The organism is Iningainema tapete BLCC-T55 (assembly GCF_014698965.1).
In the GTDB taxonomy this organism is placed as follows: Bacteria; Cyanobacteriota; Cyanobacteriia; order Cyanobacteriales; family Nostocaceae; genus Iningainema; species Iningainema tapete.
This window is the reverse complement of the sequence record NZ_JACXAE010000039.1, coordinates 57,672-170,247: the sequence shown is the minus strand read 5'-3', so window position 1 is coordinate 170,247 and position 112,576 is coordinate 57,672. Positions and strand designations below refer to the sequence as shown.

Genomic DNA, 112,576 nt, shown 5'->3' with positions numbered 1-112,576 from the left:
GATGAAAGTCCATAAGACAACAAAAGTGAGTAAAAAGTATCTACATATACAGTTTACACCAAAAAGCCGGGAGAACCCAATTCTGAAGGATGTTTGCTTAATTTCTACTGAAGAGAATTTATAAGCATTTGCTGATTCAGGTTGTTCTCCGATTAGTTCAAAGAAGATACTAGGGAATTCTTGAAATAGGCGATAGAATATGTTGTCGGTTTTCACAAATTTTGTTCTTTTAATTTATGGTATGAGCAGGGTTATTGATTCTGACGCAATTTTTATCCTTGCACGCTTTGTGCAAGGCTGATAGCTCAAGTCCGTTAAAACGGACTAAAAATAATCAGCATCGGTTTTAACGGACGAGGGCTACTCTGCCATCTACTTGAGTACATGGAGAACGCGCATATTATGAAATAGCCGTGAAATTAGTAAATTGCAGGCGTGATGCGTTCTGAATAATTAAAAATTTTGCTATTTTATTTTTAATCTAAAATTCGTCTTAGTGTCTATAATTACCGCAATTTTCAATTGAATTCTTGAAAAAATCACGATTTTGTAAAGACGCCCCACCGGAGCGTCTCTCCAGAATTTGAACAAATTAAAAATCTGTGCAGAAACGTAATTCGTTCCCATCAGCAACACCTGAACAGTTACGATCGCATCTTCACCATTTGCGATCGCATCTGCACCATTTACGATCGCATCTGCACCATTTACGATCGCATCTTCTCCATTGGCGATCGCATCTTCACCATTTACGATCGCCTCCGCACTAGTAGACTGTCAACCAGAATTTGAGGGGGGGGTTGGTATAGTTTGTAATAAGCGCTTAAGCGCTTACTACGAACCTATTAAAGGAACATTGACAAAGTACTAGTTGCGATCGCATCTTCACTAGTTGCGATCGGATTCGCACTAGTTGTGATCGCATCCTTACTAGTTACGATCGCATCCACACCAGTTGCGATCGCAATTGAGAGGTGGTTATTTCAAAAGTTTATGTTAACATCAAAGTAGAAGGCAATTATGTAAGACTCCTTTTTAAGGTTTGGTGGTGAAAATTTTTCATCTAGGCTACATTGCTAGTGTGTGTATTGTTGAGGCAGCAGCCACGGCTATACATTTTTAGGCTGAGCCTAGTTAACAGAAGTAGAAAGCCGAAAATTTTCAATTGCCTCTTGACTAATTCGTGAGGTTCAAGGTATCCTAAAAAAGTGAATTTTTTTTTCGCGCAGAGCGCGAGACGGTAAAGAAAAAAAGAAAAAGGGTAAAGGGTTAAAGTGTAGAGGGTACTAAGACGACGCGGACAAGACAACCCGAAACCCGACATTGTCGTTCCGATGGTCGCGCACGCCCCAGCCGCGATACGCGGAGCGGCAGTTGATCGCATGGCTGACCCACGAGCCGCCACGCAGCATTTTTTGATTATTCTCACTCACCCAAGCACTGCCATCTGTAGGCGCTCCATTGTAGTTATCGTGCCAGGTATCTTCACACCACTCCCATACATTACCATGTATATCATATAAACCAAATGCATTGGGAGGAAAAATGCCTACATTTGTTGTTTGTTGACGGTACTCACCTTTTGGTGCAGAAACATAAGGATAGTTCCCATCATAGTTAACTATGGCAGTGGTGATAGTTGAACCAAAATGAAATGGGGTAGTTGTTCCTGCTCGACAAGCATATTCCCACTCAGCTTCACTTGGCAACCGATAGGTTTTTCCACTACTCTGAGATATTATAGCACAAAATTCCTTAGCTTGCTCCCAACTTACATTTTCAACTGGTTTTTTTGCTCCTTTGAAACGAGAGGGATTATTACCCATGACTGCCTGATACTGCTCCTGGGTTACAGTATATCTGCCCATGAAGAAAGGTTGAATCGTAACAGTGTGCTGTGGACCTTCATTTGAAAAAGCGACTTCTCGCCTTCGGGTGAACCCATGATAAACTTACCACCAGGAATTTCTACCATCTCCAAGGTGACGCCGTTACCCAAATCTTCTGTAAAGAATTTTGCTCGACTGGGGCGGCGGTTAGTAATGTTTCCTCGTTCATCTACTGTCACTACTTCAAATGAGAGAGTTTGTAGGGCTAATTTACCTGTGTTTGTCGTTTTTGAGGGAGATACTGGAGTTGAGCCTGAGGAAGTTGGTGAGGAGGTTGGCGAAACAGATTCTTCACCAGCTGAGGAAGTTGGTGAGGAGATTGGCGAAACAGGTTTTTTACCAGAATTAGGTTGAAAAAGTTGAAAAATTTTCGGACTCACAACTGCTGCTGCAATACCTGCCGCGAACAAACTAATAGTTTGAATCAAAGAGCGCCGCGAAAAATTAGTAGGTTGTGTTGGTGGCGGAACTTGTTGCGGTGGTGGCGGTGGTATGAGGGCTTCGAGTGCTTCTGCCGTTGAAAGGTAACGTAATGTGTGGTGGCGGCGTACCATTTTCGTTAACACATCAGCTAAATGATCGCTTACTTGTGCTTGGTTTCGCCAAATCAATTCTCCCGTTAGAGGATCTTCTTGTATATCAAAGGGTAAAATGCCAGTTAGGGCGCTAATAGCAGTCGTACCTAAGGCATACAAATCACTAACCAAACAAGGTTTGCCATTCTTTTGCTCATTAGGCATATAGCCAGGAGTGCCAATGACTATACTAGAAATTAGTTGACCTTGAGCATTTACCATTAAAGAAGCAAGTTCCTTTACCGCCCCAAAGTCTATCAAAAAAATCTTACCATCCTGACGTCGGCGCATGAGATTTTGGGGTTTTATGTCGCGATGAATTACCCCATGCTGATGTACAAAGCATAAGATTTCCAAAACTTCCTGCAAAAGCTTAGTAACATATCCTTCACTCAATTTTTTACCAGGCACAATTTCTTTACTCAAATCTTGTCCTTCGATAAACTCTTGAACAATGTAAAGATTCTGGTTCTCGTTAAAATGTGCCAATAACTGAGGAATCTGGGGATGCTTACCTAACCTTTCCAGAATAGCAGCTTCTTTTTCAAACAACTCAACAACGCGGGGATTAGTATGGTTGGGACGTAGTTGTTTAACTACACATGGTGGCTTGCTGGGCTGCAGGAGATCCCTTGCTAGAAAGGTAATCGCAAAACCGCCTCCACCCAATTGCTTTGTGATTTCGTAGCGTCCTGCCAGTATATCCACGTTGGCGTTTAACAAATTGCGACATCTAAAGTATAATTCCCCGCCGCCGACTTTAGCAAGATACGCACACAAACCCGGTTGAGCGGAAAAATACTGAGCTAGTGAGCATTGAGGTGGCAGAATGAAAGGGAAGACAGCCCTTACTACGAACTAATTAGCTGCTCACCAATTATAACAAAAAACAATCACAACCAAAGCACTATCTGGAGCGATCGCCCACTGTCCATCCAACTGCCCAACTACACTGCTCACGGTTCCCAAAGCTCCACACCAGTGTGGACTCTGCTCTGAGCAAGCTTTTCCTTGGTCACGAAATTTTTGCTACCATAAACCAAGTATATTGTCACACATATTTTGTCAGAAGTTTGAGTGCGATCAGCTCATCTTAACAATCATTGACAACAAGCCGAAAAAATACGTAGATAGAACTTAAGCATTGACAAGTTAGACAAGACGTGTATTAGCTCAAACAAGACAAGACGCGCTCGCCTCTCCTTCTTCCTCCTGTGCGCCCTCAGTGCCTCAGCGGTTCATTTCTTCCACAGCTGTCATGTTATTGCGATCGCCATCTTAACTTGCCTTTGCCTCATCCCCTAATAACTCAGCTGCCGCAGCCAATCTAGCTGCCCCTGCTTGAACTATCTGAGCCACTTGGCTTATCGGCAAATGATTGATTTGTCTGAGAATCAAACTTAGATCTGAAGTTTCTGGTACTGGCTTACCTTCCAAGCAGCAGAGTAACTCCTCAAGTGTATAGCCTGCTCGTGCTGCGATTTGAGCTAAATTTTCCGTATCTGGAACCTTCACGCCCTTTTCCCACATCTGAACAGCAGTAGCAGAAACGCCCAAAAGCACAGCCATTGGCTCGCTGACTCATCGAACCACGGGCTAGTTTGATAATTTCAATCAGTTTTTGTCTGCTTTCGATCTTCACTGCTTAGTAGCAAATTCACTTTACTTACAAGTTTACTTGTCATTATATAAGCAATCATTCAATTCCTAACAAATATTTAACTTGCTTTTGCTTCATCCCCAGACAGCTCAACAGCTGCCGCCAATCTATCCATAACAGCTCTACCAATTATTGCCACTTCATTAAGTGGCATAGACTTGATGTGCTTCACCATCTGGTTCACATCTGAGGATTCTGGCATTGGCTTAACACCGAGGTAGTTAAGCAGTTCCTCCATCGTATAGCCTGCTCTAGCTGCTATGTTAGCCAAATTTTGCGTATCTGGAATCGACTCTCCCTTCTCCCACAGCTGTACAGCAGTAGCTGATACGCCCAGAAGCTTGCCAAAACCTCGCTGACTCATAGAGCCACGAGCCATTTTTACGACTTCAATCAGTTTCTTTCTTGCCTCTAATTCCACTGCTTTCGTGTTGTTGCGATCGCTATCAAAAATTTTACTGTTAACTTGCCTTTGCCTCATCTCCTATAGAGTCAGCTACAGCAGCAAATCGCTCCGCCGCTGCTTGAGCAATCTGCGCCACTTGGTTGAGAGGCATATACTTGATTTGTCTGAGAATCAGGCTCAAGTCTGAAGTTTCTGGTAATGGTTTACCCTCCAAGCAGTGGAGCAACTCTTCTAGTCTGTAGCCTGCTCTTGATGCTATCTGCGCCAAATGTTCTGTGTCTGGCACATTCACACCCTTTTCCCATAACTGAACTGCAGTCGAAGAAACGCCCAAAAGCTTGCCAAATGCTCTCTGGCTCATTGAACCACGAGCCAGTTTAATAATTTCAACCAGTTTTTCTCTGCTTTCGATGTTCACTGCGCCTGTAGTTACTCAACTGCTGTTACAAGTTTATTGAGCTTTATCTAAAATTTTACTTTTCTATTGACAAGTTCTATTTTAACTGGTATTCTACAATTTACATTGCAATACTGCAATCAAGCTTTTAATCTTGAGGCAACGGCGCGACTAAGATTTTGAGCATTTCTGCTTGTAACACATAGACTTTCATTATGGTTCGTAAGACACGCAAAATCAATAAATATCGCCGCAAAGGTCAAAGCTTGATCTCCGCGAACAAAATTCAACCAGAATTGTGGCAGATTTCTAACGCCGAGGCGAAAGAAGCACTCTTAGCAATTGGTCTTAATGTTAAGGATATCAAGAAGATCCACAAATTGAAACATCAAATATGTATTTCGTTCTGGGATGAAAAAGGTGGTGTGTGTAGTGGTTTTTTCAGCTACCGAATTTTTGCTCGTTGGCAAAGGGAAGTTTATCGGTTAATTTATTGCTGTGTAACACTGAAGGATTGGCAGGAATTAAGTCACATCATGAAGTATGAGTTTGCGTATTATCCCTATTTCTGTGAGGTAGAAGATGCAATAAATGGGGAATTAGAATACCGCTTGTGTGTGTTAAATGTAACAGCGCGACAAGCGGTTTTGTTGGATGTATGAGAGCGCTTAATTGCTTGCACTAGCGGCGAGTTCGGCTAGGCGTTCTTGTTGATCTAGGGAGATGCAAGATTGAATGATTGACTCTAAGTCGCCTTCCAAAACTGGGTTGAGCGCGTAGTTTTCGTTGAGACGGTGGTCGGTAACGCGGTTATCTTTATAGTTATAAGTGCGGATTTTTTCCGAACGCGATCCGGTTCCGACTTGACTGCGCCGCATACTCGTTACAGCTTCTTGTTGTTCGCGTAACTTCATTTCATACAGCTTTGCCCGCAGGATTTGCATTGCCCGTTCTTTGTTTTGTAACTGGCTACGCTCTTCGGTACAGAAAATCCGAATTCCCGTAGGTTTGTGATACAAGTCAGCCGCTGTTTCCACCTTGTTGACGTTTTGTCCACCCGCACCGCCAGAACGAGCCGTACTCATTTCAATATCTTTAGGATCGATATGGATTTCCACCTCATCTACTTCTGGCATAATTGCCACAGTTGCTGTAGAGGTGTGAACCCGTCCGCCAGCTTCTGTTAATGGCACACGCTGTACACGATGCACTCCGGCTTCAAATTTCAGCTTACTATAAACGCTTTCACCCTGAATTTCTAGAACAGCTTCTTTAAAGCCACCCATTTCCGCTAGAGACTCACTCACTAGCTTGACTCGCCAATGCTGAGTTTCCGCATACCGTGAGTACATTCGTACTAAATCACCCGCCCAGATACTAGCCTCATCACCACCAGTACCTGCACGAATTTCCAACATGATGTTTTTATCATCGTTGGGATCGCGAGGTAGCAGTAATACCTTGAGGCGAATTTCTAATTGTTCTATTTCTTGATTTAGTTCGTCTACTTCCAGCGCTGCCATTTCTTGCAGTTCTGGATCACCTTGAGCTTCTTTGAGTACCTGACGCGCCCCTACCAATTCGGACTGAGCAGCTTTCCATCTGTCGTAGGCATTTACTACCTCTTCAAAGGAAGAACGACTCTTGGCAATTTGTTGATACTCAGTAGGGTTTTTTGCCGTATCAGGATCGGCAAGGCGACGAGTTAATTCATTAAAAGTTTGTTCAACGGATTTAAGTTTCTCCAACAGATATGTTTCAGCCATGACTGGTAAGTTCCTTAAAAAATAGCGAAGGCAAAGAGCATTAAATACAAAAATCGACCCAGTACGTACAGGGTCGTCTTAAAAGCTACTTTAAGCCCGCTACTTTTTCTTTCTTCCGCCAGTAGTTTGACCTTCAAACATACCGTACTTCCGCATGAAGCGTTCCACGCGACCTTCAGTATCAATAATTTTTTGCGTACCAGTGTAAAACGGGTGGTTTCCAGACCAAACATCTACGTGCAGTTCTGGCTTAGTAGAACCGACGGTCATGACAACTTGACCGTTGCAGTAAACCTTAGCTTCTGGATACCACTTGGGATGAATTTCAGATTTTGCCATTTTTCCTTCCGTGGTGAATCTATATATATTATAACTTGACAACAGGAGACAGGAGACAGACTCCTGCTCCTTCTATTACCGCTTGGAGTACTGAGGAGCTTTGCGAGCTTTGTGCAAACCGTATTTTTTGCGTTCTTTTGCCCGTGGATCGCGGGTGAGGTATCCTTCGCTTTTCAAAGGAGAGCGATTTTCTGGATCGAGTTGGCATAGAGCGCGAGCGACTCCCAAACGAATTGCATCTGATTGTCCGGTTAAGCCGCCGCCGATGGCTTTTACTAGAATGTCATATTCGCTTTCCAAACCCAAAGTTTCTAAAGGTGCTTTAGCAACTGAGAGGTAGTTGGCATTATAACCGAAGTAATTATCTCCTGGTCTACCATTGACAATTAACTGTCCACTACCTGGAACTAAGCGTACTCTGGCGATCGCTGCCTTACGACGACCTGTACCCCAGTACATGGCACGTCCGCCGGTGGTATCTACTGCTTGCATTACTCTTCTCCTGGAATTGTCTGGATTTTTAACTCTTTAGGCTGTTGTGCTGCATGGGGATGAGTTGGACCTGCGTATACTTTCAATTTTGTGAACAACTGTCGTCCCAAGCTATTTTTTGGTAGCATACCTTTGACAGCGTGTTCAATAATTCTTTCTGGTATACGATCTTGCAGTTTAGCAAAGGTTTCTGTTTTCATTCCACCGGGACGACCGGAGTGACGACGGTAAATTTTTTGCGTGCGCTTTTTCCCAGTAACTGCGACTTTTTCAGCGTTAACGACAATTACAAAGTCGCCTGTATCCATATGGGGGGTATACTGTGGCTTATTTTTACCGCGTAGAATCATGGCGATCGCACTTGCTAAGCGACCTAATCGTTGATCTGCTGCATCTACTACGTACCACTCATGCTCAAGTTGAGCTACTGGTGGGAGATATGTTTTGTTTGTGGTCATTTGTTTACAAAAAATTTGGGTTGGGTGTCATACCAAACTTCTTTTGGTATGGGAAAATCAGGATAGCCTACGCGCAACAAGCATAAGCCGTGGGCAGGGGCGGAATGTTTTACGAATTGGCGACGTTGACGAGTCCAAATGTCGGTGAAGTTGGAAACAGAAAGTTGTCCAGAACCTACTTGTACTAGCATCCCCACGATTAGCCGTACCATCCCGTATAAAAATCCATTTGCTTGAATTTCAATATGGATAAATGGTCCGGTGCGATCGCACTCTGCTGCTTGTACATCTACCCAAGAATGTTCCCGTCCTGAGTTGGAGCGGTGAAAAGCTGCTAAGTGATGTTGTCCAATCAGCGGTTTTAGAGCCGACTGAATTAGAGTTTCATCTAAGGGTGTATAGTAATAATGCCAACTGAAGGGTTTAACAAACAAATTTGGTTGTTCTTCAGTATAGAGCGTGTAGCGATATCGCCGATACACAGCGCTAAAACGTGCGTGCCAATTGTTACTTACCCTTGCCGAAGCTCGAATTAGTATATCTTTAGGTAGATATTTGTTAAGAATTGTTGCCCACTTATGTGCCGGAATCATGCTTGTGGCTTCAAAATGAGCCACTTGTGCGGCGGCATGAACACCGGAATCGGTTCTTCCTGCACCATGTAATGTTACATGATGACCGAGTACTTGTGAGAGAGCATTTTCAATCTCTTCTTGAACTGTGCGCTGTTGGGGTTGTCGTTGCCAGCCATGAAAATGAGTGCCCAGGTATTGAATTACTAGGGCGACTCTTACTGTCTGTGTAGGCTGGAGGTCTAACATTTAGACTAGTTCAATGATTGCCATAGAAGCGTTATCACCGCGTCGAGGCACTGTATGAATGATGCGGGTATAACCCCCGTTACGATTCCCATAGCGAGTGGGAACCTGTTCAAACAAAGCACGTACCAATTCTTTGTCGTAGATATAGCCCAAAGCTTGACGACGAGCTGCTAAGGAGCCGTCTTTGGCTAGGGTAATCATTTTGTCTACTTCTGATCTAACAACCTTAGCACGGACTAAAGTTGTGGTAATCCGACCATGACGAATTACTTCTGTAGTTAATGCTCTCAACAAAGCCCGCCTTTGGTCAGCTGGTTTGCTGAGTTTTTTAATTGCATTACGGTGACGCATAATAATCTACTATGATTGACAGTATTTATTTTTAGAAGTAAAAAGTTCAAAGTGCAAATAAATTTCTTTTTACTTTTTACTTTTTACTTTTTAGGTGTGTTTAGAAGATCTTTCCTGCGGCAAAGTAATACCCAATCGTCGCTGTAATGCTTCCACTACTTCTTCTGCTGACTTCTGACCAAAGTTTTTAATTTCCAACAGGTCTTCTTGGGTATAATCCAATAAGTCGGCAACCGAGTTCACTTGTGCGCGTTTGAGACAGTTATAAGCACGCACAGAAAGTTGTAACTCTTCGATGGGAATTTGCGCAGTAGGATCATCTGGGATATCAGAGTCTGTATCCTGTTGTTTGATATCAATATCTTTCAACGGGTTAAACAGATCCACCAAAATTCCCGCAGCAGAGGATAGTGCTTCTTGAGGGCTAAGACTACCATTTGTCCATACTTCTAACAGCAGTCTATCTCTTGGTATCCCGCCTTCTCCACGAGCTTCTTCAACACTGTAGTTGACTTTACGCACAGGCATAAAAACAGAGTCGATTTGGAGAAAATCTAGGGATGTAGCTTCCTCTCTACCTCGCTCTACAGTACGATACCCTTTACCTTTTTCGATCCGAAATTCCATTTCTAGCTTTCCACCTTCAGCGATGGTAGCTACATATTGGGTTTGGTCGATAACTTCTATTTCACTAGGCAAATCAAAGTTTGCTACAGTGACTACTGTGGGACCTGTCACCAGCAAACGACCAATCTGAGGTTGAGGCGAGTAACTTTTGAGAACGACTTCCTTCATTCGCATGAGAATTTCCAGTACGTCTTCTCGCACACCAGGAACTGTGGCAAATTCGTGTGTAACGCCTGCGATGCGCACTGCGGTAACCGCTGTTCCCTCTAGATTAGCCAGTAAAACCCGTCTCAGGGCGTTACCTACTGTTGTTCCTTGACCGCGCTCTAGCGGTTCTAAAACAAATTTACTATACTGTCCTCTATTTTCTTCAGTATTGGACTCTACACATTCAATCTGAAACTGCGCCACGGAGTAGCCTCCCTTGTTTTAAAGTCCTGCAAGAAGCAGGCAAATGAATTGCCTATACTTTTTTGTTGCTCACAAGAGTGACAAGGTCTATCAAACTAAACTATTTGGAATCGTAGTATTTAGACTTATGGCTCTGTGATTTAGCAACGGTATATTGTGTTGGGTTTTCCTCCTTTGATTAGTCCTCCCTAAGGGAGGTACTTTTTTGTTGGAGGATGGGGACACTATTCTCGTTCAAGGAGATTGGTTTATACTCGACGGCGTTTGGGCGGACGGCAACCATTGTGAGGAATGGGGGTAATGTCCCGAATTAGTGTAATTTCCAGTCCTGCCCCTTGTAATGCTCGAATTGCGGTTTCTCGTCCTGCACCAGGACCACTTACCATTACTTCAATTTGACGCATTCCGGAATCAATCGCCCGACGTGCTGCGCTTTCTGCTGCTGTTTGCGCTGCAAAGGGAGTTCCTTTCTTTGCTCCTTTAAAGCCACTTGAACCTGCACTTGCCCAAGAAATCACATCTCCATTTTGATCGGCGATTGTGACAATGCTATTGTTGAAAGTAGATTGGATGTAAGCAACTCCGTTTGGTACGTTCCGCTTTTGTTTTTTGCTGCCTGCTTTTTTAGTTGGTTGTCGCGCCATATTGATGTAGTTAATTTAAAGTTAAGCGTTGTCAGTTATTTACTTACCTGGTGCTTTCTTCTTACCTGCCACTGTCTGCCTTCTACCTCTTCGAGTTCTGGCGTTAGTGCGAGTTCTTTGTCCTCTTACTGGTAAGCCCATGCGATGACGCCGTCCTCGGTAAGTACCGATTTCGATTAAACGTTTGATGTTTAATCCTTCTAAACGTCTTAAGTCGCCTTCTACTTGGTAATTAGTTTCTATTTCGCCTCGCAATGCTGTGACTTCAGCATCACTGAGATCTTTTACTCTGGTATCGGCATTTACACCAGTAGCGGCGATAATTTCTTTTGAGCGTGATAAACCAATTCCGTAAATATAAGTTAGACCTATTTCTACCCTTTTATCGCGGGGAAGGTCCACACCGGCAATACGTGCCACAGTTGTCTCCTCAATTTCTAAGATTTAGTTATCAGTAGCGGCAATCAGTTATCTGTAAAACTGATTTCCCTTCTACCCTTGACGTTGCTTGTGTTTGGGGTTTACACAAATTACCATCACGCGACCCTTACGACGGATTACGTTACACTTTTCACAGATTTTCTTGACCGAAGCTCTGACTTTCATAATTTTTTTTGACTCCAAATATTAAATTATAACATTTTTGTGGAATTTGTTCAATTATTTTGGGAATTTGCAGTAGCCAAAAACCAAAATACCGGGAATATGGTATATTTTTTTACATTGGCTTATTTTTTCCGCAATCGATAGGTAATTCTACCTTTGGTCAGGTCATAGGGAGTTAACTCGACTTTGACGCGATCGCCGGGTAAAATCTTGATATAATTACGGCGAATCTTGCCAGAAATGTGTGCCAAAACATTAAAGCCATTATCTAGGTCAACGCGAAACATCGCATTGGGCAGGGATTCAGTCACCGTGCCTTCCATTTCAATTAAGTCTTGCTTAGACAATTTGTTTTTTCCTCAACTCAACAATCTCCAACTCAGTTATAATTAGCTATAAACTGCAAGAGAACACATTTTGCCGAATATATCAACAGATATTAATATATCTTAATTGAAACTTCATCTGCATCTGTTAAGGGAGTGGGAGGAGAAGACAAGTAAAAAGAACTAAGTAAAAAGAAGAAATGATCTTTATTTTGACGAGTGACTTTTGACTTGGACTGCTTCCCTACCCCCTAATTAAGAGATGATCTTTTTAAGTTCAGCAGTGACTTCTTCTGGGGACTGATTGCCATTAACTCTCACGAGTCGCTGACGAGCATGGTAATAATCAATCAAGGGTTCAGTTTCTGACCGATAAACTTCCAAGCGCCGACGAATTACCTCTTCAGTATCATCTTTTCGCCCTCTTTCCAGCAATCGCCCAACAACCACATCATCGGGTACTTCCAAGTTGACAGCCTTTTCGCCATGCTGACTGATAGTTGAGAGCAATTCCTCTAAAAAAAGTGCTTGATTAACAGTGCGGGGAAAGCCATCAAGAATCCAACCTGATCCGGTGTCACTGTCATGAAGACGTTCCTGCACCATTGCTTGCACAAGTTCGTCAGGAACTAACTCACCACTATCTACATAACCTTGAGCTTTGATCCCCAATAAGGTTTGCTCCTTCATGGCTTTGCGCAATATGTCACCTGTAGAAATATGAGGAATATTCCAGCTATCAGCTAAAGTTTTAGCTTGAGTTCCTTTACCAGCCCCTGGAGGTCCCAAGAAGATTAATCGCGTCACTATTGTTTCACCATCCCTTCATAACGCTGAGAAATAATGTACGTTTGAACTTGTCTAGCTGTATCAATTGCCACACCCACCAAGATCAGCAAAGAGGTAGCACCTAAACCCTTAAAGGTTGGTACATTCAAAGCACTTTCCACAGCGGTAGGGATAATAGCAATCAACCCCAAAAAGATCGCACCCAAAAAAGTTAACCGATTCGTCACGCGCTCAATATACTCACTAGTTGCCTTACCTGGACGAATACCAGGAATAGACGAACCCATTTTTTTCAAGTTTTGTGCCACATCTACCGGGTTAAGAATTAACGAAGAGTAGAAGTAGCTAAAGAAAACAATGGAGATGAGTTCAACCAGAGCATAAACCCAAGAGCCAGAGCGACCTGGAACGAGATAAGTGTTAACAATTTTTGAGTATTCTGGGTTCTTGACAAAGTTTTCCACCAACAGTGGTAGAGTCAAAACTGCCGTGGCGAAAATGATGGGCATTACACCACCTTGATTTAGCCGCAGGGGTAAATAGCTCCGTTGCTCTGCCAAAACTCGCCGACCAACTTGACGGCGGGCGGAAATAATTGGGATGCGGCGCATTCCTTCTTGCACAAACACAATACCAACGATTGTGGCGAGGAAAAGTAGCAGTAGCACAACCACGCGACCAACTGTTTCCCGACCCCCAGTTTGAGCAAAGTTAATGGTATCGCCCAGGGCTTTGGGTAGTGTCGCTACAATGTTGACAAAAATCAACAAAGATGCTCCATTACCAACACCTCGCTCTGTAATCACCTCAGAAGCCCACATGACAAACATTGAACCAGCCACAAGAGCGATCGCAGTTTGGGCGACGAAAAAAGGTCCATAATTGAGAGCAAAAGGTTTGAGCCAAAATGCGGCGAGAAAGGTACTCTGAACAACGCCCCAACCCAAAGCCACATAGCGGGTAATTTGAGAAATCCTTCTCCGTCCCGCTTCGCCTTCATTTTTCTGTAAATTTTCTAAAGCTGGGATAGCAGCAGTGAGCAATTGGATAATAATTGAGGCATTAATGTAAGGCAAAATGCCTAAAGCGAAAACGCCCAAAGCAGAAAGTCCGCCTCCGGAGAAGATATCCAAGAAGCTTAAAATCTGATTATTACCGCTAACTGCCTCTCTAAACTGATCCCGATTGATTCCTGGTATAGGTATATGTATACCCATACGTATCAAAAATAAGATACCGATGGTAACAAGCAGCCGACCTCTTAGCCCAGCTGCTTGAGCCATTTGCATAAAAGTTTCTTGAGCCGTTGGGGCTTGATCGCGATTGTTCATAGAGGGCTACCTTGATGTAGTCTAGGCTCGCTGGCGCAAAGGCTAACTTTTAGGTGTGCAAGATTGCTCACGCTAAAACTTCACAACTTCCACCAGCTGCTTCAATTTTGCTACGAGCTGTAACAGTAAAAGCTGCCGCTTGAACCTTGAGCGGAACATTTAATTCCCCATCCCCCAGAATTTTCAAAGGTCCTCGGTCAGCAGTGATGATACCTGCTTGTTTTAATGAGGTCAGTGTTACCTCTGTATCAGCGGGAAGGGAGGCTAGCTTTTCTACATTAATCGTAGTGTAATTTTTGCGATTAACTAGAGGAAAGCCCTTCAATTTTGGCACCCGGCGGTATAATGGCTGCTGACCTCCTTCAAAACCGGGTCTTGTGCTACTACCAGAGCGAGACTTTTGACCTCGCATACCTAAACCAGCACTAGCGCCTTGACCTGCGGAAATACCCCTACCTACACGGCGGCGGCGTTTCTTTGAGCCTTTTTGCGGACGAACATCATTTAGTCTCATAACTAAAACTTTGTAATTTTTATTATTTTTAAGTAAAAGGTTCACTGTTGACTGTTAACTGTTAACCATCAACGGTTAGCATTACTTAAATGTAGAGATTTTCCACAGGAATGCCTCTATCTTCAGCGACTTCCGCAAAAGTACGTAGAGTCGATAGAGCATTAACTGCGGCTCTGGCATTATTAAGAGGATTATTTGATCCTAACTGCTTAGCTAAGATATTACGCACTCCTGCCAATTCTAGAACTGTACGAACAGCACCACCGGCGATTACCCCAGTACCAGGAGCAGCAGGTCGCATGATTACCTTAGCACCTCCACCTGTACCATTAATGGGATGGGGAATTGAATTGGATTTAGTCATGGGAATTTCAATCAGATGTTTTTTGCCGTCAGCTACACCTTTTTTCACGGCACCAATTACATCTGAGGCTTTACCCACTCCCACACCAACTTGACCGCGTTCATTCCCAACAACGACAATGGCACGGAAGCTAAGTTTTTTACCTCCCTTAACTACCTTACTCACACGACGGATCTGAATCACACGTTCTTGCCAGTTAGTTTCTTCTTTTTTGGTGCGGTTAGCTTTACGACGCCCACCAGTTGCCATAATAATTACCTCAAAATTGTGAATTGTTAGAAATCTAAACCAGCCTCGCGTGCTGCTTCAGCTAGTGCTTTAACACGACCGTGATAAAGGTTGCCACCGCGATCAAAGACTACTTTTGAGATACCTTTTTCTTGCGCTCTTACCGCGATTAACTTGCCCACTTCTATGGAAGCTTGGCAATTTGAACCTGAAGCTAATTTAGATTTTAGGTCTGGTTCTAAACTAGAGGCAGCCACAATTGTATGATGCTGAGTATCATCAATTACTTGAGCATAAATATGCTCGTTTGAGCGAAATACAGCTAATCTGGGACGTTCATTTGATCCACTGACTTTGCTCCGAATGCGACGATGGCGACGTTCTCTTGATTCTGTACGTGTACGCTTCATTTTTACTTCTTACCACTCTTACCAGTCTTACCAGCTTTTCGTCTGACCACTTCACCAGCGTAACGAATACCTTTGCCTTTGTATGGTTCTGGTGGGCGAACAGCACGAATTTTAGCAGCTGTATTCCCTACCACTTCTTTGTCAAAACCACTGACAATCACGTTGGTGTTGTTCTCTACTGCAAACTGAACACCTTCTGGAGGGGCAATTTGCACTTGATGGCTGTAACCCATGTTCATAACTAGGTTACGACCTTGAACTTGTGCTCTGTAACCAACTCCTTGAATTTCCAAACGACGTTGAAACCCCGTGGAAACTCCTTCTACCATATTGGCAACCAAAGTGCGGCACAAACCGTGTAGTTGCCGAGAAGTACGTGATTCATCGCGTCGATCTACTTGTAGTGTTGTTCCTTCTTGAGAAACGCTTACATTACTGGGCAAATCGCGAGATAATTCTCCTTTTGGACCTTTGACAAAAACTTTAGTGCCATCAATGGTCACTTGTACTTTTGCCGGAATCGTAATTGGGCGTTTACCAATTCGAGACATAATTTTCCTTTTGTTAATTGTTAATTGTTAATTGCTAATTGTTAATTGTTAATTTTTCTATTAACTATTAACCATTAACTATTAACTACTACCAAACATAGCAAAGCACTTCACCACCCAAGTTTTGGCGTCTTGCTTCTCTATCGGTCATGATGCCACTAGATGTAGAAATAATGGCAATGCCGATTCCGCCTAGTACTCTGGGTAATTCTTTTTTGTTCGAGTAAACACGCAAACCTGGTTTGCTTACCCGCTTTAAGGCAGTAATGAGTGGCTGGCGATTTTTACCTTTGTATTTGAGGGCAATTACCAGGTTACAATTTACACCTTCACCTGCTTCTTCAAAATCGTTAATAAAGCCTTCTTCCCGTAGCACTCTAGCGATACTACGAGTCATTTTTGTTGCTGGCACTTGTGTAGTTTGATGCCGTGCCAGGGTGGCATTGCGGATGCGCGTTAGCATATCTGCAATTGTGTCGTTAGCCGCCATCGTTTCCTCTTTAAATAAATTTATTGTTCCCGAAAAGGCATTCCCATTTCTTTAAGTAAGGCGCGACCTTCTTCGTCGGTCTTCGCTGTGGTAATGATAGAAATATCCATCCCACGAATTTGATCGATAGTGTCATACTCGATTTCTGGAAAAATCAGTTGCTCTCTGACACCAATTGTATAGTTACCCCTGCCGTCAAAACTCTTGGGACTAATACCGCGAAAGTCGCGAATTCTTGGTAGCGCCAAATTGATAAAACGGTCGAGAAAGGAGTACATCCGTTCTCCTCTGAGAGTCACCATAATGCCCACGGGCATTCCTTGACGAATTTTGAAACCAGCGATCGCCTTTTTTGCCCTTGTTACTACTGGTTTTTGACCTGTAATTACAGCAATTTCGTTTAAAGACGCTTCTAAAGCTTTAGCATTAGACGCTGCTTCACCCAAACCCCGGTTAACAGTCACTTTCACCAATTTCGGTGCTTGATGAACATTGGTGTATTGAAACTGATTTATCAGTTTGGGGAGTATTGTTTCAGTGTATAGCGTTTTGAGTCTTGTAGTTGCCATAGTTTTGTCTTTGTACTCCCTGGGCTTGGTCAGGGAAAATAGAATTGTTAATTGTTAACTGATAGCTTGCTAATCGTTAATTGTTCTATTAACTATTAACCATTAACAACTAATTATTTGTCGATGATTTCGCCGGTTTTTTTCAGCATCCGCACTTTCTTTCCGGATTCAGTGAAAGTGTAACAGATCCGACTAGCGACGTTTTGCTTAGTGGAATAAAGCATCACATTAGAACTGTGAATGGGATATTCCTGTGTGACAATTTGTCCTGACTCCCCTTCTTGTTGGGGCTTAACGTGCTTAGTTTTGATGTTGACGCCTTTGATAACGACTTTACTTAGTTGAGGAAAAGCTTTCATCACTTCACCAACTTTGCCTTTATCTTTCCCAGAAATCACCTGTACGGTATCTCCGGTTTTAACGTGCATCTTCTGAAATCTTGGTTCATCTTTCTTTTTAGTTGCCATTACAGCACCTCCGGAGCAAGAGACACAATTTTAGTGTAGTTTTTGTCCCGTAGTTCCCGCGCAACTGGACCGAATACCCGTGTTCCTCTGGGATTTCCATCTTTATTAATGATAACTGCAGCGTTATCATCAAAGCGGATAGTCATACCACTATCTCGACGGATGTTATGTCTAGTACGGACAATTACTGCTTCCACAACATCAGACTTTTTTACAGCCATGTTGGGGATAGCATCTTTAACAACGGCGATAATTTTATCGCCGATAAAACCATAACGGCTGTTACCAGCACCTAGCACGCGGATACACATTAGTTTGCGTGCACCGCTATTATCTGCAACATTTAAGTAAGTTTGGGGCTGAATCACAATAAGCCTCCTTGAATGGGATTTTGGGATGAGTGGGGGAAATAGGGTTGGGGTTTGAGCACTAATTACGACCTATTTTCCGATGCGCTATTTTTGACTGTGAGAATTTCTGTAACTTGCCAACGCTTGGTTTTACTCAAGGGTCTAGTTTCTTGAATTCTGACGCGATCGCCCACTTTGCACTTACTGTCTTCATCGTGAGCTTTATATCGCCTGGTTTGGACGACAATTTTGCCATATTTGGGATGGGGAGCGCGGTTTTCTACGGCGACTACCACCGTTTTTTGCATTTTGTCGCTCACCACCAAACCAACTCTTTCTTTAACTGCCATAATTTTCTACTCTGATTCTGTCTGCGGTTGACTTGCTGCTTTTTTCCGCTCTGTTTCTACCGTTAACAGTTGAGCTAAACGGTGTCTTGCATGTTTAAACTGGTGGGGTTTTTCTAGCTGTCTAGTTGCTTTTTGTAAACGCAATTGAAACAGTTGTTTTTTCACCGCCAGAATTTCCAATACCAGTTCTTCGTCACTGAGTTCTCTTGCTTCTGAAATTTTAGGAAGAGGCATAATTACACTGAAGGCTCTTCTTGTGAGCGCATAATAAACTTCGTTTTTATTGGCAACTTATAAGCTGCCAAACGCATAGCTTCGCGAGCTGTTGCTTCTGGAACACCTGCGATTTCAAACAAAATCCGTCCTGGTTTAACCACAGCTACCCAAAACTCTGGTGAGCCTTTACCGGAACCCATCCGGGTTTCTGCTGGGCGCATGGTTACAGGTTTATCAGGGAATATACGTATCCAGATTTTGCCACCCCGACGGATATAACGAGTCATCGCTCGACGAGAAGCTTCAATTTGACGGGAGGTAATCCAAGCTGGTTCTAAAGCTTGGAGTGCAAAATCGCCAAAGTTCAGATTGCTACCACGGGTAGCCATCCCCTCCATCCGTCCGCGTTGTTGTTTGCGGAATTTAGTTCTTCTTGGACTTAGCATTCTTTATCCTTCATTAGAACGATCTTCAAAATTCTGGCGACGACGATTTTGATTTTTGCGTGCGGGAGTGCGATCGCGAGTTTGTTGTGGGGGTGGAGTTTCTTCTTGTCCGGGAATGATTTCTCCTTTAAATACCCATACTTTGATCCCAAGAATGCCATAGACAGTTTTGGCTGTGCAGTAAGAGTAGTCAATGTCAGCCCGTAAAGTATGTAGAGGTACTTTACCTTCACGAGACGACTCTGTACGGGCAATTTCTGCACCATTGAGACGACCGCTGACTTGAACTTTGATCCCTTGCACACCTGCCCGTTGCGCACGCTGAATAGCTTGACGTACCACTCGGCGGAAGGAAACCCGACGTTCCAACTGTTGAGCGATATATTCAGCAATCAAGTAGGCATCAGCATCAACTCGTTGTACTTCAACTACATTGATGCGAATTTGGCGGTTGCTTCCTAACAGTTGTTGGAGTCCAGTACGTAAGGCTTCGATACCTTGTCCACCTCTTCCAACCACCACACCAGGTCTAGCTGTGCGTACTTCTAAATCGATTTGGTCTGCTTTGCGCTCAATTCGGACTTCAGAAATACCCGCGTTATTTTGTGCGTATCTACCCAGTTTTTCTTGGATATAATTACGTAGTTTATGGTCTTCTTGTAAAAGTTCTGGATAGCGGTCAGGAACTGCAAACCAACGAGATTGATGTTCTTGGGTAATACCCAAGCGAAAACCTACTGGATGAATTTTTTGTCCCACAAAAGATCCCTCTTAATTTCCATCATGAACACAATTTGACTCGCCAATATTTATTGGTTATTACTCGACGCTACCAGCAGCCACAGCCACAGTAATATGGCATGTTGGTTTACGAATCTGATAAGCACGACCTTGCGCTCTGGGTTGGAACCGTTTGAGCACGGGACCTTGATCGGCATAAGCTTGAGTAATTACTAGCTCAGCCCTGTCTAGCCCAGCGTTATGTTCTGCATTAGCTGCAGCGCTTCTGAGCACTGTTAATACTGGTTCACAGGCTCGGTAGGGCATAAATTCTAGGATAATGAGCGCTTCTCTATAAGTTCGCCCCCGAATTTGGTCGAGTACACGACGCACCTTCAAGGGAGACATTCTTACAAAACGGGCGATCGCCTTTACTTCTTTAGTATCAGTTGTTGCCATAATTTTCTCCTTGAGCTAATAGCTATTAGTCATTAGCTATTAACTATCTCCCTGCTTTTTTGTCACTTTTTGAATGACCTCTGTAGGTGCGTGTCGGCGCAAATTCTCCCAATTTATGCCCTACCATTTGTTCATTTACAAATACCGGAACGTGTTGTCTTCCGTTATGAACAGCGATAGTATGACCTACCATCATCGGTAAAATTGTTGAAGCCCGCGACCAAGTTTTAATAACTTCCTTTCTGTTGTTTTCATTCAGCCTTTCAATTTTTGTAAGTAAATGATCGGCAACAAAAGGACCTTTTTTTAGAGAACGACCCATAGTTAGTGATTGGTTAATAGAAGAATGGTTAATAGAAGAATGGTTAATAGAAGAATGGTTTTTTACTATTAACCATTAGCTGTTAGCTTTTTAAGATTCACGTCCACCACGACCGCGTTTAGAAGATTTACGGCGACGGCGCACAATTAATTTGCTACTGGGTTTTTTCGGTTTGCGAGTCTTCTTACCCAAAGCAGGCTTACCCCAAGGTGTCACAGGTCCTGATCTACCGATCGGCGCTCTACCTTCACCACCACCATGTGGGTGGTCTACTGGGTTCATAACACTACCTCTAACAGAGGGACGGCGACCCTTCCAGCGATTGCGACCTGCCTTACCCATACTCAGGTTTCTCGCTTCAATGTTACCGACTTGTCCAATGGTAGCGTAGCACTCACGTCTGACCATGCGGACTTCTCCAGAGGGCAACTTTAAAGATACATAGTTACCTTCTTTGGCAACAACTTGAGCGGTAGCACCAGCGGCGCGAACAATTTGACCACCTTTACCAGGCTTCAATTCTACGTTATGAACGCTTGTTCCTAACGGAATGTTAGCCAGAGGTAAAGAGTTACCATCTTCAATGGGTGACTCTGGACCGGCAATTATTGTTCTGCCCACTTTCACACCGTTGGGCTGGAGAATGTAACGCTTCTCGCCATCTTCGTATTGCACTAAGGCGATGCGTGCATTACGGTTGGGGTCGTATTCAATCGCGATCACTTGAGCGGGAATGTTACGCTTATCTCGTTTAAAGTCGATGATCCGGTAAAGACGCTTATGTCCTCCACCCCGGCGACGGCTGGTAATCCGTCCTTGGTTATTTCGACCTTTGGCACGATGTACAAACTTCGTGAGAGATTTCTCTGGTTCTGATTTTGTAATTTCCGCAAAGTCGGAGATTGTGACTTGGCGAGTACTAGGGGTGTAAGGGCGAAAAGAACGAGTACCCATCTTTTTATACCTCTGGGAATAAAACTTGTCGAATCTTCTCTACATCCCCAGCTGCAACTGTAACAATAGCTCGCTTATATTGGGGCTTGTAACCAATAAACTTACCAACGCGCCGCTTTTTGCGAGGTGGATTTGCTGTATTTACCTGTTCGACTTTGATTTCAAACAGATTTTCTATTGCCGCTTTGATTTGTGGCTTAGTGGCTTTTGGAATCACTTCAAAAGTGTATTTGTTTTGCTCCATGAGGATGGTCGCCTTTTCGGTCACAATTGGGCGACGCACTAAGTCAGCAAGGTTGCGGGGGTCAAACTTAGTCACTGTAGACCTCCTGAATTTTTAAGAGTGCTGCTGCTGTCACAACAATTTTGTCAGCGTGGAGCAAATCGTAAACATTTAGCCCATCGGCGGCAATTAGCTTTAAATTCTCCACATTGCGAGCGGATAAGTAAACGTTTTCCGTACGTTCCGGCAGTATTAATAATGTCTTGTTTTCGGGATCTACTCCCCAACGAGCGATCGCTCCCATCAATTCTTTGGTTTTTGGCTGCTGTAGTTCTGAAGCGAATTCTTCTACTACAATCAAATCGTCTATTCTGCTAGCAAAAGCTGTCCGCAACGCTAAACGCCTTTCTTTGCGGTTCATCTTCAGGTTATATTCTCTGGGCTTTGGTCCAAAGATGACACCACCACCCCGCCACAGTGGTGAACGGATAGATCCTGCACGCGCACGACCTGTTCCTTTTTGCCGCCAAGGTTTACGACCTCCCCCTCTGACTTCGGAACGGGTTTTTGTACTAGCCGTTCCTTGTCGAGCATTGGTTGTTTGTCTGACCAAAGCTCGATGTACAACGTGAGACGCTGTTTCTTCCCTGGCTACCCGCAAGTCGAAGCTTGTCTGCCCGACTTGATCTCCTTGCCAATTTTTGACTACACACTCAAACATCTTTTTGTCCTATGACTTCTTACCAACAATATTTGCCGGTACGATACTTAGCAAGGCACCGGGTTTACCAGGAACAGCCCCTTTGATTAGCAATAAGTTACGTTCCGCATCTACTCGCACCACAGTCAACTTTTTAATTGTGACGCGCTTACCGCCCAAACGTCCTGCCATCCTTTTGCCTGGATAGACACGACCTGGGGTTGTACCTGCACCAATGGAACCTGGCGCTCTGTGGTTTTTAGAACCGTGTGACATTGGTCCACGACCAAAATTGTTCCGTTTTTGGTTTCCGGCAAAACCACGACCGATACTTTTACCGATCACGTCTACAAGTTGACCTGCACTAAAAATATCTGCTTTAATTTCTTGACCTAAAGTATATTCACTTTCAGTCTCTACGTGATACTCCAGCAAGTGACGTAATGCTGGAGCAGAGGATTTTGCTAAATGTCCCAATAGTGGTTTGTTTAGCGCCTTTGGCTTTACTTCGCCATAGCCTACTTGAATGGCGGAGTAACCGTCGGTCTGTTTTGTTTTTACTTGGGTAACGGTACATGGTCCCGCCTGAACGACGGTGACAGGAATGGCTACTCCTGCATCGTCAAAAATTTGGGTCATGCCCAGTTTGGTGCCGAGAATACCTACAGACACAGTTACTGGATCTCCTTTCTATTTGCTTAGTGTTAACTTAGACGAGCGCTCATCGTCTAACCGCCTTTTTGGATTGAATAGTGAAATCTGAATCAGCTTAGGTTTTTGCTGCTCAAATTTCTTTGGAGTCTCTACGATCTGTTCCCGTAGAGCACCCAAAATTACCAACAATCGGATGTAATGACTTTTGGAATTAATCCAATGTGTTACAGCGCGTGCGCTTTGTGCAACAATGATGCTTGTTCAAGCCATTGCTCTGGCACTTTTCTTTTGTAGTAGGACTTAAGCGGTTAGTTCCGCTTAGTATCCATTAACTGATTATGACGCAATGATCTAAACTAACATTGCTGTTCAGCTTCTACTTTCCCGATCTTGACCTCAAGGCTTTTCTAGTGTACCAGTTTCTTATCAATTTTTGCCAATTTATTCTATTGGAAATTTTGTGATTAGCTTTTTGTGCTAAAAACAGCCGAAATGGCGATAAGAGGGACGACTAAATATAACATATGGTCACAATCTAATAATATAGCTCAGGTATTTAAATTTGTCTATAGTTTTTCTAAAAATTTTCTCAGATCCCCGAGTTCTCTAAGAAGTCGGGGATCTGGTTTCATAATAGAGATATCTAAAGTGGGATAGGATAAAAATCAATCTATGGCACTAATTACCACTGGCGGCGGTTTAATTCGCGATTTAGAGAAGTCTGGCGCTCTGGGCGTATATGTACCTCTAGAAGGAGGTTTTGAAGGTCGGTACAGACGCCGATTGCGTGCAGCAGGTTATGTTACGCTCCACATAACGGCAAGAGGATTGGGAGACGTAGCAGCCTATCTCACAAGGGTACATGGAGTTAGACCTCCTCACCTTGGTAAAAAAAGTACAGCTAATGGTGCGGCAGTAGGTAGTGTATACTATTTACCACCAGTTGTTAGCTATCAGCTAGAACAGCTACCACCAAAATCGAAAGGATTGGTGTTGTGGATTATTGAAGGGCATGTTCTGAGCGATCAGGAAGTAGAGTTTTTAGCGAATCTACCCAGCATAGAACCACGAGTCAAAGTGGTAATTGAGCGGGGTGGCGATCGCTACTTCCGTTGGACACCCTTACTACAAACTGTGTTAGCTAGCTAGTCCTCTGCCCTACGTAGAGACGTTCCGCCGGAACGTCTCTACATCAACCAACATTTCTATCGTACTAACTCGAAAACCACAGGATGCAAATAACCGTCGCGCCGCCTCGTTGACTGCTGCTGTATCAAGGCGGATTTGCTTGACACCCATCTTATCAAAGCGTTCAATAGCCTGCATTACCATTTGTCGTGCAATCCCCTTTTGACGATATTCAGGTTCAACCCAAAGATCGTGAATAAAAGCAAATTCCTTTAATCGGTAAATCGGAATTTCTTCTTCAATCGTTGCCACTAAAAACCCCACGAGTCTCCCTTCATCTTCAGCTACCATAAAGACACTGCGTTCATCGGTAGCCACTCGCTTCAACCATCTATGATAACGCTGTTCTGGATTGGGAAGAAAACCATACTTAGCAGAATCCCAAGTTTCATGTAAGGCACAAATCTTAGCTACCATCGGTAGAACTGCGGGTACATCATCTGGTGTAGCAGGGCGAACAATCATAAACTAATAATGGGGGGTGTAATGAAACTTGAATCTCTGCTGAAACTAAATCGTAATATCCGTGTAATTGGCTTTGATGATGCTCCTTTTATTCGGGGTGCTGGCGGTAATGTACCCATAGCAGGAGTGGTTTGTGCGGGAACTCGATTTGAGGGGATGCTTTGGGGAGAAGTGCAAATTGACGGGTTGGATGCTACAGAAAACATTTGTAAGTTATTGATGGGAAGCAAGTTCCTACCACAACTACATATTATATTGTTAGATGGAATTGGGTTTGGCGGGTTTAACGTTGTCAATTTGCCAGAATTAGCCAACAGACTGCAATTACCCTGTGTTGCGGTAATGCGTCGTCAACCCGATTTAGTTGCTGTGGAAGAAGCTATGAGTCGCCTGCCAAATTTTCCACAGCGACTTGAACTTTTAAAGCTTGCTGGTAGGATTTATGAAGATCCACCGTTTTTCTTCCAACTCAGTGGTGAAGAACCTGAAACGATCACCTCCGTACTACATCGTCTCACAGACTGTGGCAAAGTTCCAGAAGCCCTACGTCTAGCACATTTAATTGCTGCTGCTATCATTAAAGGAGAAAGCAGCAGTTCGGCGTAGTCATTAAAAAGTTAACGGGTATGTGATGTCAAATTCTCGATACAGAGTGATGCGACAGGTGTTAGCTTGGTTTTCTAGTAATTCGTAATTCAAACCACCTGTAATTTGAGTAACTGGGCGCTTTAAAGGTTTCTCAAACTGATACCACTCGCGATTACTCCACTCAAAAATTGCCGCATCGATCAGGTTTTGCAATTCTGATGCTAACAGCAACAGGTTAAGCTTTTCCACTTCTAATCAGCCAACCAATTACTCCGCCTATAATGCCACTAAAAATCGAACTGACAACGGCAGTGACAAAAACTAATCCGATTTGCTTCCAGTTCTTAAGCTCTCCCACCTTCTCAGCTAAATCAGGAATTTTGTTAATTGACGGTTCGAGAGTGTTTAGCTTTGTCCTTACTTCTCTGGTTTCAAGTTGTAGGTTCTGCTGCCCTCCCTCTAGAGAAGCAAGCCGAGTTTCGATGGTGGTAAATCGACTGCCAGTCTCTTCTCTAAAAGCGACGATCAGGTCTTTTAATTCCTTGATATCAGACTCAGTAACGGTCGTCATTGTGTTATTCTCCAGATAGATAAGGTTTTTCGATGTCCCCTAGTAGCCGCCAGGGGACTGCTTTTATTATCCATCCCCGCTCAATCAATATAGGAAAAGAAATAAGGAAAAGCCTTTATTCTAAGCCACTAGCCATACTTCGCTCAAGCGATCGCGCTAACACCAAAGCTTGCAAGGATTAGATAGCAGTATCTTCTGTGAAAGTGCCAACTGCTTGGATACGGTAGGGTTGAAATCGTGGGCGATCGCCTTTTTACCCTTGATATCATGTCGGCGGTAATTGATTGACAATTCTGAGTTGAATATTTTTTTTTGATCGGAGTAACCTTTTCCCTTCACCTTGTCACTATTAAATAGAGTTGTTTAGTGAGGAAGACATGTCCGAACACAGTGATGCGGAGTTAATTTTTCTATCACAACAGGGAAATAAAGCTGCATTCGGTCTGCTTGTGTCGCGTTATCAACCAATGGCGCAACGCCTTGCTACAAGAGTGATCGGCAATGAGGATTTGGCTCAAGAGCTTGTACAAGATGCTTGGGTGCAAGCCTATCTTTCGCTAGATAAACTCAATGATCCAACACGCTTTAAAAGTTGGCTGTACGGCATTGTACTCAATGTTTGCCGGAACAATTTGCGTCGTCGTAAGGTAATCTGTTTTTCCCTTGAGACAACGATCGCGAATTTAGTGGATAAACCGCTACCAATCTCCGGGAGTTCGCCAGATCCTCAGCTTGTGGCAGAACAGGAAGAACTCTACACTGCATTACTAGACGCAATCGATACTTTGTCTCCCCAAAATCGCTCAGTAATTTTATTATTTTACCACGAGCAGTTTAGCTTACAAGAAGTCGCAAATCGCTTAAATATTTCAGTCAGTGCTGTGAAAGGGCGTTTACACAAATCTCGCCATCAACTGAGAAAACGATTATTGCCGCTTCAAGATCAAATTCAACTTACTTCACCTCAGGAGATTAAGACCATGACTAGTAATACTTATGCCCAAATCAAAACAGAAATTTGCTGTTCATTTTGTCGCAAAAGCAAGGAAGAAGTTAATCTTCTCATTGCAGGTCCTGCAGGTGTATTCATCTGCAATGTGTGTGTAGATATCTGTAATCAAATTATCAGCGGAGAAATTCCTCCGTCTCCATTGACGCAGGAGGAAGTTGAGAAATTGATGGATTCAGGCTTGAGCGACTAAATTCACCTTTGCTGTACCAATTAAAGTTGGCATCCATTAAATTTAGCGCTCGTTGAAGTGAATCGTGCCGATGGAGGCAGCAGCCCACAAGATGCATTACCATGCAGAGCATAGTAACGAGGAACGAGAGCATGGTAACGAGGGACGAGGAAAAACTAAAAGTGAAACGAGCGGACAATTTTAACCAATACTCGTCATACTGTAAGAGGGAGAATATTTAAACTACTCCCTGAAGACGAAGCGTGAAGTTAAGCAACTAAAATGAGACGCAAATCCACTACTGGTAGAACGACGACTACTACTCCTACTAGACCAAATCCATTCCAATCCTCTGTGTTTAATTTCACTTCCATAGCCGTTTTGGCAGGGGTGTTAGTTTTAGGAATTGGAATCGGTATAGCTTTTAGCTCTACAGCCACCTTTACACCCACAAATGTGGCTTCTCGTGAATACATTGATACCAAAGCACCCAATCCGGAAATTTGCGTACAGTATGGAGCCAGCGCTATGGTAATGGATACCAGACTGTTCGTGACTCTCAACCCTTTTAATGTCTACGTTTCTCAGCCAAGTATGCGCCCTGGATGCGTTCTACGTTCCAGTAACTGGGCAATTTTAGAGCAAAGAAAACTCGTGAACAACGATCAGGTAAGAGAATGTAAGAACCGCCTGAACTCTTTTGCTTATACAGGTGATTTAAATACTGACAAACCTGAGATTAACTGTGTTTACCAGAATGACGCTGCTAAAAACTTCTTTATCGCTCAACCAGGGGCAGTTGCAGCACCTCAGGAAACGGAAAGATTCTAGTATGGGGGGAATGGCTAATGGCTAATGGCTAATGGCTTTTAACAATTAGCAATTAGCAATTAACAATTAACAATTAGCAATTCCCTATTCCCTGCTTAGTATTGTCTCAGGGGCTTACCAAACTCAATTACTCTGGAATTAGGAGAAGTGGGTGGATTGTTAGGAACATTTTGAGCCGGAAAGTCGGGCGAAATTAATGGCGGAACATTATTAAGATTACCAGACTGATTTGGGAAAGAAGGTGGGGGAAGAATCGAACCAGGTAGTGGAGAGTCGTTATTAGAGCCAAGTGGCGGTACGGTGACAAAAGGTTGCTGTGGCGAATAGCTATTTGGTGGTAGGGGTGTCAAGGTTGGCGGGACACTGGGTAGGATAGGTTGTGGTGGGTTGTTATAAATACTTTGCGGCTGTGGCGGGTTGTTGTAGATCCCTACTGGTGGTAGTAGGTTACTTGCTGGTTGTGGGGGGTTGTAAATATTGGACGGCTGTGGCGGGTTATTGTAGCTCCCCATTGATGGTGGTGGATTGTTATAAACATTCTGCGGTTGTGGCGGATTGTTATAAATTCCTATTGGTGGTGGCGGGTTGTTATAAACATTCTGCGGTTGTGGTGTATTATAGACATTAACTGGTGGCTGTTGTTGGTTGTACCCTGGTGGTTGTGGTGCGGTAATTGTTGGTTGCACACCGGGTTGAGTAGGAAATGGTGAGTAAGTACGATCGCCTGTTGCGATCGCCGATCTTAAAACCCAGCGAGTAGCATTTTGTAGAGAAACTGGTTGCAGTTGTACCTGGTTTGGATTTAAAGAAGCTCCTGGTGCTAAATCCATCACAATACGAGTGACACCTGCTTTTAATTGAGAAACGCGAATACTTTGAATTGCCCCAGAATAATTTTGTTGAGTAGGAACATAGCCCAAGTTAGTATTCGGTACATCTACAACCAGACGAGGGGGTTGGGCGAGATAGAAGTAACGAGGTTGTGCCGCTGTAGAGAGAGTAATTTCTAGTTGTGAAGCTTCTGGATAGAAGCGCCAATCCTCCAGTTTACCCATTGGGATCGCTGCTTTAATATCAGTCTTTAGGGAGATGACAGCAAGCAAAGTTAACAAGAAAATACCGAAATGCTTGCTGTACCGAAAAATTCGCCTATTCTTGAATAATTCCATCTTTTTATCCCTTTCCCATGATTAATTTTGCCGAACTCAATGGCTATTTAACTTCTCAGATTGTTCCTGAGATTTTTGTGGAATTGCGGTAAATTCTATAGTGTCAGTACCATTTATGTTCATTTGACCGTTCAAAGACTTTTGATCGACTAGTTGAACAAGCATAGAGACTGAATCAAAAGAATTAATATTTGTTGGCGTTTGAGAACCTATAATATTACAAAGTATGGTTCTAGATACTTTTCCAGATAAATTTAATTGTTGATTACTCAACCTACCTGTAAGAGTTGGGTTACTTGTAGTAGAGGTAAATAATTCGGTAGTGGCGTCTGCTGGTAATAAAAACCCATTCAAATAAATTCCTGATTGCTGAATTTTTAACATCAAAACGTCTGATTTCTCGCAGATTGGCAAATTTTTCTGGAAGGAGAGGCGATAGTTTTCCTCTATTTGGGAAGGCGCTTTGAGTTTTGTTTCTCCATATACAGTTACGACTTTAAATAAAAGTAGTACCGATCCTATCGCCACGCCGTAAAAGGCTAAGGATTTAAGGTTGAGGTGATGCATGAGGTAGAAAGCACTAACTGTTGACGGATGGTTGAGAGTCACCAAGCACAGAGGTGAGGTGAGAGGTGACTTGACTGTAGCGACGAGTAATTAGCAGCGAGGAACGACAGTGGATAGCTAGTTCATCTGTATATCTTCCCAAAGTTTGACGCTCGATCCCCCAAGCACGGCTAGTACCAGCAATAGTTAGATCGACAACTTCTGAAGCTGCTACTACAGCTTGAAGCGGTTCTTTTGCTTCCACAACTTTAATATCTATGCGTGAGCGCACATTTTGCGGTAATTCTGCCATCAAGCCGCGCAGTTCATAACTTAATTCATTTTTTACCTGATTATCTGCAACTACCTGTAAAATTAGCAACCGACAATTTTCCATATTTACTAGCATTCTCAACGCAAGTACTAAAGCCAAATCATCATGGATGTTTGCCGAGTAGGGAACTAACAAACTTTCTAAACGCTCTTCTCCTTTGTCTACAAATACAGCAACATCCACAGGTGCGCTAGTAAGAATTTGCCCAACTCTTCCACCTAAGCGATTCTTACTAAAAGCTGGGCGATGCCATCCCAGTAAAACTAAATCGGCTTGTTCGAGTAAAGCTATCTGTGCTGTTGTACGTGCAACATTGCTTGATATGCGCACCATAGGATGCACATAAGCGCGTATTTCCGGTGGTTCTAAACGTTCAATCAGTTCTTCTAACTGTTGAGTTCGTTCTGCGATGAGTCGGTTTGCCTCAACAGGGGTATTTTCAAAGGCGTAATCTTCTTCAAATTCAATCAGGCTAAGGGGTTTAATCGTAGAAGGGTGTTGGTGGTTAACAGCGATCGCTACTGCCAATTGCACCAAACCTTTTTGCGTACTGGGATTAGCTACTGGAACCAAAATTCTATATTGTTCGTTGTTAGCCGTACTCTTATCGTCAGCTTCTTCTTTAGATTCTTCCACCATATCCAGTTTAATTAGATGTTTCGGATATGTCCACTCCAGTAGTGGTGAAGTCATAAATGTTGTTACCAAGGCCATAATTACCAGCATGGTAAACAGTAAGGGCGAAATTACTCCCAAAGATAAACCAATGTTAAGTACGATCAACTCGGTTAAACCACGAGTATTCATTAACCAACCGAGTGCCGAGGCTTCTCGCTTACTAATTCCACTCACACGAGCTGCTACATAAGTACCAACGTATTTACCTGCGATCGCTACTATCAAGACAGCTAAACACAACCCCCACAACTCAGGTTTATTCAGCAAACCAATCTGCGTGCGCAGTCCACTATATGCAAAGAAAATCGGTAGTAGAAATATTAGCACAAAATCTTCTGTCTTGATTGCCAATTCCCTGACTAATCCAGCATTCTTAGGCATCGCTGCACCAAGTAAAAATGCTCCAAATATCAGGTGAATGCCGATTAATTCGGTGAGCAGGGCAGAAGTAACTACTCCCATATATATGTAAGCCAAAACCAATTGACTCAGCCGCCCAGTGCGACGGTAGTAGGTAGCAAGGCGTTGCAAAAACCAACGTCCCACAGTTACCATCAAAGCGATATAAACTACACTACCGATAATCGTGGGGACAGCGCCTGCAATGCTACCTGTACGGGCAACAGCGATTGCTACTGCTAACAAGCACCAAGCTGTCACATCATCTACTGCTGCACAAGTTAACGCCAATGTTCCTAACCGGGTTCGGTGTAAGTTATTCTCAGTAATAATTCGTGCCAGTACCGGAAAAGCAGTAATCGACATAGCTGCCCCCAGAAATAGGGCAAAAGCAGTAAAAGACACACTGGCATTAGAAACTAGAGGATAAAGCAGTATTGCCAGTAACGTTCCTAAAGAAAATGGCACTAAAATACTGACATGTGAAGTCAAAATTGCTATCTCTAAATTGCCACTCAGATATTTAGGATTTAACTCTAATCCAATCAGAAACATGAAAAATATCAATCCAATCTGAGACAGCACATTTAGGAAGGGAATAGTTTCAGGCGGAAACAAGGTAGATGCTAAATTTGGAGCAACCAAACCAAACAGAGAGGGCCCTAGCATAATTCCGGCGACAATCTCACCAATTACCAGGGGTTGCTTAATCCACCGGAAGCCAAGCCCCACTAGCCGTGACAGTCCAATCACAATTAGCACTTCAATTAAAACGAGAACAACTGTGTGCATAGTTTCCTTTCCAGCGACTATCCGGTGTTGTTAAGATGATTCTTTAAATCAATTGACATGTCAACCGTTTTATTACTTGTCTAAGTTCATTAACTTTTATTAACGTTTCTGATGTTGATAAATCACATTTATCATTACACGCGAGAGCGTATAATTATGAACCGCTTGGTGCATTCTAAGCTGGGATTTTTTCATCAGTTGTTCCTGGTAATAAAAAAGTAACCAACGGTGATGGCATAAGTGTAGTAATAATTGCCATTATGACCATAATGGTAAATAAAGTTGGAGTAATGATGCTTTGTTCCAAATCAATATTTAAGATAGTTAACTCCATCAAACCGCGTGCATTCATTAACTGCGATCATCTCACACACAACATCGGTTTGCCCCAGATAGCGTTTCCCCACAATTGTCACAATGCGACAGGTAGCTAAAATAACTGTCAATTGTAACAATAGCTTGATAACTAGCTCAAAGTTCGACATGGTATTCCCTTTTGAGGAGTGATGCTATTCATTGACAAATCTGCTTTGGGCAAATCCAAAGATGAACAAACGACATACCCCGATAGTTTGCCAAATCATTTGTAAACTAAGTGACAGCGAGATGTATAGATTATTACTAAGTTTTGTATCTAGTTTAATACTGACAAAATATGTGTCAAAATTAAAAAAACTAAGGTTGGGGTGTGATGCTGAAAATACTACAAGAGGGACGCTACAAAGTAATATCAGCATTGGCGGAGGGTGGATTTGGTCAAATCTACCTTGCCGAGGATACTCATAGACCAGGCAATCCCAAATGTATTGTTAAGCACCTCAAACTCGCCAGTCAGGATTTAACTTTTTTGCAAGTGGCGCGGCGTCTGTTTAATTCTGAGGCAAAAACTTTAGAAAAGCTAGGGCGTCACGAGCTAATTCCCCAATTGTTAGCTTACTTTGAAGAAAACCAAGAATTTTATTTAGTACAAGAATATATAGAAGGACATTCCCTAAGTGAAGAACTTGCTGACGGGAAAAAATTAAGTGAAGTTCAGGTGATTGCGCTTTTACAGGATGTGTTGGGTATTTTGGAATTTGTTCACACTTCAAACGTGATTCATCGCGATATTAAGCCAAGTAACTTGATTCGACGACAAAAAGATGGTAAGATAGTATTGATAGACTTTGGCGCTGTAAAAGAAATTCACACCCAACTAGCTATTAGTTCTGGTCAAACAGACCTGACCATTGTGGTAGGAACCCAAGGCTACATGCCTAACGAACAATCTGCTGGGAAACCACGCTTCAACAGCGATATATATGCACTAGGTATTGTTGCAATTCAAGCCTTAACAGGACTAAAATCCTCCCAGCTAAGAGAAGATCCGAACACGTTTGAAATTATTTGGCGCAATCAAGCTCAAGTTAGCGCAAAACTAGCAGATATTATTGATAAAATGGTGCGCTATGATTTCCGTCAGCGTTATCAGTCAGCAACAGAGGTTTTGCAAGCTTTGCAGAAATTAACGGATGCGCCTATTTGTGAGCAACGCCGCGATTTTCCCATCCGGATTGGTATAAGCTTGAAAATACTAGGAGTTGGGTGGATAGCAGCAACAAGCTTAATATTGGGAGTACGTTCGTTGGGATGGTTCCAACCTTTAGAACTAGCTGCACAAGATCGCATGATGCGTATGCGTTACGCCACACAAATATATTCTGCTGCATCTTACGACGATAACGCAATTAGAGCTAAAAACCATCGTTTATTAGTTGTGGAAATTACACCGGAAGATATCAAGCAAAAGAATGATAGGTTGAGCGTGCGATCGCTCAATCAACTTTTGTCAAAACTACAATCGTATCAACCCAGTGTGATTGGTTTAAATATCGACCAACCACACCTGAACAATTTTCCCACGGATATAGACAGCAAGGATAACATCATTGCTGTCTGCACATCAAGTCAGGGGGATCGAGAAATTCCGCCGCCTATTCCGATAAACAATATAGGCTTTGACAATCTGATCCCTGACACAGATGGTATGGTACGCCGCAGTTTGTTGTTTACAACTTTAAATAAAGACAAAGAATGTGATACGTCTTACTCATTTGCTTTCCTACTGGCAATTAATTACCTACAAAAACAAGGCATTAACTACAATTACATTCCAGGACGGTATTTTCGTTTAGGTAAAACCATCTTCTCACCTTTACAATCTAATTCAGGAACTTATCAAATACGACTTGATTACCGCGCTGCTGCCGATACACCCAAAGTAAGCTTAAACGAAGTTCTTACAGATCGAATTAACCCAGAGTTGGTGAAAGATCGGATAGTTATCATTGGTAGCACTGCAACCAATTCCAGTGATGGCTTTTACACACCCTACAGCGATCGTAAAATATCTAGTACATTGATTCATGCCCAAGTTGTCAGTCAAATCCTCGATACTGTTTTAAACAACCGTCCCTTATTCTGGTTTTGGTCAAAATGGGCAGAGATAATCTGGATTGGAGTATGGGGAATAGTTGGTTTTATATTAGTTTGGCGAATTCGCAACCCCTTGATTTTAGGTTTGAGAGGAATAGCGATGCTGGGAGTATTATTTGTGACAGTATTTATCAGCTTTACCCAAGTAGGTGCCGTAATTCCCTTAGCCGCCCCTGCTTTAGCTTTAGTTGTCACTGGCGCTTTAGTATTTGCTAGCCGCGCTTTCGCTCAGCAGCCACCAACGATAAGAGACTCTACCCCCGTGCCGCTAATTCCACTCCTACCTACTGAGTTAAATAGCGTACCTGACGACAAAACACTTCCACCAGTTAGCTATCTATCTGGCGCTACAATATCCACTATCCAAGGCGATATCGCTGTTAATGAAGTTAGGCGTTACGTACTCAAGTGCAACCAAGGACAACAGTTAACAATGGAGGTACTATTTGGAAGTGTTAATTTGACTGTTGTCGATCCAGATGGCACAACTGTTGCTACAACTATTCACCAATCTATGAAACGGCAGGGTTTACTTTCCAAGGGCGAATACACAATTGAAATTGCTGCTCTTGAGCAATCAACTTACACTATTAGTGTTGATGTGTTGTCTTCATAGGGAAATTGTATCACCAAGAAAGTCGTAAACCTTGTTTTCTCATAGTTTGTTGTAATTGAGCCATTCGTTGCTGTGGAATAATATCAGCAGGGGTTAAATCTGGTTGGGTAAGCAGCCAAGCTGCTGTTACTCCTGCTGCTGCGCCGATACTCCACTCGCTATTATGTACGCGAGTCACAGCGTTGACAATGTGAGTAACGGCGATACTCTTGCCACCGATAAGGAGATTATCTACTCGCTGGGGAATCATGCTTTCCAAGGGAATTTTAACAGGGCGAACCACAAACTCTCTAGCTGGTGCTTTTGTCGCTTCGTTTGCCGGTTTCCAGTTGCGATCGCGACACCCATGTATATCTATATCATAATGAGTCACAGCTACCACTGTTTTCGAGAAGTCACGACCACCAGACACATCTGTTCTAATATCTGCTTCCCGCATCATAAACTCACTTTGCCCGTGAGCAATACGTCCTAAAATTCGCCGTCCTTCCCTAATATACGGTACCATACTTAAACCTGAAGTTGTACCCATCAAAGACTCAGATCCAAATAAATACGCAAGAGGATAACCCGGTTTATTTTGAGTTTCCATCAACCATTCTGCAAACAGCAGCGCATGATTTTCACCTTCCTTAAGTGCTGCTAAGGAAACTCCCCCCATCCAGTTTTGACGTTGCCCAGAAGCGGTAAGCTCCTCAGATGTGAGAATCAAAGGCGGATTGATTAAGTTCCAGTCATTGCCGCGATTCCAGTTTACCATTGTCATATCGCCAAGGACGGGATGATCAACAAAGGGATCGTTACGAGTTTTACTCACAATGCGTCGGTAATTGAAAAAGCTTCTCCCTGCAAAGAAAGGGAACCCTTTTACCGAGTAGTCACGCCGATGTTCTTCTTTTGAAATTCCCAATTCAATTTGCGCTAGTTGAGTGCGACTCAATCCGCCATCATCTCTAAGTGCAAGTACAAACGGAAAAGTAAAAGCTTGAGTGCATTTCGGGTTGTCTTGAGGTGCTGCGTGAATTTCACCAGTTGTAGCACGAGATTCTGAACCCAGACGATGGGGGATTCCTGCCCATCCCACCAATTCTCCAGTATCAGTAGCATCGATAACGATCATGCGCGAGCCTACTGGCGCTTGCAGTCGCACTGGTACTTTCTCAAATTCCTCATTGTTAAACCAGGAGTACCAGGAAGTTAACTCTTGCGAAAGCCGACCTTTTGGTGTATAATTCGATTCTCGCGGAATTCGTTTTACTGCATAAATTGCCACAATTTGCTTACCCGTGCTGTCAAATTTAGCTCCTTTGAAGGCTATGGAAGTCCCCCAACGACTTCCAGGAGCAAGACGAGAAGAAGATTGTAGCAACTGTTCTGATGCTGATGCACCAGCTTTGGGTGGAAAACACAACTTCCCTACCCAGCAACTATTAATATCAGCAACTTTGAGGGAAGAAGTATTCGCCCAAGCGGGAAGTTCTACTGGTTGCTGTTTAATTAACTGCTTGAAATCAATCCAACTTTTTGAATAATTTTCCTTTGCACGCATCGCCAGCGATTCATCAACCGCCGATACTCCTTGAGAACTAATTTGTCCCCCTATCCAAGGAGTGAGTTCAATTAAGCAAGTCTTTGCACCTGATTGCATTGCTTTAGCTGCTGCTGCAACTCCTCCCAACGAACCACCCACAACTACAACCGAGCATTCCCATACTTCTTTTGCCGCAGGTAAGGGGTTAAGCTGGGGTAAGCCATTTGGTGTGATAGGCGGTTTAACTTTCGCCTGGGTGGTTTGAGTTGATTTCCCAGTCCTTTTATGGGTATGAAGATAACCGACAGCGACAAGGAAACTTAGAGCTGATATGAGCAGAAGATATTGAACTAGACGGTGGGGTAGCTTCACTTCAAGTTATGGTAACGTACTCGAATTAAAGAGTACAACAATTGAATCAACTGTCATTATTTTGGTACTTTTGTAACAGTACCTGAATCAGCTTAGATGAAGCTCGAAACGTGGTTTGCTGTAGACGATTAATGGAGTCTGGGAAATCTAGGAGATTTTGCCTCCCAGCTTCATCCAATACACCTAATAATCCAGTCACTCTCAAACCACGAGCTTGAGCAATCTGTCTTCCTAACAAATCATCAATAATGAGTGAACTACCTACACTCGTCCTTCGGACAGAGTGTAGGCTTCTGGCGTCCCATCAACACTGCTTTTAGACACAGTGTCTAGCTTTCGCAGAACTTCCAAAACTTCCTTTGAGGTACTAGCTGTCGCACTGTTCGTAACTACCAGTTTCCCTCTCCGGCTTTTTATTGTTGGGAACAGTCCCAGCCCAACACGCTTAACGTTTATCGAGGCATTAATGTCTCTGTCTACGTTAAGCAATTCTTGAAGATCAAAGTAATCCCTGATTGAGCAATCCGTAAATACAAATTCGTCACGGTATGCCAACAACTGCGAAGTGTATGCAGGTTTTACCTTTATTGTCACTGCTCCAGCTTTTGAGGCTATGTAGTCCAGCGTTGTAAAGAATTGACCGAAACTTGCGTCCAACCAAGATTTATTCAATCCTGACTTAGCGCTTTGTCCATTTGGAAGAAACTTTCCATCATCATCTTTTTTGGCTTTATTTCTTTTAGTCAAACTTAGTATATTTAGGTCTTCATGAAAGAAAACCTTCTTGCCAGTGCGTACAAGTTTGTGAGCGGTTTTATAAGCGTGGTCTTTACGGGAGCGTGCAATACGTTGATGTTCCCTCGCCTCTATGACGGCAAGTTTACGACGTTTAGCACTACCTCTTTTCTTAATAGCTTTCCGTCTTGAAACCTTGGCTAATCTATTTTGAGACTTACGAAAAGACTTTAATGATGGTAACTTTTCACCTTCGGAAGTTGCTAGATAGTCGTTTTCATGAAGTACCGCGTCTATACCAATTGAATTATCCCAAGTAGAGACAATTCCATCGGGATTAAAAACTGGTACTGTTGGGTCTTCTAAGGCGATAGTACAGTACCATCCATCGGCTTTTTTAGTTACCAAGATGTTTTTCAGAGTAAAACCGTCTGGCAATGGGCGATGTAGTCTTACTTTTAGCCAACCGTTTAGCTTAGAAATTGATAGAAATAACCAATCTTTTTCTATTCGTTCAATGGTTACAGCCTGACCTTCAAAACGCATAGTTCGGAAACTGGCGATATTTTTAAACCTTGGTTTACCGCTTTTCTTTCCGTTACTATCACCTTGAACAAATCTACGAAAAGCTTCATCAACGCGCTTTGAAACATCCTGTAATGTTTGAGATGGTACTCGCTTAAAATCTAACAGGTACCCAGAATGACCTATTTTTCTTAAGTCTTCTTTAAATATTGGTAATAGTTTTTTTTGAGAATAAAAATCTGGGTTGTCTCTTAACTCAGGTAACGAACAAATTAACGGACAACTATTAATGCTAGTCCGATTATTTTCCCACCAATCAAACCTATCTCCAAGCTGCCAATTGTACCAATATCGGCAAGTCCTCAACCATTCGTTTAACTCTAGTTTTTGATTGGTGTCTGGATACATTCTGTATTGATAATTTAGCAGCATTGGAAAATCACCTCCTTTTTTATCACTGTTACTATTATGGACTACACTGATTATAGCAGAGTTCCCAAAAAAGTTGTGAAAAATGATTTTGTTTCAAAAGGGAGGTCAGTCAGTGACTTGAAAGCGCATCTTGTGCTGACTACCAAATATCGGCGCAAAGCTATAACTGGTGAGATGTTACAGCGTTTGCATGTTATTCTTGAAGACTTGTTGGTTAAATGGGAGTGTAAACTAGTTGAATTTAACGGTGAAACCGACCACGTACACTTGTTATTTCAATATCATCCAGATTTGCAATTAAGTACACTAGTTGGAAACATCAAATCAACAACATCCCGTAGACTCAGACAAGAATTTGCAGAACATCTGAGTCGTTTCTACACAAAAGATGTTTTTTGGAATGGATCGTACTTTATTGCTAGTTGTGGCGGCGTAACCATCACGACTTTAAAGCAGTACATCGAAGCGCAAGATAGCCCGGAGAATGGCAATTCCTCAAGCACCCCGCTCCCGCGTTGACTGTCAGTCAACATAGGTCGGGGGTGCTTTCGTCATTGCCCCAAAATTCATCCCACACTGCCTTCGGTCAGATGTGGGGCTTCTTTTGGGTTAAGCTAAATTGGCTTTTTGCTGTTCTGCTAGAACAATGGCGTCACGCTCACCGGGATCTAAGCTATCTAAATTCTCATCAGATAAAGTATTTACCGATTGAATTACCAACCATGTAGGTGGTGTTTGAATCCATGTTTGGACGATATTTGGAGAACGAGCATTAATTAGTTCTTTTTGAACAATTTCAGGAATCACTACCTTACCATATAGTTGGGGAAGTACATCTATTTCACCAATCAACAAAAGATAACAAATTGGCGATGTATCCGCAACTACAATCATTTATAGTTTAACTTTCCTTCTTGTCGAAGTTGCTCATGGGTTTGGCGATCGCTCACGTAATCAGTTTCGTTATACTGTAAATCAATGCCTTTTGCTTTGAGAAAGGCATCAGCTTCTAAGCGTGTAGACATTCCCAGCAACTCTCGCACCTTCCCCACACTGATGGAACCTTCAAGATAAGCTTTTTCCACAAGCATTTCCAGCAACTTGCGTTCTAAGTTGCCCCATTTCGTTTCTAAGGAATGAGCAACATCGTCCGGTAAAGCAATCTGAATCTGCATCAATCTTTGTACTCTGTCTTTCTTCTATCTTATTAGAATACCGCAGTGTTTTTCGCACTTCCATAATTGTAACACTAGAAAACTAGTAGGTTGGGATATCATTATTTACCTACTACGGCTTACCGTACCAGTTCATCCGTCCAGCTTAAATACACTAAAGTGTTGACGACATCAAGAACTTAAATGACGCTGGAAACTATCTCTTCACAACAAACTAGTCCCCCAGTTTAAAGTAACGCTTTACGTCGATTGCTAAATATTAAAGAGATTTATTACGAACCCGCTGTTGCTAACTATACCAGAGGTCAAGAAATATTGGCACAGTACCCTGATGCCAAACTCATTGAGGTAGCTTCTCATTGGAAAATTCCCGAATTACATGGCAACTCTGACTTAGTAGAAGATTGGAACAGAATTAAACGCACTGTTTTGGTATTAGGCGTCAAGAAGTCTCTCCAGTGTCGCCCTAACTGCCGTAGCTCAGATTTTGTCGCTCCTTCCCATGCTAACGGCTGCGCACAGGCTTGTGTTTACTGCTACAATGCTCGGCGTAAAGGTTACGCAAATCCCATCACCACATTTGTCAACATTGAGCAAACTTGCCGCTACTTAGAGCGACACACTGCTAAACAGGGCATGAAGCTAGAACTTAACCAAGTAGATCCGACTTACTGGGTATACGAAATTGGCGAGAACAGCGATTGTTCCGTGGATGCTGCTATTTGCAACAACGTTAAAGATATTGTTACCCTGTTTAGAAGTTTCCCTAACGCAAAAGCAACATTTGCTACCAAGCATGTTAACAGAGACTTGCTTACCTATGACCCGCAAGGCAAGACTCGCATTCGTTTCAGTCGAATGCCTCAGTCAATGGCTCAAGTAGTAGATGTACGTACTTCTAGTATACCTGAACGCATTGGCGCAATCAATGATTTTGTTGAGGCGGGCTATGAAGTTCACGTCAACTTTGCACCAGTCATCTACTATGACGGTTGGTTAAGAGACTATCAACAGTTGTTTGAGCAAGTGGATGATACTTTATCACCTGCTGCTAAACAGCAACTACAAGCAGAAGTAATTTTTATTACCCATAATGAGGAACTGCATCAGGTAAATATGGGTTGGCATCCTCAAGCAGAAGATATTTTATGGCAACCTGAATTACAAGAACAGAAGCAATCCTCAACAGGTGGCATCAATGTACGCGCTACAAGCACGGGTTTAAAGGGCAGTTGGTTAAGCAATTTTGTCAACAGCGCTCGCCAGCAGCTACCCTACTGCACAATTCGCTATGCTTTTTAAAGTTCGTAGTAAGCGCAAAGAGCGCTTATTACAAACAACCTGCGCACCGTTTACTATCTTGGGGACGTTTTCATTTTTGATTTTGAAATTGAATGCGTATAACTACTGGAATCCGGTAGTTACCTTGGTTTTATCCCAGAGCTTACGATAAGAGCGGGTTTTACTGGTTAACGATTTTTCTCACAGTATCTGTTCAACACCAATGGTAAGAACGTAATTAGTGTTACCAGCTTGGGGTTGAATGCGTATGTAGTAAGTACCAGGAGCCAATGAAATTAATTGCCATCCATCAACAATCCGTATTAAATCATCAATAGTAAGATTAGTAGCACTAGAACTAGTAGTTCTAGGTGAGGAAATTCCGGAGTTTCTAGAACTGATAATCTGCCCGTTGCTATCAAGTACTTGCTCAAGTACGCTCCTGGAGTAGCCATAATCACTTATAAACACAGTGCTAGCTTGGTTTAAATCAAATCTATAATAGTCGCTAGCGTCGCCTAAACCAACGGATTCATATACGCGAGTTTCATTTGAGCTGATGGGAAGTTGACGAGCAGTACTTAACGTGTTTCCGGCATAGTCAATAGTAGCAGGGCGTCCTTCATACAGACCAAAAGATTGATAGTGCTCCAGTAACCGAGTACCTTTTAAAGAAGCTAAGTCGGGGTTATTTGCTTTGTAGTAGCCAGCATCAAAAAAGAGTGAAGACTTACGTCCTTCATTCAAACCATAAATTTCAAAATGCTCCAACAGTTGCCTATTGTTCAAAGACGCCAAGTCACTGTTGTTAGTACGGTAGTAGTTGAGATCGAAAAAGTCGGAAAACTTACGCCCTTCATTTAAACCATTGATTTCAAAGTGGTTTAAAAGTTGAGAAGAACTTAAGTTGTTGAGGTCAGAGTTAAATGTCTGATACTCTGTTAAACTCAAAATTGGAGAAAATTTGCGCCTCTCTGTGACACCATAGGTTTTTAAATGATTAAATAGTTGCTCATTATCAAATATAGCTAGGTCACTATTGTAAGCACGATAGTAGTTGAGGTCAACAAGAGGGGAAAAGCTGCGTCCCTCTGCTATCCCGTAATTTTCCAGATGATCCAACAATTGGTTATTGTTGAAGCTGGCGAGATCGGAATTGCTAGATCGGTAGAAATTCAAATCAATTAGTGGTGAGAAGCGACGACCTTCGTTTAGACCATAAGTCTGGAAGTGAGACAAGGCTTGAGTATCATTATAACCAGCCAAGTCGGAATTAGCAGCACGATAGAAATTAGGATCGAACATGTTCCCGATGGTCACTGACATATCATCAACCCCCTCAAGCACCCAATTTTTTACAAAATATCAAATCCGTCACAGTCTACGCCTATTTGAAATACACCCAATTGTAAGGACGTTCGTTCCGGAAAGCCCATACAAATTTACTGTTAATTGTTAATTACTGTCACTTAATCCTATTTAAATTTAATAAAATGTCTAATTACCTTTCAATAATATAATACTCAATCTAGGAATTCAACTGTTAAGACTAACTTTTTAAAACATAAATAAGAGATTTATGTTTTAATTTTGAGGTGACGCAGCCGAATTATAAATTCTCTATTCAGATATCTTGACGATGAACCAACTACCTCTGTTGCCAAGGGCTGCTCGAAACATTGCCAGCCGTCTAAGCGGTCTATTGGCAAAAATGCTACAGTTTGTACTAATAGCACGAAGAGGTCTTGCCTGAGAGCAAATTCGTCATAGGATATTTGTAACTAACAGCCGACGTAATATGCATTGATAAAAACACTTATGAAAAAATCAGCATTACTTCTCCTTCCCCTACTAACATTTCTATTTCTATCGCCAGTAAGCAAGGCTGGTGCAACTCCTGCTCAAACAAATCAAACAGTGAAAATGTCGTCATTTAACCTCAGTTCTCAAAAATGGAAAAATCGTGTGCTGCTAGTATTTGCACCATCAGAGAAAGCAAGTGCTTACCAGCAGCAAATGCAGCTATTTAATCAGTACAAGCCAGGTTTTGCCGATAGAGATTTGGTTCTTGTTCAGGTTTTAGCAGATGAGGAGAGTAATGCTAATCTAAGAGATCGCTTTGATGTTGGCAAAGACGATTTTCGCGTCATTTTAGTAGGTAAAGATGGTGGTGTGAAGAGTCGCTATAACTCTCCAGTTCAAGCAAAAGCCATTTTTAATGAAATTGACGCTATGCCCATGCGACGACAAGAAATGCGAGAACGAGGTAGGTAACTCGATTACCCCCCCAACCCCCCCTTAATAAGGGGGGGCAAAGAGGGGGGGCATGAAGATTGTCTGAACTTTTGATTTAGACAGGTTGATTTGTTGGTACAACCAGCATTCGAGGAATCAAAACATGATCGGGTTGCTCCAGAATGAATCGGACACTACGGGCAATATCCTCCGGTTGGAGAGCGCCACCAGAGGTAACGTAGGATTTGTCCTCTTGGTTCCAGTGATCGTATAAGCCTGTATCTACTGTACCAGGAGCGATCGCTGCTACTTTGATTCCCGTACCTGCCAATTCCATGCGTAGAGCATCAGTAAACGCCTCAATAGCATACTTTGTGCCGTTGTATGCACCGTATTGAGGGACAGTCTTTAATCCAGAAATACTAGATGTATTGATGAGAAACCCACTACCAGCTTTTTTGAAGTGTCGCAAAACTGTGTAAGCCATGCGGTAAACTGACTCTACATTCAACTGTACCATCTGGCAGATAGCTTCAATATCTACTTCTTCTATCGCGCCAACAGTCATTACACCAGCGTTGTTGATAACTACGTCCAATTGTCCAAAGTTTTCGAGGGCTGCATCAAGTAGCTTTTGGGGCATATCCGGATCGGTAATTGCTCCAGCAAGCACCTTGGCTTGTTGTAGTGATGATGCCAGATCATCGAGTTTATCTTGCGATCGCGCTGTCAGCACCAACTTCATTCCTGCTTGATTGAGTTCTTGAGCAATTGCCTTACCAATGCCGCTACTTGCACCTGTAATTAATGCCACTTTGTTTTGTAAGTTCATATATTCTCGCTTACTGGGGTACAAAAATCACTTTGAGCATGTATACCACAGGTGATTTATTGTTACCAAATGGATACTAATGGAGTTATGAGCATGTTAGAGAAGCGATACGGCTGTCCGGTGGAAGTTACTCTTGAGGTAATTGGTGGCAAGTGGAAGTGTACAATTCTGTGGTGGCTGAGAAAGAGTGCAAAACGTTTCACTGAACTGATGCATTTAATTCCTGGAATCACTCAAAAAGTTCTAACTACACAGTTACGCGAGTTAGAAGCTGATGGGTTGATTCATCGACAGGTGTATCGGGAAAAACCACCTAGAGTCGAATATTCATTAACTCTCCAAGGTGAAACGCTCAACCCAATTACAGAGTTGATGTGTGACTGGGGTAAAACTAAGATGCCCGGATTTCAGTTTGGTTTGCTCAACTTGGAAGGCTTACACATTCTGGTTGTGGCAGATGAACCTGATACCCGCGAGCAACTTAGTGTACTGGGATTGATACGTGGGGCACAAGTGACAGCGGTGAGTGTGGCGGTTGCTCCACTAGAGCTAGGGCAGATTCAGCCTAATATTATTGTTGTTGATTGTGATATATCTGAAGCAGATTTGAGTGCTTTTGTCAATCAAATTCAACTTCTTGAGGCAGAATTGGCAAGACAAATTCCGGCGATCGCCACAGGTAAAAACCGTAATCGAATTATATTCCCCGGCTTGCGAGTGGTTTTAACAAAGCCAGTGGAACCTACAGAACTGGCGGCGGCGATCGCTAGTTTAACTGGACGATTGGGGTGAGCGATCGCTATTTTACTAATTAATCTCGCTCTAATTTTTTGCTTTAATGTTAGGCTTTTTCTATTAATTAGGTATCATAGCAATAGATTTATTGAGGTGGGAGCCATGATTAAGAACGAACACGAGTTAATGGTTACTAAATCTTGGGTTGAAAAATTTCAACAAGCAATTATTAGCTTACATCAAAATGAAGAAAAAAGACGCAACGATCCAGAATGGTGGCATTTATTAATAGATTCTTACTACGCTCATATCAAAAATCTTCAGTCGGAAATAGGAGAATACGAATCGTTCAAAAACCACAATCCGGTAAATACATTGGTGTTGCAAAATGTCAATATCAAAATAGATGAAATTGGCGAGATTTTGGTCAAGGTGAGAATTGCGCAAAAAATCACTGAAAAAGAAATAGCAGCGCTCACGCGATTAACTGCTATAGCAAATAAAAGAATATGAAAAGAAAGATTATCAAAATGCTAGCTTTGATACTGTAATAGAAGTAGCAGAGGCATTGGGTATTAAGTTACAACATTGTATTGTAGTTTCAGAAATTAACGATTTTCTTAGTGGAGAACTAACGATCATTACGGCAACCCGCTCGTATGGATGCCGAAATTAAAGCTGCATCTTAGAGAGGAAATTATGCAAGAATCTGTGATTTATCAAGATATCCTTCAAAAAGGAGAGGAACGAGGAAAGAAAAAAGAAGCGCAGGCGCTGATTTTACGACTACTTACTCGTAGGTTTGCTGTGATTGAGCCTGAATTGGAACAGCGAATTCGCGCCTTATCCATAACTCAACTTGAAGATTTGGCAGAGGCGCTGTTAGATTTCACTAGCCAAACTGATTTAACCAACTACTTGGCAGCCATTTCGCCCTAAATATGTTAATTCGCTACATTATATATGCGAACAATTGCGGAAATAAATGACAAAATTACTAGTAATCGTGCGCTGGTATTAACTGCTGAAGAATTAAAAGCACGAGTTGCAGAAAACGGGGTTACTAAAACTGCTAAGGAGGTTGATGTTGTCACCACTGGCACTTTTGAGCCGATGGAATCTAGTGGTGCTATTATTAACTTGGGTCATACTGACCCACCAATTAAAATTCGCCGCTGCTGGTTAGATGGTGTACCTACGTACTCTGGTTTTGGCGCTGTAGATTTATACTTGGGTGCTAGTTGTCCAGTGGAAGAGGTAGACGGGGAAGAAGTCCGAGAACGCGGTGGTGGACACGTAATCGAAGATTTGATTGCAGGGAAACCGATACAAGTAAGAGCGCAAGGGCAGGTAACAGATTGTTACCCTAGAGCAAGTTTTGAAACTACTATCACTCGTGAAACTATTAATCAGTTTTATTTATTCAATCCGCGTAACTTATACCAAAATTTTATTGTAGGGGTGAATGGAGGCGATCGCCCACTATTTACATATCTTGGTCCATTACAACCACGTTTGGGCAATGCTGTTTACTCTAACCCTGGTGCCATTTCTCCCTTACTTAACGATCCCGATTTACAACTAATAGGTATTGGCACGCGGATTTTCTTAGGTGGTGGTATTGGTTACATAGCATGGGAAGGCACTCAACACTTCCCTTTACAAAAGCGTTTACCAAATCGTACACCGATTGGTCCGGCTGCGACTTTAGCTTTAATTGGCGATGCCAAGCAGATGGATGCTCGTTGGGTACGTGGTTGTTACTTCAAAAGTTACGGTCCTTCTTTGATGTTGGGCGTAGGCGTACCACTCCCAGTATTAAACGAAGAAGTAGTAGCCAAATGCGCAGTAACAGACAAAGACTTAGTAGCGCCGATAGTAGACTTTTCCATTCCCCGGCGAGTTCGTCCCACCTTTGGGTTAGTCAGTTACGCTCAACTTAAATCAGGGCGCATCACCATTGAAGACAAAACAGTGCGCGTCGCACCACTGGCAAGTATGTTTCTCTCTAAGCAAGTCGCCCAAGAGTTGAAACAGTGGATTGAGTCAGGTAAATTCACCTTAACTGAACCTGTAGCACAACTTCCCACCGAGCGGTCTTTTCTCCCCCAAGATCGTTGGACGGAGTTCTGAGAAGAGAGCAGGGAGAGCAGGGGCAGTTAATTCCTCCCCTGCCTCCCTGCTTATGTTTCAGGTGGTTTGGGACGCTTAACTGGCTTAGGAATGGGTTTTAATGGTGAAGAAGGTCTTGGCGGTGTTGGACTGGAGGCGTCTCCTGTTTTCTTAATGGGACGAGGAGTTTCTCCGCTTTTTCTGGGTAGGAATGGTTTCCTGCTACCGCCACTGGGAGGACGACGCCCTCCACCACCTCTCATAGGTGGTCGGCGTTTCTTGGGCAGCTCGGCGATCGCCTCACCGCTTCCTACCACCAAATCATCAGCTTCTCGCTTGACTTGCAAGTCCCAGAATTTTCCGACGGCTTTGGTGTCCAGCTTACCTTTAATTTTTAACTTGAAATACTTTGCTTTATCCGTTGGTTTACGGGCAGCCTGCTTAATTTTGATGACTAAATTTCCTGTATCAAACGACTGGTAAACTACCTCGCCGCGAACAGAGAAACCACCATCGATAATTTCTGATGAAGGTGTGAGGTGTTGTGATAAACCATTATTAGAGATTTGCTTTTCTTGTTCAGTCAAATCTTCGTCTTCTTGTGCGAGATTTTTCGCCAAGTTTTCTGGCTCCCAAACTCCCACAATCTGGAGGTGTAATTTATCGTTTTCTTGCCTAGTGCGTGGATAAACTACCCACAGATGTTCTTTTTCTAAGTCTAAGTGATTTTTGACTAAACTCATAATCCGACCCAAGAGGACGGCTTCGAGTGGTGTTTCATCTGTGGTCAGCATTATACCTTGAGTGAATTGTTCACTACTAGCAAGATAGCGACCTCGGACTAAGCCGATTGCACGATATTGTAATGGCTCACTTGGGGGAGGAATCGGTTGAAGTCGATTTGCCAACTGAGTATCATTATTCTCGCTGGGGCGAGAAGGCGAATTCTCTGGTTGAGATTCGGTAGCTTGAACATCAGCAGGAATTTCCTTGCTGATTAAAGTTTCATCGGAAGTAGACTTATTTGACGATTCAGGCGACGGCATCAGGTCGGAATTCATAAAAACTCCTTGCGGCGGAGACACATCCCATTGTGGGATTTTACTAAGGCAGCGCTCAAGAGCGTTTGTGCGGAGCAAAGAAAGTATATTTTCTTCCTAAACTGTCACACGGTGAGCGCCCTGTAGGATGCTAAAGACGCGACTGTAGTCGCTTGCCAGTTCGCTTTTGTCGGGTAAAATCCCTCGCCAAGCGATCGGCTCCTTAACTTTAGGAACCACAACAGGGCGCTCCTTTAAGTTTTGCACATACACTAAATGTGTAATTTAGCGCCTTTTTACTAGTTTCGGAAGCATACCATAGTTAAAATTCTGAAGGTTCCTCCAAAAGTCATCACTTGCATTCTCGTGCGGCAGTTGCCACTTGTTATAAAATTCACAAGCAATTCACGAGATTCCGTAAAGTTTTTAAAATTTTTACTTTTTGGAATGGCTGTGAATAACACTATTATTAAAGTAAAGGAAGGTTTTGTGTCTAAATCTCGCAATCGCTGGCTAATTAATGTGGTGTTAGCGATCTCAGTTATTGCTCTAATTGGTGGGTCAATTATTCCCTTGTTTGGGGTATTTAATCAACCAGCTCAAACAGAGCAAAAGTCAAAACTAGAAGACGAAATACGCGGTTTAGAATTGGTTTTGCAGCGGGAACCTGAAAACCAAGCTGCGCTCAAAAGCCTTCTAGAGGCACGCTTACTTCTACATCGGCAAGGAAAAGCTGACATTAAGGGAGTAATTGAACCTTTAGAGAAACTTGCTAAACTCAATCCAGATAATACAGAATACACGGTACTACTTGGTCAAGTTAAGTTGGGAATAGGTGATAAGGAAGGAGCTGCTGCTGCCTATCGCTCAATTCTACAAACAAAACCAGGAGATATCAAAGCTTTGCAAGGTATGGTTGTTCTGCTGTTAGAGCAAAAACGTCCCGAAGCAGCGATCGGTTTGTTACAAGATACCCTCTCTAAGGCGAAGACGGAAAATAAAATTCAGCCGGGAAGTATTGATACAATTGCCGTACAGTTGTTGTTGGGCAATGTTCAAGCCTCCCAACAACGCTACTCTCAAGCTCAAGCTATTTACGATCAAGCTATTGAGAGCGACAAGCAGGATTTTCGCCCAGTTCTAGCAAAGGCTATGCTTTTAAAGAAACAGGGCAAAATAGATGAGGCAAAGCCTTTGTTCACCAAAGCTGCGGCTCTAGCACCAGCTCAGTATAAAGACGAAATTAATCAAAGGGCTGCTGAATCTTCCCCTACACCCACGCCAGAGAAGAAGTGATCGGGGGTAGTCCAGGATTTCTGTAGAGACGTTCCGGCGGAACGTCTCTACAACCCCCTATATACCTTCCACGGCTGCTAACAAACCAAACAGCAGAAACAAACAACCCCCTGCAATGGTTAGTGTACGCTCACTAATCCGCCCAGCCAGCATTCTTCCGCCCATCACAGCGATCGCTGCACAAATAGCATGTCCCAAAACTGCGCCTGTTGTCACCCCGATAGGATTGTTACCAGCCGCTAGAGTGATGGTGGCAATTTGCGTGCGATCGCCCCATTCCGCCATAAAAGTTAATACAAATGCTTCCAGTAATATTGCTAACCCCTTTTTCTGCTTGGGTAGTTGTATTTCTGCTTCTTCTACGACGGCTTTTGCCTCTTCTACTACTTCTGCGTTACAAGTAGAATTAGACATTTTGCTTGCTTCGTAAAGTAATTTTATACCAAATATCACAAACAAAGCAATTTCGGCGTAATGAATATAAACCGATGGTAATAAAGACACTGCTTGTCCTACTATTACCGAAAGAATTGTCATCACAGCCAACGCCGCTGTCACACCCGCAAATACTAGCTGACGTGAATGGCGCATCGCTAAAATTACGGCGATGAAAAAAGTTTTATCTCCAAGTTCTGAAACTGTGATTAGTAATAAACCCGCTGTGAAAGCTGTTAACACTCTACCAAGCTCCTAAAAATAGTATCAGAGTGAAGCTTGATGAGAGTGGCAATACTTCACCAAGCTTCACATTTGTTGATGTGAAGTTAGTGAAGGTCTCACTTCCAAGAAGAAATTTACTTCCTTGTCACCAGAACCAGGTTAATCACCAGTATGTTGATTCAGGTGTACTGGCTATTGCTTGCCAGCAGCTACTCCCCTTCTTTGTATAAGTAATTATACATTTATTCCAATTTGAAGTAAACCCCCCCAACCCTCCCCTTGTAAGGGGAGGGCTAGGGTGGGGTTGCAAAAATCTCTCCTAGTATAAATGTTTTGCATAACTTAAGCCGAGACAATAGAATTGAAGTGATGGCTGCGGAAGATAGGACGTGAATCAAGACGAGTTTGTGAAGCAGATTCAGTACCTGCACAAACGGATGGCAGAACTGCAAAAGAAGAAGAGCGAATTACCCTTACAGCAACAAAGTCAATTGACAGATGCTTTGGACAGATTGAGTATTGGATTGAGGGAGTTGCAGGTAACAGAGGAAACCATTCGGCTTTTGCTATCTGCGGTGCAGCAATCCAAGGATTCCATTATTATCACCACAGCAAAACTCGATCCACCACATCCGAAAATTGTTTTTGTCAATCCAGCCTTTAGCCAGATGACAGGTTATACACTTGATGAAGTGCTGGGTAAAACCCCACGTTTGCTCCAAGGTCCTAAAACTAGTCGTGCATTGCTAGATGATTTACGTGAACATCTATCTGAAGGATTACCTTTTCACGGCGAAGCAATTAATTACCGTAAAGACGGTTCGGAATTTTATATTGAATGGCATATTACACCGATTCGGAATGTAAATCAAAAAATTACACATTTCGTAGCAATTCAACGAGACGTTACGCCGCGCAAACTGATGGAGCAAGAACGCGATCGCTTGCTAGAGCGGGAGCAAGCTAATCGTGCCGAGGCAGAAGCGGCAAACCGAGTTAAAGATGAATTCTTGGCAATGCTCTCTCACGAATTGAGAACTCCACTTACGCCAATTCTAGGTTGGTCAAAGCTACTACAAACAAATAAATTATCAGAAGCAAGGCTTCAAGAGGCACTAGTAACCATTGAGCAACATGCCAAACGTCAAGCAAAATTGGTTGACGATTTGCTGGATCTCTCGCGAATCATACAAGGCAAATTATCGCTCAATTTGACATCAGTTACATTAGTTACACCAATCGCAGCAGCTCTAGAAACCGTTGGTTTAGCAGCTCAAGCGAAGTCAATTCATATCAGAACCATGCTTGACGTAACTGTAGGACAAGTCATGGGCGATGCAGGCAGATTGCAACAAGTTTTTTGGAACTTGCTTTCTAATGCAATTAAGTTTACTCCACAAGGTGGTTTAATTACAGTAGAATTACAGAGATTAGAAATTTATGCCCAAATTTCAGTCAGCGATACAGGGCAAGGTATCAGTGCTGACTTTCTACCGTTTGTGTTTGATCGTTTTCGCCAAGAAGATGGCTCAATTACGCGCCAATTTGGGGGCTTAGGGTTGGGGTTGGCTATATCTCGACAACTAGTAGAAGCTCATGGAGGAACTTTGGTAGCAGAAAGTCCTGGTGTTGGAGGTGGTGCAACCTTTACAATCAAACTACCGCTAATGACTAATTCCCAGGCAACAAATTCTCATAGTGAACCACCAAAGTTATCTCTAGATTTGAGTGATGTAAAAGTCTTAGTAGTAGAAGATGACGAAGGTACAAGGAAATTTATTGCCTTCGCACTTGAACAATATAAAGCTAATGTAACTGTAGTAGGATCTGCCCAAGAGGCTTTAGAAGAACTGAATCATCAGCAACCAGATATATTAGTGATCGATATTGGGATGCCCAAAGTAGACGGTTACACCCTGATGCGTCAAATTAGATCTTTGACACCAGAAGAAGGAAGGGACATTCCGGCGATCGCTCTTACCGCCTATGTGGGAGAATATGATCAGCAACAAGCACTGGCTGCTGGTTTTCAAGTACATGTTCCTAAGCCAGTTGAGCCTGCCGAATTAGTTGCAGTTGTTGCTCAACTTGCTGGCTTATAGCTATGAATGTAAGCCAGGGAATAAATTAAGCGTCTCATAGCACAAGTCCGATGTTTTAGAAACCCGGTTTCTTGAAGAAACCGGGTTTCTATAAATAGCGTGACATTTTCTACCACAAGTGTGAGTTGTAAATGACCTAGATCTGCAACTATGACTTTGGAGTAATACAAAGAAATTTATGCAGATCAAAACACCAGACTGGGTTAAACACGCTGTTTTCTACCAAATTTTTCCAGATCGGTTTGCCAAAAGTAAACAGCCGCGCAAAAAGTTGTTACATAATGCTCGTTGGGAAGATTGGGAAGCAATGCCAACACTGCAAGGTTACAAGGGTGGTGATTTATGGGGTATTATCGAGCAGTTAGACTATATACAGGATTTGGGCATTAACGCCATTTACTTTACGCCGATTTTTCAATCAGCTAGTAATCACCGCTACCACACTCACGATTATTATCAAGTTGATCCCATGTTGGGGGGAAACGCGGCTTTTAAGGACTTGTTAGATGCGGCTCATGAACGTAATATAAAAGTGGTTCTAGATGGGGTGTTTAACCATTCTAGTCGAGGCTTTTTCTTTTTCCACGACGTTTTAGAAAATGGTCCCTATTCGCCTTGGGTAGATTGGTTTAAAATTGAGGCTTGGCCTGTTTCTCCTTATAATGGAGAATATCCGGCAAACTATGTTGGTTGGGCAGATAATAGAGCACTACCAGTATTTAACCACGATAACCCGGAAGTGCGGGAATATATTATGGAAATTGCCGAGTATTGGATAAAGTTCGGCATTGATGGTTGGCGGTTGGATGTTCCGTTTGAAATTACAACTCCAGGTTTTTGGCAAGAGTTTCGATCTCGCGTTAAAGTAATTAATCCAGAAGCATACATTGTGGGGGAAGTCTGGGGTGATTCTCGTCAGTGGTTGGATGGTACCCAGTTTGATGGGGTGATGAATTATCTATTTGCTGGACCCACTATAGCATTTACGGCAGGCGATCGCGTGGTGATGGATCAAGTACAAAGCCGCGACTACAAACCATACCCACCATTATTTGCTGCGGAGTACGCTGAAAAAATTCAAGAAGTACTACAACTTTATCCTTGGGAAATTCAGCTTACCCAGTTAAACTTACTCGCAAGTCACGACACAGCAAGATTGATGACGATTGCTGGCGGCGATAAAGCGAGTGTAGAATTAGCTACTTTATTATTACTCACCTTTCCTGGTGCGCCTAGTATCTATTATGGTGATGAAGTGGGTTTACCTGGTGCTTTAGATCCAGATTCACGTCGTGGCTTTCCATTAGAAGCTAGTTGGGATCGAGAAATTCTCAACACTCACCGTCAATTAATATCCCTTCGCCATGCTTACCCGTGTTTGCGTACAGGTGAATACAAAGTTTTATTTGCCCAAGGCGGAATTTACGTGTTTGCACGAATTTTGGGAACAGAAGAACTGATTGTTGCGGTTAACGTTGGTACAGCCCCAACTAAAGCCCATGTAGATACTGCTATACAATCTCAACCTAACAAGCTTTTATATGGGAAAGCTGAGGTGGAATGGAATGTGGAAGGAGATAAGCTTACTTTAACTGTTCCGCCACGAGCTGGTTGTATTTTGGGTGTACGGTAGTGGCTACACTATTGGTGTGATTAATAAAAATCCTTTTCTCATTGCCTAATCCTGTAGAGACGCCCCGGCGGCGCGTCTCTACGCTGCCTACTTTCCTGCAACCAATGCAGGCATTAATACTGCATCAATAACGTGGATTACGCCATTCTCAGTGAGAATGTCTGTTTGCACAACATTAGCGTCATTTACTTTAAATTTTCCATTCGCCGACTCAATTGCCAAAACTGACCCTTCAACTGTCGGTGCTTCATCAATTTCGCTCAAATCGTCAGACCGAACATCTCCAAAAGCAACATGATATGTTAAAATCTTTTCTAACTTGGGGATGTCTTGCAATAAAGAGTCTAAAGTTCCTTCTGGCAGCTTGGCAAAGGCATCATCAGTAGGTGCAAATACTGTGTAAGGACCAGGACTTGTGAGCGTTTCCACTAAGTTAGCAGCTTCAACAGCTTTGACTAGTGTGTTAAATTTGCCAGCATTGCGTGCTGTTTCAACAAGATTAGCCATGAGGTTGTGTTAATATTTGTTACAAAATACTTATAAAGTGACAAATATCTATTTACCTCTATCAATAGAGAGGTTGTGATCAATTCCATACTAGACAGCAGACTGTCTAATACTGCTACACTAAAAAAGACTTCGAGAACCAGTGATTATGCTAAAGCGTTCTAAGTTCGAGACTACTCAATCTCAGATTATGCACCGGGCTGAAGATTTAATTAGCGCGGCATCAAATCGCTACCGCATTACAGTTCAGGTGGCAAATCGTGCAAAACGTCGGCGTTATGAAGACTTTGATAATGCAGATGATATCATGATGAAGCCTGTGCTGAGGGCAATTATTGAGATGTCAGACGAACTGACTCAGCCAGAAATTATCGGCGAAGTATAGCAAAAGGCATTCATTTAAAAGTTAAAAGGCATTCATAAAGAAATGCTCTTACACAGAAAGTTAATTTATGGGGGTTATCTTTTTACTTTTTGCTTTTTGCTTTTTACTTTAATCCTCATAACCACTCAACCCGCCCTAGCCCAAAGAGTAGATATCAACAATGTTTGGCAAAAAGTGTATCAACAAATACCAGATTTACCAAAGGAAAATAATTACCTGAGTAAAGAAACTGGGAAAGTTGCTGAGAACAACACTTTGGTAAGCCGCTTGATTAGGTATCACTATTACGTTAAGGGACGTGCGCTTAATTATCGCCTCGATTGGAAGTTGACTTTGGCTGATTACCTGGGTGCAAATGAAATTATGTATGATTATAACTATCCAGGTAATGATGTATTAAGGAAAAATCCGTTTGAAGGCGATCGCACTGTCATTTCCAAGCTGAATCGTCGTCAACGTGATGCCTTGGTACAAGCTTTGGTTAACGTTTTTAATCCTGACAATCAACCTAAACCCCCAGACACCCAGAAATTGAAGTAATGAGCGCTAATAGCTAATTGCTCATCGCTAATCGTAGTAATGCAATTAGCTATTAGCCATCAGCCATTAGCTCTTAGCAATTATGGAACGTCTAATTAAAAGTGGATCTGGTTGGCGTATTGGATGGAACCCTGTAGCACCTAAATTTAAAGGTTTGGTGGGAACAGATGAATGGGCGATAGAGTTAACAGAAGCAGAATTGAATGATTTTTGCCGCCTGCTAATTCAACTAGCAGACACAATGAAGCAACTTGCAAGTGAATTGATGGATGAGGAAAAAATTGCATGCGTTGCCGAAAGTGATTTACTCTGGATGGAGGTAGAAGGTTATCCCCATGCTTATAGTCTGCGCTTGATCTTGAATACAGAACGTTGTGCAGAAGGTAAATGGGATGCTTCTGCTGTTTTAGAGTTACTAGCTGCCAGTAAAACACTCAAAGTTTTTTAGTTAGGCTATGGTGCGTTACTCTACCACTATGGTACGTTACACTTCATTAACGCACCCTACGCTTAAAATTTAATTACATACATAATTTTATTTGCGCCTACCTACTAAGTAAGTCGGCGCGAATAACAGAACTATGTAAAGAAAAGTAAAGTTCGTAAGTTCGCTCTTAGTAAGCGCTTCAGCGCTTTAGCGCTTACTACAAACTTTTAATTTTTTACGCCGACTTACTTAAACCTCTCTAGAAAGAATCAAATTCAATACCTTCAACTCATTAGAAGTTAACAAATACTTGTCAGTAAAACTCTTTTTCCTCATCTCTTCTAAACTGTAACTTCTAAAAACCACAAAAGGGAAATCTCTATACTTGTTCCCAATTGGTAAAAAGATAGACCAAAATCTGAATAGATCGCACGGGAACCATCAAGGGATGAGTTATGGCAGTTAAGCGTGTTACTATTAACGTACATAATCACGCGAGCAAATCATAGGTTGTGTGCAGTAGAAGTGACTTGGAGCAACTCTATCAGAAGGTGCAGGCTATACTCAAGCGTCACCGTTTCCCCGTGTTGCGAGGTCGTACCCATTTCGCTTTAATAAATGTGAGCGCAGTACATGAAGGAGCGATTGCTCAATCCTCTTGTGCGGTGCAAGCTATAAAGTGATAAGTACCTCAACAGCATACTAGAACAAGACCGTCGATTTATAAAACAACTGGTCAATCCAAGGCTTGGGTTCAAATCATTCTACACAGCTTGGTGAACATTGAGGAGTTATGAGACGATGAACATGATTAGAAAAAGACAGATTTAGGGATTAGCTATAGACATCAAGATTCAAGTGAAATTCGTTGCCCAAATCTTTGGAGTGGCTGCACAAATACATTCAATTCAACAGGCTCCTGTATCCTCAAAAAGCTTTTGCAACACAACTGTCAAATTAAGAAGCTAATAGTATGTGGGCAAATATTAGAAAGCAGATATGGCAATTGCGTGCCGTTTTAATTGTTACTTCTAGTGTGGCATCTGTTTTGATTGGGTTACGTGCTTACGGATTGCTACAACCATTAGAATGGGCGGCTTTGGATGAATTTTTCCGTTTACGTCCGTTCGAGCCTGTTGACACAAGAATTGTCATTGTTGAGGTGACTGAATCAGACATACGCAAGAATAAATGGCCTATATCTGATGAAAAGCTTGCCCAGTTATTGAAAATATTAAAACAACAACAACCTAGAGCGCTCGCTTTGGATATTTATCGGGATTTACCCGTGGAACCTGGTCATCAGGAGTTGGAGAAGGTGTTTAAAACAACACCAAACTTAATTGGCATTCAGAAAGTGATTGGCGATACCTCTGGTTTTGCTGTTAACCCACCAAAAACCTTAAGCAACTTGGGACAGGTGAGCGCAAATGATTTAGTGATAGATGTTGATGGTAAAATCCGGCGCAGTTTACTGTCTACAAAAGATAAAAACAACCAAGTTGTTTTAAGTTTGGGAGCACAGCTGGGGCTTATCTACTTGGAAGCTGAAGGTATTACTCTGCAAGCAATTCCTCCTGTTCAAAGTCAGCGTCGTAGGTTAGGTAAAGCTACCTTGGTTCCCTTTCAGGCAAATGACGGCGGTTATGTGAAAGCAGATGCTGGTGGGTATCAGATATTGGCTAACTTTCGCAATCTGCGGCAGGGTTTTCGTAAAATTTCCATAACTAATGTTTTAGAAGGGCGAATGCCCAAGGATTTAGTACGTGACCGTATTGTCTTAATTGGCGTGACAGCAGAAAGCAGTAGTGACTTCTTTTATACTCCTTACAGTAGTGGATTGCTTGGTCAAAGTCCCAAGGCATTTACAGGGGTGGAAATTCATGCTGATGTAGCCAGTCAGCTTTTAAGTGCAGCACTGGAAGGTCGCCCCCAAATAAAGGTTTGGTCAGAACCACTGGAATGGCTGTGGATTTTTGGTTGTGCGTTTGTTGGGGCAATATTAAGTTGGACGCAACACTGGAAAATCGCTATAAACAAAGTTGTCAAGGGAGTTGCTTTAGGTTTGCCGTTAACATCTACCATTATTATGCTGGTAGGGGGTGCAGTTATCTGTGGTAGTTATGCGGCTTTCTTGTCAGGGTGGTGGATTCCGGTCGTACCAGCTGTTTTGGCTTTATTTTTGTCTGCTGTTACCATTACTGCTCATATTGCGCGTACAACTAATTTGATGCGCCAAGCCTTTGGACGTTATCTGACAAATGAAGTTGTTGCTAATTTGTTGGAGACACCAGGGGGTTTAAAATTTGGAGGTGAAAGGCGAAAAGTTACACTACTGATATCAACTTTAGGGGGATTTTCGGCTATATCAGAGCGCCTATCACCAGAAAAAGCAGTAGAGGTTGGCAACCTCTATCTAGAGGAAATGATTGATGTTATTACACAGTACCAAGGTACAATCAATGATTTCATGGGAGATCGCATTTTTGCGATCTTTGGCACACCCATTCAGCGTGAGGATGATGCAGTTCGAGCAGTTGCTTGTGCCCTTGCTATGCAATTGAAGATGAACAGTATTAATATCAAACTCTCCAATATGAACCTATCACCCCTAGAAATGGGTATTGGCCTCCATACTGGTGAAGTTTTAGCAGGAAATATCGGTTCCCAACGGCGTGCCAAGTATACAGTTATGGGAAGCAATGTCAATCTAGCTCACCAAATAGAATCTTATACTGTGGGCGGGCAAGTTCTTGTTTCTAAAGATACCTTCAAAGATGCTGGCCCGATTTTACGAGTAGATGGACAAATGCAGGTCAAGCTCAAGGAAATCAGGGAGACAATTACTGTTTACGATATTGGAGGCGTGGGTGGCAAATTTAACTTATGCTTGCCCAAACACGAAGAAATACTAGTAACCCTAGTGCAGGAAATCCCGTTACAGTTCATGATTTTAGAAAACAAATTAGAAGACAAAAATCTCCCAGGGGAAGTATTCCAAGGTAGCTTAGTAAAGCTATCAACTACCAGCGCTGAATTTCGCTCCCATCATCCCTTGCAACTTTTTAGTAATTTGTTAATTAATCTTCTGCCTGGAGGTGAACAGGCTAGTGGACTGGGTGATATTTACGCCAAGGTGATGGCAGTTTCAGCTCATCAGCAGATAAATGTTGGTATCCGGTTCACAGCTGTGCCACCAGAGGCAGTGGCATTTCTTGCATATATTCGCCAGTCTGGCAGTTAAGGAGAGTAATTCATAACTCTTGTTGGCAAGTTTGGAGCCGAGATAACAGGTTTTCTCTCCACTCCCACACAACTAAAATCGGGAGGTGACCAACAGGTGCAGTGCTGCTAAATGACAGTCCGGCGTAAGGTTTCCAATAAATTTCTCCTTGGTTAAACCAGCCTTTTCTGCCACACCAGCCAACACGCTCCCCAAATTCATCCCAATTATGATTGACGTTGACAAAAATTTGCTGTTGTACACTTAAGCCAAAGCGATCTTTGCTATATTCTAGCCAGAGGCAGTCAATGGTATTTAATTCGGCACAAGGAAAATTTTTGATAGTTGTCTTATCCACCCAAGCTTGTTTTTTTCGACCCGCTATTTTCTGCATTAGCAATGCAGTTTCCTCGTCAGCTTCTCTCAACTGACCAGATTTCAGTAAATCCCGCAAGCGTGTGTACTCAATTTCTTGCTTATCCTTTTTATTTGCTTGTCCTGCTTCTCCAGTGGATATTTGGGCTGGCTGTTCCTCGATTCGGCATTGAGCAAGCATTTGAGCTTTAATTGGTGCGACATCAGCTTCTTTAAGGTCGAGCAGTTGCTGAAAATGGAGCAAAGCTTTCTCGTTTTTGTGTTCTTCTTTAATGAGATGAAATTCTGGTGTCATCGCTGGTGCTGCCTCTCGCACCTCGATCAATTCATACCCTAAGGAAGGAGTGTTAATTGGAGAGCCTGGGTGTGGAGATTTTTCTGTAGGAGAATTTTTCCTTTCCGGTAGTAGTTGAGGTATTAAATTTTGTGGTATCCCTGCCCTCAAAATCGCATTGCAGCCCAATTTATAGGCAAACTCATAATTTCTACCTGCTCCTAATGCATCATAGAAACCTACAGCAAATTCAATTGCTGCTTTATCTTGAATAGCCCGATTCATGCCTACTACATACTGAATGTATCGAGATATCTCCTCTGCCTGATACTTTGAATAGCAGGCATTAAGGACAACACATTCTACTTGGTCTGCGAAAAGTTGAAACAAGTCCGCTAAAGCTTTTGCATCAACTAATTTTATTTGACCCGTCTCATCCTCAAATGCCAAGCCTTCTTCTCCAGCCCCATGCCCACAAAAATGAATAATATGTGGTTCGTAGTCGAGAATGGCTCTATGGATGTCTCTATAGCGTACTGCTTCTGCTGTGTCTATCAAATACAAGTCACGCTTTTTTGATCGCCTCAACCCCTCCTTGATTTCGCGCATCTCCTCATCCAGACGAAGCTGGCTTGTGCCTTTAGGATTTGCTGACAACAGCAAGATTTTTCGGGTTTGAGTATTATTGTTTTGCATTTAAGCTAATAGAACTAACAGGGCAGGAGGGAAGACATTGTAAGCTTTGTATACCTTGAGTATGCTGCTTTCCACATTGTTTTTTCTGTTCCTGGTCTGTGCATTGTACTTTCCAATCTCTGGCAATAATTTTTATTTATTTTAACTATTATTGCTGCAAAGAAGTTTGACAACTAGCCGTGTTTAGTGCAGGGCTATGAGGTATAATATTAGATACTTGTGCCACTAGAGTAACTGCGCCATTAGCATCTACGACCCATCCCTGCGCTTCCACAATCTCCTGTCGGTGAGAAGAGGATGCAGCGACGGAGGGATGGGAGGATACGAAGACATTTTGACCAGCTGCGTCATTACTATTTTTGCTATCTGGCAAGTCAACCAGTTCAACTAGTGTTTCCTCGCCTGGAAATATGTCATTGAGGTTTGCGGGTAGTCCACCCTCTCCATTAATGGTGAAAGTGCTTTGTGTGGATGCTACATTGTTTCTTGATACACAGCCTGGGTTGATTCGGACAGATATGCTTAGTGTTGCTTCGGTAGGAATCACTATAAATTCGTTGCCATCGGTAAACTTGAAACTACTGGCCGTAGATGTGAGAAACGAACCGCCAATATCTAGCTTGGCATTAGGACCAAAAATAATCCCATTTGGATTTATCAGCAACAGGTTAGCTGTGCCATTAGCACGAATTAACCCATCAATATTGGAGACAGTATTACCTGTAACACGCGTGATAATGTTCTTAATGTCGGAGTGGTTATTGAAAATTGCCGCACCGTCTTGTTGTACAGAAAATTCACGGAAACTATGTAGTAAAGTACTACCACTGATTGTGCCGCCCTCAATTTGGCAGGTGGTGCATCCTGGAGTAACACTGGAGTTCACTGGGAGGGTATTATCGGGAACAATTTGGGCATTAGCGGAGTTGGCAGCAAATAGATAGCCAAGGGTAAGGCTGACGATACAAAGTTGGCAAGCTATTGATTTCATATCTAGAAGGAAATATACTTAATTTTTAATTAAAATTTACACTAATGAAGGTGTGTTATGGCTAGAGTCACGCACCTTCAAAAATTCCCTGTCCATTCTGCTTATACCAAGTTACGTTCAAAAGTGTCATTCTGAACGGAGCAAAGCAGAGTGAAGAATATCCAAAATGCTTCGCAACAGTGCGTTACACTAAGTATGACATTTTTACGTTTTGGAAAGCAACTTGGTATTAGTTCTTCAAGGGAGCAGAGGAAATCGCATCTAAACCAATTGACTGCAACAAATCTTTCCAAGCTGCTGTCAATTCAGCATTCTGTGGTTGAGATCGACGTAAAGCAGCCAAAGCTGCTGCTGCTTCTTGCCATATCCCAGATTTTGCGTACAGCACTACCCCATCCAAAGATTGTGCCTTGTTTAATTGACTCGCTAGTAACGAATTTGGCTGGATTCGACGTACTACACCCTCAGCAAATGGATCTTTTGGTCCTGGTAGCTCACAAACCATTGATACCACCCATTTGTAATCTTTACCTATCTCTAACGGTGGTTCAGTAGTTGGTAGACTGAAACTGATAATGCCCGGAGTTCCCTTAAAGTCCAACTTTTTCTGATATATGCCCTCTCCTTGTTGATTTTCCAACGTAAATACTACTGACGACGTAGAACTCTGAGGTACGTACACCATAAAAGTTGGGTGAGGGGATACTGTTAACCCCAATCTTGCAGGTGGCAATAGAGGAGTCAAAAGCTGATCAGTTGTTTTGTTGACCAAGGGCTGGTTGAGGTTTTTTCTATCCTCTGGGCATCTGTCATTGTCGCGTCTGCCTCCACCTATTGTTACTTTTGGTGCAGGTTGGTTGGGAGGAGGATCAAAGGTGACTTTGAACTTTTTGGGAGTAGACGTGGTTTGGTTTGGAGTTTTAGCCTGTAGGTCAGTGAGTAGACTGAAGGAGGTAGCCAATTGTATTATAAGAAAGAGTGCCAACCCCCGGTGTACCTGTACCCAAACCATAATAAGACTCTCCTATAAAGGGAAGTTGCTGATTTTGATTAGATCAAAGAATATCTAACAATCTTAGACCACTCTGGCACGCTCTTGTTTAATTTTTTTCAAGACTATTTATTTTTAGTAGAACAGTAACAGCCTTTATTGTCCACCAGATTCAAATAAATTTACTTGTTTTTTGTTATCAAGGTAAACTTTTTTCTAAGGATGTCTCTTACAACCAATTACCTATGAGTACAAAACCTGCCCAATAGAACGGATGTTGGTATCCTGGTTGATTTAAAAGCTTCAATTGTGCTTGTCGTAGTGCTTGCGCTTTGGTTATCTGAGAGTTAGTTAATTGACGATAAAATTCTGCCATAAAAACGGCAGTAGACTGATCCTCTACAGGCCAGAGAGTTCCGAGTGTACTGCGGGCACCAGAACGCACCGCAACACCTGCCAGTCCCAGTGACGCACGTTTATCACTACCTGCAGTTTGACAGGCACTTAGAACCAGCAACTCAATTGGAGCAGCTGTATTTTCCTCTCTAGTTTTGAGTAATTCTCCCAACTGTTTCACGTCTAATCGACTATCCCAGGTGAGAATGAAGGTTTCGGCGGCATTGGAACTGAATTGACCGTGAGTTGCTAGATGCACAACTTGGAATGAATCAGTACGAATTTGTTTCTTAATAGCGTTTTTGGTAAATTTTTGATTAAGCAGTACTTGAGATGGTATTTCTGAGTTGATTTCGGTAACTTCTGCCTCAACGCCAGGTAGTGAGGTATAGCCTTGATTTGGCTGACTCACTCCACCTATAAGAACTTTGATTTGCTGACGTTGCAGGCGGCTTGGTGCGAGAAGTCGCAGGCTTGGAGTTAGGGCAACATTATATTTTTCTACCAAATATCGTTGACCGTCATGCAGTGCTGCTATTGGGAGATTTTTCAAGGGTTCATCGGGGACAAAGATTAAGGTTTTAATATTACTAGCTTCCAAGTCAGCTTCAGCTGGTCGAATGAGCAGTTCGTAAACTTTTTGAGCAACTGGCAAACGTTCTTCTTTCAAAGAAGTGCGTGAAAGAGAGGCTTGCATTTGCTCGAAAATTTGTTCGAGTTGCTGCTGAGGAATATCTGTGGCATAGTGACGCAGGGTTTGATTTGGCAGGGAGAGGACAACCTCTAAGCGATCGCGCAGGATAATTGGATAAATAATTGCTGCTTGTGGGTCAATCTTATCAACTTCAACTCGAGGACCTGTGAAGCAAGCCTCACCAAAGTACTTATCAAATGCTGCGACCTGTAAAGATTCAATCACATCAATCACATTACTATTTAGCTGACTTACGGCCTGTAGCCCTCCTCTTGAACGGGGAGTTTCGGAGGGTTGTTGTAGCAGTAAACTGACCAATTCACGATAAACAGGTTCGATGACAGTTTGTGTGAAGAAAAACTGGGACTCAAAGCTACGAACAGAGGCTACACTATAACGAATAGGTTCAAGAGTTTTAACAGCTTCAGTGTAAGCTGATATTGCTTCCTTCAATTTGCCTTGAGCCACAAATATTCTTCCAAGTTGCCATGATGAGCGAGAGATGATATCAGGAGTACTGCTTTCTTGCGCTATTTTTAATGATTTTTCAGTTAGTTTACCCGCCTCCAACCATTGCTGAGTTTGTGCATATAGTTCTCCTAAAGAAAAAAGAGCATAGGCTTCCGCCCGCTGATCTTCCAGTTCTTGCGCCTGCTTTAAAGCTACTCCTAGAATTTGAGCAGCATCAGAAATGCGTGAGTTATAGTCTTTACCCTCACTCCTGACTTTAATCAAACTTTGGGCAAAGTTAACCCTTGCCGCCAGTGCTGTACGACTGGGAGGTAGACTCTGTAAATATGGCTGAATCTGCGGTATTAGTTTTTCAGCAGCTGTCCATTGTTCGGTTTCTATCAGCAGTCGCAGTTGATTAAGTTGTGCCTGTATTTTAGTTTTAAGGGTGGTGGCTATGGCTATTGCCTGTTGATAGTAATTTAGAGCTTCTTTATTTTGCTGTTTTGCGTGGGTGGTATTACCCAAACTTAGCAAAGCTAGTGTGATTTCATCTTTTGATTGTAACTTTTGAGCGATGCCTAAACTTTGCTTTAACACTGCTTCAGACCGATTCAAGTCACCGTTTACCTGTAGAATATTGCCCAAATTCAACAAGCCAGATGCTTTGAGGAGCGAGTCTGGTTCCGCTTGCAGGGTTTTGTTGACTTCCTCTAAAGTTTTTTGTGCGCGGGAGTAACGCCCTAATACTCTCAAAGCCTGCGTTTGATTGATTGAACTGCGAATTACCCCTGTTTTATCTTTTGCTTGTTTATAAGTATCAGTAGCTTGAACCCAGGTGTAGAGTGCATTTTCAGCTTTTCCTTGAGCAAGTTGCAGACTACCCTGAATATTCAACGCCTCGGCTAATAAATCTTGGAGTGAAGTTTCTTTCTCCCTCCCCTTCTGTGCTTCGTTCAGTAAAATTATACTCTTAGCAATCGCCTGATTTGCTTCTTGCCACTGTCCTAACTGCTGGTATGCCAGTGCTAAATTACTCTGCACCACTGCTTGATTAACACGTTCACCTCGTTGGGTAAATAAATCTAATACTTTCTGCCAGACGGCAATTGCATTAGCAAACTGTCCAGCTTTGTAGCTTTCTTTACCTAGTTGCACTAACTGGGACGGTTCATTCTTCAGCGACTGGACAACTAATGAATTTGGGGTAACAGCAGTGACTTGAGGTAACTGTTCTATTGCGGCTAAACGCCCAAAACCCAGCCCTATAGTCAGTCCCAGAACACAGATTCCTAAGCCAAAGAATTTACTGAATTTTACAATTGCAAAATTACGGTGAGCCTGGTATGAATGTTGCTTTACTCTCTTGCTCTCCCATTTTTTTATGCTGAGATATTTAATAAACCTTTTTAACTGTGCCTGTAGAATCTGCAAGACCAATTATCTCCTTAGCATATTTAGACACTGAAGAGATTAAGGTTGCAAAAAGCCTTAAGTAGTTGTTCAGTGGAGGGGCGTTTAATAGCGTGCTTAGGATTACCATCATAGAAACCAGCCTTCATATTGTTGAGCGCCCCCCTTGCAATCGGCTAAAAAAACAAACTGCTTGTGTCCAATTACTTTTGTCAAAAGTTGCTAACAACTGACGATATTGTAGCAAATCGGGACGTTTATCTTTGGAATGTCATAGCGTAATAAACTCTCCTCCTCTCCTTCCTAGTGTTGGTGATAAACAGAGAAATTGTTTGTGAGAGCGAATGCCACTTCTGTGGGTAATTCATAGGCATAAATCAGATGCTCTTCCAATTTTACCTTTATTTGCTTGTATGCGTCTTCCTGCTTGCCCATTCTAGATGGGGAGGAAGCGATTGCCAAAAAACTGTACAATATCAGTATCCAGTACCCAATCATAACCCAAATCTCGCCAATCAGCGACTTTTTCGACCGCATTTATGTAGGAAATATTCGGACGATAAGCAAAACTAGCCGCAGAAAACTTTGACTCCATGATAGGATAAAGAACATTCAACAACGCTTGCTGAAGAATGCGATCACGTACAGTAGGTATTTTCAATTCTCGCTAACCGTTCTTTTTCGGAATTAAGATTTGTTGACAAGGAAGCGGTTGATAAGTACTATTAGCAACAGCATCTCGTAATTGAGAAATATTGATGATTTGATTACTAGCAAACCCATCAATAGTTTCCCCGTCTACACCTGCACAACCTTTATTTTCCGCTACTTTTTGCCAAGCACGCTGAAAATTACCCAAATCGAGAAATTCGTGAACAATTCTAGTCATAGGAACTTTGAAAGAAATTCCTTTTTGAATATAGTTCCTAGCTGGAAAAGGAGGTTTCCGAATTTATCCGCAATCCGTTGTAAAAACCTACCTATCTTGTAGAGACGTTACATGTAACGTCTCTACAAAAGTCGTAACGTACCAAAAATCACAAGGGAACGTCGTAACGCACCAAAAATAATAGGAATGGTGCGTTACACTTCGTTAACGCACCCTACTAAGGAACGCGGATTTAATAACTTGCAAGCAACGCACCAAAAATTACAGGAATGGTGCGTTACACTTCGTTAACGCACCCTACGCTTCTTTAGAAAGAATCAAATTCAATACATTCAACTCATGAGAAGTTAACAAATACTTGTCAGTAAAACACTTTTTCCTCATCTCTTCTAAACTGTAACTTCTAAAAACCACAAAAGGGAAATCTCTATACTTATCACCGATAGGCAAAATATTACCCACAGGATACAGCAAGCGGATATAGGCAGCAAGAATATTGCGGAAGCGTATATCTTCTGGCTCATTGGGTTCATTGGCAAAATATTCCTTCATCATCTCACCGCTAATAAACGTAAATAACGGTAAGGCATAATATTGATCCCATCGCTTGCTATTCTGCTCTAGCTTCTGTGTTTTCTCTACCCCATCCCTAAGTTTTTTCACTAACTCTATTGCATCCTTGATTGCCGATCGCAAACTTTCCGGGTAAGATTTACGGTAGCTAATGGAGTGCATATTTCGCCAAAGTTCCTCATTAGCGTAATTTGCGATATCCAGTACCCGCATGTGGTAAGTTTCCTCTAAACTATTGTTGCCAATAGGCACTACCAGCAAACTTCCACTAATATATCCTGGTTCAATTTTCCCAAAATCCAGTAACTTATCCAGACTATGACAAATTTGGGTAAACTGATTAAAAGACTTGCGCAGATCCAGATAATTACACTCTGTTGTATAATTCACAGTAAATTCTGCGTTACTCAACAGTTGTTCTAAATTTGTCCGAACATATTCTACTAGTTTATCGCTTCTATTTCTACGCTGTTCTTGCTTGAGCTTGTTGATGAGGTTTGCCATCTGGGTAGAGAATGTTTCTCCCGCAGCGAATACCGATTTCCCACCTATGGGAATGATGATAAATTTATCTCTACCTATTGTACCATAACCAAAAATTCTGGTCATGATAGAAGCTTTCAAAATTAATAAAATATTTAATAGGTTCAGCAAACTCTCCTGTAAAGACAACTGCTGATTCTCAGGAGTATCTTGATAATAAACAGAACTTTCACCCAAATAAAAAACTAACTCTTTATCCTGATTATCTATTATATCATTTCCTCGCCCTCTGTAAATCACCTGAATTATTTCCATCAAGTTTTTCTCGATTTGAAATCCTGGAATTTCCACCAGGATGTGTTTAGCTTTGGGAAAAGATAATCCCCTACTCCCAGAAGCAGTCATAAAAACTACTTTTACATCGCTTTTATATTTGCTAATTTGCTCTTTCTCTTCTTCAGAGATATCAGCGTGTATCTCTAGGTAATCACTGAATTGCTCAAAGGTACGCTGATGCTTGATTTTCTCAATCAGTTCTGCTAATATGAGTTTATCCTGGATATAAACTATCACCTGCTCAACATCTGACCGATTTAAAAGAACTTCTATATCTTGTAAAATCTCTTGTTGGAGATTTTTGCTCGGATTATTATTCCGTTCCAGACGCATCTCTTCACTAAACAGACAAGACTCCACCACTACTTTATATGTGATGGATAAACTACTAGCTGGGTAAGAGTTAGCATTAATAACAGTAGCTGGCAAGTTTTTAAATTGAAATGGCACAGACGAAAGAGGTTGACAGGTATCTGAAGCCCTACGGAAATATATCTTATCTGATTCTGGTGATTTGTCTTCAAGGTGTTGAGTTATGACATTTTTATCAACAATAGAAGCATCGGCAACAATCACCTTTGTATTAAAGCCATGCTGGGGAAGCATCAACTGATACTTGGACAAAATACTATTAATGCCATCTAAGAATTCTACACCACCATCATCACCTGTAATTTCATCTATCATGATGAATAAATGCTTGATTCTACTGGAGATGTTTTTCATCCCAGCGGGAATTACTAAATTCTCTCGTTCGTTGTAGGCATTTCTAAAGATTTTCTCAAAATGCTTTAAAGTGTCACCAGTATACGTCTTCTTTAAAGATTGGATACAAGCAGTAGCAACGATATTATCGGAAAGTTCGCGATCCACTATTGTATATATAGCCTCGCAAATACTATTTAAAACTCCTCTACTTTTATTACCACCATCTTGAATCACATCTTCCGTTTTTCTGTTCAGCTTGTCTTTTCGGCGTCCCCGTGATACCATGTTTCTACTATCACGAAAATTCACAGATTGTTCTGTAAAATCTCCCTGACGCTGATTCCACAAATACTGGACAGTGTATTCTCCAGAGTTATCTGTGATAAAATTACTATTAGTGTTGATGGCTAAGATGCGGCGATCGCACAACTCTCCTCCATCTTTAAACTTCTCGATGATATCCAAATTTACTTGTTTTCTCGGGCTGACATAAAAGAACAGAAAACCCTCATCTAGATGATTGCGGAGAAAATCGACAATGGCAGTAGTTTTGCCAATACCAGGATTACCAGTCAAGAATATATAAGTAGCATCAGAAACCAACGCTTGTTTAATTAATTCTGCATGTGCGTCTCGCAGATTCATAGTTCCCCTTAACCCCAGTTGCATCAACTCATGAGGAACCATACCCACAGAATTGAAAAATCCATTTACCTGCTCTTGATGAGTTACAATGGTTGTATTATTTGGGGAAATTGCTAAAAGACGCTCGATAAAATCTTTGCCTTGACTAAAACTTCCATAAGCACTGCGCTTGATGCGATTTAAAACCTGTTTGCGGGCATTGTTAATCTCCTTACCGCTAGAATCATGCTTATAAATCTCATAACAAGATTTCAAAACATCCAAATTTTCTGGGAGAATTGACATCGCACTGAATGAGCGATCGCTATAACCCACCGCATTCATCACCACTGGTGCTTCATGCTTAATTATATCAGTCTCCAGTAAAAATTGGAAGAAACTATAAGTATAGCTAGCAGCTTGAATTAACTTAGCACTTTCCTTATCCCGATATTTAAAAGCAGTAAAGTAACTCTTCAAATCCTGAGAAAAATCTAAACCCAAAGATTCCGTGTCTATGCGTAGTTGAGAGAAAACACTTTTTGAGCGTAAATAGCCAACATCCCTGAGTAACAAACTACGAATAATTTCCACATAGTCAAGATTTTTCACTTCCTCATCCAACTGAATCGAAAACACCGACAAATCCACACACATAACCCTAACCTGTCGGCGGTTTTGCAACAGCATTAAAGTATCGGCATTGACAAACTCCCCTTTCTTGCCTATATCTAAGTCTTGTAAAACATATTTTTCCACGTATCGCTCAATCTCATCTTCTGTGAGATGCTCGAATTGACGCAATACCTCTCTAAACCACTGTACCGTATTCTTATTGTCATAAGTTCCGATACTGTTATCGCCACTAAACCTGCACTGGTAATATAGTATTTCTACATTCCTTAACCTATGCGGCTCACTCCAACCTACGGATTGAATGTATTCACCAAAAAAATTTAACCCGCACAAGAAACCTTTCTGAAGGAAAAAGGTACTCCACTTCTGCACCATCTCTCTTTCCAGACTGCTAATTACTTGATTGACAATGTGCTTCAGCATCTTCGGGAAGTTTAGCTGCTGCAACTCGTGAAGATACAAATTGCCAAATCTGTGCTTAATTTGCTTATCTTTAATATAAGCAAGAATCCCAATATTAAACCCAACTTCAAATAACCGTCCAAATTCTTCTGCTATTTTAGATGTCATTGCTTACGTAAAAATGAAGATTGATAGTTGAGTGAAGGCAGAGGGCAGAAGGGAAGAGCCTTTTACTCGTTCACTCGTTTCCAGGCTCTGCGTGGGAAAGAGGTATAAAACCACAGATAAACACAGATGAACACCGATAATAATCTGTGTTTATCTGTGTTCATCTGTGGTTCACATTCAATATTTTCTTAACTTCTGTTAAAAATGCTAAGGAGTTAAATTCCCCTTTGCCTCTCATGTGGTTAAATAAGGATAGTGCGCCCACTGAGCGATCGCCAATCAAATTCTCGTATGGATCGAGTTTGAGATTAATTTGTTTATGTTGTTCGTAGCGTGAGAAGTGAAACAAGGTGAGATACTGTAAGATATCGTTTTTCTGCTCACCTTTAAAAATCAAACCCTTATAGATGTCTTCGTCATCCAGAATTCCTTCATATATTTTTAATAATGTGGCGTAGGAAATCACACCGTTGTAGTGGCGCTCCTCTTGCTTACCTACTGTAATTCCATTAAACAAGTTGAAAAAGACGACAGATTTTTGGCTGGGATCGTCTACAAGATTGGTCAGTTCTGCTGTGTCTTGGATATATAATGAGGGAACACCAATTTTGTCTTCTATTTTGACTGCGTAGTATTTATCGAAAAACATCGGGTAGATTTTGATGTCATCGTGCTGTTCTTTAAAAGCCTTGATTACCTCTCTTGATAAAAAGAATAGCCCATCATCATCTTCCGTCTGTGTCATGTGCAATGTACTGGAGTAGGGTGCTTTGGCAATGTAGAGAAAGTGCCTAAATCCCATTTTGTACAGCTTCGCCACTTCGTCGATGACAACAGTTGGGTATCTAAACATCTGTTGGTTTTCATAGTTATCGGAGAAGGTTTTCAGTAGCTGTACTCTGACAGCGCCATCAAGACACCTCAAACCTAAGATTTCTCCCATTAAATTGGATAGTTTTTGCGTACCACCCCATCTGCGATCGCTTTCCCTACTGGAGACGACAACAATCGCTAGCTTATCCACTATTTTAGGATAGTCTGAGGGATTGGAGAAAGTAAATTTTTTCGGTAGCACAGAGTACAAAGAACTAAGTACATTAGGAACTTTAAACTTTCCTTTAGTTTGCAAATCTCGAATATCAATACCTTGAGCGTTAGAGCGATGTTCCTCGTTGAATAAATGAGATAATACACCAGATAAGGAAACGATGAATTTTTCTATCGGTGCATCGTCTTCTTTGTTGTGCAGGTGCAGTCGCAAAATCGGCAGAAATAACCTTTTTTGCTCTTGTAACAGTACCTTTATACTGATATAGGCAAGCAAGGAAAAAGTAAAAAGATAAATAAATGCTTGTTGAGCTTCTAACTTAGTCTCTTCTAACCTGTAAGGAAATAATACCAGCTTGCGCTCCTGGAAAGTTTTACTATAAACATCCTGACATTTTTTATTTTCCCAAGGTAAAAACAACACAGGCAAAGCACGAATATTCGCGATATCATACTCCATGTTTAAGCTTTGCCGCTCATCGCAAGAAACATAGTGAATGTCACTGATGGTGATTTTTGCTGGTAGACTACAAAGGGAATTCGTTGTGGCATTCGCTTCGCCAATGGCTATGTACTTGAGGATTTCTTTTGGATTTCCTCTCAAGACAGGTTTGAAGAACGTATTTTGATTGAAAATATTGTTGATTTCCTGCTCAAGGATGCTTTTTTTGATCGTAATATGCTGGGGATACTCTCGATGGGGAAAGGTTCGCTTAGATTTGATAACGTTAATGAGTAGTTTTTTTAGTTGCTTGATTTTCGACAGAACATCAAGTTTATTGAAGTATTTAATAATATCCCGAAAAAGCTGCTGTTTTGCCGCATCGTCATCACTCTTGAGTATCGGTATGACTTTTTGCTCGAAATTAGGGATGGGGTTGTAAGCTAATTCCGATGAGTTGGGGTTAAGGGCAAACAAAAAGTAGTACAAAAAGGCTATTTTTAAAACTTTTCTCGCAAACGTTTCCTTTTTGAGTGGATCTGCTAATACTTGATGTTCTTCAGTGTCTGGATTAAGCAGATTGAGATAATACTCAGATACAGTTTTACCACCATACGCTTGTACTTTACCATCAAACTTGAGTTTTAAACCAAAAATAAACTGGATTTCTCCCCGTTCTTCATCTTTTGTTTCTCCCAAGTAACCTTCTATCTTGGGTATAATGGGCAGCATATCAAATGCTTCACCACGGGAAAAAATGTCTCTATAGTTTAGTGAGATGCCAGCATAGTTTACCTGGTAGTCGCCGTCAGCTTTGTTGACATCATTAATATATTCTTCTATTAGCCGCAAACGTCTAATCGTATCTTGCAGATACATGGCTGCCTGGGCGTTGGTGGTGCTGGCATCGGTGTGAATATTTTCGTAGAGATACTCTAAATAATTAATCTGTGCTTGTTTCTTGAGTTTACCCAGAGTTTCTTTGTCTACAATTCTTCTGAGTCGATAGAAATCTAATTCACGATTTTCCTTTTCTTTGTGTAGCTCCTCAAGAATGTAACCTAGTTCTTCCCGATCTTCTTCACTTGTGCTCTTGAACTGCACTTTGATATAATTTTCCAGCCCATCCCGTAACTGCTCGTTAAAATCACGAGTTTTCTGTACAGTTATAGTCAGCTTGTGAAATTTCAATATTTCTTTACTTTTAGCACCTTTGTCAGGAAAAGTCAACCGCTGTTTTTGTAAACCTTGGTATGGGGTAAAGGGATAGGTAAAGTTTAAGCTGGGGGTGCTGCCTTTAAAAGTTTGTAAGTCGGTAACTAAGTTTTCGACAAACTCTTTAACTGTTGTGGATGGTTGCTTTAGGATGGTAGATTCTAGTTGCTGGTGTAAACAGTCGGCGATCGCTTGAATCTGATTCTTGAAGTTTTCTTTAAACCCTGGGCTAAAATTGATTGTGGCAGCTTTGGCGCTATTGGCAGAAGCACCCAAGGGATTACTCAACTGCAAATTAGCAACTTGACTCGCTACAGTATTTATATCAATGAGTAATCGGTGGCGATCATCTGATACTCTAAAAAGTTGCTGCTGTCGTAAAACTTGTAAAATCTTGTCTAGTAACTCGCTATAATCTACAAAAACTAACTCATTGCCGCCTGCTTGTATACTATTATTCACGCAGTTTACTCCTAGCCATCCATATGCGTGTGGTGACTATTCTGTATTAATCTTAATAGTCACCATTACGCCACAGTATTATGACGTAAGAGTTAGGTACGTAGCCCTTCCACCACACCGCGACACTTATAAGGGTGTCGCTATACGTACAAAGCCCACCTCCGTGGGCTAAGACTAAGTTGAGCGGCGGCTAGTATCCTTTTTGTCATCACCAAGATTTGCCCTTCCGCTCCAACGTGTTGTGAGACTGCGGCGCGACAAGCTCACAACTTCTCTACCACTTTGAGCTTGTTTCTTCCGTAGATCTGCAAATATTGCGTCTAAGTCATAGTTAAAAGACTTAGCATACTCTTCACGAATTTGGTGAATTTCTTCTACAATCTCATCTGTCCACATAACCTAATTCCCCATTAATTCGTAGGGTATGCATAGGATTGGTAGCTCGTAGCCGGAATCAAGACTAATCTGTGCCAGTTTGTCCTGAATTTGAGCATTGGCAATATGCTTACAATTCCACGTTAACAGATAATCCATGCCGTGGACGGTCTTTCCATTTTAGTCCTGTAAACAACTTCAACCCATCTGTACCGCCAAGCATAGGATCTGAGGCCCTTTCTGGATGGGGCATCATTCCCAACACATTGCCTTGGCGGTTGCAAATCCCAGCAATGTTGTTGAGTGAGCCGTTGGGATTATCTCCCGCATAACGGAACACTACTTGACCGTTGTCTTCAAGTTCTGATAAAGTGGCATCATCAGCGTAAAATTTACCCTCTCCGTGGGCAATGGGCAAAGTGATGATTTCACCAGCTTTATAACCTTGTGTCCAAGGTAGATTAACACGCTCCACTTTCAACGGGGCGCGATCGCACACAAAATGCAAATCCCGATTTCTCACCAACGCCCCCGGTAACAACCCTGCTTCAGTTAATACTTGAAAACCGTTACAAATACCGAGGACAAATTTACCTTTTCGTGCATGTGCAACAACTTGCTGCATCACGGGAGAAAAGCGAGCGATCGCACCACAGCGCAAATAATCGCCATAACTAAAACCACCGGGTATAATGATTACATCCAAATCGGAAATATCAGTTTCTTGATGCCAAACCATGCGCGTCGGTTGCTCAAGCAAGTCGTTTGTGACGTAAGCAACATCGCGATCGCAATTAGAACCGGGAAAAACGATTATACCAAATTTCATAGGAGACAGGAGTCAGGAGTCAGGAGTCGTCGTAGAGACGCCCCGGCGGGGCGTCTGTACAGGAGTTATTTCCCCATACTCTTATTACACCACTCCTGTTTGGGTTTCAACTTCAATCAAATCAAAGCGGTAATTTTCAATTACTGGATTTGCCAACATTTGATGGCAAATCTGCTCCAAGTGTTGACGTGCAGTAGCTTCATCACCAGAGGTGAGAGTCAATTCAATGTACTTACCTATACGTACACGCTCAACATTATCGTATCCTAACTGCTTTAGCCCAGATTGCACTGCTACACCAGCAGGATCTAGAACAGAAGGACGAAGGGTGACAAAAATTTTGGCTTGATACTTCCTTTGCACTGTCTTAAGCTGAATACTGCTACGCTCATAGTATATCTTTATGACCTAACTAAATAAAAACAGACGATAAAGTATTTCAGTTAAGCTAGAACTAAACCATAGTTTCTACTAATTAATGGGCGTTATTAATTAAAAGTCTATGAGAGCAGTACACACTCGCAGTCAAGAGCGTATTCTAAACCTACTTAAAACCATTAAACAAGGGATTTCCGCGCAGGATCTTTATGTGGAATTGCGTAACCGCAACCAAAGCATGGGTTTAGCAACTGTCTACCGCTCTCTAGAAGCCCTCAAGCTGGAAGGAAGCGTACAAGTACGAACATTATCTAACGGTGAATCCTTATATAGTTTAGTACAGCAAGACAAGCATCATATAACTTGCTTACAATGTGGCGTTTCCATCCCAATTAATCAATGCCCTGTCCATGATTTAGAAACTCAGTTACAAGTAAAACACAATTTTAAGATTTTCTACCACACTTTAGAGTTTTTTGGTTTGTGTAGTCAATGTCAGATGGCTCAAAGCTCGTGAGCAATTCAGAAGCCCGGTAACTTTTACGAAACCGGGCTTCTAGGCTGCTAGCTAGGACGATTGTTTAATGGCGGCATTTCGCTCATCAACATTCCGTTAGAATTAAGCTGACCATCTGAGACAATAGAGCGTATACCCTCTAAAGTAGCAGGAATGGTGCGTGGATCCATAAACATTACTTTACTGCTATCGCTCTTACCGATAATCGCGCCCATATCCAAATAGCCCAAGGCAAGTAGAACTTCTAATGCTGAGTGCGCACTAGGGTTTGTTTTCATTTTCTGGGCAATAATATCAGTAGATTCAGCAATAGCTTGAGCTTTGAGAACTTGTTGTTGTCGCTCAGCTTGAGCTTTAAGAACGATCGCCTTTTGTTCAGCTTCTGCCTGTAAAATTACTGACTTTTGCCGAGCTTCTGCATCCAAAACTTGAGCCTCAGCTTTACCTTTAGCACTATTGACAGCAGCTTCGCGATCGCCTTCTGATGTTAAAATTGCTGCTCTTTTACGCCTTTCCGCTGACATTTGCAATTCCATTGATTCCCGAACTGCTTGGGAGGGGATCAAATCCCGCAATTCTACACGAGTAACTTTTACACCCCAAGGATCAGTAGCAATATCCAAATCACGCAACAGAAGTTCATTAATTTGCGCACGGGCAGTAAAAGTTTGATCTAACTCCAATTGTCCCATTTCAGCACGAATTTGGGTAAGTACCAAATTCACCATCGCTGATTGGAGATTTTCCACTTTATAGTAAGCCTTCTCCATATCCACGATGCGCCAGTAAACCACAGCATCTACAGTAATCGAAACATTATCACGGGTAATACACTGTTGGGGCGGAATATCTAAAACTTTTTCCCGGATAGTTTCACGATACACGACTCTATCTACAAAAGGAACTACAAAGTTAAGACCTGGTTCCAATTTTTTATTATAACTACCCAAGCGTTCTACTAAAGATTCGTTACCCTGGTTGACAACTTTCACAGAACTTGCTAATGCAGAACCACCTAAAGCTAAAGATATGAGTAAAAATAGTTGTTCCATTTTAAATCCCCTGATTATTTTAAAAAGCTCTAAACTATTAACGCAACAGATGTTCAGGCATGATGATTAAAGTTGTACCTTCACGTCTAATCACGTAAACTCTTTGATGTTCTGGAATTGCGATTTCTACATCGCATCTTGCCAACCAAGAATTGCCCTCATACAAAACCCGTCCTGTTTTGCCGACAGGAATTTCCGTCATAGTTTCCGCTATTGTGGCATCATAAGTTTTTGACTTACGTTTAACTTTCGTTACAAATCTACGAGAAAGTAAAACTAACGCACCAGAAAGCAATAACCAAATCACAACTTGCAGCCATACGAACATAACTATGCTAGATAACAGTGCCACGACTAAGGCACTAATTCCCATTAATAAAGCAATAAAAGCTGTGGGCAGAAAGATTTCCGTACAACAAAGAACTAATCCTGCTATGAACCATATTAAAGTGGTACTTGGCATAATGCCATCCTAAAAAAAATTCCTCTAAATGCTTTTATTGTGGATACAGCACGAAATTGACGTTTTCCTGAAATTAGATGTTAGTATTTGTACGTAAATTTTAATTACTGTTAGTTACAATCATAAAATTTACACAGTTGTAAGCAACCCCCGGATTAAATCCGGGGGCTTCAGCCAAAACCTCGGTTGAGTTGAAGCCCAGCTTACCCGGCTCAGCACATGGCGTGCTACGTTATCGGTAAGTGTTCAAGTTCTCACTCCGGGATGCGTGATGCCAGTTCCGGACTCTGAAACTGAAGGATTAACCAGACTTAAGGGTTTACAGTCAGTGTTCTTCGGATAGTTACCGACCGATAACTTTGCCAAGGCTCACATTACTGGTGCAGCGAGGCGATTCCCGGCATACAGGGAACTGAGTAAACACTGTACCTCTGTTTACTCACCCCGTTAAGGGGACGGCTAATTTATTAGCGGTTCATGTTTACTCCGTGGGCTAAAGCCACACGGTTTCCACATGTTTCGGAGGTTTTTTAGATGATTTCAACACCAATTGCTAACGTTCACACAGTCTATTGCACCAATCCCAGTTGTAGTAACCCAATTAACCGTCTAGACAACCGTCTATGTGCTAATTGCCAAACACCTCTAATTCAACGTTATGTTTGGGCAACTGGAGCAATATCAGCTAAAATTCAACCAGGAGAACTGGTTGCAGAGCGTTATGGGGTAATTTCTCCGCAAATTTGGCTAGATACAAAACCAGGATTATTACCTGATACACCGGAAGAACTACCAGTGGAAGTTTCTCCTTACTTACAATTATATCCAAAGCGATTACATTTACCTCAAGTATACGGTTTTACCCAAATTGCTGGAGAAAATATCCTTTTACTCGAAAATATACCAGTAGATGAGAAAGGAAATTTATACCCGGCACTTGCTGATGCATGGGAACAAGCAACAGCATTACGTCAAGTAAACTGGCTCTGGCAAATTCTCGAACTATGGCAGCCTTTATCAGAATTAGAAGTAGCAGGCAGTTTACTGATACCCAACAATATACGAATACAAGGTTGGTGTGTCAGGTTATTAGAATTTGTAGATACATACCATGATGTGTCTCTACAGGATTTAGGAAAATGTTGGCAAACGTGGATAGCTACAGCCAAAACATCAGTAGCCAAAATCTTAGAGCAAATAGTTGAACAAATGTGTAGTCCAGAAGGAGAATTAACAGCGATCGCTACACAATTAAATAAACTATTACTTTCCACAGTAGCCGAATTACCCTTAACACTAGAAGTAGCAGGAGCAACAGATACTGGTACACAACTCAAACAAAATGAAGACAATTTTTATCCTAGTGATACTAAAAATCAGGAAGATCCTCTTTTACCAAAAGTATCAATTGTTTGCGATGGAATTGGTGGACATGAAGGAGGTGAAGTTGCCAGTCTTTTAGCAGTAGAATCTTTAAAACTACAAATCCGTGCTTTACTACTAGAAGTAGCAGAACAAACTGAAATTGTCCCACCAGATTTATTAGCACAACAAATAGAAGCAAGTTTACGCATTGTTAATAACCTAATTTGCTCATCTAACGACGAGCAAAAACGTGAAGGTACTCAACGTATGGGTACAACCGTTATCATGGCACTGCAAATCCCACAAAAAATCCAAACTAATTCTGGTGTACAAGTAGAAAATGCTCATGAACTTTATATCGCAAATGTTGGTGATAGCCGTGCTTACTGGATTACAAAAAACTACTGCCAACTACTTACAGTAGATGATGACGTAGCAGGAAGAGAAGTACGACTTGCCCGCAGTACATACCGTCAAGCACTACAACGAAAAGATGCTTATGCCCTTAGTTGTGCATTAGGGACAAAAAATGGTGAATTTTTGCATCCAGAAATTCAAAGATTTATTTTAGATGAAGATGGCATACTGTTACTTTGTTCTGATGGGTTAAGCGATGACTCAAGAATAGAAGAACACTGGCAAGATTATAGTATACCTGTATTAACAGGTGAACTTTCCTTAGAAGACGCTGTTAGTGAGTGGATTAAGTTAGCAAACCAGAAAAATGGTTATGACAATACTTCGGTAGTTCTCACTTTGAGTCGTGTTTCACAAAACTCTTTGATGCCAATTAGTAAATCAGTACCAATAGTAGAGATTGTAGAAACAAAACAACCAGAAGATACCGTTTTGCTAGAAGATAATCCAGTAGTAGTGGATGTAGACATAGAAGCATCTACACCAGATCCTATAGAAACCCCTGCTCAAAATCTCAACAAAGGTAAACAAAAGTGGTGGGTGCTAGGAGGATTTTTAACTTTAGTTGTATCCGGTGCAATAGGATTATTGGCTTGGTGGCAAATCAATCCTTTTGCATTCCAACAAATATGTCAGCAATTACCAAAACCGATACAACAAGTTTGTTCTACGAAAAAAATGTAAAATTTTGTAAATATCCAGGTGTTTCCCAATATCGCCATCTTAAGCAGTCTATCAGCCAGCCCTGCGGGTTGTAGATTTGCTGCTTTCCACGAGTTTTAAACAGTTCTACAGCAGATATAACATCTTGCAGAGAATAATTAAAGATTTCAGCAGGTTTATCTGGGTGATAATAAATACCAGCAGCAGCACACACGTTTAAGATTTCTATCTTGTTTTGAGGATCAATAGAATTAATGCTGCTGCTGTTAGATTCATTTTCAGTAGATTGCACGTTTGAGGGCTGTGAAACGTAATTTTGCTCGCTGTTTTGTAAGTTTTTTTTTGGTTTTAACCACTCAAGTGGGCGTGTAACTATTTTGACGATTTTCCAAGTGTATTCTTTGAGAACTTGAATAACTCGATGTTCTTTGAGTTGAGCAAGGGCTTTTTTCAAGGTGAGGCGACAATAGCCCTTGCCGCGATGTTTTTCTACCCATTCGTTGAATTCGCTCAAGTCAGGTTCTGCTTCTTCTCCGATTGTGTAGGAGCGCATCAACCACTGCCACAGTAGTTTTGCTGCCGGGGTAAGGCGGTGTTTGAGGCAGAATGCGTCGTGTTCTTCTGTCCAAGGACTGACTTTGGTTGAGTTTCTGGTCATGATGTGTTATTAATTCAAAGTGCATGTTCAACCAAAAAACTAAATTGGTCAAGTCCGGATTTTGCTCATAATGCCGAAAAATTAGCTAAAGTGTTGACCGCAGTAACGCAAAGAGTGAAGATAAAAGGATTAGACCACTTGCCGAACAAGCAAGTAAGCGTGAGGGATGGCTGTGGAGACACTTGTAGAACAGAAGCTAGGTGTAAATATAAGTATGAATATCGGCGATCGCGTCCGTGTCAAGGAATCCGTGACAATTTACCATCATCCTGAGCATCGCGGTAAAGCTTTTGACCTTAAAGGTACAGAAGGTGAGGTGGTGCTGATTCTCAATCAATGGCAAGGTAGACCTGTTAGTGCTAATTTGCCTATACAAGTCCAGTTTAGTAAAAAATTTAAAGCCCACTTGCGTGAAAGTGAGTTAGAAGTGATTTGATATTTTCCATCTGCGGTACTAGTTTTAACCGCAGATGAAGGCAAATATACGTAAAAAAATTCGGAAAATATCTATGATGATTGTGTGGGAATAAGGCTAGCGCTTTGAGTTGCACTATCCCAAACTATCCAGTTGTAGTTATTATCTAAGTCTACTGCCTTATTTGAGACTTTGAAATATAGCTTTTCACCACCCTTGGTTTCAATTGCAAAGTCGGCATTTTGAGCATATACGACCTGAAAACCTCTGTTTCTAAGGCAGTACATTGCCCAAGCTTTCAACGACTGCTTGTAAGGTTCGTGCGGTATTGGTGGTTTTGTGATTGTTTCTTCGATGACTTGATATATTTTCATTTTTTTTCGGTGGTAGAGACGTTCCGGCGGAACGTCTGTACAGGGGCGGAACGTCTGTACAAATAAATTAGGGATCGCAGCGAATTTCAATCATAAATCCATCAGGATCGTAAAAATACACGCCCCTACCTGTGGGACGAGTAACTGGTCCGTGGGCGATCCCAATTTGATTTTCTCTAATTACTTCTACTGCTTGCGCAAATAACTGTGGATCTATATCAAAAGCTAGATGATAAGCTCTTGTAAATGTGTTTTCTGGGTTTGGATCTGGTGGTGATAAGTTGGGTTCCCAGAATAAATCAACAATTGTACCATCAGGGGTAATGAAGTTGGCTACTTTGCCGGATGCGACTAAATCCACAAGGGTTGCTGGAACTTCATCTCCTGTTAATTCATGCAAACCCAGAATTGTTCCATAGAAGTGTCGGGAAGCTTGCATATTTTTGACGTTGAGCGCGATGTGGTGTACTTTTCGCAGATCGCCTTTAGTCAGGACACGAGTAAGTGACGAGTGGTAGTTGTGCATGGTAGAAATCAATTTACCTTTTCGGGTAGATGCTCAACTTTAATTGTTAATACTATATTTTATACAACAATCTTACCATGCGAATGTTTGATTATTCTTTAGATTACAAAACTATTGATTTTCGTCAACATCCTGAACTTTATCGTGTTGGTAAGGGCGAACAGGGTGTTCTTTTGGTTGAGCCATATAAGTCATCCATTCTTCCTTATTGGCGATTTAAAACTCCGGATATTGCTCGTGAATCTAGCGAGAAAATCTACGCTATGTTTCTTGAGTATTTGGAACAGGATGATTTTGTCGGGGCAGATATGGCACGAAAGTTTTTACAAATGGGTTACACGCGATCGCGTCGCTATGCTAATCATAAAAGTGGTAAAAAATACAAAACCAATCCTCAAAAAGAATCTTCAACAGCAGCTCAACTTGAGGCGAGAAAAAATATTTTACCTTATGAAGAAGACCCTGTGAAAGCTGAATCTGCGGCTATTTTTAAAGCAAAGTGGACACAAGCCAAGCAAAACAAGAAATATGTCGAACTCTTAGCCAAGCATAAACAGATGTATGAATTTTAAATTCTTTTGCGTGAGCTTATAACCAAATTGCTCTTATGTATGAAGATTTTTTAACTACGCTCCGGATTGACTCTTCTGTAAAGGCTTATCCTGAGGCATCTCTAGTTGAGTGAGTAGATTTTCTAACCACTCTCGAAAACTGACTCCTTCGCTTAACACAGAATATTCTTCGGTATCAAACTCAAAGACCTCTCCGATTTGAGTAAAAAAACTTTCTGGTAATTCTACATCAGTCTCAGGGTCTAAATTCATACACATGAATTTTTTCCCATCTACTTCCTCAGCAAAGTCTATCCACTTTGCATTCCAAGATTGCTCTTTGTCTGTAAATACATGGTCAATCACCATTTTCCCTAACATAGAGTCGGTGAGATATCCTAAGTCTGGCAGAGGTTGAATGATCCAATTACCTAGACGCCAAGCCCAATCACGACTAAATTTTAGATAAAATTGTTTTAGTTCCTCAGGAAGTTGGATTCCTAGTGAGTTTTCTACTTCACTGATCTCTTCTAGAGATGCGACTCTGGAAGCTGTCACGCACCTAGTCGGTTCATGACGGACAATTTGCGCTTCAAGGCGTTGCCATAGTGTTTGCATAGTTACACTCAAATGTCTCATATTCATCTCTCAGTACAAAGAGGGTTAAATTTACTAACCCTGAGTTTTAGCATCTACAGTAGAATTTTGGTACAAATCAAGCTTTTTTATTATGTATCCTTATTAACAGATGTCAGAAAATTTTAACCTGTAATGCCAGTATTTTGTTAGAGAAAATTTGAATTTTTTGCACGAATTAACTTTTTCCGTTTGTAATTATCCTCTGTTAAACTAGCTTAACAGTATATGCAAGTCTAATAAAACCATTTGGCATATTACCTAGAGAGTAGTTTTCACGACTTACACGCCCGATGCTGAACATTCCTCAATTACTCGCAACTGAACTCGATCTTCATCATACTCAGGTACTAAACGCACTGGAACTTATGGCGGAGGGTGCAACAATTCCCTTCATTGCACGATATCGTAAAGAACGTACTGGTGAGATGAATGAAGTTCAGCTACGCAACTTGGCTGAGCGGTATACTTACTTGACAGAATTAGAAGAAAGAAAATCGGTGATTTTGAGTGCGATCGCACAACAAGGTAAACTCACAGATGAACTGCTCGCAAAAATTGAATTTTGTTTGCAGAAAACTGAACTTGAAGATTTATACTTACCTTTCCGCCCGAAGCGACGCACCCGCGCTACTGTTGCCAGAGAAAAAGGACTCGAACCCCTAGCAGACTACATTAAGTCGTTCAATGTCAAGAATGGTGCATCAGTGTCACTAGATGAAGAAGCGGCAAAGTACATTTCTGAAGACAAGGGAGTAAAAACAAGAGAAGATGCCCTTAAGGGTGCTGCCGACATTCTGGCTGAAGAGGTGGCGGAAAAAGCAGAATTGCGCACATACCTACGCGAGTATTTACTAGAAGAAGGTTTGTTTGTTTCACGTATTAAAGATGATTTTCCTGAAGGTACAACTAAGTTTGAAATGTACCGCAATTACCAGAGCCGGGTGAAAAATATTGCCCCTCACAATTTGCTGGCGTTATGTCGGGGTGAAGCTGAAGAAGTACTGAACTTTGAAATTTCTTTTGAGCTTGATTTCGTGCTTTCTTATCTGGAGTCAAAGGAAATTAAAACAAAAGTTCGTTCAATTCGGGATTTTTATCAGGCGATGCTCAAAGATGCATTTAATCGTTTGATGAAAGCTTCGTTGATAAGTGAAGTAATTGCCCAGAAGAAAACTGAAGCTGATTTTGAGTCGATCAAAACTTTTGAAGCAAATTTGCGGGAGTTGCTGCTGTCTGCACCAGCAGGGATGAAACCAACTCTGGCAATCGATCCTGGTTTTCGGACTGGGTGTAAAGTGGCAGTACTCGATCAAACAGGTAAATTTTTAGAATATCAGGCAGTATTTCCTCATCAAGCAGCTGAGCAACGTCAAAAAGCTGCACAAACTATCAAAAATTTAATGGAGAAATATAAAATTGAGTTAATTGCGATCGGTAATGGTACAGCTTCTCGTGAAACAGATGAGTTTGTCGCCCAGGTGCTGCAAACAATGGAACGCAAACCCGTAAAGGTGATGGTGAATGAGTCGGGAGCATCTATATATTCTGCTAGCATTGTTGCTTTGGAAGAGTTTCCCGATTTAGATGTTACCGTGCGCGGTGCTATTAGTATTGGTAGGCGATTACAAGATCCATTAGCGGAACTGGTGAAAATTGACCCAAAGTCGATTGGTGTGGGACAATACCAACACGATGTGGATCAGAAGTTGTTGAAAAAGAAGTTGGATGAAACTGTAGAAAGCTGCGTCAACTTTGTTGGTGTAGATTTGAATACCGCTTCAAAGGAACTTCTCACCTTTGTCTCTGGAATTACATCAAGTGTTGCTAATAATATTGTCGCTTATCGCAACCAACATGGTGCTTTTAAAAACCGTCGAGAATTGCTGAAAGTACCGAAATTAGGACCAAAAGCGTTTGAACAAGCGGCGGGTTTTTTACGGATACGTGGCGGTAATAATCCCTTGGATAATACGGCTGTACATCCAGAAAGTTATGCAGTCGTGGAAGCGATCGCCAGCGATCTAAATATACCACTAACTCAAATCACGCAAATTGCCGAGAAATTGAAAACAACAAATCTTAAGAAATATGTTACCGATACTATCGGTGAACCAACGCTGCGTGATATCAAGAGCGAACTCGAAAAGCCAGGAAGAGATCCCCGTGCTGAATTTAAGTATGCTACCTTCCGCGAGGGAGTTAGAGAAATGAACGATCTCAAAGAGGGGATGGAATTAGAAGGTATCGTCACCAATGTTGCTAACTTCGGCGCTTTTGTCGATGTGGGTGTACATCAAGATGGTTTAGTGCATATCTCTCAACTTGCCGACAGATTCGTAGATGATCCCAAAAAAATTGTTAAAGTTGGACAAGTTGTCAAAGTGCGAGTGTTGGAAGTCAACGAGAAATTGAAGCGGATTAGTTTGTCGATGAAGGGACTTAAGCAGTAGTAGGAGCGCAATTACAATCACAAGCCTTACGGCATAAGAGAAATATACCTTGGTAGAGAGGTTAGAGCGGATCGCATCATTGAGCATAGAGATATGAGTTTAAAAATTCTGAGGTGGAAAAATCATGGCAGTATTCCTTAATGTGCTTGCAACAGCTTTGAGCTTACTGATTGTTGATATCCTTTTTACCAAAGGAGTTGATATTGCTAATTTTCCTGCTGCTTTAATTGCTGGTGCGGTTATTGGCGCTGTGAATAGCACAGTTAGACCAGTTTTGTCTGCGCTATCATTACCACTAAACTTCTTAAGTTTTGGAGCGTTTTCTCTGATTGTTAACGGTATTTGTTTCTCTTTAGCAGCATTTTTAGTTCCAGGATTTAGTGTTCACGGACTGTTCGCTTTTATTCTCGCTCCTGTAGTTCTCTCTGCTGCTAATACTTTCATTAACAATTACTTCGCAGAGAAAAGCTTAGCTTTAAACAGCAGTGATGCAACCAAATCTAAAGCTGAATTACCTTCTAGCTAAAATACTCTTCGTCTCATCTCTAAACTAAATTAAGATAATTCCTCTGGCGGAGTTCTTAATTTGGTAAATACAAGACAATGTGAGTGAAAACAGTTTAAAAAAGTAACACTATTCCCATGAAATTACTTCGTTTTGTTCTTGGTCTTCTCTTACCTCCTTTAGGTGTTTTTCTAACAGTTGGAGTTGGTCCTACTTTGTTAATTAATGTTTTGCTAACCTTGCTTGGTTGGCTTCCCGGTAGCATTCATGCAATTTGGGTTATTGCTAAGTACGAAGATAAACAAATAGGAGAGGGAGAAACATATTAGCCCTCGTCTCAATTAAACTTGTAGGGTGCGTTACGTTTTACTGTAACGCACCTTTATGTTTATTTGTGAGAACTAATACCCCACACCCCACCCCCTCCCTCCCCTTTCAAAGGGGAGGGTTAGGGAGGGGTATACTACACCTTATTAGTAGGCTCCTTGTCCTTTAACAAGTCAGCAGCACCTAGCAGTAATTCTCTCAACTTCTGTTTTACTTGAACTTCTTTTCTTGCTACTGCTGAACCTGCTTCACCAATTTTGTCTTCTAGCTGGGAGTGTTTTTCTTGTACTTGTGCAACTACAGATTCTGCTTGGGGACGCGCTTGGTTATACCAGTTTTTTGCGTCGTCTAAATACTCTTTAACCTCTAGCGATCGCCCACCATATCGTGCTGCCAAGTTAGCTTTAACAATTGCTAGCTGAGCTTGTAGTTGCGCGTAACGTTTCTGTAACAATGTCACTTCATCACTATTTTTAATGGCACTGATAGCCGAATCAATAGCTGTTTTGGTATTAGCAGATGTTTCTTTGCTAGTATCTTGAATTTCTGTTAAAATTCCTTCAACTTCTTGCTGAATTTTCTCTTCTTGTTCGTCCAATTTAGCTTGAAGCTGCTTCACCTCTGCTTGAGTTTTAGCAATTGCTTCGTGTCTTTTACTATTTACTGCTTCTAACGCTCCCTCAATTGAGGCTGTCACATCTTCCTTTACTTCGCTGCCTTTTTCTTGTAAGTTTTCAATTACAGTAGTGACAGCATCTTTTACAAGAGTGCGCAATTCAACAGAACCTTCTTTAAACTCAGAAACTACTTGAGAAACAGCAGACTTGACAATTTCACGAACACGATCCGTTCTTAATTGTCCGGTTTCTTTTGCCTGTTGCAAATCAGCTTTAATTTGCTCTTTGATATTATTAGCCATCTTCAATGCAGTGGGTATTTAATTAATAGAAATTAATCAACCATATTCTCCTTTATCTATCGTGACGTAGTATTTTATAAGATGGTACTTCCTTTAGGTAGAAAATAACTAGCTAGCTAGAGGAAAAGTAGCTGCAAGCATCTGTGTATCGCGGGGCGCAACATACACCATAGGCACACCTTCACGCTCTAGGTTACGTAACACTAACCCAGTTTGCGCCGCTACCACACCCCACCACGACAAGGCAATTATTACCAGTGCCGCAATTATCAACAATAAACGCGCTCTTGTCATCTCAATCCTAAACTTGCTAACACTTTTGGATGATAATCAAATGAGTGGGGTGGGCATCTTGCCAGCCCTATCTACTGGTGCAACATATGATGCATCAATTCCTATATAGTAAAGGAGATTTAATGATGTGTGTAAATATGACTTTTTCTCGTAATACCTGGAAACGCTATATAATTGTTTTACTAATATTAATGGTCTTAAATTTGCACTTAACTCCCAAAGCCTTTGCCGCCGATATCACCAACGGCGCAGAAATTTTTAGCGTTCAATGTGCTGGTTGTCATATTAATGGTGGTAATATAGTTAGACGCGGTAAGAATTTAAAATTAAAAGCGCTCAAAAAATATAACATGGATTCCATAGAAGCAATTTCCTCTATCGTGACAAATGGTAAAAACAATATGTCAGCCTACAAAGACCGACTTACTGAGCAAGAAATACAAGATGTCGCTGTTTATGTTCTCGAACAAGCTGAAAAAGGTTGGCGGTAAAAGGACTCCTGACTCCTGACTCCTAAAATTCAAAATCCAAAATCCAAAATGTTAAGTCGTTTACAATTCACACCTGATTTAAATATTTGCCCGATCTTAAACGGAATGTGGCAAGTTTCTGGCGCACATGGACGTATTGACCCAAAAGCGGCGATCGCTTCCATGTTTAAATATATGGATGCTGGCTTTACCACTTGGGATTTAGCAGATCATTATGGTCCTGCGGAAGACTTTATTGGTGAGTTTCGCCGTCAAGTAATTGCTAATCGCGGTGAAGAGGCTTTATCTAATATTCAGGCTTTTACTAAATGGGTGCCTCGTCCAGGAAAAATGACAAAACCTCTGGTGGAGGAAAATATTAATATCTCCCTAAGAAGAATGGGAGTGTCATCATTAGATTTGATGCAATTTCATTGGTGGGAATATCGAGATAAAAATTACTTAGATGCCCTCAAGTATATGGCGGAATTGCAAGAATCGGGCAAAATTAAGCATTTAGCTTTGACTAACTTTGATACAGAACATTTACAAATTATTACAGATGCTGGCATCAAAATAGTTTCCAACCAAGTCCAATTTTCTCTGGTTGACCGTCGTCCTGAAGTAAATATGGTGCAATTTTGTCAACAGCACGACATAAAACTTTTCACTTACGGTACATTGTGCGGCGGTTTTTTATCAGAAAAATATTTGGGGAAACCGGAGCCAAGAGGGTTAGAACTGACTACTGTTAGTTTAAGAAAATACAAGAATATGATCGACTCTTGGGGTGGTTGGAGTCTATTTCAAGAATTACTTTCTACCTTAAAAGAAATAGCTGACAAACACAGCGTCAGTATTCCTAATGTGGCAGTACGTTACATCTTAGATAAACCGAGTGTAGGGGGTGTAATTGTTGGTGCAAGGCTAGGCATAGCTGAACATATAGAAGATAATGCCAAAGTGTTTGGTTTTACGCTAAATGATTCTGATATGAATCAAGTAGATGCTGTAACCCGTAAGTCGCGGGATTTGTATCAGTTAATCGGCGATTGTGGTGACGAATATCGGCATTGATATCTAATAATAGTTGTAATAACCAAGGAAATTTTGGTTGTGTCCGTTGATTACTGCACCTAAGATATGACTTTGGGTCATTTTTAGACCATCCATTGCTTGTGTTATTGCCCCACGATCTGTTTTGTGCATTTTAGCTACCAATACAATACCATCTGTGTTAGGTGCTAGCAAGTTAGCATCAGCTAGTCCAACCAAGGGGGGTGCATCATAAATTACTAAGTCGAAGTTGGAGCGAAAATCTGTCATTAATTGCTTCATTTTTTGCGATGAAAGCAATTTTGTGGGATCGGGTGGAATTGGTCCGGCGGTAATTATAGAAAATTCTCCGTAAGAAGGTATTTGCCGAATTACTGTTTCTACTGGCATACCTCCAGTTAGTACACTACTTAGTCCCCAGAGATTATTTAAATTTGATAAATAGCTAATTCGCGGCTGGCGCAAATCGGCATCTACTAGTAGTACTCGTTGCCCCATTGCTGCCGCAGTTTGAGCTAGGTGGAATGCGATCGTTGATTTACCATCTGCTGGGGAAGCGGAACTAATGACGATGGAGCGAATTTGTTGATCGGAACTTAGTAGTTGAATATTTGTATGCAGTAGACGAAAAGCTTCTAAAAATCTTGAGGATTGGTAACTGTTTTGACTTTGTTCAGATTGAGGAGGAGTGACTACCACCGCTGTAGAACTATCTTGTGGTACTTGAGCCAATTGTTCTGGAGAGCTTTTTTCTTTTGCTCTACGTTTTTTAGCTCTTAAGAGTTCTTTAGATACTGGAATAGTTGCTAACAAGGGTAGTTTGAGCTTTTCTCTCAAGGCTTCTATGGAATGATAAGTATCGTCTAACTTTTCTATCAGTAAAGCCATGATCATCCCTAAAACTGTACTGACGAAGAATCCGACAACCAAATTGCGTGGGATATTAGGAGATAAAGCATTAAATGGCTCAGTCGTTGCTTGAACTAACTGCCAGGGAATCTCTGTTTGAGCTAGCTCTACTTGTAACGTTTCGCGGGTGATGAGGAAACGATTTAAACTTTCAGTGGCTATTTGTATGTTTCTTTGTAGTTCTGTATATTGCCGAATGAGAACAGGTAATTGTTCAACTCTCTGATGAATTTTCTTCTCTGTTTGACCAAGTTCTTGACTCTGATATTGTAGAGTTTGAATTTCATTTGTACTTTCAGCAAGTTTAATATTCCAAACTCGCTGTGCTTCGTTGCGGATGAGCGGTAACAACCTTTGTCGCTTCTCTAGCAAGTTTTGTACGGGGATGCTTTCCTCATGAAAACGAGTTAATTCCGAAGATATCTGAATTTCTAATTGACGTAGTTGAGTAATTAACTGCTGATATACAGGTGTTTTATCTAGTATTGCTTGTGCTCCTTCACTTTTTTGTAGGTTAACATAGTTAGCTTGAGCTTTTGCTATCTGCTGATTAATTCCTAATCGTTGTTCAGATACGAGCTTGACTTGAGTATCAAGTTGCTGTGCTTGAGTTGTTGGATCGGTAAAGTTGTATTTTTGGCGGAAGATTTGTTGTTGTTCTTGAAGCTGATTAACCCGATTATGTAGGAATGGTAGTTGTTGTTCAACAAATTGAATTCCCTGACGCAGGTTGGTTTGTCGATTTTCTAAACTGTATTTTAAGTAAGCCTGAGCAAGCTTTTGTAGTACTGTTTTTGTTTTGGCTGAGAGATTACTCCGATAACTAACTTCTATGATCTTAGTTTCACCCAACCGAGTGATCGTGAGAGAATCTACCAGAGAGTTGTAATCAAGCTCTGGATAAGAACGTTGCAACTGCTTAATAATATTTGTCATTAGTTCAGGACTTTTAAGTACCTGAATCTGAGTTTCATAATCTAAGCTAGACTTGTTGATGTTTTGATCGCCGAGATTGATTTTTGTCTTGTTGTTATCGCTATTAACAGGCTCGGCTAAAATCTGAAATTTTGCTTCATATACTGGTTTTTGGTTCAGCATTACACCTACAACACCAACCATTACTAAAGTCATTACCCCAGCGATCGCAAACACTCGTCTTTTGGCAACATTGAGTAATTGGCGCAAATCCCAATCCTCGTCTCGATCTGGTAACCAAGGTGAAGAGTGAGTTACTACTGGTGGAATTACATAAGCTCTATGTCCATTAGTTGATGAATTTTTTACGGAAGAGGTTTCCATTATGTATTTATGCTTATTTGTAATTTAGACTTTATTTTGATGACTACTTCTGCTTAAAAGTTAGAAGCGGCATTTTTATGGACAATAGTAACTTGAGTATTACCATATAGCCTTCCGTAAAACTACTGATGCATTAAGAGTTTCTCTCATATTTTCTCTCAAATAAAATTTTTGTTAATAACTTAACCAAGTTACAAAACTTTTTACAGCTTTGTTAATCTTGGAAATTTTCTGGGCAATCTATAGTTAGCCAAATGTGAAAGATTTCTCATAGGGGTATCAAGCTAGTGAATAATACTGAAAAACTGAAGGAAGTAAGTGAAATTAACAAATATGAGAATTTACACGTAGACAATCTCACATTTGTGGAAATTGGGCAGCTGATTAAACTGTCCGTTATCACACAGTTTTTTCCTCCAGACTACGCTCCTACTGGACAGTTAATTGAGGAACTAGTAAGGCATTTGGCGCAACAAGGACTAGATATTGAAGTATTCACCAGTCAACCTAGCTATGCTTTTGGAACTACTTGTGCTTCGTCACTAGAGCAGTTAGGTAGTTTGCGAATTAGGCGATGTTTTACGCCGAGTAGTAAACCATCTACATCCAAAGCTAAATCTTCACAAAGAATTCGCGGTAAGCTGATCAACGGTATTTTATTCATGTTGCAAGCAGTTGCTTATCTATTTAGTGCTGTTCGCCGTCGCAACCTAGTACTACTAACTACTGCTCCTCCATTTTTGCCCATATTAGGCTATCTAGCTCATGTGTTGTTTGGACTATCATATGTTTGCATCCTTTATGATCTTTACCCAGATATTGCCGTTTCATTAAAAGTAATACCAAAATACCATTGGCTAACTAAATTTTGGCACGCTGTAAATCGACAGGTTTTACGCAAGGCTAAAGGGATTATAGTTCTCAGTCCAGCCATGAAGCTACAAGTAGCAGCAAACTATCCAGAAGTTGCCTCACGCCTGACGGTTATTCACAGTTGGGCTGATCCTAATTTGATTGTACCCATCGCCAAAGAAGACAACTGGTTTGCGCATCAGTATAAACTAGTAAAAAAATTTACTGTTGGCTACTCAGGCAACATGGGTCGTTGTCATGATATACACACTATATTAGAGGCAGCTAAATACCTCAAAGATGAGCCAATTCAGTTTGTCATCATTGGTGGAGGAGCTAAACGTGAAGAACTTATTCAGGAGGTCAATCGATTAGGACTAAGTAACTTTTTATTCTTGCCATATCAAGAAAGACACGTCCTTCCTTATTCCCTCACAGCCTGTGACTTATCTTTAGTGAGTGTAGATGCAGGTATGTCTAGTCTTGTTGCTCCTAGCAAACTTTACTCTGCTCTAGCAACCGGAAGACCAATAGCTGTGATTTGTCCAGAGCATTCATATCTGAAACAACTGATTGCAGAAGCCAACTGCGGTGAGACATTTGAGAACGCAGATAGTTACGCTCTAGCTCAATTTATTCGCTCCTTGAGTCGAGATCGCCTTCTAGCAGAGCGGATGGGTAAATCGGCACGTCAGTATTTGCAGTCGTACTTTACACCTGAAGTTATATGCAGGCAATACTTTGAAGTATTTTTACGAGCTATCTTATCAGGAAATTTATCTAGCCAAACAAGATAAATGGCTAATTCCACTGATTGAGTTAGCAGTGCTGATGCAGCAATTACGGTTTTCTAATACAGTAAACAAAATTGATGAAAAAAGCGTTAATTTGTGGAATATCCGGTCAAGATGGAGCTTATCTGGCATCGCTGCTCCTGAGCAAAGGCTACAGCGTCTGTGGTACTTCAAGAGATGCCCAAATTTCATCTTTCCAAAATTTGCTCCGTTTGGGCATCAAGGAACAAGTTAAGTTAGAGTCTATGGCTCTAACTGACTTTCGTAGTGTATTGCAAATACTGACAAAAATAGATCCTGATGAAGTTTATAACTTAGCAGGGCAAAGTTCAGTAGGTTTGTCTTTCGAGCAACCAGTAGAAACACTAGAAAGTGTCGCTACAGGTACATTAAATCTGTTAGAAGCTATTCGCTTTTTAGGTAAACCGATCAAACTCTATAATGCTGGCTCTAGTGAGTGTTTTGGCGATACAAACGGACATACTGCCGATGAAACGACACCATTTCGTCCCCGCAGCCCATATGGTGTAGCTAAAGCAACAGCGTTTTGGCAACTAGCTAACTACCGAGAAGCTTACAATATATTTGCCTGTTCCGGCATCTTGTTTAATCATGAATCTCCTTTACGACCAGAACGTTTTGTTACGCAAAAAATTGTCTCTACTGCCTGTCGGATTGCTGCTGGTAGTCAAGAAAAACTCTTTTTAGGTAATACAGAGATTCAGCGTGACTGGGGTTGGGCACCAGAATACGTTGAAGCAATGCACTTAATGCTGCAACAAAATGAGCCAGATGACTATGTGATTGCAACTGGCGTTTCTCATCGGCTAGAAGACTTCGTTACAATTACTTTTGAGGAACTAAATTTAGATTGGCAAGAGCATCTAATAATTGATGAAAGTTTATTTCGACCTACTGACATTCATCTAGGTAAGGGAAATCCAACTAAAGCAGAGCAAAAGCTAGGGTGGCAAGCTCGTTATCAGATGCGTGACATCATCCAAATGATGATACAGGCAAACATCAAACAAGCGTTTAATTGAAATTAACTAATATGAGTATGCCATTTTTCTTTTACAGGCGTTTAGCTCGTTGGATCACCTGTGAGTTTAGTTTGTCAAATACAAGCAGAATTTCACTTCAAAACAAGTATGAGGTTGCTAGTTTTCAAGATGTTTTCTGTTGTCCATTCTATTGGCAAGTATTTCAATTTGTTAATTCTCCGCCAAAATTAGTAGTTGATTGTGGAGCGCATTTAGGTCACTTTAGTATCCTTGCAGATATTTGTTTTCAAAGTAAATTCAATTTTGCCAACACACAATATATTCTTGTAGAACCCAATCCGTTTCTGCTTCCCACAACAAAAAAGAACATATCAGAAGCTGGTATGAGTCATCGAGTTGAATTGAAGCAAGGTTTGCTAGGAGATAAATTAGGTGATGGGAAACTGTGGATTAACCACAAGAACTATTTAGCTACAGGTTTAGACTATACTGAGGGAGCAAAACCCGTTACTGTTCCCTACATAGATTTACTAAAATTAGTTGGAAAACAAGCAATTGATGTATTGAAAATAGATATTGAAGGAGGTGAGTTTAGTTTTGTTAAGTCTAATTTAGAACTATTTAATCAGGTGAATTTAATCTTTATGGAATTACATAAAGCTACTAAAGAAGTACACCAGGAGTTGTTTACATCATTACAATCAGTAGGATTATACTTAGCAAATCAGCCTTTAGAAGTACATGGTCAGCAACTCTTAATTTTTCAACGTCAGCCCGTTACAAACAATAAATAATGATTAATTCTCAAGTGGTCGATATTTTCATCAAATTGATGAAACCTCAGCAAAGTCTAGCAATTAAGGCTTTATTTTTATCATGTATAGTTTCTTTTCTAGAGGTAGTCTCGACTTCACTAATAATGCCATTTGTTCAGGTGTTAGGAAGTAATAAGCTTGCCACTGAAAAGTTACCTATATTTGGAAAATATTTAACTACTTTTTATAACACTGTTCCGGTTCGTTGGCAATTATTAGTAATTACTATAACTTTTTTAATAATAATTAGTATTAAAAATATTGCTCAATATTTTTCTAATATTAAAATAAATGATTTACAATTAATAGTTGGCAGAACAATTCGTCAAAATTGTGTTGAACGTTTTTTGGAATTAGAGTTTACCTATTATAGTAGTTCCAATTTAGGAAAATTACTTAGTTATGTAAATGAACAAGCTCAACGCAGTGAATATTTATCCTCTTCTTTTATTGAAATAGCAAGAGAATTACTAGTCATCTTTGCTTTGCTATTCTTACTTATTAATCTATCACCTACATTAACAATATTTACGACGTTAAGTTTATTATTAGTTTTACTAAGTTTAAAGTTTGTTATAGAAAAGTTACATATTTATAGTTATAAAGCAGCAAAAGCTATCGAAGATTTTTCGACGTTCGTTACAGACATGATTCGGGGGATACGTGTTGTTAAATCATTTGGGTTAGAGCAGATAAAACTAGAGTTTGCTCAGCAATCTCTACAAAATAGATATGAGGCAGAAATGTCAGCCTATAAATATAACTCAGCAGTTGCTCCTCTGAGCGAGAGTACAGGAATTGCTGTACTATTGCTACTTCTATTTGTAGGTTCTAGCTTACTTCCACATTCAGAAGGCACCGCCTTACCGTTACTGTTGACTTATACTCTGACTCTACTGCGAATGCTACCAAGAATAAACCATCTTAATAGTTTGCGATCGCAACTAGCTTTACTATCAGGTAGCGTAGAGTCGATTTATAGTTTTTTATCATCTACTTCAGGATTAAATTTACCAAATGGTTCACAAGTATATAGTAAACTATCATCGGGAATCGCGTTGGAAAATGTAACTTTTCAATACTCTGCTAATTCAGAGCCTACTTTAAAAAATGTCACATTTCAAATCAAAAGAGGAACAACAACTGCAATTGTGGGATCATCTGGTAGTGGAAAGTCAACACTAGTCGATTTAGTGATGCGATTCCACGATGCTAATTCAGGCTACATCAAAGTTGATGGTGTCGAGTTGAGAGAATTTCAAATAAGTTCTTGGCGCTCCGCAATTGCGATGGTTAGTCAAGATACATTTTTATTTAACTCTTCTGTGCGGGAAAATATTGCTTATGGTTGTCCGGGTGCAACGGATTTAGAAATTATAGAGGCAGCAAAAAAAGCTTATGCATACGAGTTTATCCAAGAATTACCAGAGAAGTTTGACACGATTGTGGGGGATAGTGGTACGAGATTGTCTGGTGGGCAGAGGCAGAGAATTGCCATAGCTAGAGCAATTATTAGAAACCCTGACATCTTAATTTTAGATGAAGCGACGAGCGCATTGGATTCAAATTCAGAGCGGATCGTTCAGAAAGCAATCGAAGAAGTCAGTCGCTCACGCACTGTAATTACGATCGCTCACCGATTGTCTACCATTGAGCGAGCCGACAACATTGTTATCCTTCATAACGGTTGCGTCGTAGAGCAAGGAACTCATCAGCAGCTATTGTCACATCGGGGAACATATTGGTCACTATATCAAGCCCAGTCATCTCTCCATCAAGCTTCTTACGCTCAACTCTTGTAAACAAGATTACTATTAACTGACAAGAAAATGAAAGTACTGTTATTTGGTTCACTCATAGCTGAAGGCGGAATTCAGACTCATACACGTTGGCTCTCTAGATCTTTAGCCGAAGCAGGTATAAAAGTATTGATTGTTACACCAGAGCCAATTCAAGAATCAGAGTTAAATTCTTTAGAAACCAATGAAATTCAGGTTTTTCCTTTCAAATCTGTTGGCGTTAAAGCAAATTTTTTGGCGGTGAAGTTTGAAGAGTTTAGAAACTTAGTAAAAGTGGCAAGGAGTTTTGAACCTGATGTTTATTTTGGCGTAGGTACAGGTTGGAATCTTAGTATACTACCTTTAGCATTATCAAAGCAAGTCAGAACTATTTTCTATGAAGTGATGTCAGGTGTGCCTTTTGGATGGCGCGATGCTCGTTGGGGTGTGAGGTGGTGGTTTAATGAAGTTGTGGGGCAATCCCCAACTGTAGCAAAAACCTTTGCCTCTTGTTTTGGTTGGAAGAAAACCGTTCCCGCAATTCCGGCAATTCCAGAGCCTTTGGAATTAACCGCCACTCTACCTCAAACAGTAATAAAAACAGTAGAACTTGGTAAAGCCAAGGCTGCATTTTTTAGTCGGCTCGCACCACACAAACAGGCTTTCTGGTTAGTTCAGCAGTGGGATCTACTCAAAGATCTTTTGGATGAGTTGCATATATATGGTAGCGGACCAGAGGAAGAACCGATTCGAGACTATATTAACTCAAGAGGATTGGGCGATCGCGTTAAATGCTTAGGTCGTTATCCGGAGGGGCAAGCTTATGTCGATCTGCTTTGCAATTATGATTTGACTTTACTTCCCACTATTGGTGCTGAAGGTGCGCCTTTAGTACTTTTAGAGTCAATGGCTTGTGGAGTGCCATTTGTCGCATATGGAGTTGGCGGAATACCAGATTATGCTGTTGATAACCCAAACTCTTTAGTAGTTCCGCCAGAGCCAAAAGCGTTTATCTCTGGAGTGAGACAAATGGTACATAGACTGGCACGTGGTGACATAAACCAAGTACAGTTACAACAATTCTACCTTCAGCGTTATTCTTATGAAGTTCTGAAGAAATCGTGGCTTTCTTATTTATGCTCTCAATGATCGTGCAAATTATATGAAAGATTCTAAGAGGATGAAAATTCTGTTTTACTGTGGAGGATTTGCACCAGTAGGGGGCGTTGAAACTTTCTGTAAAAATCTCCTTACCCACCTGAAAACTAAACATCACAATTGTACTTTACTTTGTTGGGGACAAAAGTCACCTCTACTCAAGTCTACTCAAGATATCGGTGTAACAATCGTCCGCAATCCTTGGCGTTGGGGGTGTATATGGAATGTACCAGACTGGCTACTTTTACCAACAGGTTTAAAACAGATTCAGCACGCTGATGTAGTACTATTCGGCAAGCTCTTTCCGCTACAAATTTTGAAGCTGATTCGCGCCCAAGCTGGTGCAAAAAAAAGGATGGTTTTTATTACCTCCTCCCGACCGACGACTCCAGATAATTATTTAGAAAAAAAACATCTTCTTGAAGCATTAAATGTTTTTGACCTTATACTAGTACAATCATCCTTATTCATAGAAAGTTTACATCACATAGGATATAAAGGACGGATTGAAGTTCTTCCTTTACCTCATTACTATGGTACAGTTAAACCATTACCAGTGAAAGAATTAAAAATTGGCTTTTTAGGAAGGTTAGTTAAAGAAAAAAATGTTCCATTAATCCTCGAAGCATTTCGCTGTTTTCAGCAGAAATATTTAAAAGAATTTATGCCAGCAGATGGACAAACTCAGCCAAGTTTACATTTATTCGGTGATGGTTATCTGCGTCAGGAACTTGAGCAACTAACTCGAGAGCTAGAGATTAGCAACAGTGTGATTTTTCATGGTAATATTCCCTACGATCAAATTGAAGATGCGATCGCCTCATGTCATCTGTTTGTATTCGCATCTCACATAGAAGGACAATGCCTTGCTGCTTTAGAAATTTTATCTTGTGGTCGTCCCCTAGTGGCAACCGATGCAGGGGCGCTACCAGATATTTTATCTGATTCGCGGTTGGGCAAATTAGTGGAGTATGTTCATCCAGAGAACTTTGCTAATAGTGTCATGGAAACTGTCAAATTAATTAATGAGCAGTCGATGACGCCAGAGTCAATCCGTTCTGCTTATTTAGAGCGATATGAGCCTAAACAAATTAGCGATCGCTATATAGAAATCTTGAACTCTTTGAACTGATATCTACCAATTGAGGATATGGTATGTTACAACAACCTTTAGTTTCAGTAGTAATGCCCTGTTTGAACGAAGAAGCAGGTATTGGCAGTTGTATTGAGAAGATTTTGACTACCTTTAGGAAAGCTGGAATTAATGGTGAAATTGTTGTCTGTGACAACGGTTCTACCGACAAATCGGTTGAGATTGCTAAAAGCATGGGGGTAACAGTAATACACCAACCACAGCGAGGCTATGGTAATGCTTACCTCAAAGGCTTTGCTAATGCAAGAGGTAAGTATTTCATCATGGGGGATGCTGATGATACTTACGACTTCCGGCTAATTCCTCATTTTTTGAATGCTCTCATTTATGATGGCTACGATTTTGTTACAGGTAGTCGTTTTCTTGGCAAAAAAGGATTAGAAAACAATCCGTGGCTGCATCGTCTGATTGGAAATCCGGCAATTACAGGAATACTCAATGTTTTGTTTGGCACGAAATACACAGATGTTTATTGCGGATTTCGTGGATTCAGTAGAGAGGCTTACAATATGATTGAACCAGTGAGTCCTGGAATGGAGTTTAACTTGGAACTCGCAATTAATGCAGGACTTGCCCGGTTGAAAGTTAAGGAAATTCCCATTCAATTAGCCCCTCGGAAGGGAGAATCTAAGTTACGCACGCTTCGCGATGGCTGGCGCAGTGTGAGAATGATGCTGCTGTATTCTCCAAATCAATTGTTTATCTACCCAGGATTATTTTTACTCATATTGGGAATGCTAACTCATTTTGTTGTACTTGCTGAACTGTGGAAATATGAGGGTAGAACACTTGGAGTTGTTACAGGTATATTTGCCACAATTTTTAGTGTAGTCGGCTTTGAAATATTAAGTTTAGGTCTAAACGCGAAGACTTATTCTTGGAGTCGTCGCTTTGATTGTGATAATCCTTTGCTGCGCAAGTTCTATAAGTTATTTAAGTTAGAGACTGGACTTTTGATGGGCGGAAGCATGATTTTGAGCGGAAGTATGATTTTACTGTCTATCATTTCTAAGTGGATTCAATCTAATCTCATGCCGCTTCCTTTTCCAGAATGGTCTGCATTTGGAGCAACTTTGGTGATTATAGGCTTTGAGACTGTATTTTCATCTTTGTTTATTTCTACGATGTCAATGCGTAGAGTTGAAGCATACGGACAACCTCAGTAGGAAAATGTACGTCACGAACGGTAAAAAAGCGATGATCAAAAGTAAGTACGTTGGCGCATCCATCGGTGGAATCGCGACTAAAATATCTAACTATGCTCGTAGACGAATGTTTGCCACCCTCATGCGACTGGCACAACCTACAGAAGAGACAACTGTTTTAGATGTGGGTGTAACCTGCGATCGCCGACTGGATTCCAACTTTTTTGAAAAGCTGTATCCGTACCCGCACAAAATTACTGCTGTAGGTTTGGAAGATGCTTCTTTTTTGGAAGTAGAATACCCTGGTTTGAAGTTTGTTCAAACTGATGGTTTAAGGCTACCCTTCCCAGACAAAAGCTTTGATTTAGCAGTCAGTTTTGCTGTACTTGAACATGTAGGCGATCGCGCTCAACAAAGAACCTTCATTCATGAGCTTTGCCGTGTGAGTCGAGCTTGTTGTATTACTACACCTAATCGCTGGTTTCCTATTGAATTTCACACTGTTTTACCCTTAATCCATTGGTTGCCACCAAATTTTTTTAGATGGATTCTAAATCATACAGGTAAAAATTTTTGGGCTAAGGAAGAAAATTTAAATCTTCTGGGACAAAAAGAGCTATTATCCCTATTTTCCTCTGATAGAATTACTTGTTATCACCATAAATTATTAGGTTTGGTATCTAATTTATTTGTTTACAAAAACTAATTCATTTCATGCATACTTCAAGTCTAGAAAAACTGATTGCTTCTAATCTACGTATTACTTACGCAATAGTTACTTGGGTAACTTTGGCAATAATAGCCGTCTATTTTTTGCCAGCGTTATTAAGAATGGATTTGTATACTGACGATATGCGTCAGCATATATCTTGGTATTACAGCTACCGCGATCCAGAACTGTTTCAACACGATCTTTTAAAGACATTCTATGCCGATACTTTTTTAGTAGTTGGCTTTAAAAGCTTATATAGTTTGGGTTCAAGAATAATAGATCCTCAAGTACTTGGAGAACTACTCGCAGTTGCTCTTGCTTTAGTGACAGCAGTTTTAGCCTATGCTATTGGTAAAAATGTTACAAATGGAAGTCAATTAGGGGGAATCGCTAACGTTTTGCTTTTCCTATTTGGTAGTGTTGTAAATATCAATTACATGATCCCACTCGCTGGTGGTCTTCAACGCTCCTTTGCTCTCCCTATTCTTTTACTAGGCATTTTGTCTCTACTTGGTCAAAATTTTGTAGCTCTTTCTCTAGCCTTACTTCTGGCAGCATTATTTTATCCTCCTAGCTTTATTAGTCTTTGTATTTACTCGTCATTAATTATAGGTGTCCATTTTTTCAATACTAAAAAAATTCCTAAAGGTATTTATTTACTGCTAGCAGTCGTAACAGTTTGCTTTAGTTTACTGATTTGGATGCAGCGCCACTCCAGCCATGAAGCTTCAGTTTGGACACCTTACTCTCTGCGTGAAGCTTTAAATATGGTTGAATTTAAAGCTGATGGTTTAATTCCTATTTTATTTTCCAATTGGTGGTTATACATTAGTCATGCATTACCAGCATTAGGAATACCTTTAACTTTATTCTTATCATCTTGTCTGTTGATGTACTTCTTGCCAAGAGGGCTGACGATTTTCCGTTTGGAAGCTAGTACTATTATTATGTCAGCATGGATTAACTATGCTTTTGCCTATCTTTTGTTTTTTCGGCTTTATGAGCCTAATCGATATGTACTCTATCCATTTCTTGCCTTTTGGCTTTTGGTATTTCCACCTCTTTTCTTGAAGCTAGTAGAATTTTTGGATAAATTATATTATCAAAGAAATAAGTATCTAATAATTAGTAGAAAACAAGTTTTAACAATACTATTTGTATTAGTACTAGGAGTTACGTTGTCTTCGACAATTTTAGTAAGCATACGTGTTGTAAAGGGTCAAGGAGGAATGATTGGAACAGTTCCAACTGAATTGTATAATTTTGTTAAGTTATTACCCAAGAATACTCTAATTGCAGCTCATCCAAGGGATGCGGATGATATCCCTATGCGCAGTCAGCGCAGTGTGTTAGTTATGGAAAAATCTTTTTACCCTTCTCATAAGGAATTTTATGAAGAAATCAAGGCTAGAGCTTTTTCAATATGGGCAGCAATGTATGCCACAGATCCCCAACCGATTCTCCATCTCCAACAGAAGTACGGTGTTGATGTATTTTTAGTTAACCGTCAGATGTACAAAGAAGATCCCATGCAAGCAAAACCTTTTATATCAATGATTAAAAGCTTACAAAGTAGTTTGGGAGAGCGACAACCTTTACTTTTATCTCCTCCTAAAGAAGCAGTTTTATATGCTAAAGGAGATTTCTCGTTAGTCGATTTAAAGAAACTAATAACCCACTCTTGATATGGAAAATTATGATGAAATGAAAATTCTGTTTTATTGTGGAGGATTCGCTCCCATAGGAGGAATTGAAACTCTAGCGAAGAATCTCCTCAGCTACTTGAAAGCTAAACATCACAGTTGTACTTTACTGTGTTGGGGACAAAAGTCACCTTTATTCAAGTCTATTCAAGAGGTTAGGGTGACAACCATCCGTAGCCCTTGGCGCTGGGGGTGTAAATGGAATGTACCCGATTGGATACTTTTACCAACAGGTTTAAAACAAATTCAGCAGGCTGATGTGGTACTGTTTGGCAAGCTCTTTCCTTTGCAGCTTTTGAAGCAAATTCGAGTGCAAGCAGGAGCGAGAAAGTGCTTGGTTTTTATTACTCCTTATCAACCTATATCTCCAGAACATACTGTAGAAAAAACACATCTGCTCGAAGCTCTAAATATTTTCGATTTGATCATAGTGCAATCATCCTCATTCGTAAATGATTTACAAAATATAGGTTATAAAGGGCAAATCGAAGTTATTCCGTATATTCCTCATAATTATTCAACAATTCAACCATTTCCATTGAAGGAAAAGTTAAAAATTGGCTTTTTAGGAAGGTTAGTAGAAGATAAAAATATTCCTTTACTACTAACAACATTTCGGATTTTTTGCAATAAATATTCAGAAAATTTTAGTTTTTCGGAGCAACCAAGCCTACATATATTTGGTGATGGGCATCTACGCCAACAACTAGAAAACCTTGTTCAGAAGCTAGATATTAAATCTAATGTGATTTTTCATGGTGGTATTCTTAACAGTCAAGTTGAAGATGCGATCGCCTCATGTCATCTATTTGCTTTCACATCTCGCATCGAAGGGCAATGCCTTGCTGCCTTAGAAATTTTATCCTGTGGTCGCCCAATTGTGGCAACAAATGCCGGAGCGCTACCAGACATTTTGTCTGATTCTCGTCTGGGGAGACTGGTGAAGTCTGCTCACCCAGAGGATTTTGCCAATCACCTGATCGAAATTGTCAAATCAATTCATGAGCAGTCGATTACGCCAGAGATAATCCGAGCAGCTTATTTGGAACGATATGAGCCGAAACGAGTTGGAGAGCGCTACTTGGAAATATTAAAATCTCTAACTTGATTCAATGTATAAAAACTGAGGAAATGAGTAAATGTTGAAGAGTAGATTGATCAAAACTAAAGGATACATTACATCGAGTGGACTTCCTGAATTATCTAAGGATATTAAGTATCTATTACGTCGTAGCTTTTTAGGATTGCCACGAATAGAAATTTCCGAAATTTTTGATTTAGAGGCAAATGATTTTGAAATTAACATACCTAATCATAATCATGGTTCTATCCAGAATGCCTCTCTCACCCTAAGTGATAAATTAGCAATTGCTGTATTTTGTCAAATAATCAAGCCGAAAACTGCTATTGAAATTGGCACATTTCGTGGGGAAACAACAGATTTGATCGCTCGTAATACAGTTAATGCAGATATATATACACTGGATTTACCTCCTGATTTTACTACTCATCAGTTACAACCTGAAGCCTCTGATTTATCAGTTCTCCAGCAGCGACAACCAAGTTTGTATATTCAAGAAATATATTCTCGCGGAAGTCATGTTCATCAAATATATGGAGACAGTGCAGTATTTGATTTTTCCAGTCTTAATCAAACCTTTGACTTAGCCTTTATCGATGGTGCGCATTCCTATGAGTATGTTAAAAATGATACGGAAAAGCTCCTACCGTTGATGAATCCAGGTGGATGGATTATCTGGGATGATTACTTTTTCGCTTTTCCAGATATTATCCGTTATGTCAGTGAGTTTTGCGCTCAAGGAGCAATTCATTTGTATGGTACACGACTTGCTGCTTTCAAAGTATAGAGATTAACTAAACATGAAACGTTTCATTGCTCTGCAAACAGGCGCACGCCGTAACTACGCTGTACCTAGTATTTTAGAGAAGTCTGGATTACTAGAAGTTTTTTATACAGACCTTTGTGCTGATACTGGATTGGTAGCAAAACTTGATCGACTCTTTCCCAAACCTTTAAGACGTGGTGCGTTAAATCAGCTATTAAATCGTCGTGTACCACCTAATCTTAAAGAAAAAGTAATGACATGTGACTGGGCAGCACTTCGCTACTTAGCAAGACAGAAACTTGCAGGAAGTAACCCGATCAAACAGCATCAAGCGCTCTCTACTTTTAATCAAGAGTTTGGTGAAACAGTTTTACGTAAAGGTTTAGGTGAGGCTACTCATATTTTTTCTATGTTTGGAGAAGGAGGAAGCATTTTAGAATTTGCTAAACAACAAGGTATCAAAACAATTACTGAAATTTACATTTCTCCTTCAACTCATAGAATTGTTCAAGCAGAAAGGGAACAATTTTCAGATGTAGAACCTGTAATTCCATTGGAAATTATCCAAAAAGACTATGCTTGGTTTAGTAAAATTTGTGAATTCACTGATGTATTTATTGTCCCTTCTCAATTTGTTGAAAAGGGCTTAAAAGAATTTGGCGTTACTCAGGAAAAATGTCAAATCGTTCCCTACGCTGTAAATGATTCCTGGTTTAAACTCAACAATCGCCCCACACGCGGTAGAATTCTGTTTGTCGGAACAGCAGAACTCCGCAAGGGAATTCATGTTTTGGGAATGGCAGCCCAAAAGCTGAGCGATCGCAATTACGAATTTAGAGTAGCTGGAAATGTCTCTGTTGTACGTCAACACAAACTTACTCAAAGCCTAAATTTTTTAGGTCGAATCCCCAGAACTCAAGTTCAGCAGGAATACACTCAAGCAGATATCTTTGTGCTACCCAGTTTAGCAGAAGGCTCGGCAGAGGTGACCTATGAAGCACTAGCAGCAGGTTTACCTGTAATTACCACAGAGGCAGCAGGATCGGTTGTTCGAGATGGTATTGAGGGGTTCATTGTTCCAGAACGAAACCCAGATGCAATCGCCGCCCGAATTGAGGAACTTGTGGAGAATCGCCAGTTGCGCTCGCGCATGGCTGCTGCTGCTAGAGAACGTGCCAAAGACTTCTCTTGGGATCATTATGCCCAAAGGCTGCTAGCAGTACTTGCAACATGATTCACTATTCAAATAGTCTACATTGCACAGGTAAATGAGTGAAAATTGTATAACCAGAAGGATACTAGAACTATGCGAAATGATCCATTTGCTATCAAACAATATCCTAAGTGGCATCCTATACGGCTAGCTTTCACTGCAAAAGCAAGAATTCTTGAAACAGAAGCCAAACGGAACTTTCAAAAATATGAATTACCAGAGAAGATTATTCCTCATCTTCCACCCGTTCCTGAAGTTGATTTTACCAATACTGCAGTAACACCAGTTCAAATTCAGCATCTTTTGTACGCTCTATCATTAACTGAACACTTGACAGATACAGTAGTAGTTGAAATAGGTTGCTATCGAGGAGTGACAACTCAAATTCTGGCAGCTTCAACAAACCGCAAGGTAATTGCAGTCGATCCTTACATAGGCTATGGTGGTTCTGAAGAAGACTATCGTCATTTTCAGAAAAACACTTGTGAATTACCAAACGTTATTCACGAACGTAAAACTTCAGGTGAAGCAGCTAAAACGTGGAAGTATAATCCAGCAAGCCTTGTTTTTATTGATGCAGTGCATGACTACGTAAATACTTCATTTGATATTGATACTTGGTCGTCTTTAATGGTTAAAGGTGGGGTTTTAGCTTGCCATGATACCGATCAAGACTGCTTTGCAGGAACAAGAAAAGCAGTTTTTGAGTTTAGTTATTTTGCGGATCAATTTGCTCATCCAAACAACTTAACCCTACTTTCACTTAAAGGATAATGTTCATGTACGCTGAGCAAGCTTTGATACCTTTTTACCAAAAAATTTTGCGTTTTACCAAAGGAAGAGGAGAACACACTCTTGCTAAAGTAGACGCATTCTTATTCAGGTCAGTTCGACAAGTCACAATCAATCGCGATGATGATATTTCTATAGTTTTACCTCCAGATCCCCACTTCTTCAGATATCTCATCAAGTCCCACGAGCAGCATATTAGTTATGCTATTAGTAAACTTGTTAAAAATGGTGATATCTTTATTGACGTAGGTGCTAATATAGGCTACTTTTCTGCATATGCAACTGCTGCTGTAGGAAAGCAAGGAAAAGTTTTTTGCCTTGAACCAGAATCCAAAAACTTTGAATACCTGAAGACAAACTGTAACACTATTCAAAAACGTGGATTCGACTGTTCGGCATATAGTTTGGCTGCTAGTTCAGTTAATGGAGAAGCAACCTTAAGCATTCATAGATACAGTACATATCATACCATTGAAGATAATTATTTAGAGCGGGTTGAAGATAAACAAATAATTAATACAGTCACCCTTGATGACTGGACAAAACAAGAAGGTATTGAACATATATCTCTACTGAAAATTGACACAGAGGGTCATGAACCAAGAGTTTTAGAAGGGGCAAGAAAATTATTCCACAAAAAAGCAGTTGATTTTGTAATTTTAGAGTGCCGTTCCGAGCAGATAGCTAGTTTTATAGATGACTTTTGTCAAGAGTTTAACCTACATCAGCTCACTTGGGATGGACACACATGGCATCAGACTGGTGCTCGGTCTATCAAATACAGAACAGAATGTTTGCTATCTAAAGTACCACTTTCACCCAACTTATTATGTTGAACACTACTGAAGAAAATCGGTTATTGTATTCATCAGGACATACACCAAGCTTTGACCAAGAACGCGCCACTTTGCTAAGTTATTGGCTACAAAATATTACCCCTATTTCACGCTCCCTTGACATAGGTTGTAGTAGTGGTGGGTTTTCATCTTTACTACCTGACAAAGTTGAGAAATGGGGGCTTGACTTTGAGCGTCATCCAGATTTACCGAAACAATTTAACTTTCTTGCCTGTGACATTGCCCAGTCTTGGTCTGTTCCGCAAAACTACTTTGATGTTGTTTTAGCAGGGGAAGTGATTGAACACGTTCTCGATACAGACCTATTTTTACAGCGATGCTTTGATGCCCTGCGTCCTGGAGGTTATTTACTTTTAACCACGCCCAACTTGTCGTCCTTTGCGAACTTGCGTTACTGGGTGCAAACAGATCAGTACATGTGGGTTGATTCAGGGGCTAATCAGTTTGGACATGTACGTTATCTTGCTCCTAAGCGAATGCATACTGCTCTCAAAGCGGCTGGTTTTGACAGCATAGTCATGAAAACAGTTTCTGGCTTGGAAAGTTTTCAAATATTTCCTCTACTACATCGTTTTATTCAGCAAGTTTTTCCTTTAAGAGGCAACCGTCTTTGCGTAATTGCTTGTAAACCTTAATCTAGCTGATTGCTGTGTTGAAAATATTTAAGTCTACAAAGTATTCATCAGGACGGTTCAAATTAGCTGTTCTGGACGCCAACTTCTATTGGACAGAGCAACTTTTTTCAGCCTGTAGAGATTTTGCCGACGTATTGCTGTTGCGCCCCCATGATTTCCGCGCCTTTCACAAACAGTACGATCGCTACTTTATCGACCTAAAGCCTCAACCTATTTCTGAGGGAGTTTGGGAACAGCGAATTTGTTTCCCCCCTGGTTGGTTCTTTCACTACTGGTTTTTAACTCGGCACTTATTTGCTCAGCTAATCCGGCAATTCCAGGGCGATAGTCCATTAATTTTTGTGTTTAACTACCCTTACTACTACACTTTGACAAAAGACCTGAATGCTTACTCAATCTATTATAATATTGACGATTATCGCCAGTATTGGTTAGGTCGTGAGTCCCAAACTCCACTTGTTGAGCGACATGCCGTTGCTCAAGCCGATCTGACACTATGTGTTGCCGACTACAGAGCTTCGTCGCTAAAACAGGAATGTCCTCTTCAAGCCGATCGAATTGCTTATCTGCCCCACGGTTGCACTCAAGAGTTTATGGTCGAGCAGCCACTTTCGGCAATTAAACCCCTGCCTCAATTGCAAGCTTACACTCGCCCTATTGCTGGATATATTGGTGCCTTAACCTATCGTTTTGACTTTACTTATCTAGCACAGGTAGTTGAAAAATTACCTGATGTCACCTTCGTTCTGGGAGGTTACCTTCCTCAGCCAAGTGATGGTTCTCCTGAATGGTGGTTCGGGTTAGAGCAGGTTCGTCGTTTACCCAATGTTCACTTTATTGGTCAAGTTCCTCACCAACGCTTAGGAGAGTACTTGCAGTCATTTGATGTGCTTTTGATGCCCTATTCTTTTTGCAACTTTAATCTCAATGCTTGTCCGACAAAACTTTGGGATTACATGGGTACTTCAATACCAGTGGTAGCTAATAACGTAGTTCCAGAGGTGAATCAATGGGAGCATGTTCTCCTAATTGCCCAAAATCCAGATGACTTTGCACAAAAAATTAGATTTGCTCTAGCAAATCCAACTTGGAAATCGCTTGAACGTTTGGAAATTGCCAAAGCTCATACCTGGAAATTGCAAGCTAAAAAACTTCAACATCTGCTAGAGGAGCAAGGATGGTTAGTTCCGCAAAGCATTTGAGAGTCCTTCACATCTGCCAACGAGATGATTTAGCTACGGGGGGCGCTGCTCGAGTCGCAGTGGAGTACGTAAAACGCTTGCCTAACTACGAAGTTGATGCTCGCTGTTTGTTTCTTTACGGTTCTCCTGGTTATTTTCAATCAGAACTAGGCGTAAGCGCTCACTATTTGGGTATTAAAAACTCACAAGACTTTGGCAAATTTGGACGATTGACAAAATTCATCAAACAATTTCAGCCTGATATCATTCACCACCATGACGGGTTACTATGGTCTCATCTACTGACTTTCTTTCACCCTGGTATATTTAAAGTTACTCATGCGCATTTAGGCGCAAACAGCAATTCATTTTCTCCTCGTAATATCGTAGCAGCTTGGTTGCAACGTCAATCGACCAACCTCCTGATTTGCATTACTGAAGATACCCGCAATAGTCAAATTGAGCAGGGGGGCTATAAACAAAACCGTACCTACGTTCTTTACAACGGTGTCGAGCGCTCACGTTTCAAACCACCAACACCAACTCAAATAGCTTTCGCCCGCAAAAATTTTCAACTAACAGAACATGCTAGAGTGGTTGGTTTTGTTGGCAGGCTTCATTGTGAGATGAAAGGAACTGATGATTTCTTGCGCATGATTGCTCTATTACCCTCTAATTATGTGGGTTTAGTGGTTGGTTCTGGACCTGATGCCGATCAATTAAAGCAATTAGCTCAAACATTAAAAATTTCTCAACGTGTTGTTTTCACTGGAATCATTGAAAATACGGCGGTTGCCTATCACGCGATGAATGTTTTCTGTCTTACCTCCCACTGGGAACCCTTTGGGCTGGTAGTAGCTGAAGCAATGGCTTGTGGACTACCGATTGTCAGCTTATCATGTACTGGAGGAGTTAATGAATTACTCACAAAAGAAACTGGTTTTTTGCTCCCAGATAGAGACTTAGAAAAAATGGCGCAAGCAGCGATCGAAGCTGTTGAACATCCAGAAGTTGGGAGAGAGCGTAGCATCAACTCAAGATTGCGGTTGCAACAGTACCACGATTGGGACAATAACACCTCAAAGTTGGCTAATTTATATAAAAACTTACTACCGTTAACAAGTAATTTGGCAAAATAATGGCTGAAATATATCTGAATCTACTGATTTTAATTTGCTTTTGTTTGTTTGCTTGGGGACTTATTCGTGTAGAGCGAGTTTATCAATACCCGTTTTTCATGGGTATTATTTTTATTTCGTTTCTTGTACCTCAAGCATTTGCGTTAACTCAAAATCCCGGTCAAGTTAGTCAAGTCGCACTAGAAAGAGTTTTACTTGTATCATGCACTTGTGCTGCTGCCTGTTTGATAGGTTATAAATTAAAACCAAACAAAAAATGGCTGGTAAAGCTTGATATTCCTATAGATGAGCGCAAATTATTTAAAGCAGGGATAGCCTTAATGGTTATAGGGTTTATATTTATTTTTCTCATTAATAATACACCTGTTGAAAAAGGAGCAAATGGTAATTGGAGTGGTCTAAACACCATATATTTATTTTTTGCTCAAGTTATTTATATCGCTTTCGGTATTTTTCTTTTGCAAACTTTGCAGCGTCCCAGTGTTTCTAATCTTATTTTTACAGCAATTACTAGTGTCCCTTTAATTCAAACTGTGATTCTTTATGGACGACGGCAACCTACAATGACTCTACTTGTTATTATAGGTGTTTCGTTTTTTCTTATTCGTCGTTATACTCCGCCAAGATGGATATTTATCACAGTTATAGTTCTCATGGCTTTGCTAATCCCTGCTATTGGTTTATTACGTGGTAATTTTTGGACTTTGCTTTTTAGTGGTAACTGGCAAGAAGTATTATCTGTATCTCAAAAAACTTTTAACTATCTAATTGATGGTGATTTGCTAGAGTTAAGAAATGCAGCATTATTAATGGACGCAGCAGAACATACAAATAGATATGGATATGGTACAGGATATTGGGATGGGATGGTGTTTCAATATGTACCAGGACAGATAGTAGGTTATGACTTAAAAAGATTGCTTCAATTTAACAACTTTGAAACATATGATTTAGCAAGTATGTACGGTTATTCTATTCCCGGCGGTTCGACAATTACTGGAATTGGAGATTCATTTATTGAATTCAGCTATTTTGGCTTCCTTAGTTTTGCATTCATAGCATATATTTTTAAAAATTTGTGGATATCATCTGTATATCATGCAAGTACTTTCAGTAGACTTTTATATATGGGATTAATTAGTCCAGCGATGGTGGGTTTAACTCATGGAACAGGAAGATTTTTTCAAGAAGCGTTATTTCAACTAATATTTGTTGGTTTAGTGACATACTATAGTCGAATAAAATATAAAGAATATATGCAGTATATGGAGGATAGATAAATGATAATACAGCGTTGGATAGAGATTTCAAAAGATCCAAATTCAAAAGAAGCTATGCAAGCTCGTAAAAATATGCTTGTGGCAGCAAGAGCAAAAGCTTCTATTTCTAATCGAATTGATTACCTTTGCTCTATAGCTAGTGGTAAGGATATTCTTGATATTGGTGTTGTAGATCATAGTATAGACTCTAAAGATAAAACCTATTGGTTACATGGTAATCTCTGCAAATACGCTAAAACATGTTTAGGAGTCGATATTTTAGAGTCAGAAGTCGAGCAATTAAGACGTGAAGGTTTTAATGTTATCAACGTTGATTTAAACAAAGAAGTTCTTAGCAAAAGCTTTGACTTAATCATTTGTGGTGATGTTTTAGAACATCTCAATACACCAGGAAATTTAATAGCTAATGCTGTCAAAATGCTTAGAAAATCAGGCAAGTTAATTGTGTCTGTACCCAATCCTTGGTACATAAATGTTGTGCTTAAAAATACTATAAACGGAACACCGTATCTTGATAACGTGGATCATGTAAGTTGGTTTGATCCTTGTACAATTTGTGAATTAGGTCAGAGATATGGATTAGCTTTGAACTATTTTGTCGGGGTTCATGCCTACAATACATCCAATCCACTCACAAGACTATTATTTAGCTTTTCACCCTTATTAATAAGTTTAGGTCTACGACCAGAACTTTTCTGTAAAACAATCATTTATGAATTTGTGAGAGCAGATGAATATGAAAAAGCGTTTGCTGCTAATTAGTTCCAACTCTAGTGGAAGAGGAGGAGGAGAGCGTTATCTTGTCTATCTCACTCAAGGATTGCGTCTTTTAGACTGTGAGGTACACGTACTACTCTCAACTGTAAATTATATGGATACTTGGGCTAAAGCGCTTGATGCTGAAGGCGCACAAGTACATCGCCGAGATCTATCAGGATTGCGTGTTCGTCCATTACGATTTGTACAGGCGATCGCCGACAAAAAACAACAGCAAAAAGTAGCCTCAGTGTGCAAAGAAATTCACCCAGATGCCATCCTAGTAAATCAACAATATGACGAAGATGGACTTGATTATATCACAGGTGCGCTCAATGCCGATATTGCGACCGTTGGCGGTGTAATGCACATGCCCATGACAGCAACCAAAAACCAACGTCCTTTTGGAAAGCAGCGAGGCAACTTACTACGGAAATGGTACATACAGCATCCATACCGCTTACTTTTCGTCTCCAAAGGTAGCTTGGCAGAATTTAGAAACTACTACAACCTGCCTTATCCTGATAATTTAGTTCATCATGGTTGTCCGTTTTTAGAAATTGGTAACGAGCCAGATTTATCAAAATTTCCGTACCCGTTATCGACAATAGGTTTCATAGGACAGTTTGTTCCTCAAAAAAACCTTCAACTTCTAGTAGAAGGATGGTTATGGATGAGAAAGCAAGGAATCGAGACTCGTCTGCTACTAGTTGGAGATGGTTCAGAACGTAACTCAATCGAGAAACTTTTAGCAGCCGCCCCTCAAGAAACATGGCACATCACAGGCTGGCAAAATCATCCAGAAAAATATTTATCAATCATAGACATTTACGCCATGACAAGTCATTTTGAAGGTCTTCCCCTAGCACTACTAGAAGCAGTCGGCAGAGGTTTGCCAGCAGTTGTAACTAACTTTAATGGTGCAGTAGACGTGGCAGAACATACCTCTTGGGTCAAAGTTGTTACTAAAAGCGATCCTGTATCTGTTGGTAAAGCTTTAGCAGATACCATCCAAAACCTCTCAAACTTAAAAAAACAAGCCCAAGACAATCAAGAAACATTTCGACGTTATTTCTCACCCAGTCGGATGGCAAAAGACACCCTAGCAGCTCTGGGAATAGCTTAATTATGACAATGCATCTTGCAATCATCTTTATAAATATAGGTAGTTATCACGCCGCCCGTCTCAAAGCCGCATACCAAGCTTGTCAAAAACTAGGCTGGCAATTTACTGCCATTCAAGTAACCGACGACACACTTGAGCATTCATGGGGAGATTTTACAAGCACCCTAGAAATGCCTACGATCACCTTACTACCTATTGCCTCAACTCATAACCCTCGTAATGACACATTCTCTTCAGTTGCTAGCAAAGTTCTAATCAAGCACCTAACTCAGCTTAAGCCAGACGCTGTATTGATACCTGGTTGGTCTTTTCCAGTTGCTCGTGCCGCACTAAAATGGTGTAGTCAAAATCAAGTTATTCCTATCTTAATGTCAGAAACTAACGAACATGATTCACCGCGAATTTGGTGGCGAGAAATCTACAAAAGTTTACTA

General features: G+C 41.1%; 125 protein-coding genes and 3 pseudogenes (1 of these 128 running past the window's edge). 51 read left to right on the top strand and 77 right to left on the bottom strand.

Going from position 1 to position 112,576, the window contains the following annotated elements:
• The coding region (locus ICL16_RS10525) for a DUF2887 domain-containing protein (RefSeq protein WP_190827107.1) at positions 1 to 216 on the bottom strand (216 nt) is incomplete at its 3' end.
• Between the two features lie 386 nt (positions 217 to 602).
• Here ICL16_RS10525 and ICL16_RS10520 point away from each other — a divergent pair.
• Entirely contained in the window at positions 603 to 770 is a 168-nt protein-coding gene (locus ICL16_RS10520; protein ID WP_190827105.1) for a hypothetical protein, read from the top strand.
• A gap of 516 nt (positions 771 to 1,286) precedes the next feature.
• Here the strand turns inward: ICL16_RS10520 and ICL16_RS10515 are convergent.
• The 4 genes and pseudogenes from ICL16_RS10515 to ICL16_RS10500 all read right to left on the bottom strand — a co-directional run bounded on the left by ICL16_RS10515 (position 1,287) and on the right by ICL16_RS10500 (position 4,948).
• Positions 1,287 to 3,172 (bottom strand): annotated as a pseudogene (locus ICL16_RS10515) (SUMF1/EgtB/PvdO family nonheme iron enzyme).
• 570 nt (positions 3,173 to 3,742) lie between these two features.
• A pseudogene (locus ICL16_RS10510) lies at positions 3,743 to 4,106 on the bottom strand (helix-turn-helix domain-containing protein).
• A 76-nt stretch (positions 4,107 to 4,182) separates the two neighbouring features.
• A complete protein-coding gene (locus ICL16_RS10505) occupies positions 4,183 to 4,545 on the bottom strand; it encodes a helix-turn-helix domain-containing protein (protein WP_190827138.1) in 363 nt (120 codons plus the stop codon).
• 40 nt (positions 4,546 to 4,585) lie between these two features.
• The gene (locus tag ICL16_RS10500) at positions 4,586 to 4,948 is read right to left on the bottom strand and encodes a helix-turn-helix domain-containing protein (protein WP_190827103.1); all 363 of its coding nucleotides are present in this window, start codon (positions 4,946 to 4,948) and stop codon (positions 4,586 to 4,588) included.
• Positions 4,949 to 5,142: 194 nt separating this feature from the next.
• Here ICL16_RS10500 and ICL16_RS10495 point away from each other — a divergent pair, with 194 nt between their 5' ends.
• Positions 5,143 to 5,589 carry a hypothetical protein gene (locus ICL16_RS10495; protein WP_190827101.1) on the top strand — a complete coding sequence of 149 codons (447 nt, stop codon included), beginning with the start codon at positions 5,143 to 5,145 and terminating at the stop codon, positions 5,587 to 5,589.
• Between the two features lie 6 nt (positions 5,590 to 5,595).
• Here ICL16_RS10495 and prfA read toward each other — a convergent pair whose 3' ends face one another.
• The 31 genes from prfA to rplC all read right to left on the bottom strand — a co-directional run bounded on the left by prfA (position 5,596) and on the right by rplC (position 22,893).
• Complete coding sequence (gene prfA / locus ICL16_RS10490; RefSeq protein WP_190827099.1) at positions 5,596 to 6,693, bottom strand: peptide chain release factor 1; 1,098 nt, start codon at positions 6,691 to 6,693, stop codon at positions 5,596 to 5,598.
• A gap of 99 nt (positions 6,694 to 6,792) precedes the next feature.
• A complete protein-coding gene (rpmE, locus tag ICL16_RS10485) occupies positions 6,793 to 7,032 on the bottom strand; it encodes a 50S ribosomal protein L31 (protein ID WP_190827096.1) in 240 nt (79 codons plus the stop codon).
• A gap of 75 nt (positions 7,033 to 7,107) precedes the next feature.
• Entirely contained in the window at positions 7,108 to 7,524 is a 417-nt protein-coding gene (gene rpsI, locus ICL16_RS10480) for a 30S ribosomal protein S9 (RefSeq protein WP_190827094.1), read from the bottom strand.
• The gene (gene rplM, locus ICL16_RS10475; RefSeq protein WP_190827092.1) at positions 7,524 to 7,982 is read right to left on the bottom strand and encodes a 50S ribosomal protein L13; all 459 of its coding nucleotides are present in this window, start codon (positions 7,980 to 7,982) and stop codon (positions 7,524 to 7,526) included. Before rplM ends, rpsI begins: the two co-directional genes overlap by 1 nt.
• Positions 7,979 to 8,803 carry a tRNA pseudouridine(38-40) synthase TruA gene (gene truA / locus ICL16_RS10470; RefSeq protein ID WP_190827089.1) on the bottom strand — a complete coding sequence of 275 codons (825 nt, stop codon included), beginning with the start codon at positions 8,801 to 8,803 and terminating at the stop codon, positions 7,979 to 7,981. The genes rplM and truA overlap by 4 nt, the downstream gene beginning before the upstream one ends.
• Positions 8,804 to 9,154 (bottom strand): 50S ribosomal protein L17, encoded by a 351-nt coding sequence (gene rplQ / locus ICL16_RS10465; RefSeq protein ID WP_190827088.1) that lies wholly within the window; start codon positions 9,152 to 9,154, stop codon positions 8,804 to 8,806.
• A gap of 90 nt (positions 9,155 to 9,244) precedes the next feature.
• Complete coding sequence (locus tag ICL16_RS10460) at positions 9,245 to 10,192, bottom strand: DNA-directed RNA polymerase subunit alpha (protein WP_190827085.1); 948 nt, start codon at positions 10,190 to 10,192, stop codon at positions 9,245 to 9,247.
• Between the two features lie 248 nt (positions 10,193 to 10,440).
• Complete coding sequence (rpsK, locus tag ICL16_RS10455; RefSeq protein WP_190827083.1) at positions 10,441 to 10,836, bottom strand: 30S ribosomal protein S11; 396 nt, start codon at positions 10,834 to 10,836, stop codon at positions 10,441 to 10,443.
• A 39-nt stretch (positions 10,837 to 10,875) separates the two neighbouring features.
• Positions 10,876 to 11,256 (bottom strand): 30S ribosomal protein S13, encoded by a 381-nt coding sequence (rpsM, locus tag ICL16_RS10450; RefSeq protein ID WP_190827080.1) that lies wholly within the window; start codon positions 11,254 to 11,256, stop codon positions 10,876 to 10,878.
• Positions 11,257 to 11,328: 72 nt separating this feature from the next.
• Positions 11,329 to 11,442 carry a 50S ribosomal protein L36 gene (gene rpmJ, locus ICL16_RS10445; RefSeq protein WP_190827077.1) on the bottom strand — a complete coding sequence of 38 codons (114 nt, stop codon included), beginning with the start codon at positions 11,440 to 11,442 and terminating at the stop codon, positions 11,329 to 11,331.
• A 122-nt stretch (positions 11,443 to 11,564) separates the two neighbouring features.
• Entirely contained in the window at positions 11,565 to 11,789 is a 225-nt protein-coding gene (gene infA / locus ICL16_RS10440) for a translation initiation factor IF-1 (RefSeq protein ID WP_006276978.1), read from the bottom strand.
• Positions 11,790 to 12,023: 234 nt separating this feature from the next.
• On the bottom strand, positions 12,024 to 12,575 hold the full coding sequence (locus ICL16_RS10435) for an adenylate kinase (RefSeq protein WP_190827075.1): 552 nt from the start codon (positions 12,573 to 12,575) through the stop codon (positions 12,024 to 12,026).
• The gene (gene secY, locus ICL16_RS10430) at positions 12,575 to 13,888 is read right to left on the bottom strand and encodes a preprotein translocase subunit SecY (protein WP_190827073.1); all 1,314 of its coding nucleotides are present in this window, start codon (positions 13,886 to 13,888) and stop codon (positions 12,575 to 12,577) included. Before secY ends, ICL16_RS10435 begins: the two co-directional genes overlap by 1 nt.
• A 67-nt stretch (positions 13,889 to 13,955) precedes the next feature.
• Positions 13,956 to 14,402 (bottom strand): 50S ribosomal protein L15, encoded by a 447-nt coding sequence (gene rplO, locus ICL16_RS10425; protein WP_190827071.1) that lies wholly within the window; start codon positions 14,400 to 14,402, stop codon positions 13,956 to 13,958.
• Positions 14,403 to 14,487: 85 nt separating this feature from the next.
• The gene (gene rpsE, locus ICL16_RS10420; protein ID WP_190827069.1) at positions 14,488 to 15,015 is read right to left on the bottom strand and encodes a 30S ribosomal protein S5; all 528 of its coding nucleotides are present in this window, start codon (positions 15,013 to 15,015) and stop codon (positions 14,488 to 14,490) included.
• A gap of 26 nt (positions 15,016 to 15,041) precedes the next feature.
• The gene (rplR, locus tag ICL16_RS10415; RefSeq protein WP_190827067.1) at positions 15,042 to 15,404 is read right to left on the bottom strand and encodes a 50S ribosomal protein L18; all 363 of its coding nucleotides are present in this window, start codon (positions 15,402 to 15,404) and stop codon (positions 15,042 to 15,044) included.
• Positions 15,405 to 15,406: 2 nt separating this feature from the next.
• Entirely contained in the window at positions 15,407 to 15,955 is a 549-nt protein-coding gene (rplF, locus tag ICL16_RS10410) for a 50S ribosomal protein L6 (protein ID WP_190827065.1), read from the bottom strand.
• Positions 15,956 to 16,043: 88 nt separating this feature from the next.
• Positions 16,044 to 16,445 carry a 30S ribosomal protein S8 gene (rpsH, locus tag ICL16_RS10405; RefSeq protein WP_190827062.1) on the bottom strand — a complete coding sequence of 134 codons (402 nt, stop codon included), beginning with the start codon at positions 16,443 to 16,445 and terminating at the stop codon, positions 16,044 to 16,046.
• Positions 16,446 to 16,465: 20 nt separating this feature from the next.
• A complete protein-coding gene (gene rplE / locus ICL16_RS10400) occupies positions 16,466 to 17,014 on the bottom strand; it encodes a 50S ribosomal protein L5 (RefSeq protein ID WP_190827060.1) in 549 nt (182 codons plus the stop codon).
• Between the two features lie 113 nt (positions 17,015 to 17,127).
• Entirely contained in the window at positions 17,128 to 17,481 is a 354-nt protein-coding gene (gene rplX / locus ICL16_RS10395) for a 50S ribosomal protein L24 (RefSeq protein WP_190827057.1), read from the bottom strand.
• Complete coding sequence (rplN, locus tag ICL16_RS10390) at positions 17,481 to 17,849, bottom strand: 50S ribosomal protein L14 (protein WP_190827055.1); 369 nt, start codon at positions 17,847 to 17,849, stop codon at positions 17,481 to 17,483. The genes rplX and rplN overlap by 1 nt, the downstream gene beginning before the upstream one ends.
• A gap of 65 nt (positions 17,850 to 17,914) precedes the next feature.
• Positions 17,915 to 18,181 (bottom strand): 30S ribosomal protein S17, encoded by a 267-nt coding sequence (gene rpsQ / locus ICL16_RS10385; RefSeq protein ID WP_190827053.1) that lies wholly within the window; start codon positions 18,179 to 18,181, stop codon positions 17,915 to 17,917.
• A 6-nt stretch (positions 18,182 to 18,187) separates the two neighbouring features.
• Positions 18,188 to 18,415, bottom strand: coding sequence for a 50S ribosomal protein L29 (rpmC, locus tag ICL16_RS10380; protein WP_190827051.1), 228 nt, complete (start codon positions 18,413 to 18,415; stop codon positions 18,188 to 18,190).
• A 2-nt stretch (positions 18,416 to 18,417) separates the two neighbouring features.
• Positions 18,418 to 18,843 carry a 50S ribosomal protein L16 gene (rplP, locus tag ICL16_RS10375; protein WP_190827048.1) on the bottom strand — a complete coding sequence of 142 codons (426 nt, stop codon included), beginning with the start codon at positions 18,841 to 18,843 and terminating at the stop codon, positions 18,418 to 18,420.
• Between the two features lie 3 nt (positions 18,844 to 18,846).
• Positions 18,847 to 19,602 (bottom strand): 30S ribosomal protein S3, encoded by a 756-nt coding sequence (rpsC, locus tag ICL16_RS10370; RefSeq protein WP_190827046.1) that lies wholly within the window; start codon positions 19,600 to 19,602, stop codon positions 18,847 to 18,849.
• 60 nt (positions 19,603 to 19,662) lie between these two features.
• Entirely contained in the window at positions 19,663 to 20,022 is a 360-nt protein-coding gene (rplV, locus tag ICL16_RS10365) for a 50S ribosomal protein L22 (protein ID WP_190827044.1), read from the bottom strand.
• A 43-nt stretch (positions 20,023 to 20,065) separates the two neighbouring features.
• Entirely contained in the window at positions 20,066 to 20,344 is a 279-nt protein-coding gene (gene rpsS / locus ICL16_RS10360) for a 30S ribosomal protein S19 (protein WP_190827036.1), read from the bottom strand.
• A 90-nt stretch (positions 20,345 to 20,434) separates the two neighbouring features.
• On the bottom strand, positions 20,435 to 21,298 hold the full coding sequence (gene rplB, locus ICL16_RS10355; protein WP_190827034.1) for a 50S ribosomal protein L2: 864 nt from the start codon (positions 21,296 to 21,298) through the stop codon (positions 20,435 to 20,437).
• Between the two features lie 4 nt (positions 21,299 to 21,302).
• Complete coding sequence (locus ICL16_RS10350) at positions 21,303 to 21,617, bottom strand: 50S ribosomal protein L23 (protein ID WP_190827032.1); 315 nt, start codon at positions 21,615 to 21,617, stop codon at positions 21,303 to 21,305.
• A complete protein-coding gene (gene rplD, locus ICL16_RS10345) occupies positions 21,610 to 22,242 on the bottom strand; it encodes a 50S ribosomal protein L4 (protein WP_190827030.1) in 633 nt (210 codons plus the stop codon). Before rplD ends, ICL16_RS10350 begins: the two co-directional genes overlap by 8 nt.
• A gap of 9 nt (positions 22,243 to 22,251) precedes the next feature.
• Entirely contained in the window at positions 22,252 to 22,893 is a 642-nt protein-coding gene (rplC, locus tag ICL16_RS10340; RefSeq protein WP_190827027.1) for a 50S ribosomal protein L3, read from the bottom strand.
• A 654-nt stretch (positions 22,894 to 23,547) separates the two neighbouring features.
• Between rplC and ndhN the strand changes: the two genes are divergently transcribed.
• Entirely contained in the window at positions 23,548 to 24,024 is a 477-nt protein-coding gene (gene ndhN, locus ICL16_RS10335; RefSeq protein ID WP_190827025.1) for an NAD(P)H-quinone oxidoreductase subunit N, read from the top strand.
• A 9-nt stretch (positions 24,025 to 24,033) separates the two neighbouring features.
• On the opposite strand, the gene ICL16_RS10330 is transcribed toward ndhN, so the two are convergent.
• The gene (locus ICL16_RS10330) at positions 24,034 to 24,528 is read right to left on the bottom strand and encodes a GNAT family N-acetyltransferase (protein WP_190827022.1); all 495 of its coding nucleotides are present in this window, start codon (positions 24,526 to 24,528) and stop codon (positions 24,034 to 24,036) included.
• 21 nt (positions 24,529 to 24,549) lie between these two features.
• Here ICL16_RS10330 and ICL16_RS10325 point away from each other — a divergent pair, with 21 nt between their 5' ends.
• The gene (locus ICL16_RS10325) at positions 24,550 to 25,134 is read left to right on the top strand and encodes an endonuclease dU (RefSeq protein ID WP_190827020.1); all 585 of its coding nucleotides are present in this window, start codon (positions 24,550 to 24,552) and stop codon (positions 25,132 to 25,134) included.
• Positions 25,135 to 25,137: 3 nt separating this feature from the next.
• On the opposite strand, the gene ICL16_RS10320 is transcribed toward ICL16_RS10325, so the two are convergent.
• The 3 genes from ICL16_RS10320 to ICL16_RS10310 form a co-directional block, all read right to left on the bottom strand.
• The gene (locus ICL16_RS10320) at positions 25,138 to 25,365 is read right to left on the bottom strand and encodes a hypothetical protein (protein WP_238360703.1); all 228 of its coding nucleotides are present in this window, start codon (positions 25,363 to 25,365) and stop codon (positions 25,138 to 25,140) included.
• Positions 25,352 to 25,687: a hypothetical protein gene (locus ICL16_RS10315; protein WP_190827018.1), complete on the bottom strand. Its 336-nt coding sequence runs from the start codon at positions 25,685 to 25,687 to the stop codon at positions 25,352 to 25,354. The genes ICL16_RS10320 and ICL16_RS10315 overlap by 14 nt, the downstream gene beginning before the upstream one ends.
• 156 nt (positions 25,688 to 25,843) lie before the next feature.
• Complete coding sequence (locus tag ICL16_RS10310) at positions 25,844 to 26,026, bottom strand: hypothetical protein (protein ID WP_190827016.1); 183 nt, start codon at positions 26,024 to 26,026, stop codon at positions 25,844 to 25,846.
• A 38-nt stretch (positions 26,027 to 26,064) separates the two neighbouring features.
• Between ICL16_RS10310 and ICL16_RS10305 the strand changes: the two genes are divergently transcribed.
• Entirely contained in the window at positions 26,065 to 26,889 is an 825-nt protein-coding gene (locus ICL16_RS10305) for a sigma-70 family RNA polymerase sigma factor (RefSeq protein ID WP_190827014.1), read from the top strand.
• 261 nt (positions 26,890 to 27,150) lie between these two features.
• On the top strand, positions 27,151 to 27,699 hold the full coding sequence (locus ICL16_RS10300; RefSeq protein ID WP_190827012.1) for a DUF3172 domain-containing protein: 549 nt from the start codon (positions 27,151 to 27,153) through the stop codon (positions 27,697 to 27,699).
• A gap of 95 nt (positions 27,700 to 27,794) precedes the next feature.
• Here the strand turns inward: ICL16_RS10300 and ICL16_RS10295 are convergent, their stop codons facing one another.
• The 4 genes from ICL16_RS10295 to ICL16_RS10280 form a co-directional block, all read right to left on the bottom strand.
• A complete protein-coding gene (locus ICL16_RS10295; protein WP_190827010.1) occupies positions 27,795 to 28,868 on the bottom strand; it encodes an AMIN domain-containing protein in 1,074 nt (357 codons plus the stop codon).
• A 36-nt stretch (positions 28,869 to 28,904) separates the two neighbouring features.
• Complete coding sequence (locus tag ICL16_RS10290; RefSeq protein ID WP_337906967.1) at positions 28,905 to 29,477, bottom strand: hypothetical protein; 573 nt, start codon at positions 29,475 to 29,477, stop codon at positions 28,905 to 28,907.
• Positions 29,449 to 31,617: a cation:proton antiporter gene (locus ICL16_RS10285; RefSeq protein WP_190827008.1), complete on the bottom strand. Its 2,169-nt coding sequence runs from the start codon at positions 31,615 to 31,617 to the stop codon at positions 29,449 to 29,451. The genes ICL16_RS10290 and ICL16_RS10285 overlap by 29 nt, the downstream gene beginning before the upstream one ends.
• 308 nt (positions 31,618 to 31,925) lie before the next feature.
• Positions 31,926 to 32,102 carry a hypothetical protein gene (locus ICL16_RS10280; RefSeq protein WP_190827006.1) on the bottom strand — a complete coding sequence of 59 codons (177 nt, stop codon included), beginning with the start codon at positions 32,100 to 32,102 and terminating at the stop codon, positions 31,926 to 31,928.
• Between the two features lie 206 nt (positions 32,103 to 32,308).
• Here ICL16_RS10280 and ICL16_RS10275 point away from each other — a divergent pair, with 206 nt between their 5' ends.
• On the top strand, positions 32,309 to 34,708 hold the full coding sequence (locus tag ICL16_RS10275) for a CHASE2 domain-containing protein (protein WP_190827004.1): 2,400 nt from the start codon (positions 32,309 to 32,311) through the stop codon (positions 34,706 to 34,708).
• 10 nt (positions 34,709 to 34,718) lie between these two features.
• On the opposite strand, the gene ICL16_RS10270 is transcribed toward ICL16_RS10275, so the two are convergent.
• The 3 genes from ICL16_RS10270 to ICL16_RS10260 are packed head-to-tail and all read right to left on the bottom strand — an operon-like array spanning position 34,719 to position 38,303.
• On the bottom strand, positions 34,719 to 36,611 hold the full coding sequence (locus tag ICL16_RS10270) for an FAD-dependent oxidoreductase (protein ID WP_190827002.1): 1,893 nt from the start codon (positions 36,609 to 36,611) through the stop codon (positions 34,719 to 34,721).
• Positions 36,612 to 36,657: 46 nt separating this feature from the next.
• Complete coding sequence (locus ICL16_RS10265) at positions 36,658 to 36,861, bottom strand: PIN domain-containing protein (RefSeq protein WP_475579251.1); 204 nt, start codon at positions 36,859 to 36,861, stop codon at positions 36,658 to 36,660.
• Positions 36,862 to 36,872: 11 nt separating this feature from the next.
• Entirely contained in the window at positions 36,873 to 38,303 is a 1,431-nt protein-coding gene (locus tag ICL16_RS10260; RefSeq protein WP_190826997.1) for an RNA-guided endonuclease InsQ/TnpB family protein, read from the bottom strand.
• A gap of 75 nt (positions 38,304 to 38,378) precedes the next feature.
• On the opposite strand from ICL16_RS10260, the gene tnpA reads away from it, so the two are divergent.
• Positions 38,379 to 38,822 (top strand): IS200/IS605 family transposase, encoded by a 444-nt coding sequence (tnpA, locus tag ICL16_RS10255; protein ID WP_190827134.1) that lies wholly within the window; start codon positions 38,379 to 38,381, stop codon positions 38,820 to 38,822.
• 90 nt (positions 38,823 to 38,912) lie between these two features.
• Here the strand turns inward: tnpA and ICL16_RS10250 are convergent, their stop codons facing one another.
• Together ICL16_RS10250 and ICL16_RS10245 are read right to left on the bottom strand one after the other, a co-directional pair.
• The gene (locus tag ICL16_RS10250; protein WP_190826995.1) at positions 38,913 to 39,197 is read right to left on the bottom strand and encodes a PIN domain-containing protein; all 285 of its coding nucleotides are present in this window, start codon (positions 39,195 to 39,197) and stop codon (positions 38,913 to 38,915) included.
• Entirely contained in the window at positions 39,194 to 39,478 is a 285-nt protein-coding gene (locus ICL16_RS10245; RefSeq protein WP_190826992.1) for a UPF0175 family protein, read from the bottom strand. Before ICL16_RS10245 ends, ICL16_RS10250 begins: the two co-directional genes overlap by 4 nt.
• Before the next feature lie 249 nt (positions 39,479 to 39,727).
• Between ICL16_RS10245 and ICL16_RS10240 the strand changes: the two genes are divergently transcribed.
• Positions 39,728 to 40,780: a spore photoproduct lyase family protein gene (locus ICL16_RS10240; protein ID WP_190826990.1), complete on the top strand. Its 1,053-nt coding sequence runs from the start codon at positions 39,728 to 39,730 to the stop codon at positions 40,778 to 40,780.
• Positions 40,781 to 40,960: 180 nt separating this feature from the next.
• Here the strand turns inward: ICL16_RS10240 and ICL16_RS10235 are convergent, their stop codons facing one another.
• Both ICL16_RS10235 and ICL16_RS10230 read right to left on the bottom strand, forming a co-directional pair.
• Positions 40,961 to 42,085 carry a hypothetical protein gene (locus ICL16_RS10235; protein WP_190826988.1) on the bottom strand — a complete coding sequence of 375 codons (1,125 nt, stop codon included), beginning with the start codon at positions 42,083 to 42,085 and terminating at the stop codon, positions 40,961 to 40,963.
• A 251-nt stretch (positions 42,086 to 42,336) separates the two neighbouring features.
• The gene (locus ICL16_RS10230; RefSeq protein ID WP_190826986.1) at positions 42,337 to 42,495 is read right to left on the bottom strand and encodes a hypothetical protein; all 159 of its coding nucleotides are present in this window, start codon (positions 42,493 to 42,495) and stop codon (positions 42,337 to 42,339) included.
• Between the two features lie 82 nt (positions 42,496 to 42,577).
• Between ICL16_RS10230 and ICL16_RS10225 the strand changes: the two genes are divergently transcribed.
• The gene (locus ICL16_RS10225) at positions 42,578 to 43,033 is read left to right on the top strand and encodes a DUF4174 domain-containing protein (protein ID WP_190826984.1); all 456 of its coding nucleotides are present in this window, start codon (positions 42,578 to 42,580) and stop codon (positions 43,031 to 43,033) included.
• A gap of 76 nt (positions 43,034 to 43,109) precedes the next feature.
• Here the strand turns inward: ICL16_RS10225 and ICL16_RS10220 are convergent, their stop codons facing one another.
• Positions 43,110 to 43,826: an SDR family oxidoreductase gene (locus tag ICL16_RS10220; RefSeq protein ID WP_190826982.1), complete on the bottom strand. Its 717-nt coding sequence runs from the start codon at positions 43,824 to 43,826 to the stop codon at positions 43,110 to 43,112.
• 93 nt (positions 43,827 to 43,919) lie between these two features.
• Here ICL16_RS10220 and ICL16_RS48015 point away from each other — a divergent pair, with 93 nt between their 5' ends.
• From ICL16_RS48015 to ICL16_RS10200, 4 genes are all read left to right on the top strand, one after another.
• Positions 43,920 to 44,618 carry a winged helix-turn-helix transcriptional regulator gene (locus ICL16_RS48015; protein ID WP_190826980.1) on the top strand — a complete coding sequence of 233 codons (699 nt, stop codon included), beginning with the start codon at positions 43,920 to 43,922 and terminating at the stop codon, positions 44,616 to 44,618.
• Between the two features lie 105 nt (positions 44,619 to 44,723).
• Complete coding sequence (locus ICL16_RS10210) at positions 44,724 to 45,074, top strand: hypothetical protein (RefSeq protein WP_238360702.1); 351 nt, start codon at positions 44,724 to 44,726, stop codon at positions 45,072 to 45,074.
• A 186-nt stretch (positions 45,075 to 45,260) separates the two neighbouring features.
• Entirely contained in the window at positions 45,261 to 45,500 is a 240-nt protein-coding gene (locus ICL16_RS10205) for a DUF4351 domain-containing protein (RefSeq protein ID WP_190826978.1), read from the top strand.
• A gap of 24 nt (positions 45,501 to 45,524) precedes the next feature.
• Positions 45,525 to 46,694 (top strand): homocysteine biosynthesis protein, encoded by a 1,170-nt coding sequence (locus tag ICL16_RS10200; RefSeq protein ID WP_190826975.1) that lies wholly within the window; start codon positions 45,525 to 45,527, stop codon positions 46,692 to 46,694.
• 50 nt (positions 46,695 to 46,744) lie between these two features.
• Here ICL16_RS10200 and ICL16_RS10195 read toward each other — a convergent pair whose 3' ends face one another.
• Together ICL16_RS10195 and ICL16_RS46740 are read right to left on the bottom strand one after the other, a co-directional pair.
• The gene (locus ICL16_RS10195) at positions 46,745 to 47,734 is read right to left on the bottom strand and encodes a hypothetical protein (RefSeq protein ID WP_190826974.1); all 990 of its coding nucleotides are present in this window, start codon (positions 47,732 to 47,734) and stop codon (positions 46,745 to 46,747) included.
• A gap of 96 nt (positions 47,735 to 47,830) precedes the next feature.
• Entirely contained in the window at positions 47,831 to 47,953 is a 123-nt protein-coding gene (locus ICL16_RS46740; protein ID WP_273038630.1) for a hypothetical protein, read from the bottom strand.
• Positions 47,954 to 48,202: 249 nt separating this feature from the next.
• Here ICL16_RS46740 and ICL16_RS10190 point away from each other — a divergent pair, with 249 nt between their 5' ends.
• Positions 48,203 to 49,009 (top strand): tetratricopeptide repeat protein, encoded by an 807-nt coding sequence (locus ICL16_RS10190; protein ID WP_190826972.1) that lies wholly within the window; start codon positions 48,203 to 48,205, stop codon positions 49,007 to 49,009.
• A 57-nt stretch (positions 49,010 to 49,066) separates the two neighbouring features.
• Here the strand turns inward: ICL16_RS10190 and ICL16_RS10185 are convergent, their stop codons facing one another.
• Positions 49,067 to 49,687 carry a TMEM165/GDT1 family protein gene (locus ICL16_RS10185; protein ID WP_190826970.1) on the bottom strand — a complete coding sequence of 207 codons (621 nt, stop codon included), beginning with the start codon at positions 49,685 to 49,687 and terminating at the stop codon, positions 49,067 to 49,069.
• Between the two features lie 371 nt (positions 49,688 to 50,058).
• Between ICL16_RS10185 and ICL16_RS10180 the strand changes: the two genes are divergently transcribed.
• A complete protein-coding gene (locus tag ICL16_RS10180) occupies positions 50,059 to 51,771 on the top strand; it encodes an ATP-binding protein (RefSeq protein WP_190826967.1) in 1,713 nt (570 codons plus the stop codon).
• A gap of 178 nt (positions 51,772 to 51,949) precedes the next feature.
• On the top strand, positions 51,950 to 53,404 hold the full coding sequence (locus tag ICL16_RS10175; RefSeq protein ID WP_190826965.1) for a glycoside hydrolase family 13 protein: 1,455 nt from the start codon (positions 51,950 to 51,952) through the stop codon (positions 53,402 to 53,404).
• 87 nt (positions 53,405 to 53,491) lie between these two features.
• Here the strand turns inward: ICL16_RS10175 and ICL16_RS10170 are convergent, their stop codons facing one another.
• A complete protein-coding gene (locus ICL16_RS10170; protein ID WP_190826963.1) occupies positions 53,492 to 53,911 on the bottom strand; it encodes a fasciclin domain-containing protein in 420 nt (139 codons plus the stop codon).
• Between the two features lie 148 nt (positions 53,912 to 54,059).
• On the opposite strand from ICL16_RS10170, the gene ICL16_RS10165 reads away from it, so the two are divergent.
• From ICL16_RS10165 to ICL16_RS10150, 4 genes are all read left to right on the top strand, one after another.
• Positions 54,060 to 54,296, top strand: a complete 237-nt coding sequence (locus tag ICL16_RS10165) for a DNA-directed RNA polymerase subunit omega (RefSeq protein ID WP_190826961.1) — start codon at positions 54,060 to 54,062, stop codon at positions 54,294 to 54,296.
• A 42-nt stretch (positions 54,297 to 54,338) separates the two neighbouring features.
• Positions 54,339 to 54,836 carry a hypothetical protein gene (locus ICL16_RS10160; protein ID WP_238360701.1) on the top strand — a complete coding sequence of 166 codons (498 nt, stop codon included), beginning with the start codon at positions 54,339 to 54,341 and terminating at the stop codon, positions 54,834 to 54,836.
• An 82-nt stretch (positions 54,837 to 54,918) separates the two neighbouring features.
• On the top strand, positions 54,919 to 55,284 hold the full coding sequence (locus ICL16_RS10155; protein ID WP_190826959.1) for a DUF1818 family protein: 366 nt from the start codon (positions 54,919 to 54,921) through the stop codon (positions 55,282 to 55,284).
• A gap of 952 nt (positions 55,285 to 56,236) precedes the next feature.
• Positions 56,237 to 58,507: a CHASE2 domain-containing protein gene (locus ICL16_RS10150; RefSeq protein WP_190826957.1), complete on the top strand. Its 2,271-nt coding sequence runs from the start codon at positions 56,237 to 56,239 to the stop codon at positions 58,505 to 58,507.
• Positions 58,508 to 58,517: 10 nt separating this feature from the next.
• Here ICL16_RS10150 and ICL16_RS10145 read toward each other — a convergent pair whose 3' ends face one another.
• The 12 genes and pseudogenes from ICL16_RS10145 to purS form a co-directional block, all read right to left on the bottom strand.
• Entirely contained in the window at positions 58,518 to 59,831 is a 1,314-nt protein-coding gene (locus tag ICL16_RS10145; RefSeq protein ID WP_190826955.1) for a GUN4 domain-containing protein, read from the bottom strand.
• 148 nt (positions 59,832 to 59,979) lie between these two features.
• Positions 59,980 to 60,822 (bottom strand): two-partner secretion domain-containing protein, encoded by an 843-nt coding sequence (locus ICL16_RS47185; RefSeq protein ID WP_190826953.1) that lies wholly within the window; start codon positions 60,820 to 60,822, stop codon positions 59,980 to 59,982.
• Positions 60,823 to 61,051: 229 nt separating this feature from the next.
• A complete protein-coding gene (locus ICL16_RS10135; protein ID WP_190826951.1) occupies positions 61,052 to 61,834 on the bottom strand; it encodes a DUF928 domain-containing protein in 783 nt (260 codons plus the stop codon).
• 208 nt (positions 61,835 to 62,042) lie between these two features.
• Positions 62,043 to 64,787 carry a CHAT domain-containing protein gene (locus ICL16_RS10130; protein ID WP_202895479.1) on the bottom strand — a complete coding sequence of 915 codons (2,745 nt, stop codon included), beginning with the start codon at positions 64,785 to 64,787 and terminating at the stop codon, positions 62,043 to 62,045.
• A 415-nt stretch (positions 64,788 to 65,202) separates the two neighbouring features.
• The gene (locus ICL16_RS45530; protein WP_238360700.1) at positions 65,203 to 65,427 is read right to left on the bottom strand and encodes a reverse transcriptase domain-containing protein; all 225 of its coding nucleotides are present in this window, start codon (positions 65,425 to 65,427) and stop codon (positions 65,203 to 65,205) included.
• A gap of 6 nt (positions 65,428 to 65,433) precedes the next feature.
• On the bottom strand, positions 65,434 to 65,655 hold the full coding sequence (locus tag ICL16_RS45525) for a hypothetical protein (protein ID WP_238360699.1): 222 nt from the start codon (positions 65,653 to 65,655) through the stop codon (positions 65,434 to 65,436).
• Between the two features lie 297 nt (positions 65,656 to 65,952).
• A complete protein-coding gene (locus ICL16_RS10120; RefSeq protein WP_190826949.1) occupies positions 65,953 to 69,585 on the bottom strand; it encodes a helicase-related protein in 3,633 nt (1,210 codons plus the stop codon).
• A 160-nt stretch (positions 69,586 to 69,745) separates the two neighbouring features.
• Positions 69,746 to 72,751 carry a hypothetical protein gene (locus tag ICL16_RS10115; protein WP_190826947.1) on the bottom strand — a complete coding sequence of 1,002 codons (3,006 nt, stop codon included), beginning with the start codon at positions 72,749 to 72,751 and terminating at the stop codon, positions 69,746 to 69,748.
• A 174-nt stretch (positions 72,752 to 72,925) separates the two neighbouring features.
• Positions 72,926 to 73,147 carry a hypothetical protein gene (locus ICL16_RS10110; RefSeq protein ID WP_190826945.1) on the bottom strand — a complete coding sequence of 74 codons (222 nt, stop codon included), beginning with the start codon at positions 73,145 to 73,147 and terminating at the stop codon, positions 72,926 to 72,928.
• A gap of 3 nt (positions 73,148 to 73,150) precedes the next feature.
• Positions 73,151 to 73,297: pseudogene (locus ICL16_RS45520) on the bottom strand (type II toxin-antitoxin system VapC family toxin); the annotation flags it as partial.
• On the bottom strand, positions 73,257 to 73,955 hold the full coding sequence (purQ, locus tag ICL16_RS10105; protein ID WP_190826943.1) for a phosphoribosylformylglycinamidine synthase subunit PurQ: 699 nt from the start codon (positions 73,953 to 73,955) through the stop codon (positions 73,257 to 73,259). The pseudogene ICL16_RS45520 and the gene purQ, both read right to left, overlap by 41 nt.
• A gap of 84 nt (positions 73,956 to 74,039) precedes the next feature.
• Entirely contained in the window at positions 74,040 to 74,318 is a 279-nt protein-coding gene (gene purS / locus ICL16_RS10100; RefSeq protein WP_190826940.1) for a phosphoribosylformylglycinamidine synthase subunit PurS, read from the bottom strand.
• A gap of 139 nt (positions 74,319 to 74,457) precedes the next feature.
• Between purS and ICL16_RS10095 the strand changes: the two genes are divergently transcribed.
• Positions 74,458 to 74,850 carry a Fur family transcriptional regulator gene (locus tag ICL16_RS10095; protein WP_190826938.1) on the top strand — a complete coding sequence of 131 codons (393 nt, stop codon included), beginning with the start codon at positions 74,458 to 74,460 and terminating at the stop codon, positions 74,848 to 74,850.
• Positions 74,851 to 74,897: 47 nt separating this feature from the next.
• On the opposite strand, the gene ICL16_RS10090 is transcribed toward ICL16_RS10095, so the two are convergent.
• Together ICL16_RS10090 and ICL16_RS10085 are read right to left on the bottom strand one after the other, a co-directional pair.
• Positions 74,898 to 75,902, bottom strand: coding sequence for an SPFH domain-containing protein (locus ICL16_RS10090; RefSeq protein ID WP_190826936.1), 1,005 nt, complete (start codon positions 75,900 to 75,902; stop codon positions 74,898 to 74,900).
• Between the two features lie 37 nt (positions 75,903 to 75,939).
• Complete coding sequence (locus tag ICL16_RS10085; protein ID WP_190826934.1) at positions 75,940 to 76,365, bottom strand: NfeD family protein; 426 nt, start codon at positions 76,363 to 76,365, stop codon at positions 75,940 to 75,942.
• A gap of 534 nt (positions 76,366 to 76,899) precedes the next feature.
• Here ICL16_RS10085 and ICL16_RS10080 point away from each other — a divergent pair.
• Entirely contained in the window at positions 76,900 to 78,831 is a 1,932-nt protein-coding gene (locus tag ICL16_RS10080; RefSeq protein ID WP_190826932.1) for a protein phosphatase 2C domain-containing protein, read from the top strand.
• On the opposite strand, the gene ICL16_RS10075 is transcribed toward ICL16_RS10080, so the two are convergent.
• Positions 78,815 to 79,468: a hypothetical protein gene (locus tag ICL16_RS10075; RefSeq protein ID WP_190826930.1), complete on the bottom strand. Its 654-nt coding sequence runs from the start codon at positions 79,466 to 79,468 to the stop codon at positions 78,815 to 78,817. The two genes, ICL16_RS10080 and ICL16_RS10075, sit on opposite strands and share 17 nt — an antisense overlap.
• A 166-nt stretch (positions 79,469 to 79,634) precedes the next feature.
• On the opposite strand from ICL16_RS10075, the gene ICL16_RS10070 reads away from it, so the two are divergent.
• Positions 79,635 to 79,904, top strand: a complete 270-nt coding sequence (locus ICL16_RS10070) for a ferredoxin-thioredoxin reductase variable chain (RefSeq protein WP_190826927.1) — start codon at positions 79,635 to 79,637, stop codon at positions 79,902 to 79,904.
• 71 nt (positions 79,905 to 79,975) lie between these two features.
• Here ICL16_RS10070 and ICL16_RS10065 read toward each other — a convergent pair whose 3' ends face one another.
• Both ICL16_RS10065 and ICL16_RS10060 read right to left on the bottom strand, forming a co-directional pair.
• Positions 79,976 to 80,257, bottom strand: coding sequence for a hypothetical protein (locus ICL16_RS10065; RefSeq protein WP_190826925.1), 282 nt, complete (start codon positions 80,255 to 80,257; stop codon positions 79,976 to 79,978).
• Between the two features lie 67 nt (positions 80,258 to 80,324).
• Entirely contained in the window at positions 80,325 to 80,783 is a 459-nt protein-coding gene (locus ICL16_RS10060) for a VOC family protein (RefSeq protein WP_190826922.1), read from the bottom strand.
• 77 nt (positions 80,784 to 80,860) lie between these two features.
• Between ICL16_RS10060 and ICL16_RS10055 the strand changes: the two genes are divergently transcribed.
• The gene (locus ICL16_RS10055) at positions 80,861 to 81,355 is read left to right on the top strand and encodes a DUF4385 domain-containing protein (RefSeq protein WP_190826919.1); all 495 of its coding nucleotides are present in this window, start codon (positions 80,861 to 80,863) and stop codon (positions 81,353 to 81,355) included.
• A gap of 54 nt (positions 81,356 to 81,409) precedes the next feature.
• Here the strand turns inward: ICL16_RS10055 and ICL16_RS10050 are convergent, their stop codons facing one another.
• Positions 81,410 to 81,973 (bottom strand): SMI1/KNR4 family protein, encoded by a 564-nt coding sequence (locus ICL16_RS10050; protein WP_238360698.1) that lies wholly within the window; start codon positions 81,971 to 81,973, stop codon positions 81,410 to 81,412.
• A 290-nt stretch (positions 81,974 to 82,263) separates the two neighbouring features.
• Here ICL16_RS10050 and ICL16_RS10045 point away from each other — a divergent pair, with 290 nt between their 5' ends.
• The 3 genes from ICL16_RS10045 to ICL16_RS10035 all read left to right on the top strand — a co-directional run bounded on the left by ICL16_RS10045 (position 82,264) and on the right by ICL16_RS10035 (position 85,257).
• Positions 82,264 to 84,423, top strand: a complete 2,160-nt coding sequence (locus tag ICL16_RS10045; RefSeq protein WP_190826915.1) for a Tex family protein — start codon at positions 82,264 to 82,266, stop codon at positions 84,421 to 84,423.
• Positions 84,424 to 84,547: 124 nt separating this feature from the next.
• A complete protein-coding gene (locus ICL16_RS10040) occupies positions 84,548 to 84,949 on the top strand; it encodes a phage holin family protein (protein WP_190826913.1) in 402 nt (133 codons plus the stop codon).
• 116 nt (positions 84,950 to 85,065) lie between these two features.
• Positions 85,066 to 85,257: a YqaE/Pmp3 family membrane protein gene (locus ICL16_RS10035; RefSeq protein ID WP_190826911.1), complete on the top strand. Its 192-nt coding sequence runs from the start codon at positions 85,066 to 85,068 to the stop codon at positions 85,255 to 85,257.
• Between the two features lie 134 nt (positions 85,258 to 85,391).
• Here the strand turns inward: ICL16_RS10035 and ICL16_RS10030 are convergent, their stop codons facing one another.
• Complete coding sequence (locus ICL16_RS10030; RefSeq protein WP_190826905.1) at positions 85,392 to 86,174, bottom strand: histidine kinase; 783 nt, start codon at positions 86,172 to 86,174, stop codon at positions 85,392 to 85,394.
• Positions 86,175 to 86,282: 108 nt separating this feature from the next.
• A complete protein-coding gene (locus ICL16_RS10025; protein WP_190826903.1) occupies positions 86,283 to 86,468 on the bottom strand; it encodes a hypothetical protein in 186 nt (61 codons plus the stop codon).
• A 125-nt stretch (positions 86,469 to 86,593) separates the two neighbouring features.
• Here ICL16_RS10025 and petJ point away from each other — a divergent pair, with 125 nt between their 5' ends.
• Positions 86,594 to 86,959 carry a cytochrome c6 PetJ gene (petJ, locus tag ICL16_RS10020; protein WP_420485267.1) on the top strand — a complete coding sequence of 122 codons (366 nt, stop codon included), beginning with the start codon at positions 86,594 to 86,596 and terminating at the stop codon, positions 86,957 to 86,959.
• Positions 86,960 to 87,007: 48 nt separating this feature from the next.
• The gene (locus tag ICL16_RS10015) at positions 87,008 to 88,015 is read left to right on the top strand and encodes an aldo/keto reductase (RefSeq protein WP_190826901.1); all 1,008 of its coding nucleotides are present in this window, start codon (positions 87,008 to 87,010) and stop codon (positions 88,013 to 88,015) included.
• A 3-nt stretch (positions 88,016 to 88,018) separates the two neighbouring features.
• On the opposite strand, the gene ICL16_RS10010 is transcribed toward ICL16_RS10015, so the two are convergent.
• Complete coding sequence (locus ICL16_RS10010) at positions 88,019 to 90,202, bottom strand: GumC family protein (protein WP_190826899.1); 2,184 nt, start codon at positions 90,200 to 90,202, stop codon at positions 88,019 to 88,021.
• 323 nt (positions 90,203 to 90,525) lie between these two features.
• Here ICL16_RS10010 and ICL16_RS10005 point away from each other — a divergent pair, with 323 nt between their 5' ends.
• The 21 genes from ICL16_RS10005 to ICL16_RS09905 form a co-directional block, all read left to right on the top strand.
• On the top strand, positions 90,526 to 91,851 hold the full coding sequence (locus ICL16_RS10005) for a glycosyltransferase family 4 protein (RefSeq protein WP_337906971.1): 1,326 nt from the start codon (positions 90,526 to 90,528) through the stop codon (positions 91,849 to 91,851).
• Positions 91,852 to 91,925: 74 nt separating this feature from the next.
• Positions 91,926 to 92,891 (top strand): GDP-mannose 4,6-dehydratase, encoded by a 966-nt coding sequence (locus ICL16_RS10000; protein WP_190826894.1) that lies wholly within the window; start codon positions 91,926 to 91,928, stop codon positions 92,889 to 92,891.
• Between the two features lie 11 nt (positions 92,892 to 92,902).
• Positions 92,903 to 93,646, top strand: coding sequence for an FkbM family methyltransferase (locus ICL16_RS09995; RefSeq protein WP_190826892.1), 744 nt, complete (start codon positions 92,903 to 92,905; stop codon positions 93,644 to 93,646).
• Positions 93,646 to 95,469 carry an ABC transporter ATP-binding protein gene (locus ICL16_RS09990; RefSeq protein ID WP_190826890.1) on the top strand — a complete coding sequence of 608 codons (1,824 nt, stop codon included), beginning with the start codon at positions 93,646 to 93,648 and terminating at the stop codon, positions 95,467 to 95,469. Before ICL16_RS09995 ends, ICL16_RS09990 begins: the two co-directional genes overlap by 1 nt.
• A gap of 27 nt (positions 95,470 to 95,496) precedes the next feature.
• Entirely contained in the window at positions 95,497 to 96,594 is a 1,098-nt protein-coding gene (locus ICL16_RS09985; protein WP_190826887.1) for a glycosyltransferase family 4 protein, read from the top strand.
• A gap of 13 nt (positions 96,595 to 96,607) precedes the next feature.
• Entirely contained in the window at positions 96,608 to 97,735 is a 1,128-nt protein-coding gene (locus ICL16_RS09980; RefSeq protein ID WP_238360697.1) for a glycosyltransferase, read from the top strand.
• A 23-nt stretch (positions 97,736 to 97,758) separates the two neighbouring features.
• On the top strand, positions 97,759 to 98,922 hold the full coding sequence (locus ICL16_RS09975) for a glycosyltransferase family 2 protein (RefSeq protein ID WP_190826885.1): 1,164 nt from the start codon (positions 97,759 to 97,761) through the stop codon (positions 98,920 to 98,922).
• Between the two features lie 31 nt (positions 98,923 to 98,953).
• Positions 98,954 to 99,607 carry a class I SAM-dependent methyltransferase gene (locus ICL16_RS09970; RefSeq protein WP_190826883.1) on the top strand — a complete coding sequence of 218 codons (654 nt, stop codon included), beginning with the start codon at positions 98,954 to 98,956 and terminating at the stop codon, positions 99,605 to 99,607.
• An 8-nt stretch (positions 99,608 to 99,615) separates the two neighbouring features.
• A complete protein-coding gene (locus ICL16_RS09965; RefSeq protein ID WP_190826881.1) occupies positions 99,616 to 101,298 on the top strand; it encodes a hypothetical protein in 1,683 nt (560 codons plus the stop codon).
• Position 101,299: 1 nt separating this feature from the next.
• Positions 101,300 to 102,424, top strand: coding sequence for a glycosyltransferase family 4 protein (locus ICL16_RS09960; protein WP_238360696.1), 1,125 nt, complete (start codon positions 101,300 to 101,302; stop codon positions 102,422 to 102,424).
• 31 nt (positions 102,425 to 102,455) lie between these two features.
• Positions 102,456 to 103,184: a class I SAM-dependent methyltransferase gene (locus ICL16_RS09955; RefSeq protein ID WP_190826879.1), complete on the top strand. Its 729-nt coding sequence runs from the start codon at positions 102,456 to 102,458 to the stop codon at positions 103,182 to 103,184.
• Between the two features lie 13 nt (positions 103,185 to 103,197).
• Entirely contained in the window at positions 103,198 to 104,397 is a 1,200-nt protein-coding gene (locus ICL16_RS09950; protein WP_190826877.1) for a glycosyltransferase family 4 protein, read from the top strand.
• A gap of 72 nt (positions 104,398 to 104,469) precedes the next feature.
• Positions 104,470 to 105,150: a class I SAM-dependent methyltransferase gene (locus ICL16_RS09945; protein ID WP_190826875.1), complete on the top strand. Its 681-nt coding sequence runs from the start codon at positions 104,470 to 104,472 to the stop codon at positions 105,148 to 105,150.
• Between the two features lie 5 nt (positions 105,151 to 105,155).
• A complete protein-coding gene (locus tag ICL16_RS09940) occupies positions 105,156 to 106,004 on the top strand; it encodes an FkbM family methyltransferase (protein WP_190826872.1) in 849 nt (282 codons plus the stop codon).
• Entirely contained in the window at positions 105,998 to 106,660 is a 663-nt protein-coding gene (locus ICL16_RS09935; RefSeq protein WP_190826870.1) for a class I SAM-dependent methyltransferase, read from the top strand. The genes ICL16_RS09940 and ICL16_RS09935 overlap by 7 nt, the downstream gene beginning before the upstream one ends.
• Before the next feature lie 14 nt (positions 106,661 to 106,674).
• Positions 106,675 to 107,862, top strand: a complete 1,188-nt coding sequence (locus ICL16_RS09930; protein WP_190826868.1) for a glycosyltransferase — start codon at positions 106,675 to 106,677, stop codon at positions 107,860 to 107,862.
• Positions 107,838 to 108,980, top strand: coding sequence for a glycosyltransferase (locus tag ICL16_RS09925; protein WP_190826865.1), 1,143 nt, complete (start codon positions 107,838 to 107,840; stop codon positions 108,978 to 108,980). Before ICL16_RS09930 ends, ICL16_RS09925 begins: the two co-directional genes overlap by 25 nt.
• Positions 108,980 to 110,260 carry a hypothetical protein gene (locus tag ICL16_RS09920; protein WP_190826863.1) on the top strand — a complete coding sequence of 427 codons (1,281 nt, stop codon included), beginning with the start codon at positions 108,980 to 108,982 and terminating at the stop codon, positions 110,258 to 110,260. The genes ICL16_RS09925 and ICL16_RS09920 overlap by 1 nt, the downstream gene beginning before the upstream one ends.
• Positions 110,261 to 111,022, top strand: coding sequence for a class I SAM-dependent methyltransferase (locus ICL16_RS09915; protein ID WP_190826861.1), 762 nt, complete (start codon positions 110,261 to 110,263; stop codon positions 111,020 to 111,022).
• Positions 110,997 to 112,142 carry a glycosyltransferase family 4 protein gene (locus ICL16_RS09910; RefSeq protein WP_190826859.1) on the top strand — a complete coding sequence of 382 codons (1,146 nt, stop codon included), beginning with the start codon at positions 110,997 to 110,999 and terminating at the stop codon, positions 112,140 to 112,142. Before ICL16_RS09915 ends, ICL16_RS09910 begins: the two co-directional genes overlap by 26 nt.
• A gap of 2 nt (positions 112,143 to 112,144) precedes the next feature.
• Positions 112,145 to 112,576, top strand: the start of a protein-coding gene (locus ICL16_RS09905) for a glycosyltransferase family 4 protein (RefSeq protein WP_190826857.1). It continues 714 nt past the right edge of the window; 432 of the gene's 1,146 nt are visible here — the first part of the coding sequence; it begins with the start codon at positions 112,145 to 112,147; its stop codon lies beyond the right edge, outside the window.

Excerpts from the sequence above, each read along its gene's own strand:
- ICL16_RS10495 (WP_190827101.1), top strand. The coding sequence starts at position 5,143 with ATGGTTCGTAAGACACGCAAAATCAATAAATATCGCCGCAAAGGTCAA.
- prfA (WP_190827099.1), bottom strand. The coding sequence starts at position 6,693 with ATGGCTGAAACATATCTGTTGGAGAAACTTAAATCCGTTGAACAAACT.
- rpmE (WP_190827096.1), bottom strand. The coding sequence starts at position 7,032 with ATGGCAAAATCTGAAATTCATCCCAAGTGGTATCCAGAAGCTAAGGTT.
- rpsI (WP_190827094.1), bottom strand. The coding sequence starts at position 7,524 with ATGCAAGCAGTAGATACCACCGGCGGACGTGCCATGTACTGGGGTACA.
- rplM (WP_190827092.1), bottom strand. The coding sequence starts at position 7,982 with ATGACCACAAACAAAACATATCTCCCACCAGTAGCTCAACTTGAGCAT.
- truA (WP_190827089.1), bottom strand. The coding sequence starts at position 8,803 with ATGTTAGACCTCCAGCCTACACAGACAGTAAGAGTCGCCCTAGTAATT.
- rplQ (WP_190827088.1), bottom strand. The coding sequence starts at position 9,154 with ATGCGTCACCGTAATGCAATTAAAAAACTCAGCAAACCAGCTGACCAA.
- rpsK (WP_190827083.1), bottom strand. The coding sequence starts at position 10,836 with ATGGCGCGACAACCAACTAAAAAAGCAGGCAGCAAAAAACAAAAGCGG.
- rpmJ (WP_190827077.1), bottom strand. The coding sequence starts at position 11,442 with ATGAAAGTCAGAGCTTCGGTCAAGAAAATCTGTGAAAAGTGTAACGTA.
- secY (WP_190827073.1), bottom strand. The coding sequence starts at position 13,888 with ATGAACAATCGCGATCAAGCCCCAACGGCTCAAGAAACTTTTATGCAA.
- rplO (WP_190827071.1), bottom strand. The coding sequence starts at position 14,402 with ATGAGACTAAATGATGTTCGTCCGCAAAAAGGCTCAAAGAAACGCCGC.
- rpsE (WP_190827069.1), bottom strand. The coding sequence starts at position 15,015 with ATGGCAACTGGTGGGCGTCGTAAAGCTAACCGCACCAAAAAAGAAGAA.
- rplR (WP_190827067.1), bottom strand. The coding sequence starts at position 15,404 with ATGAAGCGTACACGTACAGAATCAAGAGAACGTCGCCATCGTCGCATT.
- rplF (WP_190827065.1), bottom strand. The coding sequence starts at position 15,955 with ATGTCTCGAATTGGTAAACGCCCAATTACGATTCCGGCAAAAGTACAA.
- rpsH (WP_190827062.1), bottom strand. The coding sequence starts at position 16,445 with ATGGCGGCTAACGACACAATTGCAGATATGCTAACGCGCATCCGCAAT.
- rplE (WP_190827060.1), bottom strand. The coding sequence starts at position 17,014 with ATGGCAACTACAAGACTCAAAACGCTATACACTGAAACAATACTCCCC.
- rplX (WP_190827057.1), bottom strand. The coding sequence starts at position 17,481 with ATGGCAACTAAAAAGAAAGATGAACCAAGATTTCAGAAGATGCACGTT.
- rpsQ (WP_190827053.1), bottom strand. The coding sequence starts at position 18,181 with ATGGCAGTTAAAGAAAGAGTTGGTTTGGTGGTGAGCGACAAAATGCAA.
- rpmC (WP_190827051.1), bottom strand. The coding sequence starts at position 18,415 with ATGCCTCTTCCTAAAATTTCAGAAGCAAGAGAACTCAGTGACGAAGAA.
- rplP (WP_190827048.1), bottom strand. The coding sequence starts at position 18,843 with ATGCTAAGTCCAAGAAGAACTAAATTCCGCAAACAACAACGCGGACGG.
- rplV (WP_190827044.1), bottom strand. The coding sequence starts at position 20,022 with ATGGCAACAACTGATACTAAAGAAGTAAAGGCGATCGCCCGTTTTGTA.
- rpsS (WP_190827036.1), bottom strand. The coding sequence starts at position 20,344 with ATGGGTCGTTCTCTAAAAAAAGGTCCTTTTGTTGCCGATCATTTACTT.
- rplB (WP_190827034.1), bottom strand. The coding sequence starts at position 21,298 with ATGGGTACTCGTTCTTTTCGCCCTTACACCCCTAGTACTCGCCAAGTC.
- rplD (WP_190827030.1), bottom strand. The coding sequence starts at position 22,242 with ATGTTTGAGTGTGTAGTCAAAAATTGGCAAGGAGATCAAGTCGGGCAG.
- ndhN (WP_190827025.1), top strand. The coding sequence starts at position 23,548 with ATGGCACTAATTACCACTGGCGGCGGTTTAATTCGCGATTTAGAGAAG.
- ICL16_RS10330 (WP_190827022.1), bottom strand. The coding sequence starts at position 24,528 with ATGATTGTTCGCCCTGCTACACCAGATGATGTACCCGCAGTTCTACCG.
- ICL16_RS10325 (WP_190827020.1), top strand. The coding sequence starts at position 24,550 with ATGAAACTTGAATCTCTGCTGAAACTAAATCGTAATATCCGTGTAATT.
- ICL16_RS10315 (WP_190827018.1), bottom strand. The coding sequence starts at position 25,687 with ATGACGACCGTTACTGAGTCTGATATCAAGGAATTAAAAGACCTGATC.
- ICL16_RS10305 (WP_190827014.1), top strand. The coding sequence starts at position 26,065 with ATGTCCGAACACAGTGATGCGGAGTTAATTTTTCTATCACAACAGGGA.
- ICL16_RS10300 (WP_190827012.1), top strand. The coding sequence starts at position 27,151 with ATGAGACGCAAATCCACTACTGGTAGAACGACGACTACTACTCCTACT.
- ICL16_RS10295 (WP_190827010.1), bottom strand. The coding sequence starts at position 28,868 with ATGGAATTATTCAAGAATAGGCGAATTTTTCGGTACAGCAAGCATTTC.
- ICL16_RS10285 (WP_190827008.1), bottom strand. The coding sequence starts at position 31,617 with ATGCACACAGTTGTTCTCGTTTTAATTGAAGTGCTAATTGTGATTGGA.
- ICL16_RS10280 (WP_190827006.1), bottom strand. The coding sequence starts at position 32,102 with ATGTCGAACTTTGAGCTAGTTATCAAGCTATTGTTACAATTGACAGTT.
- ICL16_RS10275 (WP_190827004.1), top strand. The coding sequence starts at position 32,309 with ATGCTGAAAATACTACAAGAGGGACGCTACAAAGTAATATCAGCATTG.
- ICL16_RS10260 (WP_190826997.1), bottom strand. The coding sequence starts at position 38,303 with ATGCTGCTAAATTATCAATACAGAATGTATCCAGACACCAATCAAAAA.
- ICL16_RS10250 (WP_190826995.1), bottom strand. The coding sequence starts at position 39,197 with ATGATTGTAGTTGCGGATACATCGCCAATTTGTTATCTTTTGTTGATT.
- ICL16_RS10245 (WP_190826992.1), bottom strand. The coding sequence starts at position 39,478 with ATGCAGATTCAGATTGCTTTACCGGACGATGTTGCTCATTCCTTAGAA.
- ICL16_RS10235 (WP_190826988.1), bottom strand. The coding sequence starts at position 42,085 with ATGTCAGTGACCATCGGGAACATGTTCGATCCTAATTTCTATCGTGCT.
- ICL16_RS10225 (WP_190826984.1), top strand. The coding sequence starts at position 42,578 with ATGAAAAAATCAGCATTACTTCTCCTTCCCCTACTAACATTTCTATTT.
- ICL16_RS10220 (WP_190826982.1), bottom strand. The coding sequence starts at position 43,826 with ATGAACTTACAAAACAAAGTGGCATTAATTACAGGTGCAAGTAGCGGC.
- ICL16_RS48015 (WP_190826980.1), top strand. The coding sequence starts at position 43,920 with ATGTTAGAGAAGCGATACGGCTGTCCGGTGGAAGTTACTCTTGAGGTA.
- ICL16_RS10210 (WP_238360702.1), top strand. The coding sequence starts at position 44,724 with ATGATTAAGAACGAACACGAGTTAATGGTTACTAAATCTTGGGTTGAA.
- ICL16_RS10205 (WP_190826978.1), top strand. The coding sequence starts at position 45,261 with ATGCAAGAATCTGTGATTTATCAAGATATCCTTCAAAAAGGAGAGGAA.
- ICL16_RS10200 (WP_190826975.1), top strand. The coding sequence starts at position 45,525 with ATGCGAACAATTGCGGAAATAAATGACAAAATTACTAGTAATCGTGCG.
- ICL16_RS10195 (WP_190826974.1), bottom strand. The coding sequence starts at position 47,734 with ATGAATTCCGACCTGATGCCGTCGCCTGAATCGTCAAATAAGTCTACT.
- ICL16_RS10175 (WP_190826965.1), top strand. The coding sequence starts at position 51,950 with ATGCAGATCAAAACACCAGACTGGGTTAAACACGCTGTTTTCTACCAA.
- ICL16_RS10170 (WP_190826963.1), bottom strand. The coding sequence starts at position 53,911 with ATGGCTAATCTTGTTGAAACAGCACGCAATGCTGGCAAATTTAACACA.
- ICL16_RS10165 (WP_190826961.1), top strand. The coding sequence starts at position 54,060 with ATGCTAAAGCGTTCTAAGTTCGAGACTACTCAATCTCAGATTATGCAC.
- ICL16_RS10160 (WP_238360701.1), top strand. The coding sequence starts at position 54,339 with ATGCTCTTACACAGAAAGTTAATTTATGGGGGTTATCTTTTTACTTTT.
- ICL16_RS10155 (WP_190826959.1), top strand. The coding sequence starts at position 54,919 with ATGGAACGTCTAATTAAAAGTGGATCTGGTTGGCGTATTGGATGGAAC.
- ICL16_RS10150 (WP_190826957.1), top strand. The coding sequence starts at position 56,237 with ATGTGGGCAAATATTAGAAAGCAGATATGGCAATTGCGTGCCGTTTTA.
- ICL16_RS10145 (WP_190826955.1), bottom strand. The coding sequence starts at position 59,831 with ATGCAAAACAATAATACTCAAACCCGAAAAATCTTGCTGTTGTCAGCA.
- ICL16_RS47185 (WP_190826953.1), bottom strand. The coding sequence starts at position 60,822 with ATGAAATCAATAGCTTGCCAACTTTGTATCGTCAGCCTTACCCTTGGC.
- ICL16_RS10135 (WP_190826951.1), bottom strand. The coding sequence starts at position 61,834 with ATGGTTTGGGTACAGGTACACCGGGGGTTGGCACTCTTTCTTATAATA.
- ICL16_RS45525 (WP_238360699.1), bottom strand. The coding sequence starts at position 65,655 with ATGACTAGAATTGTTCACGAATTTCTCGATTTGGGTAATTTTCAGCGT.
- ICL16_RS10120 (WP_190826949.1), bottom strand. The coding sequence starts at position 69,585 with ATGACATCTAAAATAGCAGAAGAATTTGGACGGTTATTTGAAGTTGGG.
- ICL16_RS10110 (WP_190826945.1), bottom strand. The coding sequence starts at position 73,147 with ATGTGGACAGATGAGATTGTAGAAGAAATTCACCAAATTCGTGAAGAG.
- purQ (WP_190826943.1), bottom strand. The coding sequence starts at position 73,955 with ATGAAATTTGGTATAATCGTTTTTCCCGGTTCTAATTGCGATCGCGAT.
- ICL16_RS10095 (WP_190826938.1), top strand. The coding sequence starts at position 74,458 with ATGAGAGCAGTACACACTCGCAGTCAAGAGCGTATTCTAAACCTACTT.
- ICL16_RS10090 (WP_190826936.1), bottom strand. The coding sequence starts at position 75,902 with ATGGAACAACTATTTTTACTCATATCTTTAGCTTTAGGTGGTTCTGCA.
- ICL16_RS10085 (WP_190826934.1), bottom strand. The coding sequence starts at position 76,365 with ATGCCAAGTACCACTTTAATATGGTTCATAGCAGGATTAGTTCTTTGT.
- ICL16_RS10080 (WP_190826932.1), top strand. The coding sequence starts at position 76,900 with ATGATTTCAACACCAATTGCTAACGTTCACACAGTCTATTGCACCAAT.
- ICL16_RS10075 (WP_190826930.1), bottom strand. The coding sequence starts at position 79,468 with ATGACCAGAAACTCAACCAAAGTCAGTCCTTGGACAGAAGAACACGAC.
- ICL16_RS10070 (WP_190826927.1), top strand. The coding sequence starts at position 79,635 with ATGGCTGTGGAGACACTTGTAGAACAGAAGCTAGGTGTAAATATAAGT.
- ICL16_RS10065 (WP_190826925.1), bottom strand. The coding sequence starts at position 80,257 with ATGAAAATATATCAAGTCATCGAAGAAACAATCACAAAACCACCAATA.
- ICL16_RS10060 (WP_190826922.1), bottom strand. The coding sequence starts at position 80,783 with ATGCACAACTACCACTCGTCACTTACTCGTGTCCTGACTAAAGGCGAT.
- ICL16_RS10055 (WP_190826919.1), top strand. The coding sequence starts at position 80,861 with ATGCGAATGTTTGATTATTCTTTAGATTACAAAACTATTGATTTTCGT.
- ICL16_RS10050 (WP_238360698.1), bottom strand. The coding sequence starts at position 81,973 with ATGAGACATTTGAGTGTAACTATGCAAACACTATGGCAACGCCTTGAA.
- ICL16_RS10045 (WP_190826915.1), top strand. The coding sequence starts at position 82,264 with ATGCTGAACATTCCTCAATTACTCGCAACTGAACTCGATCTTCATCAT.
- ICL16_RS10040 (WP_190826913.1), top strand. The coding sequence starts at position 84,548 with ATGGCAGTATTCCTTAATGTGCTTGCAACAGCTTTGAGCTTACTGATT.
- ICL16_RS10035 (WP_190826911.1), top strand. The coding sequence starts at position 85,066 with ATGAAATTACTTCGTTTTGTTCTTGGTCTTCTCTTACCTCCTTTAGGT.
- ICL16_RS10030 (WP_190826905.1), bottom strand. The coding sequence starts at position 86,174 with ATGGCTAATAATATCAAAGAGCAAATTAAAGCTGATTTGCAACAGGCA.
- ICL16_RS10025 (WP_190826903.1), bottom strand. The coding sequence starts at position 86,468 with ATGACAAGAGCGCGTTTATTGTTGATAATTGCGGCACTGGTAATAATT.
- petJ (WP_420485267.1), top strand. The coding sequence starts at position 86,594 with ATGTGTGTAAATATGACTTTTTCTCGTAATACCTGGAAACGCTATATA.
- ICL16_RS10015 (WP_190826901.1), top strand. The coding sequence starts at position 87,008 with ATGTTAAGTCGTTTACAATTCACACCTGATTTAAATATTTGCCCGATC.
- ICL16_RS10010 (WP_190826899.1), bottom strand. The coding sequence starts at position 90,202 with ATGGAAACCTCTTCCGTAAAAAATTCATCAACTAATGGACATAGAGCT.
- ICL16_RS10000 (WP_190826894.1), top strand. The coding sequence starts at position 91,926 with ATGAAAAAAGCGTTAATTTGTGGAATATCCGGTCAAGATGGAGCTTAT.
- ICL16_RS09995 (WP_190826892.1), top strand. The coding sequence starts at position 92,903 with ATGAGTATGCCATTTTTCTTTTACAGGCGTTTAGCTCGTTGGATCACC.
- ICL16_RS09990 (WP_190826890.1), top strand. The coding sequence starts at position 93,646 with ATGATTAATTCTCAAGTGGTCGATATTTTCATCAAATTGATGAAACCT.
- ICL16_RS09985 (WP_190826887.1), top strand. The coding sequence starts at position 95,497 with ATGAAAGTACTGTTATTTGGTTCACTCATAGCTGAAGGCGGAATTCAG.
- ICL16_RS09980 (WP_238360697.1), top strand. The coding sequence starts at position 96,608 with ATGAAAGATTCTAAGAGGATGAAAATTCTGTTTTACTGTGGAGGATTT.
- ICL16_RS09975 (WP_190826885.1), top strand. The coding sequence starts at position 97,759 with ATGTTACAACAACCTTTAGTTTCAGTAGTAATGCCCTGTTTGAACGAA.
- ICL16_RS09970 (WP_190826883.1), top strand. The coding sequence starts at position 98,954 with ATGATCAAAAGTAAGTACGTTGGCGCATCCATCGGTGGAATCGCGACT.
- ICL16_RS09965 (WP_190826881.1), top strand. The coding sequence starts at position 99,616 with ATGCATACTTCAAGTCTAGAAAAACTGATTGCTTCTAATCTACGTATT.
- ICL16_RS09960 (WP_238360696.1), top strand. The coding sequence starts at position 101,300 with ATGGAAAATTATGATGAAATGAAAATTCTGTTTTATTGTGGAGGATTC.
- ICL16_RS09955 (WP_190826879.1), top strand. The coding sequence starts at position 102,456 with ATGTTGAAGAGTAGATTGATCAAAACTAAAGGATACATTACATCGAGT.
- ICL16_RS09950 (WP_190826877.1), top strand. The coding sequence starts at position 103,198 with ATGAAACGTTTCATTGCTCTGCAAACAGGCGCACGCCGTAACTACGCT.
- ICL16_RS09945 (WP_190826875.1), top strand. The coding sequence starts at position 104,470 with ATGCGAAATGATCCATTTGCTATCAAACAATATCCTAAGTGGCATCCT.
- ICL16_RS09940 (WP_190826872.1), top strand. The coding sequence starts at position 105,156 with ATGTACGCTGAGCAAGCTTTGATACCTTTTTACCAAAAAATTTTGCGT.
- ICL16_RS09935 (WP_190826870.1), top strand. The coding sequence starts at position 105,998 with ATGTTGAACACTACTGAAGAAAATCGGTTATTGTATTCATCAGGACAT.
- ICL16_RS09925 (WP_190826865.1), top strand. The coding sequence starts at position 107,838 with ATGGTTAGTTCCGCAAAGCATTTGAGAGTCCTTCACATCTGCCAACGA.
- ICL16_RS09920 (WP_190826863.1), top strand. The coding sequence starts at position 108,980 with ATGGCTGAAATATATCTGAATCTACTGATTTTAATTTGCTTTTGTTTG.
- ICL16_RS09915 (WP_190826861.1), top strand. The coding sequence starts at position 110,261 with ATGATAATACAGCGTTGGATAGAGATTTCAAAAGATCCAAATTCAAAA.
- ICL16_RS09910 (WP_190826859.1), top strand. The coding sequence starts at position 110,997 with ATGAAAAAGCGTTTGCTGCTAATTAGTTCCAACTCTAGTGGAAGAGGA.